A 115,343-nucleotide genomic window follows, 5' to 3' on the forward strand; every position below is an offset into this window, starting at 1 on the left:
CTGTTTAATACTTCATAACAGACATCACGCTGCGCCGTTAAGCGACCATTGGGTAGGATTAATTCATTAATACTCTGATATCCACCTTTAATGCGGTTTGAATTGCATGTTGATTGGGCACGTTTGAGCATAAACGCATTGAAGCCAACATGTCTAAACCTTCAATATAGTTTTTGGCCGATTTTAAATTGCCACTGAGTACCATCCAACCGACTCGGAAACCTGCAGCTCGATAAGCCTTAGATAAGCCATTAAACGTAACGGTTAAAATATCATCTGACAAGGACGCTGCATGGGTATGAACGGCTTCGTCATATAAGATTTTGTCATAAATTTCATCGGCGAATAAAATAATGTCATGTTGACGACATAGCTCAATGACTTCTAATAACAACGCTTTGCTGTAAACAGCGCCTGTCGGGTTGTTAGGATTAATGATCACAATACCACGAGTTCTAGAAGTGATTTTGCTTTTAATATCATCTAAGTCAGGAAACCAATCAGATTCTTCGTCACAGCGATAATGAACCGCTTTACCGCCTGCAAGGTTTGCAGCAGCTGTCCAGAGCGGATAATCAGGCGATGGAATAAGGACTTCATCATCGGTATTGAGTAATCCTTGTAACGCCATACAAATTAATTCAGATGCGCCATTTCCAATGTAAACGTCTTCAATATCGATCCCATGAATACCATGGGCTTGATAGTGCTGAACAATCGCCTTTCGGGCAGAGAATAACCCTTTTGATTCACAATACCCTTGCGCACTAGGCAGGTTCAAAATGACATCACGAACAATTTCTTCAGGTGCTTCAAATCCAAATGGGGCGGGGTTGCCAATGTTTAACTTTAAAATACGATGGCCTTCGTCTTCTAGTCGACGCGCTTCTTTGTGAACAGGGCCTCGAATATCGTAGCAAACGCTATCGAGTTTATTGGATTTGATAATGGGACGCATACTTGCTTAACCTTACTAAATACGACTTAAGTCAGCGAACAATAACGAATTTAATAGGGATATAAAAGCACTATTTAATTTTTGAGAGTATATTTTTAGCGTTTTATTCTAACGAGCAGGTTGTTAAGTGAGGTTATTGAAGTATTGTTCTGGTAAAGGTGTAGTTTAAAGTGTTTTTGCTTGTTTGTGAGGGGTGCAGAAGGTAAAGACGCTAGTGAAATAAAGTCTTAATAATTTCAGAATACCCAATAAAAAAGCCAGCAATTGCTGGCCTTTGATTCACTAAATTATCACTGCATTAACAATGATCAATTATGCTGGCGATTATACGCGTTTTTTAAATTCGTTAGTGCGAGTATCGATTTCGATTTTATCGCCGATTTTAACGAATTCAGCAACAGTAACAGTCCCGCCACCAGTGATAGTTGCAGGCTTCATTACTTTACCAGAAGTATCGCCACGAGCAGCAGGCTCAGTGTAAGTGACTTCACGTACGATAGTGACAGGTAATTCAACTGAAATCGCTTTACCTTCGTAGAAAGTAACAGAGCATTGTTCTTCCATACCATCAACGATATATGCAGCAGCGTCACCTAGGTTGTCAGCTTCAACATCGTATTGGTTATATTCTGCATCCATGAATACATACATAGGATCAGCATAGTAAGAATAAGTACAGTCTAAACGCTCTAAGATGATGTCTTCCATCTTATCTTCACCTTTAAAGGTGGTTTCAGTAGTAGAGTCTAAAAGTACGTTTTTAAGCTTCATTTTAACAATAGCAGCGTTACGGCCAGAGCGAGTTGTTTCAGTTTTTTGAACAACCCATGGGCTGCCATCTAACATGATCACGTTTCCAGGACGGAGTTCATGAGCAGTTTTCATTGCATTATTCCTATATGTTTAGGTAGTAATTTTAATTGTGCAGTATCTTAGCTGGTTTTAACGAATTGAACCAGTCGAGACGCAAGATCTGCACCTGTTTTAGCATCAATTGCCCATTGTTTTGCATGCTGCAATAACGGCAATTGCGCTGAAATTAGTTTTTGCCAATGTTTAACGACATTAGCATCTTGTTGATTGAACGCAAAATTGGTTTTAGACCAATTAGTTGCAATGTCATCATCAAGTTTCTGAATGTAGATATTAACAAAAGCCTGCAATTTTACTAGATGATAATCATCTTCTTGCGGGTATATGTGCCAAATAAATGGTTTTGCAGCCCATTGAGCACGTAAAAACGAGTCTTCCCTCGTACGATATTGAGGTCACAGCTCCATAATAAACGGTCAAACTGAGTTTGATCTGTCATGGGTAAAACGTGAATAGTTAAATGGTCTACAGTAAATGATTGACCGCTGTTGATAGAGTCGATTGGGATATCTAAAAATGACGCAAGACTTGATAAACTTTTACCTTTGGGTATCAAAGCATGAATAGGAGTAATAACATCACTAGTTTGATCAAATGTACCCTTTGTCCAATGCTTAAATAACTGAGTTAATGCAGTGGATTCGTAACTAAATACACTAATTACAGTATCAGATGACTCGATACCTTTAAGATTTAGTTGGCTAAACAACGCCATTTTATTAGAAACATCTGATTGCCATTGATCCCGTTCATCAAATAATGAAGATTCACATATTAAGCCGCCTGACTCTCGGGTAAAACCTGGGAAATAGAAATGCTTCTTGATGCCACTAGGCTGCATAGATGGAAGGCCATGACAGCCGTTTACCCAATCTTCTGCCGATAAGTATTCAAGGTTAAACCACTTTGGTGGTGCGATAGCATGACCGTTTGATTGCTTATACGCTTGATGTTGAGTTTCAATTATTTTAATTACCTGTGAGGGAAGTTCACAGGCAAATGCCTCAATTAACAGCTCGCCTGGTATAAAAGTAATATCTAGTGGTTGGTTCCACTGATAAATATTCACACCATAAAAGCATTGAATTGAAGCCAACGGGTCAAGCTTGGGTAAAATATGTGAGAAACTTTTGAGATCATCAACCCATAAGTTAATCGTAATGCCATATTCTGCATGTAACTGTTTTGCTAATCGCCAAGTGACACCGATATCACCGTAGTTATCTACAACAGCACAGAAGACGTCCCAGTGAGGAGCATTATAATTAACTTGTTTATTCACGGCGTTGGCTTCACTTTAATTAGCTAGATTATCATGTTGAAATTATGACTTATTCTAATGAGTTTGTTGCGGACTCAAAAAAGCGGCTTAAGCCGCTTTTTAATAGGAGAATTGAGACGAGATTAGTCTTCCAATTCTGCTAAGCACATTTCTTCGTAAATTTGCTTAACCCATGCATCAACACGTTCTTCAGTTAATTCAGGTTGACGATCTTCGTCAATACCTAAGCCGATGAAATGTTTGTCATCAACTAAGCCTTTAGAAGCTTCAAAGTCATAACCTTCGGTTGGCCAATGACCAATGATGATACCACCACGTGCAGAAACAATATCACCAACCATGCCCATTGCATCCAGGAAGTACTCTGCGTAATCTTCTTGGTCACCACAACCAAAGATAGCAACTAGCTTATCTGTGAAATCAACTTGTTCTAGATCTGGAAAGAAATCATCCCAGTCACATTGTGCTTCACCGTAATACCAAGTCGGGATACCGAATAATAGTAAATCGAATTCAGCGATTTGCTCCTTGGTGCTTTTGGCGATGTCTTTAACATCAACCATTTGCTTACCCAGTTTTTTCTGGATCATTTTGGCTACAGCCTCGGTGTTACCCGTGTCACTACCGAAAAAAAGACCTACAGTTGCCATTGTCTATCCTTTAAATATCTAGTTCGTCTTGCGAATTGTAAAAAACGGTTCAGTTGTCGATTTGTTGTTGCAGGATTAATTCGATTAACTGGCTACGGCTGATGTTACTGGCCAATGCTTGTTCGTTCAAGGCGTCATACAAAACTTGTGACACCTTTAACTCTATTCGTTTTAATCCGTTAGCGCGATCACGTTGGATCTGATTACGCTTATTGATTTTTAGCTGTTGTTCCCGACTTAAGGGATTGCTTCTTGGACGTCCACGACGTTTTTCAGAAGCAAACAGGTCAATCGTTGTTCTGTCTGTTGATTCTTTTGCCATCGTTTTGTTTAACCGACGCCTGAGCCTTCCCAGGTCATCTGAATAATACCTTTTGCTACAAACCCGGCACAGCCAAGGAATAATACTAACCAAACGATATAACGACCAAACTTAGGTACTTTACCTTGTTTGAGCACATCGTGAATCGCCATGCCTATAAAGAAAAAGATTAAAGCAAAAACAAGTTTAGACCTAAGGTCTCAATTTGATCCATGTATTGATTCAACATGTTTTTACCATTCGTTTTGCTTTAAGGCTAAAAAGAGGGCAGGAATATATCACATTGATGATACGTGGGCTATATCTGCTTAGTTCAATTGATTAAAATTTACGTAAAGATTTATACCGAATGCTTGTCAATAAACTCAACAACTAAACGATTAAAAATCTCTGGCTTTTGTGCATGTAACCAATGGCCAGTACCGTTTATCGTTTTAGCACTCACCTTTGGAAACTGTTGCATAATAGCGTCTGTATGTTCTGCTGTAACGTATTCAGATTCTCCCCTCTAATGAAAAAACAAGGTTTATTGAAGCTGGTGTTAGGCATATCCCAACCAATGATATGCGGGTAATTTTCAATGAGACCAGAAAGATTCATTTTCCATACAAAACCCGTATCAGTGCGTTGTAGATTTTTAAGTAAAAACTGCGCAGTGCCGACATCAATGTCAGCAGCTAAAAGATGTTCTAAAGCCGTTTTACGGGTGGTTTTGCTATCAAGAGGTAAGCTTGTTAATCCAGCAAACACTTTTTGATGCCTTGGTGAGTAACTCACAGGCGCAATATCAGCGACCACCAAACTGGTTACTTTTTCTGGATGAAGTAGCGCCAATGCCATTGCGACTTTGCCGCCCATCGAGTGACCAACAAAGTGGGCTTCTGGTATTGCTAATGTAGACAATAGGTTCACACATTCTTGTGCTAATTGAGGATAATCCATTTGTTGCCAGTGCTGACTTTGTCCATGGTTTGGCAAGTCAACACGAATAACTTGATAATGAGGCTCTAATGCATTCGCTAGATTCTTTAGGTTGTCTAAATTACCGAATAAGCCGTGGATTAATACCACTGCTGGTCCTTGTCCTGTCGAAACGTAATGCATTCACTTTTCTCTATATGATTATTAATGAGGCGTGATTTTGCCTGTAAACCTAGCTGGATTTCAAGTGAGTTATCAGATTAAAAAAATCTAAAATGTTCATTAATCAATCCACCAGCAAGATTAACTGATGAAATCGACTCATTTTTAAGAGATTAAGTGACATTAGCTCTTTATCGTTTTGCCACACATGGGTAGACTGTGAACATGATTAAGATCGATCAAAATCGATCCTTTAGCCGCCCTTAACTTGTTTATAACTATCAAAATGATTAAGAGTATGACGTTATACAAGGCAATGCATTTGGCGGCATTCGTTTAAGCCAAAAGGAATAAGACTAATATGAAATATATTGAGGTAGATGAAGAGCTCTATCGTTATATTGCTAGCAAAACAGAACGTATTGGCGAAAGTGCATCTGATATTTTACGTCGTTTGTTAGAGTTATCTGTAGAAGCTGTTGAGCACGCAGAGCCGCTTGATATTAGTCACCCAAGTCTAGAAGCTTCAGCAAATACGCAATCTGTTGCCGTTTCATCTGAAGCTACTTCAATAGAAAATCATCAGTCAGCCGTTGAAGCAGAAATAGAAACCAGTTCTGCAGAAGTAAGCACCGTCAGTGACACGGCTGCACTTTCAGGTAGCGAGGCAAATATTGCGACGCCAAACACACCTGTTGATTTTAGTACCTTGGTTCATGAACATATGCTAGCTCAGCAAAAAGGGGCTGTAGGCCGCTTTATGTTCTTGCTTGAATCATTATCAGTATTAACACCTTCAACATTTGACCAAATCCTTAAAATTCAAGGTCGCGGTCGTTTGTATTTTGCACGTTCAAAAGCTGAATTATTATCAGCAAGTCAATCTGCTAATCCAAAGGAAATTGGTGACAGCGGTTATTGGGTAACAACCAACAATAATACGGCGAAAAAGCGTACGATTTTATCGGAAGTATTATTGCAATTAGGTTGTAATGAATCTCAGGCAAAATCGATAGCAGATAACATTTAATTACGATAGGGAGATTACGGGTGGCGATTCATCAAAGAGCAGGGACTGTGGCTCAACAGTCAGATTTAATCAATTTACCTAAATTAATGAGCCATTATTATCGCATCATCCCGAATGTTGACGATGTTCAGCAAAAGGTGACTTTTGGAACTTCTGGCCATCGTGGTAGCGCATTAAAAGCGAGCTTTAACCAGAACCATATTTGGGCAATCACCCAAGCTGTCGTTGATTACCGTCAACAAGCCGGCATCAAGGGCCCAATGATTGTTGGCTTTGATACTCATGCATTATCTTATGCAGCGTACATGTCAGTACTTGAAGTCCTAACAGCAAATCAAGTCAAAGTCTGCGTTCAAAAGGATGATGGATTTACCCCAACTCCTGTGGTTTCTCAAGCTATCGTTGCAGCTAATCGAAACAGTACCGATTTAACTGATGGCTTAATTATTACTCCTTCTCATAATCCTCCACAAGATGGCGGGATTAAATATAATCCACCACATGGTGGGCCTGCTGAAGCTGAGATTACTAAACAAATTGAAGTTAAAGCTAATGAATATCTTGCCAAACAACTCTCTGGTGTTAACAAGGTTAATTATGGTGTTGCAGTAGATTCAGGTTGGGTTGATCACGTTGATTTTATCGCTCCATATGTCAATGCATTAAGCAGTGTTATTGACCTTGAAGCTATTGCAAAAGCTAACATTCGTATTGGTGTCGATCCATTAGGCGGATCTGGTATCTATTACTGGTCCCAGATTGCACAAGCACATGGGTTAGATATTACCGTCATTAATGACAAAGTTGATCCGTCATTTAGCTTTATGCCATTAGATAAAGATGGCAAAATTCGTATGGATTGTTCTTCTCCTTACGCTATGGCTGGCTTATTAGCACACAGTGACAATTTTGATGTTTGTGTCGGTAATGATCCTGATTACGATAGACATGGCATTGTTTGCCCCGGTTTTGGCTTAATGAATCCAAATCATTATTTAGCTGTAGCAATCGATTATTTACTTACTTACCGAAAAGATTGGTCTGCTGACTTAGCTATCGGTAAAACGTTGGTTTCGAGTGCTATTATCGACCGTATCTGCCAATCCCATGAGCGTCAATGTCTAGAGGTACCTGTCGGATTTAAATGGTTTGTTGATGGGTTGGCTCAAAGTACGATTGCGTTTGGCGGTGAAGAAAGTGCAGGTGCAGCCTTTTTGAATAAAGATGGTAGCACTTGGTGTACAGATAAAGATGGCTTTATTTTAGCTTTGCTTGCTGCTGAAATCATCGCGGTAACGGGCAAAACACCAGCACAGCGATACGCTGAGTTAACCGACAAATTCGGTGAAAGCTTTTATACCCGAATCGACAGTCCAATTAGCTTAAAGAAAAAAGCTAAGTTTGAGCAATTATCATCAGATAGTTTTACCGATAAAACCCTAGCAGGCGAAGACATTACCGCTATATTGTCTCACGCTCCAGGTAATAACGCTGCGATTGGCGGTATTAAGGTGACAACCGAAAATGGCTGGTTTGCTGCACGTCCTTCAGGTACTGAAGCACTTTTCAAAATATATGCAGAAAGCTTTGTAAGCGAAACCCATCTGCAAGACATAATCAGTCAAGCTCAGGTGATGATTGATACTGCCTTAAAAGCATAGCTATTTATTTATTAATTAATAAATAATGACTTCAAAGCCCTCAGTAGAGGGCTTTTTGTTTTGAGGTTGTCATTGCTACTTAGATTTCTTGTAGAAAATAAAAGCAACGATAGCGACTAATACTATCGCTGGTACCACTTCATACATGTGATGGAAAAGGCCAACACCGCCATGACCTTCATGTGCCATAGCGAGTGACGGTGTGATAGCCAAGAGTACCGCTGCGATTTTAGTTTTCATAGTAGTGTCCTTTATCATTAAGTTGGTGATGTTAAACAATCAATTTTGAACAATGTTAATTCTTTCAAATCGAATTCATTTCAAGTTGCATGAGCATCATATCTTCGCCATCAATGACTTGTGTCTCATAGCTTAAACAGTGTGGGCAAACAATATTTCGCTGAGTTAATTCAGTTTGTTGATTACATTGTCGACACTTGATAACTAATGCCTGTTGTTGCAGATTTAATTCAGCATCATTACAAATAGTGCCCAGCTTAAAGGTATCGAAAGCCGTTTGAAGTAACTGTGGTTCAACGCCACTCAATACACCGACTTTTATATTGACCCTTATGATGTCAGTTGCATTATTATCTTTAGCGAGCTGAGTAATTTGTTCCATTAGAGACATCACAATCGAATATTCGTGCATTAGCAAATCCTTGGTAGTAATTCACCCTGAGGGATATCTAAATATCGGCTACTACCCCAAGGTGTATTGAGCACGACTTTACCTGGATTCTTGTCTGTTACATTGCCAATAATGGCTGCTTGATCGCAATGGCAATACTGAGCCATGACTTCTAGTGCTTTATCTGCTGCACTGCGTGGCAGGGCAATAATAAACGTGCCTTCATTGGCTAAATCAAAGGGTTCAAATCCATACAGTTCACACAGCCCTTGTACTTCCGAAGAGACTGGAATGGCGGTTTCATTGATATTGATACCAACATTAGATGCTTGCGCCCATTCATTAAGCACAGCTGAAAGGCCACCTCGAGTAGCATCACGCATCGCATGAATGTCTACATTTGATGCAATAAGTTGCTCAACTATCGGCCACAATGTCGCGCAGTCGCTTGTGAGTGTCGATTCCAACGTTAAACTGTCTCTTGCCATTAGAATTGCAGCGCCATGTCTTCCTATATCTCGAGAAACGATTATCACATCGTCGTGTTGTAAGTTTTTCACGGAAATATCAGGTTTAACAATTTGGCCAATGCCTGAGGTATTGATAAAAATACCATCAGCACACCCTTTAGGCACAACTTTAGTGTCACCGCACACGATGTGTGCACCGCAGTGCTGGATCTCGTCAGCCATACTCGTCACTATTGTTTGCAGATCTGTTATTGCAAAGCCTTCTTCAATGATAAAGCTGCAACTTAAGTATTCTGGTATGGCACCCATCATGGCTAAGTCGTTAACAGTACCGGCAATAGCGAGTTTGCCAATATTTCCACCCGCAAAAAATAACGGGTCTACAGTAAAAGAGTCTGTTGTAAAAGCTGTCGTACCACACAGCTGCAGTTGTGCGGCATCTTCTTCAGCAGCCAAAATTGGATTGGCAAAGGCTTTAAAAAACATGTCATGGATCAATGCATTCATTTCTTTACCGCCACCGCCGTGACTTAGTTGGATCCGATCGTTTTTACGTATTGGCATGTGCGACTCCTGCGTAGCGATAATAAGCGTTACACGCTCCTTCTGAGCTGACCATACAGCTACCTAATGGGTTGTCTGGCGTGCAGCCTTTACCGAACACTTTACAATCTGGCGGATTAGATACCCCCGCAGTATGTCACCGCACTGGCAAGCTTTATGGTCATCAATTTCTTCACTGGGTAATTGAGATTGAAAAATGACTTCAGCATCTCGGTGAGCATATTCATTTTTTAAAGTAAGCGCTGAATTGGGTATAGGACCTAGGCCACGCCAACGAAAAGACGTTTTAGTTGTCAGATATTGATTGATGAGTGCTTGTGCTGCGACATTGCCATCTTCAGTTACTGCGCGGCTATATTGAATTTGTAATTCTGATTTTTGCTGGGCCTTTTGTTTAACAATATTAAGAATTGACTCCATAACATCGACAGGTTCGAAGCCTGAAACCACGACAGGGGTTTGATATTGGTCTACAGCTGGACGATATATTTTAGCTCCGCTTATAACACTCACATGCGCGGGTCCAATAAAGGCATTTACTTGGGTTCTTTTTATCAGCCATAACAGCATCAATGGCTGGTGGAACAAGTACATGGTTTATATGAAATAATAAGTTATTGATTTGCTGCTTTTCAGCTTGATCAATCAGTACCGCAGTCATAGGTGTAGAGGTTTCAAAGCCAATTGCAAAAATATCACCTGTTTATCAGGGTGCTGTTTTGCAATATTTAAAGCATCCATTGGATCATATAAAGGCCTAATATCTGCACCTTGTGAGCGAATTTTGGCTAAACTGCCTTTTGAACCGGGCACTCTGATCATGTCGCCTAATGTGAGTAAAATGACATTAGGCTGCATTGCTAACGTGGCGGCATGGTCAATGCGTTCTTTTGGCATGATACACACAGGGCAGCCAGGCCCATGAATAAATTTGATATTAGATGGTAGTAGTTGATTTAAACCGTATTTCATAATGGTGTGTATGCCCACCACACACTTCCATTATGTTAATATCTTGATTAACCGTCTTAGCATAAGATTTAATAGCATTAGCAAGTGCTCTAATGGTTTTCGGATCGCGAAATTCTTTATACAAGTTGGATAATTCCATTATGCTTATTCCTCTTGCTCAAGTTTTTCAACGATTTCTCTGTATAACGCTAAGCTCAGTTTTGCATCTTCCTCATCAATTTTATTCATTACAAATCCGATGTGTATCAACACAAAATCACCGATTAATAGAGGCTCAGACATTAGATGAGAACTAACACGACGTTTTACACCTAAGGTATCGACAGATACTGTGGCGTCAGCATACACTTGCGTTACTTGAGAAGGCACAGACAAGCACATAATGTTATTCCTCTAATTGCTTATTAAGCCAATTTGCTACGGCAGTGATAGATTGTGGTTCCTTAATAGATATTGGCATGAGGGTGACATCTGGATTGAGCTTTTGAAGTTGTTTACGACACTCTAATAATGAAAAATCAAAGTGTTCTGCTAAATCCATTTTGGTGATTAATACCAGATCAGCACGTCTAAACATGACAGGGTATTTTTCAATTTTATCGTCACCTTCTGGTACTGACAGTAAAACGATATTTCGATGGGTACCAACATCATAGCTTGCAGGGCAGACCAGATTACCAACGTTTTCAATAAAACAGATATCAATAGGCGCAAGATCGATATGATGTAATGCTTGATGAACCATAAATGCGTCTAAGTGACAAGCTGAACCCGTTTGTACTTGGTATGCTTCTATGCCTTTAGCAATAAGACGATCCGCATCGCGTGAGGTTTCTAAATCGCCTTCAATGACAGCATACTTTTTAGCTAAATATTCGTGTAAGTGTTCGAGTAATGTTGTTTTGCCACTACCAGGGCTACTCATTAAATTAAAAGCACGAACCTGATTAGCTTCAAAATGCTCACGATTATGCTGAGCTTCATGATCATTTTTGTCGAGTATTTTATGAATAACCGACAAGGTTTTCGTGTCATTAAGCTGTGGGTTACTATGAAGATGATTATGATCTGTCAGTGAGCATCCGCAATCTTGGCACATATATTTACTCCTTTAAAACGCCCTGAATCTAGTACAAACCAGTATCAATAAGCGTTGGTAATACTTCTTTGATTCATATCAGCTATTTATCTCTTATCATGAGTTAATGCTGAGTTTGTGATCTATTAAGTTGCTGATACGCGTACCAAACTTGCCCAACTGAAATTCCCGAATCATTAATGGGTACTTTGTGACTAGGTAAAATTCGTGTGTTTTTCATCGCATTTATTTCTGAGCGGTTGGCATAGGTTTTAAGGTTACTAACAAGGTGAGTGTCATGGGTAGTGAGCTTAATTCTTACGAGTTCATTCAAAAGTTTATTTTGAAAAACGCCGCCGCAGAGTACGACTTTAAGATGTGAAGACTGGTTGGCTATGTCATACACCATGTCAGCGATACTATTGATAAATGCTAAACAAAGGTGCGCTTGCTTATTATCTGACGAGGTTTCAGGTAATGCCTTAACTAGCTGCTGTATTAATAAAGCAGTGTTAAATACGGCCGGACTTTTATTTAGTACCTGATCTTTACTTGTATTTGCTTCCATACTCAAATGGGGAACAGGACAAGCGTCAGGCAGTGTCTGGTCTAAGCGCTGTAGTGTAAGCAGATCTAAAGCATTAACTTGATTTTGAGGGTATTGCAGCGATTTAATGGCTTCATTTGCATAAGTTTCAATTAACATGCCTGATTGAGCTTCAAAATCATTTTGTACAATTAAATCAAGTGCTACAGCGACGGCATCAAACAGTCGCCCCATAGAGCGACTATGGATACATGCCGTATCATTACGCCACATGGTATGTAAATTGATAATCGTGCTTTTGTCCATTTGTTGTATTGCATTAATGGGTAATGACATGACTTGTTCAATTGTCATACTCTCAAATAACAAAGCCAGTAAAATTCTTACTGGTTGTTTGATAGCTTGTTCACCGCCAATTAATTTAAACGAGTTAAGATGTGCTTTAAGTTCAAAACCGTCAGCATCAGCAACCATACACTCGCTGCCCCAGAGCTGTTCATCATCTCCCAAACCTGTGCCGTCAAAACTAAATGCAATTACGTTATGCTGATAATTGTTAGCCGCTAAAACACTTAATACATGTGCATAGTGGTGCTGAACTTTAGCTAGGGGGAGTTGATGTAAATCAGCTTGTTTTGCAGCCCACTGGCTTGAAGAATAAGTCGGGTGTTTATCAGTAATAATCTGTTCAGGGTTAAATTGATAAAGCCGGTTGAATGTCGATAAGGTTTTAATGAAATGCTGATCAGTTTCTAAATTAAATAAATCACCAATATAAGGGCTAACAAATGCGTTCTCATTTAAAGCGTAGCATTGGGTATTTTTTTGCTGTGCACCCACTCCTAGTAGGGCATGTTTTAAAGAGTGAGGTAATGGAATACTTAACGGTGCGTAACCCCGAGCAAGCCTTATCACTTGTAACTCATCATTTATGACCTGCACGACACTGTCATCACACGCATTGACGATATCTCGGTTATGGTCGAGTATTCCATCAATTACATCGCCTAGTTGACTCATGATGTTTTGTGAGTCCGTGATGATTGGCATAGAAGACTTATTGGCACTGGTTGCAACAATAGGTTTTTTAAATAAATCTAACAGTAAGTAATGTAATGGTGTGTAGGGTAAAAATACCCCTAAAGTATCAATACCCGGTGCAATGTCGTCGCATATTGTAGATGCAATATCATCACGTTTTTTTAATAATGTTATGGGCTTTTCAGCTGAGTTAAGTATTTGCCACTCTTTTAATGAACCCGAAACTATTTGCTTAGCTTGGTTAATATCAACAGCCATAACTGCAAAAGGTTTAGTTTTACGCTGTTTACGAAGGCGTAAAGTGTTCACTGCTTTGGCGTTAGTTGCATCACATATTAAATGAAATCCCCCTAAGCCTTTTATTGCGATAATTTTACCTTGGTTAAGATCGTTAACCACTGCTTGCAATACATGTTGACTGCTGTGAGATTTGGCATTTGATGTGATTGTTTTATCCGAGTTGATTTGAGAGTAGCGTATTTGCGGACCGCAATTAGGACAACTCACAGGTTGAGCATGGTAACGTCGATTTAATGGGTCATGATAGGCATGTGCGCAATCATCACACATTTCAAACGTTGCCATTGAGGTATTAACGCGATCATACGGCAATTGTTTAACGATACTATAGCGTGGCCCGCAATTGGTGCAGTTGGTAAAAGGATACAAATAATGTCTGTTGTTAGGATCGCGCATTTCCAGTAAACAATCTCCACAAGTGCTTTTGTCTGCGGATATTGAAACGACTGCGACGTCTTCACAGTGACTGGTTTTTATTTCAAATTGTGTTAAATCGCGATCAATCGCTTCTTCTTTGATCATCAATTTATCAATTCTAGCTAGAGGAGGCGGGTTCACCTTTAATTGATGCACAACACGATTAATATCGGTGTTTAACCCTTGTAAATGAATACAAACGCCTTGCTGATTATTCAATACTGAACCGACGAGATTCAATTCAGTCGCTAACCGGTAAACAAAGGGTCTAAATCCAACCCCTTGAACAATTCCATTGATGTTAAGTCTGACTTGTTGACGGTAACCTTGGTGTATGGTCATAAAAGACTCCTTAGTAACGTCGACGTTTAGCGAGGAATAAACCACCCACTGCGAGGTTTGCACCGTCTAAATCAAGTAGTCGATTGACGACAATTGGATAATTTTTCCCTAAGCGCAAACACAGCCTATCTGCTAACACTGAGTACCTGAAATCACTTCCGGCTAAGACAACAGCATCAAGACCCATTTCTTGGTCAAGATGATCCATCCAGTTACTTAAATAGTCAGCTAAAGAGTCAAAAAAACCAAAGGCCACTATTGCAGGGCTGGCATCAGCAAGCATAAAACTGATTACTGATGAAAGCGTTTGCTGCCAGTTAATTGATCGTTTTTGTGATTCAGAAGTGTTTGCTCCGTTATATGCACATAACGGGAAGTCGATACGTGGGGCATTGTTTCCATTGTATGATTGGGCTAATTGATGAAATTTAGCGGCTAATTGGGCGATGTGCTTGCAAGTTAGCGGTTGAGTTTCAGCATCAGTCGTTAAGTTACACGGCGTAATTGCCCGTATGTCCGCTTCAGATAATACAAACAAGGCCACTACTGCGATAAATCGCTCTAAGCTATTGCTAGTATTGTGTGAGCTAAAAGAAACAGATTTAATGATTTGGCATCGTTGACTAGATTTTTGTTGAAACTTATCGCTAATTTGATGCTTGTTTTTATCTAGTTCAGCGAGAATGCTTACGCCTGATTTAGCAATATCGGGCATCATTAAAAAGCAATCATGCTTTGCTGATGTATCTTGAGTGATCACACAACTAGGGTGTTGGTTTGATAAGTAGATACAGGCTGCACTCGTTGCTTTTTGTTTATTTATATGACGTCTAGTGGCTTTATATTGAGATGCTGAGAAAGAATTCGCCAGTATCCCTGCATGTAATGCACAGCTCGCGGCCTCAAACCCTGAAAATACCTTTGCTATCGGAGTAACTGTATCTGGAATTTTTACATGTGGACTGCTTGTTATACCGCTAGGTAATAGCGTTGATTTACAAGTAATCGTCTCTTTTAGATATGTAGCCTGATATTGATCATAAGTATGAATATCATGTCTTGGCATAGGAGCAGGGATGTTAACCTCTGCAGCATTAGTTTTGTTTGCGACCCAGGCAAGGTTTACCCAGCTTAATGGGAGGTCATCTTGTTGTTTATCAATATAAAGCCAATCAATGCCTTGTAGTCGCAAGTGTGTTGATAGTTGCAATAGTAGCCGTGAATCTGCAAAACACACTTGATAATGGGTTTCACTTAATCTCGATTCAGACTCTGAAGGCTGCTTGTTAGCAAGTATTGTTATTGATGGTTTTTCAAGGCTTGATAAAGCATGGACTTGATGTGGCGCAATATGGAAATAACGACTGATACGCTCAGGGTTTGTCACTAAGATCTGTGGACAAATTTGTTGACGCCATGCTTTTTTGTCAAGCTGATGTGCTACTAAAGGAAGTAAAGATAACCTGATGCCATTGGCTTGAACTATACTGCTTGCTTTCAGATCAGAAGTTAACTCAACCGTGTCGCCCTTAATCAGTTTTGTCGCAAGTTGAGCAATATCATGATGACTATAGCCTATCTCATAAGGTTTAAGATTATTTTCACCATGGCATTGTTGGCAAGCGAATGAGATATCAGCTGGAATTGTATGGTCAGCTATCGGCTTACTGCAAGCATGACAAAAATATTGATTGAGCTTTGAATGTAGGATTTGCTCCTGTGAGCCGATTCTTTCTGTAATACGAATAACTTCGGCTCGTTCAAGCCAAACTGAATATAAAAAACGCTCGGCTATCTCGTCTGCAATTACGGTTAGCTGATTTTCTTCAGCTTCAACTTCAATACAATATTGGTGCAACACATCAAATTGTTGCTCCCGATGCAGCTGGTGGATTGTAGTGAAAAAATACCGATTATCATTGATGTACTGATTACACAACTTTGCGTACAGCGCGATTGGTTGATGGCAAAAAAAGTTAAACCTGATTTTAGGCATACATGTTTGCTCCACGCTTATAAGAATCAGGGATTAATGAATTGATGTCGACCTCTGCAATACATTTTGAGCTAAAGCCCTGAAAACTGAGATGCTTAAGTAAGGCTTGTTCCATCACTGGCACTGCGGCCTGTATTTGAGGGGTTAAACCTAATGTCATTGGTTCAATCACAGTTGGTGTTACACCAATAACATGGGTATTTGGACGGTCGCCCACCATTTCCATCATGATTAAGGTTTGCAGCATTTCAACTTCATGAGCACTACCTTGCCAATCAATTTCTGGTGGAGCTTGATCAAAGTTAAACGAGTAAACTTCGCCTGGTTGAACCCCAGGGCTGTTGACGGTATCGACGACAATCAAATTATCGTAACGGCATAATATTGGAATTAACCCTTGGGCTAGGGTACCGCCATCTAATAAATCGAGTGTGATATTAGGATGATAAAATTGATATTTCTCTTGGATATAATTAACGAAATGTACGCCGATACCTTCATCGGCGTACAATACGTTTCCTATTCCTATAAGTAAGGTAGAGGTCAAGGTTTAATGATCCTTATGGTAGTCATAACCTGACACGATAGAATCCACAGCGTTATGTTTGAAGCGAATACCAGACCACACAGCCATATAGACATGAATGACCACAAAGACGATAAATACCCAAGTCAGAATGTGATGCCATATTCTGACTTGTGCTAAACCACCCATTATTGCAGTGAACCATGCAGACACATCCCACAGTAAGCCACCTAAACCTTCATGATAAACGTTGGCATAAAGTACCAAGCCAGTAATGCACATGAATAACGCAACCAATGAAATGGCAACATAAGTGACAAACTGCAGTGGTCCGTAAACACCAGCTTTATCAAGGTGTCCCATCCAAATGTAGGATTTAATTTGAACAATCCAGCTTTTGACACTGAGTACATCTTTCATAGAACGTCTTTCGATACTGCTTTTTCCAAAAAAGAACAAATAAAAACGAATAAGCGTGACACTAGTTAATACAAAGCCAAAAACAATGTGAGCAAACCTGATCCAGCTTTGTACCAATACATCAGATGACTCTGGTGCCACTAAAAAAGGCCAAGAAATGTAAAAGCCTGTCACAACTAACACAACAATGGCTAATGCTCTAAGCCAATGAAATATCCTTATTGCTGGTGAAAATATGAGTTCTCTGTGATGCGTAGCAACCTGAGTCATAATTCAATCCTCTTCGACAGTCGTCTCGTTATAGTCCATTAGAGTCCATTAGGGTCGATACGAAACTCGCCTAAACTGGTACCTTTAAAATCCATCACATGTACAGCACATGCCATGCAAGGATCAAACGAGTGGATGATACGAATCACTTCTAAAGGTTTACTAGGATCTTCAAGTTCAAGCCCAATTAAAGACGCTTCATAGGGGCCTACTTTACCGTTTACATCTACGGGGCCAGCATTCCAAGTCGTTGGTACAATCGCCTGATAGTTTTCAATTTTTCCGCCTTTAATGCGGATCCAATGACTTAGCATTCCTCTAGGGGCTTCAATCATTGCGTGACCAACATAATCCTTAGAAGAATCTATTTCTGGTGTAACAAAGGTGCTTTCGTCTGATTGCATATTGACTAGCATCGCATCAAAGGTTTTTAATCCTTCTTCAGCAACAATTACGGTTTGAAGCATGCGAGCCGCTGTGCGTCCTAATGTGGTAAATAAAGCTTCAATGGGTAATCCAGTTGCTTCAAGTAAACCATTAACTGAATTAACAACGACCTTATTACCACGGGCATAACTCACAAGTAATGATGCGAGCGGTCCGACCTCAACGGGTTCTTCTTTGTATCGTGGTGATTTAACCCAAGAATATTTACCATCACCATCGACCGTAGGTAATTTGCCGTAAACCGTGTCTCGTTCAACAAAACCGGTATAGTTAGGGACAGTAGTGCCTTCGTATGGATGTTGTGCATTATCTGCTTCATACCAAGCATGCGTCACATCTTCTTTAATTGAATCAGGATCGATATCAGTTACGCCTGCTAAATCACCATTCATAATGACGCCTTGGTCAAACATGTATTGACCATCAGCTAATACAAAATCATTGGTGGCCATAAAGTTTTTGACATTAACGCCGCCTAACACACTTGGTTCTGAACCAAATGCTGCCGCTGCCATGACGATATCGGCTTTATAAGCACGTAATATAAAATCCTGTACGATTGCGTGTTTTTGTTTCCATTCTTGTAAGCGAGCAGGGCTTAACATATCTCGAACCGATGTCACTCCACCAACTACTAATGATTGCGGGTGAGGGGATTTACCCCCGAATATCGCCAGCATTTCAGCTGCTACTCGTTGTACTTCTAATGCTTTGAGATAGTGAGATAGGGCTATTAGATTTTGTTCTGGCGTAAATTTATAGGTTTTATTTCCCCAATAAGCATTGGCAAACGGACCTAGTTTACCGGTATCAACTAAGCCTTTAACACGCTGTTGAGCGGCACGTAAGTCACCTTCACCAGCTGCAATGGGATTTGCCGTATATTTTAATGCCTCTTGTGCAGCGAGCGCGGGATCAGCTGATAATGCTGAAACCACATCAACCCAATCCAAACCGTGTAAATGATAGAAGTGAACAATGTGATCATGCATATAGAGCGAGGTTTGCATTAATGAGCGTAAATACTTTGCATTCAGTGGTATTTTAACGCCAAGCGCATTTTCAACAGCCTCGGTTCCGCAACGGTAATGAGAATAGGTACACACACCACAGATCCGTTGCACAATTAGGCCAACATCCATTGGCGTTCTGCCTTTTAAAATGACTTCTATGCCACGCCATAAAGTTGAAGAAGACCATGCTTTTTGAATGACATTATTTTCATCAACTTCGACTTCAACACGAAGGTGACCTTCAATACGAGTAATAGGATCGATTACGACACGTTTGTTCATGAGTTATTCCTCTAAAGGCTTGGCAAAAAGGCTAGCGACGGCATGTGCACCGATTCCTACAACGGTTGCGCCTAAAATAACTGCGCCGATAGTGTCTGCTGTTGCATCAACTCCGTGAAGTAATTGCCTCCCGAGTGGTTTTTCAAAATCAGCCATGTCATCCCAGAAGTTCGGTTCTGAGCAGCCAATACAGCCGTGCCCTGCAAGCACAGGCCAACTGGTGTGGTGGTTAAATCGTTCAGTTGGGCAATTGTTGTAGGTGTATGGGCCTTTACAGCCGACTTTATACAAGCAGTAGCCATCTTTTGCACCTTGGTCACCAAAGGTTTCAACAAACTCACCGGCATCAAAGCGACCACGTCTTTCACAATTGTCGTGAACGCGTGCGCCATATGCCCACTTAGGACGGTTAAACATATCTAAAGCGGGAAGTTTGCCAAACATAATGAAATACATCAGAGTGCCGACGATGTTTTTTTCACTTGGTGGGCAGCCTCCTAAGTTAATAACAGGTTTGTTAATGACATCTTGTACCCCTTTAGCACCAGTTGGATTTGGCGCTGCTGCTTGAACACCACCAAAGGCAGCACAAGTGCCAACTGAAATAATTGCAGCAGCACCTTCAGCTGCTTCTTTAACGATATGAAGCCCTGTATGTCCTTTACAGCCAACGGTTAAATAGGCGCCATTATTTGCGGTCGGAATAGCCCCTTCAACTGCGAGTAAATAGTTACCTTTATAAGCTTCCAGTGCATGTTCTAAATTTTCTTCAGCTTGCCAGCCTGATGCAGCCATAAGGGTTTCATGATATTCAAGGGAGATATGATCAAATATTAAACTGTCTAAGTTAGGTGTATCAGTTCGTATAAGTGATTCTGAACAACCAGTGCACTCAGCCATATGTAGCCATATAAGTGGCACACGATCGGCCAGTTCTGCAGCTTCAGAAACTAAACTCGTAAAAGGCAAGGGCAGTGCTAATAAAGCCGTTACTGACGCACTCCAAGTCATAAATTCACGACGAGTGATGCCATTTTCCTTTAATTTTTCTTCTAGGGTAACGGTTTGGCGAGGTGCAATTTCACGAAGTTGTGCCAATCGTGTCTTGCAGCGGTTATAGAGAGCTGAGTGTGTATCCATGAATCAACCTTATTCCGTGGTAAAGGATCAAACTATATGGACACAATATAAAGAGGCTTTAACTGAGGCATATTGATATAAATCAACTTTAAAACACTTGATTGATTTAATTGGCGAACAATGAGGTTTGATTTGATTTTAATCAATTGATGCTAATTTAGACAGCTGAGGTTTAAGTGTGAACTTGCAGAATAAAACCCTTTTTCCTTGTAAAAACAGAGTAAATTGCAAAAAATATAATTGCGTTTCTATTTATTGAAAATGCAATTTTTGGATATCTGCTTTGAAGGGGGGATTTGGAGTTTTAGAGGTTGTTCTTAATTCGATATAAATATAATTAACCTTTTCAGATAAAAACGCTCACACAGACTAGTGACTCAAGATTACAGAGTTTATTGTAACCTTGAGTGCACTGTAAGGCGCGTACCTTAATCTAATAATAGTCATTCATGCTTAACGTCCAGTTAATTGCTTAATTACCTGTGGAGGAACAATTTTTGACAGTCGTTTAATACAAGCATTCGTTGTTGGGTCACGATGTTTTATTTTAAACTCGCATAACGCATACAAATGTTGTGGGTTATTACCCACTTTATAAGCTTGTTCGATTGAGTTCATTGCTTTTTTATATCTATTTTCTCTTGCGCGAGTCCTAATACATACCAGTATTGAGGATTTATTGGTTCTACTTTCGTTGCTTGTTCGAAGTAGTCAATTGCTTCTTCAAGTTGCTGTTGTCGATATAAATTAAGTCCTGCGCTGTACCTTAGTAACCCCGCTTTAGGTTGATTAGTTATTCCTTGTTTTAAAATAGCTAAGGACTTGTCATCATCACCGGTTTGTCTATATAAATCAGCTAAATTGGCATAACTTGTGGCAAAAATAGGTTCAATTTCAATTGCTTTTAAATAGCTCTTCTCTGCTTGTTGTATTTTACCTTGGGCTAAATATACGTTAGCTGTATTCATCAAACCAAAACCTCGATCTGCATTAAAGGATTGGATTGCTAGATACTCATCCAAAGCGGGGCGAAGTTTTTCTTGTTGGGTATGAGTCATACTTGCCCAGTCATTAATGAGAGAACTTGCCGTTTCTGTTCTTACAGCAAGTACAGGGTCATCAAGTAACGGACTTATGATTTGCCAACGGTCAGAAAATGGATATGAGGTCACACCAGCAATAGCGCCCAGCTTGATTTGTGGATCTTCATGTTTAACACCACGCATGATTGCAACTAGTGCATTTTGTCCAGGGTAATCACTTAATCTACTTAATGCTGATGCTCTTATGATATCTGGGTTAGCATTATTTTGAGCAATATACGATAAGCTATCTCCGCTCGTCGGTACGCCTACAGCAGCTTGAGCAAACACTGTAGCAAAAGAGTCAGTTTGTCGATAATTTGATTGTGGGTAACGCTGCTTAATTGCATTATCAGCCCATTGGTTGTCTTTATCGGTATGACAAGATGTGCAAACGTTAGGGGTGCCGATTTTTAAACTGATATCTGGTCTAGGAACTTTAAAACTATGATCGGCTCGAGGGTCAACGTCCATATACGTCGTTTTAGGCATATGACAGGTCACACACTGCGCTGCGTCTGTGCCTGATTTGTGTTGGCTATGAGTGTCAGCGGTATATTCACTAGGTAAGTGGCATTTAAAACAAATCGACTCGATTGGCGCATTAAGTTTATTACTATGAGGGTTATGGCAATCACTGCAGACGACCCCAGCTTGATGCATTTTGGATTGTTTAAATGAACCTAAAACAAACACTTCATCATAAATTTGACCATCTGGATAATATAGATCTGCAGTGACAGCATTCAAAATGTATTTATCATAAAAACTGTTTTTAATGTGATCATTTTGGTCACTGATTTGCGCTCTCCGGCTATGACATTGACCACAAGTGGCTAATTGATCAGATCCCTTAACTTCAGTTGGGGTTAATATTTTCTGACCTTTTTTATAGATCCATTTTCCTACTTTCGGCGATAAAGTACGCTCAAACCCGAAAGTCGCCTCATTTATTTTCGTTTTACTATCATCTTGGTGCGTCGCTTGGCTATTGCTTTTGATTTTAGCTTTTACATTTGAGGTGTTAGGTTGCTGGCTTGCCCAATACAAGTGATCGCTGGCGGGGCCATGGCAAGCCTCGCAACCTACATTAATCTCGGACCAAGTCGTATTGTATTGATTTATTTCAGCATCATAATTTTTGCTGATGTTTGTAGAATGACAATCAGCACACATGTAATTCCAGTTCTGGCCATTATTAGTCCAGAAGAATTCATCATAGGGTTCCATATCTGGGTAAAGGTGAAACCATCTTTGCCCACCTTGCTCTTGATCTCGGGCATCCCATGCTAATGGAATAAGTTGTAGCCTACCATCAGGGAACTCAACCATATATTGTTGTAATGGATGGTAGCCAAACGTGTAGCTGATTTGATAATCATTAAACTTGCCGTCAGGCCCTTTTGTATTCACCCAGTATTGGTCATCAATTTTAAATAATCGATATACTTCACCTTTGACTGTGAGAGAGGAATTGTCGAAATTCCCTAATACCGATTCGGCATTTGCATGACGCATTGACATATCATGATGTGAACCTTGCCAGTCTTTATATTCAGTTTGATGGCAATCTATACATTGATCCGTTCCGACGAACTCAGCGGCTTGTGTTATTGAGTGGTAACAATAAGAAGTAATAAGAATGCTGGCATACAAAACTAGCTGATTGAATTTCATATTAAAACGGCTATTTATCAAAAGGACTTTTATAGTAAAGCCAATTTTACATTTTACCAACACTAACTGATGACTAATTGAAAAAGCCAAACATAAGTTTGGCTTTTTGTTTGCAATAGATATAACCACGAAACGTCGTTATTTTGTAAAAGTGATTAATCGTTAAATTGTTTAATCACTTCTTTTAATGGAAACCCAGCAGCACTCGATGGCGCATTAATACCAAGAATGGTACTTAAGGTAGTGGCTACATCGACGGTGGCGACAGGTCGTTCAATCTGTTGCCCATCGAGTTTAAATCCAGCAAAGATTATTGGAACATGAGTGTCATAACGCCATGGGGAACCATGTACAGATGCGACATTGAGGCCATCGAAATCTGCTACGAATACATTTGGCTCAAATACGATGTAAATATCACCTGAGCGGCTGGGGTAAAAACTATTAACGACCTTTTGAGTTATCTCATCTTTAGGCACTGCACCTTCTAGTAAATGATGATAACTGTAGGCACGATGTATGCCTGCAACATTATTTAGAACGTTAGCGACTACAGACGTTGCATCTTTCAATTTAATTCCACTTTTTTTAAGGGCATCGTGATCTAAATTGACATAAGGTTGCCAAGCATTGGCAAACAAATTACCGCTAATCTTCCAGTCTTTTTTTAGTTTAACGATATCTTGTTGTTTTTCTAGAGAGGCTAAATCAAAATGAGTGGCTTTGGTGCCAAATTGGGTTAAATACCCCGGTGCTTCAGGTGCGCCATGATCTGCTGATAATACAATTAAGGTATTATCTAAACCTACTTTGTCATCGACATAAGAAAATAAACTGGCTAGCGTTCTATCAAGACGAAGTAAATTATCTTCTGCTTCTAAACTAGATGGCCCAAAAATATGGCCAACATAATCCGTAGACGAAAAACTAACAGATAAATAATCAGTGACTTTGTTTTGACCTAATTGATTATGTTCTATGACTGATTTAGCAAAATTAGCCGTCATTTCGTCACCGACTGGGCTGACAGTTAAAAACGTACTGAAATACGGATTGTCTCGCTTTCCAAATTGATGTGGGAATGTAATACCGTAACCTGGTAATTTAGTTTTCCAGTCATGAGCCGCATTATCACCAAACAAATATTCAGTTGATTCTTTGGATAAAGTCCAAGACATATCTGCATATTTTGCAATATCATTTTGTTGATTGAATTCATTAACCCATTGTGGATATTGATCAAAATAATATTGACTGCTGACAAACTCACCCGCTGATTTAGAGAACCAAAAAGCTTTTCCTGTGTGACCTGCAAGTGTAATTGCACCTCTGTCTTTTACTGACACTGCAAATACTTTGGATTTACCATTGTTACTAGCAGTGAGCTCATCACTAAAGGTGGTTGCTAAGATATTTTTAGGTGAACGGCCTTCAACTTTACTGGCTTTTTGCGTGGGGTCTATTTCATTTTCAGCATCAACAGCGGCATTGGCACTGATCAAAGGGTAAGTTTTATCTTGAACATTATAGATGGGCTGCTGTAATTGTTTATCAAACCATAAATTACTCACCATACCATGACTCGAAGGATGTGCGCCTGTCGCCAAAGTGGTGTGGCCAACAACTGTTTCTGTTATGGCATGTAGGTGATGGGCTTCGGTATAATACACGCCTTCATCAATAAGGTAGTTGAATCCTTCATCGGTAAAGTGATGTTGATAGCGGTTGAGTAAATCAGCGCGTAATTGGTCAACAGTGATCTGTAAGATTAATTTAGGCTCTTTAGCATCAACCTGATTTACAAGACAAACTGATAAAGCGGCAACGATTGGCGTCCATTTCATTTGATATCCTTTTCAACATAGTGGTCGAAGTGTGTACTCAATATTGATACTTACTTAGATATGTTTAACAGAGATCCTTAAAATGATAAATAAGACAATGGTGTTGTAACGCTGTTTATTTCAATAATGCTTGCTGACAGAGTGCTAACGATAAGCGAATTGAGTCAAGATATTGTGATGCCTGATTGTCAGACAAATACCATATTCCTGCGTTTTTTCAGGTTGTTGGTTAAAGAAAAGGGGTTCTACGTCTAATAAGTTGGATTGTGTAGAACATGCTAACCAGTGCGATAACGGTAAATTCGCTAGTTTCTCTAGAGCTATAACACCTTCAGGTGTGCTTGATTGTAAGTTGGCAATTTTAGCTAGTAGGGTAAAAGGAGAGTCGTTAATGCTTTGCTCCGATGTGACGTCTACTGCACGATAGAGGGTTTTATTGTTATCTGATGATAACAATAAAGCAGAGCCAATTAATTTGTGATCTTGGTGACTCTTTAATTTGGCTTAGTGCGATTCTTCTTTCTCCAAGCCAGTTATGAACAACGCAAGGCAGGTGCTCGTTTTTTGTCATGGTGTTATTACGGGCTAAATTAGGCAATAACGACATTCTTGTTAATGAAAGGGGAATCGTTAAACGACTAAATAAGATAAAACATGCCAGTCCAGAAGAAGGCCAGCAATTCAATCTGCTTTGAAGTTCATGAGCAATAGCTGAGAGTTGAGTGCTTAACCATTTATTATGGTGGCCGGTTACGACAAAATCTTCTGTTGAACCTGCAAAAGGGCCATTACAAATATTAATAATATGCTCTCCTTCAGCAACAGTTCCATTAAAAATTATCGAGTAGCCTTTTTTAGATGCTTGCCAATCTCCGTTGGCATTGCCAATAATTGTCACTTGGCCAAAATGTGGCGACTCAATTAATTGCATGTTAGAACCATAACGACGGATGAGAAAAAGAGAAATATTTACCAGTAAGCTTAACAGTAATCCAGTAATAGCGCTAAAAATTGCCTTGCAAACGCCTGCTTTATAGGCAAAAAATATGTTCTTTTGAATTACTGTATTTAATTAAAAACACTTTCTTGTAAACCTTAGCGTCAAAAGTGACATTATTTGATTGAATTTTAAACTGTGTGATCTACATTCTAAATACGTTAGATTTATTCTTGTAAATTTATAAAGAACGAACATGGTTTATTTAATAATCAAATGAGGCTTTTATGTTAGGTGAAAATCACTCTCTTAGAAATGAATTTCCAGATCATTTAGACACAATCACTGCACTAAACAGTAGTGATGCGAACTTTGCTGAGATTTTAAAGCGTTATGATGAACTCGATAAACAAATACGTGATTTAGAGCTCAAAGACTCGCCAATTGCCGATGATGCAATCCATGATTTAAAACAACAACGCGTTGAAATGAAAGATGCGCTTTATCATAAAATAATGGAATCTGAAGCTAAGTAACTATCGCTATATTGTCTACTCCTTGGTTGTTATAAAGCCTGTTGATGACAACAGGCTTTTTTATCACCAAATAGGGGATCCGTTAAGTCATAGGATTACGGTTTGCGCAGCAAAGGCGACAAAAAACGTAACTCACCATCAATATCATCGGGTATCGTTAGCCCTAAAATATTGGCAATCAAAGGGTAGAGATGAATATTATCTGCTTGAGCAATTGTTGCCTGATTAAATGCAGGCCCTTTGGCGTATAAAACTGTATTCATATCGTGAATAGTTTGTGGATCATAGCCATGCTTTCCGATTACGCCAGGTTTTGCATCTGTGGAAGTAATATAGTGATTGTTACTAATAATAACGGCATCACCAATTGAAGGGTTTCCGCTAAAATGGAGGCGTTCTGGCATTTCAGCTTGTAAATAAAACGCTAAACCTTCTACCTCTTCCACAAGCGCTTTCAGCCTAGCTAAATCTTGCTTTTTATTTTCACCTATAGCTGTGACTAATGAGAAGGCAGCATCATTATTAAAGATAAACTTATCCTTTAAATCAGCGACTTTACCCACTAGTTTATCAGTGTAAATTCTATCAAATTCATCTACTTTAGCCATGCCGTGATCTGAAGTGATGATGACATTGATATCAATCGGTAAGTCCTTTATTTGTTTAAGTAAACTCGCAATAAGTTTATCAATGTATTGCACTGCGTTGTATGTCTGTGTTGACTCTGGGCCGTGATGATGGCCTGCGCTATCAACATCCGAAAAATATAAGGTAACGAATTGTGGTCTTTCGCTTTCTGGTAATGAAAACCACTCAACGACTTGTTGAATGCGTTGCTCATTTGGGGTTCGGCCATCATATTTAAGCCAGTAATTAGGTCTAAAGCCAGCAATTTTAGCTTCAGACCCTGGCCAGAAATAAGTGGCAGATTTTAATCCTTGTTGACGGGCCAAAGACCATAAAGGCACACCTTGATAGAACTGGCCATCGGTGACTGCTTCATGAATATTCATTGCATAATTACGTTTTAATACTGGATTATAAAAACGATTCGACACAATACCGTGATTTGCCGGATACAGACCGGTCACTAAAGTTAAGTGATTAGGAAAAGTGACTGTAGGAAAAGCCGGAGTGAATAACTCAACCGTTGCGGCATCCTTAGCAAATTGATTAAGTGCTTGAGGGTTATGTAGCTGATTGTAATCGTATCGATAACCGTCAATAGAGATTAATAGAACATTTTGCTGTTTAGCTGCTTTTTGACTGTCTGCGTTAACATTGGCGGAAAGTAATACGCACCAGGTTAAAAGTACGACTATGAACAACCTATTTTTGAAGGGAACACTTGCTTGCATTGTGATAATTTTCCTTTGAAAGAAGTGAAGCACTGCTGAGATTAAATTTTCGTTTTCGTTAACACTAATAATGCTTTGCGCGAGTTAATATAACCTAGTTATATGACAAATCGACAAAGACAGGTTTAAAAGTAATAAAAAAAGCGAAACCTAAGTTTCGCTTTTTTAATCGTTAGCCTTTAATTCTTTTTCTGGCCAATTCAGAAGTTAATCCCTTGCTAGCTTGAACTATTCGTTAACGAATTAAGCTCTGCTAATGCTTGTTCCTTTGTTTGTGGTACATAAAGATGATAAATCTTACGTGCAATACGTCGCATATCTTCTATCGCAATATACAAACATGGGATTAAACATAAGGTAACCACAGTCGCAAACAAGACGCCAAACGCTAATGAGACTGCCATGGGAATAACCATCTGAGCTTGCATGCTTGTTTCCGTCATAATAGGTACAAGCCCAATAAATGTGGTTAATGACGTTAACATTATCGCTCTAAAGCGGCGACAACCTGCATTAATAACAGCTTCATTCAGTTTAATGCCTTGTTTACGGGAATTATTGACATAATCGACCATAACGAGGGAGTCATTGACTACAACACCTGCAGCGGCGATGATCCCGAATACCGATAGGGCACTTAAATCAATGCCTAATATGATATGTCCTAACATAGAGCCAATCACACCAAACGGGATCACTGACATGATCATAAAAGGTTGCACATAGGATTTAAGCGGAATCGCTAACAAGCTATATATCACTAGCATTGAAATAATAAAATCACGCATTTGCGTATCAGCACTATCAAGCTGCTCTTGAATACTGCCTGAGACTTCACTTTTTACACGAGGATATTTGGCTAACAATTCTGGCATAAAGTTATCGCGGATATCTTTAGCCAGTTTGAAAGGCTCTGCTTGCTCTGCATCAACTGAAGCCCATACATTGATGGTGCGATTACCATTTTCACGACGAATACTACTCACACCTTGTACTACAGTAATGTTAGCCACTTCAGATAAAGGCAGTTCTGCGCCTTGTGGGGTTTTGATTAAAACATCTTGAACCAAGGCGATAGAATTACGTTGTTCCTCAGGGTAACGAAGCATCACTTTAATTTCTTCACCGTTGCGAATAATACGTTGCGCCTCAAGACCATAAAAACTGTTACCTACTTGCGATGCAATGTTGGCTAATGTTAGACCTAAGCTATGGGCTAACGGCTTTAAATCAAATTGAACTTCTTTGGCTGAAGATTGGCGGCTGTCATTGACGTCACTGACACCTTTTAAGGTGTTAAGTTTGTCTTTTAATGCTTGAGAAGCAGCTAACAGTTGTTGTTCATCATTTCCTTCCAATCTAAAGCTAATATCACCATCATCACGTCCACCGCCAAATAAACTATCTTGAACAGTGAACGATTTGACTCCTGGGATTTTAGGCATTGCTTGGCGCCACATTTCTGCGACTTCAAATGTATTGATAGGACGTAAAGATGGATCAACAAGCTTAGTTCTTACTTCCGCACGAGTACGACCTTGTAATTCAACTTGTAGCTCTGCAATCATGCCTTGACCATATTGATCCTCTAGCTGCTTTTCAACGGTACGTATGGCTTTCTCGATTGAGTGAGCTGCATCTAAAGTTGCTGTTTCCGCAGCATCGACATTCATTTCCAAGCTGATGCGAGGGAAATCATGTGGGATCTTAGGTTGGCCAATAAACCTAACTAATCCACTGATATATAATGATGCGCATATAACAATTAACATCACAAAGGTTGCAATAACCGCATAACGGTATTTAACCGCAACAGTAAGGCTTGGTTTATAAACGTTTTTTATGAACCAAGTCAGATTAGTTTCGATTTTCTTCTGAATGAAATTGACCCCATTTCGCAGCCAATCCAACGGATTCTTTGAACCCGGTTGAACGACTTTGGGTTTGTTCATATGGGCTAAGTGAGAAGGTAAAATCAGCTTTGATTCAACTAAAGAAAATAATAGACACAATATGACGACATAGCCGATTGCTTGGCCAAAGGCGGATGAAGGACCGTCATCTAAAGTAATAGGTAAAAACGCGGCAATGGTGGTCAGTACGCCGAAGGTTGCAGGCATAGCAACTCGTTTTACCCCTCTAATAACACTATCTATGTTTTGGCCATTTTCTTCACATTCTGTGTGAGCACTTTCGCCCATGACGATGGCATCATCTACCACGATACCGAGGACGAGAATAAATGCGAATAAACTAATGACGTTGATTGTCACGTCAATAAAACCCATTGGCATAAATAAAAGGGTACCAAGGAAACAAACAGGTAATCCCATCATTACCCAAAAAGCGAGCCTGACACGTAAAAATAGCGCTAACATGAAAAACACAAGAACAGCACCTGTTTTCATACTATCTAGCATCAAATCTAACCGACCATCTAGGTAATAGGTCATATCTACCCACGGCTCTAATGTTACACCTTCTGGTAACAGCGCTTGTTTCGTAGCAATGTATTCCTTCATTGTGTCAGCAACATCGGTGATGCTTTGATTTTTTGCTGCTCCGACAAAAAATGTGACGGCATTTTGTCCATTAAATTTTGAGTATTGAATACCTTCTTCAAATCCATCATTAACCGTGGCAACATCGCCTAATAAAAGGTTAGTACCATCATCTAAGGTTAACAGTGGCAAATCTTCAAATTCATAACCAACATAAGCTTGGTTTTCAACACGTAAGTTTATATAGCCGTTTTCAGCTTTGATTTGTCCTGCAGACATATTACGTGAGTAGCCACGCACAGCTTCTGCAACATCATTAAAGTTAAGACCAAATTCACGCAAACGGTCTTTACTTACCTCGACACTGATTTCGTAATTTAAGCCACCATAAAACTCCGAAATATTCACATTCGGTAATTGCATGATCTCTTTATGAATTTTTTCGCCTAAATCTTTTAGTTGTCGCTGAGATAGATCGCCATACAAACTTAAATACATGACTTCTTGACGAATTTTAATTCGCTCAACTTTTGGAAATTCCATCCCCGCAGGAAAGGTTGATACAGAACCAATTTCAGACTTTACTTCATCTAAAACAATCTGTGGGTCATAAGAGTCTTCAATCCTGAAGTAGCCGTTTGCTTGGTTGCGGTTAGAGTAGGTGATGACACGTTGTAGACCTTGAACGGTTTCAAGTGCTTGTTCAATTTTTACTGTTATACCTTCTTCAACTTCTTGTGGTGCTGCGCCAGGATAAACTGCACTAAATTCAATCCAGTTAATTTCAACGGCAGGGAAGAACTGCTTACGAATCGTATTAGCAGTCAGTAAACCACCAAGTAAAATAATGATCATTAGTAAGTTTGCAGCAACACTGTTACGAGCAAACCAAGCAATTAAGCCTTTATTTGTATCTTCCATGAATTATTCCTTGTCTTCCATGGCAACAGCGGTATCAGAATTCACCCCAATTTTTGGCTCAGTTTGTAAAACCTTATCCTGTGGTAAAGCAACTGACATCCCTTCAACAGGATAATCTAGGGCTGAAGTGATAATGTTCATACCATTTTCTAATCCACTCGAAATAATGACGTTACTGCCATCTTGTCGAATGATATTAACGGGTAAATAACGCAGCTTATTTTCTTTATCCATGGTGGCGACAAGACCATTTACTATAAGGTGCCTTGGAACCACAGCAACTTCACCAGCATGGGTTCCACCAATATGTGCTGTGACATAAGTGCCGTAACGTAACTCTTTATGATGCCCTTTAAGACCATAAGGATCGTCGACTTCAGCCACGAGGTAAGTCATTCTACTTTTACTATCAATAATGCCTTCACTGCGGACAATAGTGCCTATCCACTCTTGCTTTTCACCGGCAAAATTACCAACAAGTTTAACTTCAGCATTGGCACCTTTACGGTCAAGATATTGCATTTCTTTATCTGCGAGAGGTAATCTCACTTCCGCTTTGTCTGTGCTATAAACCAACCCAATTGAAGCGCCATTACTGACGTAAGTACCAAGACCTATGTTACGACTGCCAATAAGCGCATCGTAAGGGGCTTTAATAATGGCACGTTCAAGGTTGCGTTTAGCCCGTAATAGTCCAGCTTCAGCGCTTTTCAGTTTAGCAATCTCTTGTGCCAGTTGTGGTTTACGAAGACTTAAGTCACTGGGTTTGCTATCAGTAATTTCTGCCCATTCACGTTCGGCTACTTGAGCGTTTGCTTTTTCTTGTACTAATGTCGCTTTTGCTGATGCAAGATTGGCTTGTGCATCTAACAGCGCTGATTCATAGTCACTTGGATCAATTCTGGCTAGAACATCTCCTTTTTTGATGAAGCCGCCTTTAACAAAGTTATCTGATAGATAGGTAATTTCACCACTGACTTGAGCGACTATTTCAGTATGGTATTTCGCATTAACAACCCCGTAAGAACTGACAGTAAACGTCATTGGTTGGTATTGTATTTTTTCAATTGATACGAGAGGCGTATTATCTATTGGTGGCTTTTCTTCAGGTGGTTTTTGCATTGAAATAAACACGCCTGAAATCAAAAGACCTACACCAATGATCCCTATTGGGAATAAAATTTGTTTTGCTGTAGCCACGACACTTCCTCTTGTTGAAGCTTATACAGGCCAAATGCCCGCTTAAATATTATGGTTATAGATATTATACGAGTATGTTACACGCTTTGTTAAAAGGTGACTGTTTCAATGTGTAATTTTTTGTGTCAATTAGGTATAAATAATATGCTGCGTTTTAGATCACTTATTGTTTCCAATAATCAATCATTTAAATTTGATTATTATAATTTCTAAGGTTTGTTAAGTACGACTAAATTCATATTTAAGGTGAAGTTCAAAGGTTTATACAGTTTACTCTGTAACCATTTTGTTACTCGAGACGAGGGTGGGTAGGCCTCAGTCAGCATGTCATTGTTAATCATTCTTTGGTGAATACTGCATATCGTTAACAAAAAACAATCTGTATAAAGGTACATTTTTACGATAGACTTAATTTTATTAGCTAATTTTGTCATTAACGTTCAAAATTACGCTCAGCAAATAGCACATTTAAGTAAAAGTATTTCACAAGGAATAGAAATGAACGTTTTAGTCACTGGTGGTGCGGGTTATATTGGTTCGCATACGGTTTTATCGTTACTCGAAAATGATTGTAATGTAATTGTTTTTGATAATTTATTTAACTCAAACCTAGAATCGATTAAGCGAGTTGAAAACCTAACTGGAAAGTCTGTTCATTTTATTCAAGGTGATATCAGAGATAAGTCGCAGCTTAATTCATTATTTAGTCAAAATAATATTGATACAGTCATTCATTTTGCTGCATTAAAAGCAGTTGGTGAATCAGGACAAATTCCATTGGCTTATTATCAAAATAATGTGCATGGTTCTGTTTGCTTACTGGAAGTGATGGCTGAACATAATGTGCATAATTTTATTTTTAGTTCATCGGCTACAGTATACGGAGAAGAAAATGATGTTCCGTATGTTGAAACGATGAAATTAGGTACGCCTTCAAGTCCGTACGGTGCCACTAAAGTAATGGTTGAGCGCATTATGGCCGATACCGCTGCATCAAATCCCGATTTTAGAGGGGTGTCACTCAGGTACTTTAACCCCATCGGCGCACATGAGAGTGGTCAGATTGGCGAGTCGCCTAAAGGAATACCAAACAATTTACTGCCATATGTCGCACAAGTTATGGTTGGGAAAAGAGAAAAGTTAAGTGTCTTCGGCGATGATTATCCGACTAAAGATGGTACTTGTGAGAGAGATTATTTACACGTAATGGATCTTGCTGAAGGTCATGTAGCAGCGATGAATTGGTTAACTCGTCATCCTGCATTTACCGGGGTTGAAGCATTCAATTTAGGTACAGGAATTGGCGTTTCAGTATTTGAAATTGTTAGCGCTTTCGAATTAGCGGTAAAAAAAGCCATTCCTTATGAAGTTAGTCCAAGACGTGCTGGTGATTTACCGGCTTTCTGGGCCAATGCTGAGAAAGCCAATAAACAGCTTAATTGGAAAGCCACTCGTACATTGCAACAAATGATGGAAGATACATGGCGTTGGCAATCTGCCAATCCAAATGGCTACGACAAAGAATAAGTTTCTAATTATAAGGGCGATGAATACATCGCCTTTTTTATTGCGTTATAAACGCCTGTTTTATCAGGTACCGTTAAATCAGACCCTTGAATGCTTTTACTCATAATAATGTCCTTATACGGTTACGTTAAACTTTACTAAGTTAACCATCCTCAGTCAGCCGCTTCAGATCTTGAACGCGAAGAAATGAATGTCTTCTTATCAATGTCTTTTATCATTGTCGTGACTAGTCAATAACGCTGAGCACATTCTAGTTAGCCGTTAATTTCTCTTTATATTACTCCACATCAAGCTTGTTGTTGCTAAATGGTTAAATTTTCATTAAAAGGTATTTACAATCTAATTCTAACCATATAGTATTTTTGACTATAACAAGTTAATTACATTTGGTTGGGAAATAAATGGAAAACGCAAAGCTGACCATCAAAGAAAAAATGGGGTATGGGTTAGGTGATACTGCCAGTAATATCGTGTTTCAAATGGTCGCTAATTTCATGTTGATTTTCTATACCGATGTTTATGGCCTGTCTGCAGCTGCAGCCGGTACCTTATTGCTGTCGGTCAGGTTATTTGATGGTTTTACTGATCCAGTCATGGGCGGCATTGCTGATAGAACGAGAACCCGTTGGGGATCGTATCGTCCTTATATTTTGTTTCTTGCGATTCCTTATGGTGTTTTAGCGTGTTTAGCCTTCATTACTCCTGATTTTGATACCACAGGAAAACTTATCTATGCCTATATCACTTATGGACTATTGATGACCTGTTATACCGCAATCAATATTCCTTATGGCGCACTTGGCGGTGTCATGGTTAATGATCCTAAGGAAAGAACGTCATTACAGTCTTACCGATTTGCAATGGCTATGGCTGCTTTAGTCATTATTGTGTGGGCAATTCCGAGATTAGTTGAGTTTTTTGGTCAAGGTTCTGATACCAAAGGCTATCCATTAGCAATGGTGTTCATGGGAGCCTTAGCTGCAAGCTGCTTCTTGTTATGTTTTACAATGACGAAAGAAACTATTCAGGTAACAGAGAGAAAAGCTTTAGACACATTTATAAAGACTTCTTCGAATTATTTAAGAATGACCAATGGTTAGTGATAGCCATTATAAGTTTAGCGACGTTAACACTCATAGGGATCCGTGCATCTGTCGCACCGCATTACATTAAATATTATGTGGGTGACGAGAGCCTTCTATCAAACTTTTTAACAGTAGCAGCTATTGGCTCTGTTCTAGGTGCAATTTCAACAAATTTCTTATCTAAATACTTTGAAAAAAAGGTGTTATTTCAGGTTGCTTTAGTTGTTGTCATTATCTCTCATAGCTTATTTTACGTGATTGCTAACGATCAAATTCTGCTGATATTTATCATCTATTTTATTGCTAATTTTGCACACATGATTATTACGCCCATTATGTTTTCAATGGTTGCAGACACCGTTGACTATGGGGTTGAAAAGATAGGTAGACGCCTGACAGCAATTACTTTTTCGGGCCATTTATTAGCTATCAAATTTGGTTTCGCAATAGGCGGAGCATTAGCAGGATGGATGCTGTCGGCTTATAACTATATACCCAATCAACAACAAACAGATGAAACCTTGTCTGGCATATTATTAGCCTTTGCCGGCATACCTGTGATTTGCACTGTCATTTGTTTAATTGTGATTGCGAAATACAAACTAACAGAAGTTGAAGTTAAAAAAATTCAACTCAAATTGATAGGGACTGAGCAGCAATAAGGCAAAGACTTGTTAATCGCTACAGAATATAGACGGTAAGGATTGTTTCTATAACAAGATTGCCAACGTTTAATAATGGATGAGATGTAAACAACATGGAATCGGAAAAGAAACTAGAAGCTGAAATGAGTGATGCTGAGCGTAAACAACAACTTGACTTAAAGAAAGCGGGATCATTTAAGCCAAAGAATCCGCCTTTAATCACTAATATTTATACAGCAGATCCTTCGGCTCATGTATTTAACGAAAAGATTTATATTTACCCTTCACATGATATTGAGACCGACAGTGCGATAAATGACGATGGCGACCATTTTGCTATGCGTGATTATCATGTTCTTTCGATAGATAACCATAGTGAAGAAGTGACAGATCACGGCGTGGCATTAAGTTTAGAAGACATTAAATGGGCTTCAAAGCAACTATGGGCACCTGATGCCGCAGAAAAATCGGGTCAATTTTATTTCTATTTTCCAGCTCGTGATTATGACGGTATTTTTAGAATTGGTGTTGCGATTAGTGACACGCCATCTGGGCCTTTTAAAGCACAGGAAAACTATATCGAAGGGAGCTTCAGTATCGATCCCGCCGTGTTTAAAGATGATGATGGCAGTTACTACCTTTATTTTGGTGGTTTATGGGGCGGTCAGCTACAAAACTGGCGTGATGGTAAATTTAGTATTCAAGATAGCTACCCAGCTGATAATGAGCCTGCGTTACCAGCAAAAATGGCTAAATTATCAGACGATATGTTAACGCTTGCTGAGCCTGTAAAAGATATTGTGATTGTTGATGAATCAGGCGCTCCAATCACAACAGGTGATAACGAGAGACGCTTTTTTGAAGCATCGTGGCTACATAAATATCAAGGCAAGTATTACTTTTCATATTCGACAGGTGATACCCATAAAATTGCTTATGGCATAGCAGATAACCCTTATGGACCATTTGTTTATCAAGGTGTGATTTTAAATCCAGTTTTAGGATGGACGAATCATCATTCAATTGTATTTCATCAAGACAAATGGTGGTTGTTTTATCATGACTCTAGTTTGTCATCAGGAAAAACCCATCTGAGATGCGTAAAGAAAACAGAATTAATACACGATATAAATGGCAAGATTTTGCCAATAACCGCGTATGACTAGCATTAGAGCAAATTTTTTTGCTTATTTTAGTTATGGTCAAGTTGACATTAAATTATTAAGTCAATACAGACGATGTCAACGAGAATTAAAGCTGTAGTCAATTTTTTACAGCTTATGAAGCAATAAATGTACAGAGTATCGGTAAGGACTTGATAGTTAATGCTTTTAACTATTTAATAACATCTAAACCGATAGCAGTCTTTGTTAGCACTCTTTATTGATAATGATAATTAGGTTTTCAAGTTTTTTATTGGCTTGTGTAAACCAAAAGGAGTCATTGCCGATTTGGCAATAATGAAGAAAAGGGGAGAGTTAGATGTTTAACAAAACGATTATAACAACTTCGATTCTAGCAGCATTAAGTTCAATGGCTGCTAATAACAGCTACGCTGATGAAGAAGTTGAAGTCATTACCGTTACCGGTATTCGTGGTGGCTTAGAAAGAGCCATGGATATTAAACGTGAATCAGAAGGTGTTGTTGATGCAATTTCTGCAGAAGATATCGGTAAATTTCCAGATACCAACTTAGCAGAATCATTACAGCGTATTACTGGTGTATCTATTGACCGAGCTAGTGGGGAAGGCAGTCGTGTCACAGTACGTGGTTTTGGCGCAGCGAATAACTTAATAACTTTAAATGGCCGTCAATTACCAAATACAACAGGCGACAGAACGTTTGATTTTGCCAATGTTGCAGCTGAAAGTGTTAATGGGGTGCAAGTTTATAAAACCTCTAATGCCAGTGTTACATCAGGTGGTATTGGTGCAACGATTAATCTTACAACGTTTAAACCACTTGATAATCCAGGATTAAAAGCCACTATCAGTGGTAAAGCAATTGAAGATAAGTCATCAGATAAAGCCAGTACAACACCAGAGCTAAGTGGTCTTTATTCACAAACTTTTGCTGATGATAAATTTGGTATTGCCATTTCAGGCAGTTATCAGGAACGTGAAAGTGGCATGCAGCAATTCCTTCAAGATCAAGGCTATCGTGCAAGTGACTATACTAATACTGGCTGGGGTGGTGTTCCTGCAGGTGCTGAAGGTGGTACAAATCGTCCAACTTCTGGTATTTACTCAAATGCACAACAACCTCGTTATATCTTTGAAGAACGTCAACGCGAACGCATAAATGGTCAAGTAACTCTGCAATATCGCCCAGTTGAAACTTCACTGCAACAATCGATTACACTACGTTTAGAAATAACATCGAAGAACAGCATACTGATGCATCTGTATGGTTCAACTATGCTGGTGATAGAAGTGAATCTGTTTGGAGCGGTGAACCTAACGCATGGCCTGAGATTTACTCTGAAATTTATAACATCAATAGTCCTGCAGATTTACAAGATACGTCATTAACTGTCGGAGCTTGGGGCCGTGAAGAAACAACAGATTCTATTGGTATTAACTTAGATTGGGATGTGACTGACGATTTGTCTTTAACGTTAGACTATCATAACTCCTCAGCGGCGATGGAAGCGAGTGATCCTAGGCACGGAACACGTAATAACGTACAACTTCCTTCTTATACCCGTAGCCGTACAGGTCTCGACTTAACCGGCAGTCTTCCGGGGATTGCGACTGGTAATATCGAAAACTTTAATCCTAGCACGATGCGTTTATCGGGTAGTTGGTTTGCTAATGACAAATATTCTTCTGATATTGAGCAAACTCAATTAAGTGGTAAATATCATTTAAATGAAGATTTAAATATCGATTTTGGTGTCGCTTACAATAAAGTGAATAACCATTATCGTCATACTCAAGTTCAGCGCCCAGATTGGGGTGGTGTTGGTGAGGTGGGTGACTTCGCTGGTATTGATTGGACTGAAGACACTATCTTAGATAAATTTTCTGGTACACCAGGCAATTTCGAAGGAACGCCTACGCAAGAAGATTATGATCTATTCAACAAAATCTTTTATGCCGATTTCGACCAGATTGTTAATGCTGCAGAACTTGCTGATCCTGAAGCGAATGTTGATGGTTTATACGGTGATTGTCAGGCTGCCCCAGGCGCGGCATCAGGCCCTAATGGTGAAGGTCAATTCTGTGCTTCAACGCAATGGGATGCGGGAACAAACCGCTTTACAGAAGAGAAAACCACAGCTGCTTATTTGCAAGCCAACTACTTTGGCGAAATCTCGGATATGCCTTTTAGTGTTCACGTAGGATTACGCTATGAACAAACAGATGTGTTCTCACAAGCGTCTGCTCCAGGTTATAGCCGTGTTGAATGGACCGAAGCAACCTCAACTTCGGTAACAGGTATCACAGGTATTGAATCTTTGAGTCAATCAGCTGATTACGACCAATTCTTGCCTAATTTAAACTTCAATTTATCAGTCACTGATGATGTTATGGTGCGTGCTGCTGCAAGTAAAACCATTTCACGTGCAAGTTACAATGATTTGCTAGGTGGAACTTCAATTAATACTGGTGGCAGTTTAAGTGGTTACTCTGGTAGTTCAGGAAATCCAGGACTTGAACCTTTAGAATCAATTAACTACGACTTCACCGGTGAGTGGTATTACGATGAAGGCAGCTATGCCTCTGTTGGTTACTTTAGAAAAGATGTCTCGAATTGGATCCGTACCGGAACAAGCACCTCTAATATTTTCAATTTATCAAATCCATTAAGTGGACAAAAGTTTGATTCAGCGGTGGCTGCATTGGGTGCTGGTGCAACGAACGAAGAAATTCGTGAGTATATTTTCGAAAATTATGAAAATGATCCGAATGTTCAACCAAACTATGATGCAGACGGTAACTTAGATGGCGGAACAATTATTGGAGATCCTGCTACCGACGACGAAGTCACATTTAACTTGAATGTTCCTGTTAATGGCGATGAAGAACACACCATTGATGGCTTCGAATTTAATGTTCAGCATTTATTTGGTGAAACTGGCTTTGGCGGTATCGTTAACTACACCATGGTTAACTCAGATCTTGAATATGATAATAATTCGCTAGAAGACACTGAAGCATTAGTTGGGTTAAGTGATACGGCCAACTTAGTTTTATTCTACGATAATTATGGTTTACAAGCGCGCGTTGCTTATAACTGGCGTGATGCATTTTTAAATGAGCGTCGTGTAAATGGTGATTTAACTGCGCCTATTTATACTGACGAGTATTATCAGATAGATTTCAACGTAAGTTATGACATCCCTGCTGTAGAAGGCCTAACAGTATTCTTAGAAGGTATTAACGTGACTGAAGAGTACGTGAAAGAATATGGTCGTGTTGATCAGTTAGTGTATAAAATAACTCAAACAGGAGCACGTTATGGCTTAGGAGTTAGATATACATTCTAACAATGCGTCACTGGCTCATCTATTTCGGTAGATGAGCCAGTACGATTAATTTGAATGTTTATCTGGTGGATCACAACATGACTTCAACAGCCATTAAAAATATCGTTATTGTTGGGGGCGGAACTGCGGGGTGGTTAACCGCTGCAATTTTGGCTTCTAAAATAACTCATGATGCTGTCACTATTACCTTAATCGAATCGCCCGATATCGCAACAATCGGTGTCGGTGAAGGGACGTGGCCTTCAATGCGTCAAACTTTACAAGATATAGGTATTAGTGAGGCTGAGTTTTTAACAGAGTGCGATGCAAGTTTCAAACAAGCCTCAAAGTTTATTAATTGGAATGTGAGTGATACTAGTTGTAGTGATAATTCTGTCACTCATAGTTATTACCATCCATTTTCACTGATTAGCTTCCCATTTACCGATGCTTTCAAGCAATATCAAACGGTAAAAAATAATTTACCGTTTGATATCAAGTTTGCCGATGCTATGGGATATCAAACCCAGTTATGTCAGCAAAATCTCGCACCTAAGCAAATATCAACACCAGAGTACCAATTCGTTTGTAATTATGGATACCATTTAGATGCAGCAAAATTTGCAAACTTATTAAAACAACATTGCGTGAAAAGACTTAAGGTGAGTCATATCGCTGCTAATGTGATTGGTATAAATAACGTAAACCAAGGCGTAGATGTTCAAATTTCAGATACCGAGTATTCTGAAAATAATAGCGTTACTTGCCGCCATGGGCATATTGAATCAGTGACGATTAAAGATTCAAGTAACAGGGATAGAAAGATTCAAGGTGATTTGTTCATTGACTGCAGCGGTCAGCATTCATTGTTATTAGGCCAGCATTACAAGATCCCATTAGTGTGTCAAAAATCAATATTATTTAATGACAGTGCAATAGCGGTTCAAATCCCCAACGACACTACAGCCAGCATAAACTCAAGTACGTTATCAACAGCTGTAAGTGCAGGGTGGATTTGGGATATTGGGCTACAAACAAGAAGAGGTGTAGGTCATGTATATTCCTCTTCTCATCAAACAAAGGATGAGGCCTTAACTGAAATTAAGCGCTATATTGCGACAAGTACGCCTAATTTATCTGCGCAGCAACTAGAAAATTTGTCATTTAAACATCTTGCTTTTTCACCAGGTTTTCGTCGCCAATTCTGGCATAAAAACTGTGTCGCAGTAGGGATGTCTGCGGGATTTATAGAACCACTTGAAGCGTCTGCCATTGCGCTTGTTGAACAGTCTGCAATTGAAATTGCACAACAATTTCCAACAGATCTGGCAATTCTTCCTATCGTTACTGAGCGTTTTAATGAGCGCATGAAGTTACATTGGCAGCAAATTATCGAATTTTTAAAATTGCACTATGTCTTATCCAAGCGACGAGATAGCCAATATTGGTGCGATCATCAAACATTAAGCTCAGTACCTGATTCACTAAAAACATTACTCAATCTGTGGCAACACCAATTACCAAGCGCAGCGGATATTACTCACGTGAATCCTCTCTTTCCTAGTGCGAGTTACCAATATGTTTATATGGGGATGAAGGAGACGACAACAGCGAATACACCTGATCCAAAAGTTAATTTATTGAGTCCAAACTCAGGAATCACTCCTCGTTATATCGCCTTTTTAGAAGATGTGATGAGTAAGCGACAAACATTATCTCAACGAATGAAATCTAATCGGGAACTGTTAGATCTTGTTAGGCAACAAGGCTTTTCTGCTATCTAACTAAAACAAACTAACGAAGATAAACAAAATAATATGAGATTGTGGGTAAGGGCAATCTTGTCGGGAGAATAAGATGAATCATGTATTACTTAATAATGTAGAGCACAAAGAATTACGTATCAATACTCAGCGTTCAGCAGAACTTGGCGATGATTTATGGTTTGCTGCAACTTTTTTAGCAGAGATCAAAACTGCGCAAGCCCATTATCCCATCTTATTTCAGAAGCATTCTGATACTGGCGAGTTTAGCCCTGTCACCTTATTCGGTTTTAAAAACCAAGAAAATCTATTTTTAACTGAAAACGGCTGGGATGCGAGTTATATCCCACTATCAGTTCAAAGGATGCCTTTTTATATTGGCTATCAAAAAACAGCGCAAGACGGTGTTACTGATATGCAACGTGTCATTACTTTAGATACAGACTCTCCGAGAGTGAGTAGCAACCAAGGAACAGCTTTGTTTCTTCCGCTAGGTGGTAACAGTGATTATCTAGAACATATTGGCAGTGTGCTTGAAACCCTACACCTAGGTTTACAAGAAAATCAGCAATTTATAGCAGCGTTAATCCATTGTGATTTATTAGAATCGGTGTCAATGGACATTAAATTAAATGATAGCTCTCATCATCAATTAATTGGATTTTATATCATTAATGAAGAACGACTAGCCAAATTAGAAGATGCAGAACTCCTAGGACTTCACCATGCAGGTTATTTAGAAGTCATTTACATGATTATCGCTTCTCAAGCTCACATTAATAAGCTGATTGAACGAAAAAATAAACAGCTAAACAATTAACTTCAGAGTGTTAACAGCAAAGGTTGACTTACCCCCTCACAGAGTTGATTGAAGAGAATAATATGGCCAATAAAAAATTAGTAATTAGTGAATATACTGGTGTCACGCCCCAGAATATCGACAGAACACTGCTATATTCAGAGCAACCAGTCATATTAAAAAATTTTGCCAGTGACTGGACACTTGTTCACCATGGTAAAAAGTCATTACTTAAAGCCATGGATTATTTACGTAAAAAATTTGATGGTGATAGTGTTAATGCTTGTTATCTACACAACGACCATCAAGGGCGAGTTTTTTATAATAAAGATTTGTCAGGATTTAATTTTGATCCTGTGCAGTTACCTTTAAATGATGTGTTAGCGCAACTCATTGACCAAATCTCAAAGCCGCATCCCGATACCATTTATGTAGGTTCAACGAGCATTAAGCGCAATTTCCCTGAATTATTGGAAGAAATTACAATCGATACCATGCCAGATGATGCATTAACGAATATCTGGATGGGTAATCAAACAAATATATCAGCGCATTATGATGTCGCACAAAACCTAGCATGTTCAGTCGTTGGAAGGCGTCGTTTTACTTTATTTCCGCCTGAGCAAATAGATAACCTTTATATTGGTCCAATAGATCTTGCTCCTGGAGGTCAACCAATAAGCTTAGCTGATTTAACAAATCCTGATTTTGAGCGATATCCAAAGCTTAAACATGCATTTAACGCTTCTCAAGTTGTCGAATTAGAAGTGGGTGATGCGTTGATTATTCCTAGCATGTGGTGGCATCAAGTTGAAGCCTTAGCACCATTTAATGTGTTAATTAACTACTGGTTTACATCAGGCTTGGGGCATTTAGGTCAACCGAGTAACGCTTTAATGCACGGTATTTTAAGTCTCCGTGACTTACCTGAAGTGCAAAAAGTTGCTTGGAAAAAATTGTTCGATCATTATGTTTTTAACGATGAATACAGTAATTTTGAACATATCCAACCATCTGCACAAGGTGTTTTACGCTCTCCATTAAATGAAATAACGGCAAGAAAATTACGTGCGCAAATTCAAAATCAGTTAAGGCGTTAAAGTTTTAATATAGAATAAAAACAATAACCTAATAATCTAGGTACAAGTGGGGATTACAATGTCAAATAAAATTAAAAATGTAGTTATAGCTGGTGGCGGAACGGCTGGTTGGATGGCTGCTGCGGCTTTCTCAAAATTATTAGGAAAGCATATTTCAGTCACTTTAATTGAATCTGATAACATTCCTACCGTTGGTGTTGGTGAAGCGACAATCCCTACGCTTCATTTATTTCATGACCTGTTAAAAATTAAAGAGTCAGATTTTATGGCGGCAACGAATGCGACTTTCAAGCTTGGGATTTCTTTTGAGAACTGGAAAAAGTGAATGAAGATTATATGCATTCGTTTGGCTATATTGGCCAAAGTTGCTGGGCTGCTGGTTTCCAGCATTTTTGGCTCAAAGGTTATCAACAGGGGATAGCGAGTGAAATTGGTGACTATTGCCCTGAACATTTAGCCAGTCGATTAGGTAAATTCGCCGCTTTACCTAATCAAGACCGCAACCATGCTTTTCATACCGATGCCGGTTTATATGCAAAGTTTTTACGTGCCATTTCTGAACAACATGGTGCCAAACGGGTTGAAGGTACAATTTCAAAAGTTAACCTTAATCATTCAAACGGTTTTATAAAATCGCTGACCTTAGCTGATGGTCAACAGATCAACGGCGATTTATTTATTGATTGCACAGGATTTAAAGGATTACTCATTGAAGAAGCACTTCATACTGGTTACGAAGATTGGCGTCACTGGTTACCTTGTGATAGCGCTATTGCAGTGCAAACAAGGCAAACTAAACCGTTAGTGCCGTACACACGCTCAATAAGCGCATCCATCGGGTTGGCAATGGCAAATACCACTTCAAAATAGAATGGGTAATGGCTTAGTGTTTTGTAGTAAATACATGACAGACCAGCAAGCAAAAGAGCTGCTGCTTGAAAACATTGAAGGTGATAAGCTCAATGAACCTAGAGTCCTGAAGTTTAAAACTGGTACTCGCCGTAAACACTGGAACAAAAACTGTGTAGCAATTGGTCTTGCTAGTGGTTTTATTGAGCCACTAGAATCCACGAGTATCCATTTAATTCAACAAAGTGTCGTTAGATTGATGCAAAGCTTACCTTCTACAGAAATGGAACCAGCTGTAGTTGATGATTTTAATCGAAAAATGCGACTTGAAATCGAAAATGTTCGCGACTTTATTGTGCTGCACTATCATGTAACTCAGCGAGATGACAGTGAGTTTTGGCGCTATTGTAAATCGATGGAAATACCAAAAAGCTTACAAGATAGAATTGATTTGTTTGTACAAAGTGCACAAGTATATAAAACAGATCAAGAATTGTTTGGCGAAGCGTCATGGTTACAAGTGATGATTGGACAAGGACTCATGCCCAAAGAATATCATCCAATCAGTCGATAACATGTCTGACGAGGAGTTAGCGGGTTTTCTAAATACCATAAAATCAACAATTCAGAGAAGGGTAAACAGCTTACCTAACCATGTAGATTTTATTCAAAATTATTGCCGCTCTGCTGAAATGAGGTAAGTTAATTTTAAACTTCTGCCATTTGTTATTTAACGTGGCTCTGATATTACAGTAGGGCTAAATTTTTATAAGCTTGCTAGTAGCTGATAGTTAACTGCTAACTTTTCAAATAATTCTATTAGGAATAACAGATTATGATCAGTAAAAATTATCAGTTAACTCGTGTTTTTGTATCTAGTTTTTATCAATCAAAATTACTTGTTTTTTTGCTTCTATTATTTATTTCAGCTTGGTGTTGTACGATTAAACAAGTTAATGCAACGGGGTTTGATACGTTGCCTAAAAAGCAATTTAACGTATTGGTTTTTAGTAAAACCTCTGGTTGGCATCATAAATCTATATTAAATGGAGTGAAGGCAATAGAAGAATTAGCCGAGAGACATTTCTTCAATGTTATCTGGCATCAGGAAGCACATTATATTAATACCCAGTACCTTGCAGATGTGGATGTGGTTATTTTCTTGGCAACAAGTGGCGACATTTTAAATGAAAAGCAAAAGCAAGCACTCGAAACATATGTTCAAAGCGGTAAAGGTTTTGTAGGTATCCACAGCGCTGCTGATACAGAATATAGTTGGGAGTGGTACCATAAATTAATTGGCCATACATTTGTTATTCATCCAACAGTCCAAACTGCGCTCGTCAATAAAACTGCCATTGATTTTATCGGATCTGAACAATTGCCTGCTTCTTTTTGGTTTACAGACGAGTGGTACGATTTTAGTGAGGCCAATACACCATCTTTGCAATACTTATTAACTGTGGACGAGCAGACTTATCAAACGCAATCTGATTGGGGAGACAAACAGGGGGATGGGATGGGAGATTTTCACCCCATTGCGTGGTTTCAATATTATGATGGTGGTCGCTCATTTTATACAGGCTTAGGTCATCTGGGTGCAGTGTATCAAGACCCGTTGTTTTTAGCCCATTTATACGGAGGCATTTATTGGGCGGCAACAGGTCTTGGTTATCGTCAGTAAAATATTATTTAACCAGGAACTTTTGTTGTCAGTTTGAATAGCCCATTACCTGTTGTAATGAGCAGTGTTTTCATATCTTTTCCACCAAAAGCGACATTAGTCAATTTGGGTGCAATGAACACTGACTGAATCAAACTTCCTTTTTTATTATAAATTTTTATAAAACCTTCGTTATGACTTGTAGCATATAAATTGCCAGCACAATCAATAGCCATTCCATCAGGTGTATCTATGCTAATTTTCTGCGTAATTTCTGCTAATGTTTTATCCGTTGTTAAGCGATAAACATAAATATGATGCGAGTAATCCCCGATATAAATATGCTTTTCATCCCTAGATAAAGCGATTCCATTAGGTTTATTAAGTGACTTATTAATAAGCTGGACATGACCCTGCTTGTTTAACGTATAAACACCAGTATAAGGAGTTTGCTGCTCTCGTGCCCCTAGCTGCCAATCAGGATCTGTGAAATACAGTATTTCATCTTTATCCATGACGGCATCATTAGGAGAATTAAAATGTTGGCCTTGAAACTGGTTAGTAATGACGTGTTGATCTAATGACGACAAATTCATCTTGCTGATACCACGGTTAGCATGATCAAGCAGGTATAACTCATTACTTTTAGCGTATAACCCATTCGTACCAACATCATTGATTAGTTTATTGACACCGTTATGATGACTCCATGTATAAATTGTTGAAATAGGTCCTGATGTCTGAGGCCCGTCAAAATCCATTTCTGAAAAATAAAACTGTTGTTTCACTGATGACCAGGTTGGTCCTTCGAGAAACCCAAGTTCTTTAGTAATTAATTTTGGTGTGGGATTAACAGGTAAAGGTGGAATATCTGAATGACATTGTGCTTTTGTATCTATCGCAACATTTACCATGTTGTTTGAATGAGAGTTGATTGACCTTGTATCACTTGAGCTTTGAATAAATTCTTGTTGAGTGGCCTTATAAGGTTGAACAGGCTTAGCGAAAACTGGAGAAGTAAAATAAAAGATCATGTTAAAAACCAAAACCATATTTATGAAACAAAGATGTTTGCTGCCCATTTGATCCTTTACCCAATATTCCCTATTAACGATTAGTTAACATCATAATCACCTTGTACCTAATAGTCAAATTGACATTTAGGTGTGTCGTTATATATGCTTAAAAAAGTGAGGATAATTAAATCACTCATGAGGAAAGCTAATTACAAAAGGAGGGGTAAATTGAATAGTCAAAGGTGTTCCAAGGGAAAAAGAAACAAGAATAATACCAGTTCACTATATGGTGTTTATCTTAAGGCAATAATTATCTGTATTTTTACAAGTCAGTGTTTCTTTTCAGGGTATACGGTGGCGAATAATGAACAACCCCTAACTTTAGAGACTTTAAAAAATCACTATAATGGCCACTTTAAAGTTGGAGTTGCGATAAATGAATCAATCCTCAACGGTAATTCGCCTAAATTGACCGATATTGTAACGACTCAGTTCAATAGCATTACGTTAGAAAATGCCATGAAAGCTGAAGTTGTTAATCCTACACGTTCATATTATGACTTCACTGAAGCTGACAATTTTGTTGAGTTCGGTTTACAACATAAGATGTTCATTATTGGGCATACATTAGTTTGGCATAACCAAACACCTGATTGGTTTTTCTTACAACCTGACAACTCAGCAAATTCTTCTGAGCAGCAATTAGACAGAATGAAACAGCACATTAAACTTGTTGCAGCAAGATATGCTGGCAAAGTCGATGCATGGGATGTTGTTAATGAAGTGATTGGTGAGGATGGATATTATCGCCAAACGAATTGGGTTAAGGCCGTGGGTGATGGGGATAAACTCGTGAAATATGCATATCAGTTTGCTGCTGAATATGCACCCGATACAGAACTATATTACAACGATTTTAATGCATGGCGGCCAAATAAACGTGATGGCATCATCCGAATGGTCAAGTTACTACAGGATGAAGGCATTAGAATTGATGGTATCGGTATTCAAGCCCACTGGGGACTTAATTATCCTGAAATTGGGCAAATTGAAGCGGCAATTGATGCATATGCAGCGCTCGGGTTAAAGGTAATGATTACAGAATTAGATATAGACGTACTACCATTTACCAAGCATGGGCAAGTCATTGGACAGGCTTTCTACACCCACAATTTCAACTGTCAGAGTTTAAAGCATATTTAGACCCATATCGTGATGGTTTACCTGATTCGGTTCAAGTGCAACTTACTAAAAGGTATCAGGCTTTGTTCGAATTGTTTTACCGTAAGAAGGATAAAATTGACCGAGTCACGTTTTGGGAGTACATGACACAATGTCTTGGAAAAATGATTATCCTATTCCACAAAGAACAAACTATCCATTGTTATGGAATCGCGATTTAAGCTATAAACCTGCTCTAACTTCAATCTTGAACATACCGAAAATTCAATAACGGGCTAAATCTAGTATTGTGTAGCTAGTTCTAAGTTACGCAATATTTGAACAAACAATATTTTTAGTAACTATCTGAATTATTGTGAATAGATACATGACAACTGATTTATAAGTTGACCCAAAATCGCCAACAAATGATCTAAATTTTATCCTTGAAGCCTTTTGTAATTGGCATCAAGGGTATCTTTCAAAAATGATTGTTTATTGAAACAGCGTTAAGTGAATTTATTTGCTTAAAAAATCACATCAGAAAAAATAAACAAATAAATTTTATCAAGCCCAAATTGCCATCATTTAATTTTACTTAATATTAAGTAATACCTTTATTTGCCAATAATTTAGTAAACCAAATTGCTTATCATTTGTGTGTATTACCAGTATCGGTATTGTGCTCTTTAAAATAGATAGATTAAAAATCCAGCTTGTAGTCAAAAAGACCATATGTTATTTTTTTGTTATTCGGTTTAAAAAGCAGTCACTGAATAGGAGCTAAAACAATCAAATAATCATTTGGGCTTTCTTTGCCTAAAAAATGAATCTATTTAAGGATTAGTTAATGAACAAGCATGTAAAAAACGGTGGGTTATGCGCGTTAGCGTTAGCCACGTTAACAATAAATATTGCGGAGGCTGCTCCGCAAAAAAATCGGATTGGAAAAGGTTTAATTTTTTCAGCCATGTCGAAACTCTTGCAGATGCAAGTAAAAAGCACGTAAAAAGTGGGGACTGCACCAAGTTATGGTGTCATGGCTTCAGGTGAAGAAGATTATTTATCACTACTTGCATCTGAGTTTAACTATATTACTCCGGAGAACGTAGCAAAGTGGGGACCTTTGCAACCTGTTAGCGCTAATGAATGGGACTTTAGTGCTTTTGATTCCATGTTGGCGGTTACCCAAGACAACAAACAAAAAGTTAAAGGGCACGCATTAGTTTGGCACAGACAGGCACCAAATTTTGTCAATGATCAAGTTAATGCCGCAACGCTAGCACAAATGATTGATAATCATATCACCACCACAATGCAATATTATGCAGGTGAAATTTATGCCTGGGATGTTGTTAATGAGGTTATGGGTGATGATGCTAACTATAGACAATCTGTTTTTTACAAAAAATTAGGAAAATCTTATATTGCTGATGCCTATATTTCAGCAAGGGCTGCTGATCCAAGAGCGAAATTATTTTACAACGATTATGGTATTGATTCCATCAACGCTAAATCAGATGCCGTTTATACCATGATGGCTGAATTAATTGCTGATGGTGTACCTATTGATGGAATAGGGTTTCAAATGCACCTAGATGCCGCTTCTGCACCTAGTACTGAAGAAATGACTGTAAATTTACAACGTTTTGCGGATCTTGGCTTATCAGTCAACATTAGTGAGATTGACGTTAGAATATCTTCACTTCCTTGGGACGACGTCACCAATCTAGCGATACAACAACAAGTTTATCATCGTGCTGTGAATGCATGTATGAATGTACGTCAATGTGATGCGTTTACGCTTTGGGGATTCACTGACAAATACACCTGGATTGATGGAGAGTTTGGTGAAGATGAACCACTTATCTATGATGATGAATATCAACGTAAACCGGCATATTTTGGTGTTGCAGATGGTTTATTAAGAATTGAAGCTGATGAAGCAGGGCAACTACCCAATTTAATCGCTAACGGTAATTTAGAAATCGGCCTTGATGGCTGGTCGACCTGGGCTGGTGAACTTAAGCGAACCGCTTTTTTTGCAAAAAATGGCCGTGGTGGATTAAGAGTAAAGAACCGTACTGAAAATTGGCATGGTGCAGTTTACGATATCAGTGAAGTAATAAAACCCGCTCAAGAGTACGATACCAGTGTTTGGACTCGCGTACTTGCACGAAATCAACAAGTATCGTTAAGTTTAATGACACAGTGTGATAGTGAAGGTGCGATATACCAATCCTTAGATACAGTCTCTCCTCGACTTTTTCGTTGGTCTCAAATTACGGCAAGCTTTACAACACCTGATTGCGACTCATTAACGGCATCTTTATATATTGAAGGCCCACAAGCAGGTATAGACTTGTTTGTTGATGGCTTAACCCTTAGACCTAAACGCTTAGTGCCGAATACAGAAGGATTTGGGCCTAATCTAATTGATAATAGTGATTTTGAGCAAGTTAATCATGAATGGTTTCCATTTGGTGATCCTGTCTTAACAATAACAACTGATAATGCCTATTCGGGGTCGCAAAGCCTGCTTGCTGTCGACAGAACAGAAACCTGGCAGGGACCTGCATTAGATTTAACCAACATAGTAACAGCGGGTAATTCATATCAGTTATTTGCACAGAGTTTAATTTCAGCTTCTCAAGCCACCGTAAAAGCGACTATTCGAGTAACTTGTCCTGCTGGGGATCAATATATTGGTGTAGGAGGGACGACAGCCAGCAATACTGAGTGGCGTTTACTTGGAGGCTTGGTCACTATTCCTAATTGTAACTTCATTGAAGCTGTATTGTATTTTGAAGGGCCATCTCCTGAGGTAAATATATTCTTAGATGACGTGGTATTACATGAAGCCATCACGCAACCCATTAACGCGGTTATACAATATAGTGATTTTGAAAATGGTCTTGATAGCTGGAGTGCCTGGGGCGGAGATTTACAAGTTACTTCAGCGCAGGCATATCAGGGGACTCAAAGTGCATTATTATCTAATAGAACTGGCACATGGCAAGGACCGTTAATTGACTTATTATCACGTGTTCAAGCGGGTCAATTGATTAATATTAATGGATATACACGCATAGAAGGTATTGAATCCAATCCTGTTAACATTACAGTTAAAACACTCTGTGCTGGTGAAACAGAGCAATATCAACAATTAGCCAGTGTTCAAGCAACTAATGATGGTTGGACAGCTATAAATGGTTCGTTAACCTTACCAAATTGCCAATTGGAAGAGGTATTTGTTTACTTTGATGGACCTGTTATTGATGCAAATATCTATCTAGATGAAGTGACTATCAGTACAGAATTGCTTGAAGACCCAAATAATCTCATCACAAACCCTCATTTTGAACAGGATACACAAGGTTGGGTAACATGGGGTGATGCAAATATTAGCCAAACTGATATCGATGCTCATTCAGGAAATTTTAGTGCATTGGTTCAAAATAGGACTGCAGAATGGCAGGGCGCCGTATATGATTTATTACCTACGGTAACTTCTGGTCAGACTTATCAAATCACGGCTTGGTCTAAAATCAGCAGCATGAGCACTATTGAACACAATATCTCTATTACGGTTAAATCACGTTGTGAAGGTGAAAGTGAACTGTATAACGGCGTAGGTGCTGGATTGATCAATAATCTTGATTGGCAACAAGTCACAGGTGAATTAGTGGTACCAGAATGTACATTAGCGGAGTTATTTATGTATTTGGATGGATTACCTATAGGAGTGGATTACTTATTAGATGACGTATCAGTTAATCCATAACTAACATTTTTATCTCCCCCCAACTAAACACCATTGATTATTGATGGTGTTTTTTTTGAGGTACAAAAAAACCAGCTTTCGCTGGTTTAAAAGTTAAAGATGGTACAACTGAGTGGATTCGAACCACCGACCCCCACCATGTCAAGGTGGTGCTCTAACCAGCTGAGCTACAGTTGTATAATATCTTTAAATGGTACAACTGAGTGGATTCGAACCACCGACCCCCACCATGTCAAGGTGGTGCTCTAACCAGCTGAGCTACAGTTGTATCGTTTAAAGACTACATATTCATGTAATCTTTGGAACGAGCGATATATTACGGTATACGTCGCTTGATGCAAGTAAAAAAACAAAAAAATGTTTGAATGGTGAATTGCTGTTCAAATTGAATCTTATTACAGCATAAAGGCTAAGATTTATTTTATTTCCGCTGTAAAACTAAGATTTTATTTGGTTAATTCAAATCGATAGTCGCTATTAACTGCGTTCTTCAATGACTGCTTTCAATTTCCCAGATTTTTGTATGTATCTTAGACGCAGGGCAAATAATATTGCAGCACTAGTTAGGCCTGCAATAAGACCAATCCAAAAACCGTGTGCACCCATGGCTGGTACAATGATATCGGTTCTTGCTAATAAGTAACCTAACGTCATTCCGATAGCCCAATAAGACACAAGGGTAATATAAAAGGCACTTTGAGTATCTTTATAACCACGTAATGCACCTGCAGCAACCACTTGGATTGAGTCTGATAGCTGATACAGTGCCGCTAGGAACATTAAGCTACCAGCTAACGCGACCACTTCAGGGTTGTTATTATACAGTAGGGCAATTTGGGTTTTAAATAACACTGTGATCACGGCCGTAATGACGGCTAATGAAAAAGCAATGAATAACCCTATCTTGGTAACTAAGTTAGATATGTCGAGTTTGTCTTGTCCTAAGTAATAACCCACGCGGATAGACACTGCAATACCAATAGATAATGGCAACATAAATACGATAGATGAAAAATTTAGCGCTATCTGATGTCCAGCAACAACAGTTGCACCTAGTGGAGCTAACAATAATGCAATGACGGCGAATAAACTGACTTCAAAAAATAATGCCATTGCGATCGGCATACCGTGCTTCAACATTTCCCAAATGGTTTTCCAATTAGGTTTATTAAGGCGTTTAAAAGGTTCGATTTCGGCGAATTTTTGATGAAATTGCATGTAAATCATCATAGCAATCATCATGGCCCAAAATACGAGTGCTGTTGCAATACCACAACCTGCGCCGCCCATCGCTGGAACACCAAAATGTCCATAAATAAAAATATAATTAGCAGGAATATTCACAGCTAAACCAACAAAGCCGATGATCATAGTCGGTAGTGTATAGGAAATACCTTCAGAGCAACCTCTAAGTATCTGATACAAAATAAACGCTGGAACACCCCACATAAATCCATGTAAATATCCAGCACTTAACTCAGCAAGTTCTGGTTCTAATTCCATCATGTCGAAAATAGTTTGCGCAAATGAAAGGAACAGCAACACACCCAGACTACCAATTATGGCAATATAGAAAGCTTGTGACATGAGAGGTTGAATCGCTTTAGGATTATTTGCACCATGATGATGGGCAAATACAGGCGTAAATGCGAGAATAAGTCCTTGCACAAATAACAGTGCTGGTAACCAAAGACTAGTACCAATAGCAACCGCTGCCATATCAACAGCACTAACTCGACCTGCCATTACAGTGTCAATAAAGCCCATCATGGTTTGTGTAACTTGGGCAATTAAAACGGGCAAAGCTAATTGGATTAACTTTTTGGCTTGAAAGCCTGTGTGATTCATTAAGAAACCTTATAACTAACGAGTGAAAATATGTTTACTGGTATCGTTCAAGCCACTTGTGAAGTGGTTTCAATTATAGAGCAAAGTGGTTTAAAAACATTTGAAGTTAATATTCCAGAAGAACTACAACAAGGACTTGAGACAGGTGCAAGTGTTGCCAATAATGGAGTTTGTTTGACTGTCACTAAACTTGAGAATAATAGTGTTTATTTCGATGTAATGGAAGAGACCTTACAATTGACAAACCTGAATTTTGTTGAGCCAGGTAACAAAGTTAATATTGAGCGTTCATTAACGTTCGGTAAAGAGATTGGCGGACATATTTTGTCTGGTCACGTACACACAATGGCAGAAGTGACAGAAATTAGTCAAACGGATAAACATTACAACATAACACTTGCTGTACCTGCACAGTGGATGGACTATATTTTTTATAAAGGATTTATAGGTGTTAATGGTTGTAGTTTAACCGTTGGTGAATTAAGTGATAACAGCTTTAAGCTGCACTTGATCCCTGAAACATTAAAATTGACTAATTTGAGTGATATTACTATTGGCGATCGAATCAATATAGAAATCGATAGCCAAACTCAAGTTATTGTAGACACTGTAGAACGTATATTAGCTAAAAAAGCGCTAGGCTAGTCTAACCAAAACGATGAGATTCCTTCATCGTTTAGTGTTACACCAAGCACTAGCGTAGGTTAATTAATATAGTTGCTCATCATCGGTATCTATAAATAGTTGAATGGTGCGATTGGCATCATTCACTAATAAGGTCATGTGCATTGGGTTACAGCATACTCTGCAATCGTCATAATATTCTTGATCTCCGCAACTTGTATCTATATGAACATGCTGATTATGTCCACAATGTGGGCAACTGATCACTCTGCTGACTAAATTCATAATATACTCCTTTATATAGCTTCAACATTGTCCGAAACCTGTTCAATTGGGTCAAAATTACGCTTTAGGATTAAATTATAGTTGAGTGTCAAAGTAAGGATATAAAATCTTAGTATGGGATTATCTATCAGCATTTTTTTGTATTGATCATCTATTATGCTGTTCATATCAATTAATTTATCGATAACAAGCTCTATTACTCCGCATTACTTGATTGCAAAAGGGCTTTTCAATTAGAATGCAAACTCATGCCGCTATTAACTCAGGCTCCTGTAATGTCTGTAGTTTGGTGGCATTTCTTTTTATTTATTATTACCAAGTGGCCCTACGTGTGGGTCACCACTGGATAAGGAAATACAATGCCTATTATTACATTGCCTGATGGCAGCAAACGCGAGTTTGCAGATTCTGTATCAACATTAGATGTCGCAGCCGACATTGGTCCTGGTTTAGCTAAAGCTTGCATCGCTGGCCGCGTTAATGGCGAGCTAGTAGACGCTTGTGACTTGATCACGACAGACTCAGAATTGTCTATCATTACGGCTAAAGACGAAGAAGGTGTTGAAATCCTTCGCCATTCTTGTGCGCATTTATTAGGGCATGCTATTAAGCAAATGTGGCCTGAAACCAAAATGGCGATTGGTCCTGTTATCGATAACGGTTTTTACTACGACATCGATTTAGACCACAAGCTAACGCAAGAAGATATTGATGCGCTTGAAAAGCGTATGTTGGCATTAGCAAAAACAAATTATAGTGTTGTTAAGAAAGTTGTTTCTTGGCAAGAAGCTCGTGACACTTTTGAGTCACGTGGCGAAGAATACAAAATTGCAATTCTTGATGAAAATATTAGCAAGGATTCAACACCTGCTTTATATCACCATGAAGAATATACTGACATGTGTCGTGGTCCGCATGTGCCAAACATGAAATTCTGTCATCACTTTAAACTAATGAGTGTTGCAGGTGCATACTGGCGCGGTAACTCTGATAACAAGATGTTGCAGCGTGTTTATGGTACAGCTTGGGCAGACAAAAAAGCATTAAAAGTGCATTTGAACCGTCTTGAAGAAGCGGCAAAACGTGATCACCGTAAAATTGGTAAGCAACTTGATCTATACCATATGCAAGAAGAAGCACCAGGTATGGTGTTCTGGCATAACGACGGTTGGAGTTTATATCTAGAGCTTGAGAAGTTTATTCGTCAAAAGCTAGGCCAATATACTTACCAAGAAGTTAAAGGTCCGTTGATGATGGATCGTAACTTATGGGAACGTTCAGGCCACTGGGACAAATATGCTGACGCGATGTTTACCACTAACAGTGAAAATCGTGAGTATGCGATTAAACCAATGAACTGTCCTGGCCACGTTCAAATCTTTAATCAAGGACTAAAATCTTACCGCGACTTACCATTGAAAATGGCTGAATTTGGTTGTTGTCATCGTAATGAACCATCTGGTTCACTTCACGGCTTAATGCGCGTACGTGGCTTTACCCAAGATGATGCGCATGTTTTCTGTACTGATGAACAAGTTCAGGAGCAGGTAAGTGAATGTATCCAAATGGTTTACGATACTTATGGCAGCTTTGGCTTCAACAATATCGTTGTTAAATTATCGACACGCCCTGAAAAGCGTATCGGTGATGATGATATGTGGGATAGAGCAGAAGAGGCACTTAAGCAAGCTTTAGATGCAAATAACATTGAATTTGAAGTGTTACCTGGTGAGGGTGCATTTTACGGCCCGAAAATCGAATTTACATTACATGACTGTTTAGACCGTGCTTGGCAGTGTGGTACTGTGCAATTAGATTACGCATTACCAGCGCGTCTTGGTGCAACTTACGTTGCTGAAGATAACACTCGCCAGACACCAGTTATGATCCATAGAGCTATTTTAGGGTCTCTTGAACGTTTCTTAGGTATTCTTATTGAAGAATATGCAGGTAAATTCCCAACATGGCTTGCACCTGTGCAAGTAATTGTTATGAATATTACTGATAAACAGTCTGATTATGTTGACGAAATTGTTAAAACTTTCAAAGAAAGTGGCATTCGTGCATCTAAAGACTTGAGGAATGAGAAAATAGGCTTTAAAATACGTGAACATACGCTTAAGCGTGTACCTTATTTATTGGTCGTAGGCGATCAAGAAATGGAAAATAAGGAAGTTGCGGTTAGAACACGTGACGGTATCGATCTAGGTAAGATGAAAATCAATGATTTCGCTGCCAAGATACAAGAACAAATTTCTAGCCGTAGTCTATTATTGTTGGAGGAATAGGTCATAAAGATCAAGAGAGCAGCAGGGCGACAGCCAGCCCCTAATCGTATTAACGATGAAATCACTGGCGTACCAGAAGTTCGTTTATCGGATATCAATGGTGAGGCAGTTGGAATCGTTAGTATTTCACAGGCACAGGAATTAGCTGACGAAGCAGGTGTAGACCTAGTTGAAATCAGCCCGAATGCTGAGCCACCTGTCTGTCGCATAATGGACTACGGTAAGTTCCTATTTGATAAAGCGAAAGCGCAAAAGGAACAAAAGAAGAAGCAGAAACAGGTCCAGCTGAAGGAAATAAAATTCCGTCCTGGCACTGATGAAAACGACTATCAGGTAAAACTACGCAACCTGATTCGTTTTCTTGAAGATGGGGACAAAGCGAAATTACGCTGCGTTTCCGTGGTCGCGAAATGGCACACCAAAGCCTAGGTATGGATCTTTTGAACCGTATCAAAGGTGATTTGGAAACATATGCTGTAGTTGAATCTTTCCCTAAAATGGAAGGTCGACAAGCAGTTATGGTCCTCGCACCTAAAAAGAAATAGTAGGGCAACCCACTAAAAAGTAGCAAAGTCCTTTTGAGGGTTTTGCTCGCCTTACGTTTTATTAATGTCCCAATGCGGAGTTTTAGCAATGCCTAAAATGAAAACAGATAAGGGTGTTCAAAAGCGCTTCAGAAAAACCGCTAATGGTTTCAAGCGTAAACAAGCACACTTACGTCATATTTTGACAAAGAAGAGCACTAAGCGTAAACGTCACTTACGTGCTAAATGTTTAGTTGCAAAGTCTGATGTGCCAGCAATCGCACGTCAACTACCATACGCTTAATTAAAGGAGATATGAACAATGCCTAGAGTTAAGCGTGGTGTAACCGCTCGTGCTCGTCACAAGAAAGTACTTAAATTAGCCAAAGGTTATTACGGAGCTCGCTCACGTACTTACCGCGTTGCTGTTCAAGCAGTAACTAAAGCTGGTCAATATGCTTACCGTGACCGTCGTCAGAAGAAACGTCAATTCCGTCAACTTTGGATTGCACGTATCAATGCGGCTTCTCGTCAAAATGGTCTTTCTTATAGCCGTTTCATTAATGGCCTTAAAAAAGCATCAATCGAAATCGATCGTAAGATTTTGGCTGACATCGCTGTATTCGACAAAGTAGTTTTCACTACTTTAGTTGAAAAAGCAAAAGAAGCTTTAGCTAAGTAATTAGCTATTATGCTTAAAGAAGGAGCCTTCGGGTTCCTTTTTTTATGCCCAAAATTCTTATAGGATAGTAAAAACACCGAATAAAATGTTGTGTTAATACTTTAGAGAATAGGTGTACTTACATGGAACAGTTACACACTGAACGATTGCAAATTAGTTTAATGACACTCAACGATGGCGACTTGTTGTTTGAGTTAGAATCAAGATCCTGCTGTGATGCAATACATAAACGGTGGTAAAGTCACTTCAGCGCAAGAAATAGAAGACATTTATATTCCGAGGTTAGCTAAATACATCAACCCAGAACGAGGTTGGGGACTTTGGAAAGTATCTCTTAAAGAGCATCCTAGTTCTTTTCTTGGTTGGATACTCATTCGACCTATGCATTTCTTCACTCTGTCTCCTTCATATTCTGATTTAGAAATTGGCTGGCGTTTTAAACAATCAACATGGGGAAGAGGAATAGCGACTGAAAGTGCAAAAGCTGTGATGGAGCATTTGCTTGCAACTCAGCAAAACATAAAGCACTTTTCTGCCATTGCAGATGAAGAAAACCTAGCTTCAATTAATATAATGAAAAAACTGGGTATGAAATATATTGAAAAACTGTCGCACCTTGATGTGGAAGGTGATGTAGACGTTGTCTTATATTCAAAAGACACAAAAAAAGCCAACTAAATAGTTGGCTTTATTCTAAAAATAGCAATTTATTTTTGAGCGTCTAAGAAACGTTCAGCATCTAACGCTGCCATACAACCAGAACCGGCAGATGTAATAGCTTGACGATAATGTTGATCCATAACGTCACCACAAGCATAAATACCTTCAATACTCGTTTGGGTAGCATTTCCTTGTAGTCCACTATTTACAGTAATATAACCATGATTCATGGTTAATTGACCATCAAAAATACCGGTATTTGGACTATGACCAATAGCAATAAATACACCCGCAACGTCTAAATCTGAAATCGCACCATCTTTAGTACTCTTCATCTTTAGACCCGTAACACCCATATTATCGCCAACAACTTCATCGAGAGTTTGATCTAAATGTAGAATAATGTTGCCACTCGCTACTTTATCCATTAATCGGTTGATTAAGATTTTTCAGAGCGGAAACTATCTCTACGATGAATCAAATGAACTTCTGATGCGATATTACTTAAATATAGTGCTTCTTCAACGGCAGTATTACCACCACCTACAACGGCCACTTTTTGATTTCGATAAAAGAATCCGTCACACGTTGCACAAGCAGAAACACCACGTCCCATGAATGCCTCTTCAGAAGGCAAACCTAGATATTTAGCTGACGCACCTGTTGCGATAATTAAGGCATCACAAGTGAATTCACCGTTGTCACCTTTTAATTTAAATGGGCGCTCACTGAAATCAACTTCGTTAATATGGTCAAAGATAATCTCTGTATCAAACTTTTCAGCATGCTGCTGCATTCTTTCCATTAATGCAGGGCCAGTAAGATCATTCGCGTCACCAGGCCAGTTTTCAACTTCGGTCGTTGTCGTAAGCTGTCCACCTTGTTGCATACCAGTGATCATAACTGGTTTTAAATTTGCGCGTGCAGCATAAACTGCAGCCGTGTAACCAGCAGGGCCAGAACCTAATATCAGTAGGTTAATATGACGTGCTTGACTCATTGTTGTATATCTCCGTATTCATATGCCTAAGCAATTTGAATGGATTGTAGGGAATTTAACGGGGCGGGTAAAGCGCAGTTCGGTCTAACTTATAGATTGCTTTAATCGACTATGTACACAAAAGACACCAAAGTGGTGTCTTTTTATACTTATTTTCAGTGCTTACTTGTTAAAACGAAATATGACAGCTCGGCAAGTCATTCTTTTCTAGGTAATTTTGGTGGTATTCTTCAGCAATGTGGAACCGCTTTAATGGTACAATTTCTGTAACAATTTGACGGTTGCCCCATTTGCCACTGGCGATTAATTGTTGTTTTGCTGACTGAGCTATTTCTTTTTGTTGATCATCATGGAAAAAGATAGTGCTTCTATACTGTGTGCCAATATCTTCACCTTGTTGATTCAAGGTCGTCGGATTGTGATTTTGCCAAAAAACAGCGACTAAGGTTTCGTACGAGACGATTGTTTCGTCAAATTCAACTTGAACTACTTCGGCATGGCCAGTGTTGCCGGCTTTAACTTCAGCATAAGTTTGGTATTGATCATTCCCGCCCATATAACCGCATTTGGCATCTAAAACACCTTCTACTTGTTTAAAGAAGTATTCGACGCCCCAAAAACAGCCTGCACCAAATGTTGCTAATGTCATAGTTATACCCGTAAAGAAGTCTAGATGGCTAAAAGTATATTTGTTCACAGCAGGAATGCAAGCAAAGATTTACATTTTGTTAAATGACACTTAACGTTAGCGTCCATTGAATGTGTTAGAATCAACACGATTATGAAACCTATTCGTTTAAACGTCTTTCAAGGAGTCTTTGTGTTTCAGCAATTAATGGACGATCATGACTTTCTCGCTTTTACTTTGGCCAATATTGATAAGCCTTTAAAAAGCCAAGCATTCACATTATCAAATCAAACAACAGTCACAATCTTAGATAATGGTGTAATCAGCTTTAGCCCCGCATCTGGCTCTACAAAGGATGTGGTTTTATCATGTGCCATTCATGGTAATGAAACCGCGCCTATAGAAATATGTAACAAACTCATCAGTGATTTACTTACCTGTAAAATAGAAACGCTGCATCGTGTTTTATTCATTATTGGTAACCCTGATTCTATATTGACTCAAACACGCTTTGTTGAAGAGAACATGAACCGTTTGTTTTCAGGTGCTCATTCAGATGGGGAAGGGCTGATAAATAAAGAACGAGTGAGAGCAAAAGCGCTTGAACAATACGTCAGTGATTTTTCAATGACAATGATAACTCGCAGCGTATTCATTACGATTTGCACACTGCTATCAAGCCTTCAAAGCATGAAAAGTTTGCGATATATCCCTACAGACCAGGCAGAGCATTCAGTGCAAAACAAATAATGTTTTTAGCAGGCTGCGATGTAGATACGATTTTGTTTCATCACGAACCCACAACAACATTTAGTTATTTTTCATCAGAGCAATTTAAAGCTGATGCGTTTACCGTTGAGCTAGGTAAAGTTATGCCATTTGGTGAAAATGATATGCATAAATTTGCAAATACCCACAAAATGTTAGCGGCGCTAATTACTCAAATAGAACCAGAATTAGCCGCATTCGATAGCAATAAACTCAACTTGTATAAAGTATCACGTTCAATCAATAAGCATTTTGATGATTTTGCTTTTTCATTTTCTAAGACGACTGAAAACTTTACTGGGTTTGAGCAAGGCCAGACTTTAGCAATTGAAAATAATCAACAGATAAAGGTTATAGAGCCCTACGAAGCTATCGTTTTTCCAAATGAAAATGTACCTGTTGGGCAACGCACGGTATTATGTTTAGTACCAGCGCCCAATGAAGATATTCAATAACTTGTAAAGTTAGATATACAAATTTTTTGCAAGGTTATTTACCAACAAGAAAGCACATTAGTTGATAGTAAGTTTACGTTAACGTAATGTGCTTTCGCATATAATAAATTAAGCTTTATTTTATAAGGCCTCAGATAACAAGAGCATAATATGAGCAACGCACCGCTGAATAATGAAACAGTGCATCGTGTCAGCTTCTTAGACAAAGCGTCATTGCACATTCCTATTTTAAAAATTCTGCAAGCAGACGGTACCACATATGAAAATGCGGTGATGCCTGTCATTGATCAAGCACTAGCTGAACGTATTTACGACACTTGTGTATTTACCCGTGTTTTAGACGAACGTATGTTAAGTGCGCAGCGTCAAGGTCGGATTAGTTTTTACATGACCTGTACTGGTGAAGAAGCCTCAATTATTGGTAGTACAGCTGCGCTTGATGATGGCGACGTAATACTTGCCCAGTACCGTGAGCATGCTTCTTTACGCTATCGTGGTTTCACCACAGAGCAATTCATGAATCAAATGTTCAGTAATGAGAAAGATTTAGGCAAAGGGCGTCAAATGCCTATTCATTACGGCAGTAATGAACTTAATTATCAAACCATTTCTTCACCTCTAGCGACGCAAATACCTCAAGCAACTGGTGTTGCTCATGCATTCAAGTTACAAGGTAAACGTAACGTAGCAATTTGCTATTTTGGTGAAGGCGCAGCTTCAGAAGGTGATTTTCATGCTGGCTTAAATATGGCCGCAGTACTTAAGTCTCCGACTATCTTTTTCTGCCGTAACAATGGTTACGCCATTTCAACTCCAACTGAAGAGCAATTTGCCGGTAATGGTATTGCGAGTCGTGGTGTTGGTTATGGAATGCACACTATTAGAGTTGATGGTAATGACATGCTTGCAGTATTAGCTGCAACACAACAAGCTAGAGCTTATGCACTTGAACATAATGCACCAGTGTTGATTGAAGCGATGACATATCGTCTTGGTGCGCATTCATCATCGGATGATCCTTCAGGTTATCGCTCTAAAGAAGAAGAAGCCAAGTGGGAACAACATGATCCCGTAAAACGCTTTAAGCTTTGGATGATCAATAAAGATTGGCTAAACGAAAAAGATGACGCTGCTCAGTATGAACATTACCGAGAAGAAGTGTTAAACGCAGTAAAAGTCGCAGAGAAAGTGCCATTACCGCACCTTGACTCATTGATTACAGATGTATTGGATAAGCCAACGCCAGCCCTTGAAAAGCAATTGGCAGAGCTAAAACAACATATTAAGAAATATCCAAAGTCATATCCAAAAAGTGCAGGGAGAATTTAATCGTGGCTGAAATGAATATGTTACACGCCATCAACGATGCGTTATCAATCGCAATGACTGATGATGAGCGCATGGTAGTATTTGGCGAAGATGTTGGCCATTTTGGTGGTGTTTTCCGTGCAACTTCTGGTTTACAAGAAAAATTTGGTCGTGAACGTTGTTTCAATACACCGTTAACAGAACAAGGCATTGCAGGTTTTGCCAATGGTCTAGCCTCCAACGGCATGACTGCAGTTGCTGAAATTCAATTTGCTGATTACATTTTTCCAGCCTTTGATCAAATCGTAAATGAAACTGCCAAATTCAGATACCGCAGTGGCAATCAGTTTAATGTCGGTGGTTTAACCTTTAGAACACCTTACGGTGGTGGTATTGCAGGTGGTCATTATCATTCACAATCTCCTGAGGCTTACTTCACACAAACTCCAGGATTAAAGGTTGTAGTACCCCGTAACCCAGAACAAGCTAAAGGGTTATTGTTAGCATCAATTCGCGATCCTAACCCTGTTATCTTTTTGAACCTAAACGTTTGTATCGTGCATCTGTTGGCGAAGTACCTGCTGGTGATTTTGTTATCGAACTCGGTAAAGCTGAAGTCGTTAAAGTAGGTAGCGATATAACCTTATTAGGTTGGGGCGCTCAGATGGAAATTTTAGAAAAAGCGGCCAAAATGGCAGAAAAAGACGGTATTTCTTGTGAAATTGTCGATTTACGTACTTTGTCTCCATGGGATGTTGATACCGTAGCTGCATCGGTTAAGAAAACAGGAAGACTTCTGATTAACCACGAAGCACCTTTAACAGGTGGATTTGCTGGTGAGATTGCTGCGCAAATCCAACAAGAATGTTTTTTACACCTAGAGTCGCCAATCAGCCGTGTTTGTGGTCTTGATACACCATATCCTTTGATTCTTGAAAAAGAATACATGCCTGATGAGCTAAAAACTTATGAAGCTATTAAAGCTTCAGTCAATTTTTAGGAGCAAGATATGATTAAAGATTTTATTTTGCCTGACATTGGCGAAGGTGTAGTTGAATGTGAGTTAGTAGATTGGATGGTCAAAGAAGGCGATGTTATCGTTGAAGATCAACCTATCGCTGACGTTATGACAGATAAAGCATTAGTACAAATTCCAGCACCACATGGTGGCGTTGTGACTAAGTTATACTATGCAAAAGGTGAAATCGCTAAAGTACATGAGCCTTTATACGCCGTTGATATTGAAGCTACGTCAGCCGAGCAAACAAAACACAGTTCATCACAGATTAACGATGATCAAGTATCGACTGAACAGCTGAATGTAGAAATTAGCTCAACGACTGATTCAGTAACCGTATCTGGTAAAGCTGTTGAAGAATTCCTTTTACCGGATATCGGTGAAGGTATTGTTGAATGTGAATTAGTTGAGTGGCTTGTAGAAGAGGGGATCAAGTCGTTGAAGATCAACCCATCGCCGATGTCATGACTGATAAAGCGCTAGTACAAATACCAGCAATTAAAAATGGTAAAATTGTTAAGCTGCATTATCGAAAGGGTCAACTTGCTAAAGTCCATGAACCTTTATTTGCTATTGAAGTTGAATCAACTAGTTCAGTAGTGGAATCTACGCAAGTAGAAACAGCAACGACAACACCGGCTTCAACGACTACTTCAGTACCACAAGGAAAAGCATTAGCAAGTCCTGCCGTTCGTCGCTTAGCGAGAACGTTAGATATCAACATTGCTAATGTACCCGGCAGTGGTAAGAATGGTCGAGTATATAAAGAAGATGTAGAAAACTTTGCCAATGGCAGTTCATCGAATGCACAGACTCAACCTGTTACGACTCCGACACTATCACCTGTTAACGACACGGTTTCACAGTCTATTGTCAAACAAGCTGCAGATACAGTAGAGCCAATTAAAGGCGTAAAAGCGGTTATGGCTAAGATGATGGTTGAGTCAGTTTCAACTATTCCTCACTTTACTTATTGTGAAGAGTTTGATTTAACAGAATTAGTTACACTTCGTACAGAGATGAAAGAACGTTATTCATCAGATGAAGTAAAACTAACCATGATGCCTTTCTTTATGAAGGCAATGTCTTTAGCAATCAAATCATTCCCAGTGATGAACAGCCAAGTTAATTCAGATTGTAGCGAGTTAACATACAAGGCAAGTCATAATATTGGTATGGCCGTTGATTCAAAAGTGGGTTTGCTCGTACCAAATGTCAAAGACGTACAAGATAAATCTATTCTTGATGTTGCCGCAGAAATTACGCGACTAACTAACGCCGCTAGAAGTGGACGAGTCAGCCCAGCGGATTTGAAAGGTGGCACGATTTCAATTTCTAATATTGGCGCTTTAGGTGGCACAGTTGCCACGCCAATTATCAATAAACCAGAAGTCGCAATTGTTGCTTTAGGTAAACTACAGGTATTGCCTCGATTTAATGCTAAAGGTGAAGTTGAAGCACGTAAGATTATGCAAGTGAGTTGGTCTGGCGATCATCGTGTTATTGATGGTGGCACCATTGCTCGTTTTTGTAATTTGTGGAAACAATATCTTGAGCAACCACAAGAAATGCTATTAGCGATGAAGTAGTCATCATTGTTTTCAGCATAATCAAATTAAAGGACGCTAATGCGTCCTTTAATTTTGTTAAGTGTTTTTGTATAATCCTCGGACGTTGTAACTTCTCGGAACCATAATGATCACCTCGGCACCGAATATTGACTCTATTGAATATCCTTTTCCTGCTAAACCTGCTGTGTTGTCAGACGCTGAAAAAGCAGATTACAAAGCAAGAATTAAACAGTTATTAATCGAACAAGATGCTGTTTTAGTTGCACACTATTATACCGATCCTGAAATACAAGCTCTGGCAGAAGAAACAGGAGGTTGTGTATCTGATTCTCTTGAAATGGCTCGTTTTGGTCGTGATCATCCTGCAAAGAAACTCATCGTAGCTGGCGTTAAGTTTATGGGTGAAACGTCTAAAATCTTAAGCCCTGAAAAAACAGTTTTGATGCCGACTTTAGAAGCAACATGTTCGCTAGATATCGGCTGTCCAATCGATAAATTTTCTGAGTTCTGTGACGCACACCCTGATCATACTGTTGTGGTTTACGCTAATACATCTGCAGCAGTAAAAGCAAGAGCTGACTGGGTCGTGACATCAAGTATTGCCTTAGAAATTGTTGAACATTTAGACGCCGAAGGTAAAAAAATTATCTGGGGGCCAGACCGTCACTTAGGTAGTTATATTGCCAAAGAAACCGGCGCTGACATGTTAATGTGGCAGGGTGATTGTATTGTCCATGATGAATTTAAAGCAAAAGCGTTAAGAGAACTAAAGATTCAACATCCCAACGCAGCAATTCTTGTCCACCCTGAATCACCAGCAAATGTGGTTGCTCTTGCAGATGCTGTTGGGTCAACTAGCCAGTTAATTAAAGCTGCGCAAACAATGGCTAATCAAGAGTTCATTGTTGCTACAGATCGCGGCATTTTCTACAAAATGCAGCAAGCTGCGCCTGGTAAAACATTAATTGAAGCACCGACTGGTGGTAATGGAGCGACTTGTAAAAGTTGTGCTCATTGTCCTTGGATGGCAATGAATGGTTTACAAGCAATTGAAGCTTCGTTAAGTGCTGAAGATAAAACACAGCATGAAGTGTTTGTTGATGACGCGCTGCGTGATGAAGCGCTTATTCCATTAAATAGAATGTTGGATTTTGCAAAAACCTTGAATATGAAAGTTAAAGGCAATGCTTAGTATTTCACTTTAATTTATTTCAGATACAAAAAAGCCCTGTATTAACAGGGCTTTTTATTATCTATCATTACTTAGCATTCATTAATGCGACAGTATTATCTAGCATGCGGTTACTGAAACCCCATTCGTTATCGTACCAAGCCATTACTTTAACTAAACGACCATTAACACGAGTTTGTGTTGCATCGAAGTTAGATGAGTAAGGGTTGTGATTGAAGTCAATAGAGACTAATGGTTCTTCATTGACAGCAAGCACTTCACTCAATGGTGCAACTTGAGCAGCTTTAGTGATGATCTCGTTAATCTCTTCCACGCTAGTATCTCTACCTGCAACAAACGTTAGATCAACTAATGACACGTTTACTGTAGGTACACGAACGGCTAAACCGTCAAATTTACCTTGTAGTTCAGGAACAACAAGTCCAACAGCGGCTGCCGCACCAGTTTGAGTTGGGATCATCGACATTGCAGCGGCACGAGCACGACGTAAGTCAGTGTGATAAACATCTGATAAACGTTGATCGTTTGTGTATGCATGAATAGTCGTCATTAAACCAGACTCAATACCGATAGAATCGTTTAATGGCTTAGCAAAAGGTGCTAGACAGTTTGTTGTACAAGAAGCGTTTGAGATAACTGTCATATCTGAAGTTAATACTTCATTATTAACACCATAAACAACGGTAGCGTCCACTTGTTTACCTGGTGCAGAAATGATGACCTTTTTAGCACCCGCATCTAAATGAGGTTTAACAGCGTCTTTAGATGTGAAAATACCTGTACATTCATAAACAACATCAACGTTTAATTCTGCCCATGGTAATTTAGAAGGGTCACGTTCTTGGAAAGTTAAGATTTTGTCGCCGTTGACATAAATAGCTTCGTCATCGTGATCAACTTTAGCATTGAAACGGCCATGAACTGAGTCGTATTTAGTAAGGTGAGCATTAATTGAAGCATCACCCAAATCGTTTAAAGCAACGATTTCGATTGGATAATCCTTTTCGCTTTCATAAAGCGCACGTAAAACATTTCTACCGATACGGCCATAGCCGTTAATTGCAACACGGATAGTCATCGCATATCCCTCAAGTGATTATAAATCTGTTACGTAAATCGTATGGTAGTAAAATTACCAAATTAGAGCATTTCGTCAAGTAAAAAAGCCCAAAAAGCGACATTTATCGTGAATATGTCTGTATTTTATTTACAGAATTCAAAATAAAAGCGGTTTTGAGCTTTTTTATGAAAGTCCAATACAGCGAGTGCTGTAAATGATTTGTGTTTTAGTGTAGCTAATAATTTTACATTTGGTTATTCAAAACGATGTTTTATCTGACTGCTTGCAAACTTTCCTTGCTTGATGTCCTTTACCAGCTCTTTCGCTTCCGCATCGAGTTGCACCGCTAAGTCTGAATTGTTTGCTATTAACGCTAATAATTTTTCTTCTGAGGCAGTGTTATCACTTATTAAAGTATTCGCCTTAGTTAACAAATACTCGTTTTGTACATTTTGTTCTCTTCTATATATGGTTGCGAGAGCGAGGAGCCAATCTGAATCAATATTGCTCGCCTTAACATGGGAGAGTAAATGCAAATAAAGTAATTTGGCTCTGGCGACATCTGTTTTTATATAGTGAGAGGCAACTTGAGCGAGCATAAAGGTTTCAGTGAGCTCACCGGCTTGTTCGGCTTTAATAACAATATCGCGAGAGGGGAAGTCATTAAATTTAGTCCAACGATAATACGCAAGGTAAATATCAGGATTGTCTTTGGTGTACTCTTGTAATTGGGCTAAGTTTTGAGTGCTAACAGCATAAGCACGTTCTCTGTCTTCTGTTCGATGTGTGTTTATTATATGTTTAACGCCGGCTGCGAGTTCAATGCAGTTGCTATAAGATTCAAGTTTAATTAATTGATCATATAGTTGCTTACCCGACGGATTTTCAGTGATCTTTAATTGATAACGACTACGGATTAAGTCTCCTTTTTCTACTAAACACCAACTATCCTTGTGTAAATCGGCACAAAGTTCAGGATTTTTTACAAATGCTGCCACTATTTCGGCCAACATCACAACCAAATAAGCCGAATAAAGCAGCAAAAATTGAAAATGATGTAATTATTACTAAACTTTTGTTCAAAACTAGCTCCAAAATAGGAAATTATCTAATAAAATTACAGGTTTACTAAAAATTTCTTACTGGCGAAAACGCATAAATTTCATTACAATGTCGCCGACCAAAAGGGTTAACCCTACCAAATAATGATTATTGGTCTTTTCTTTTCGTTACTCAATTCTTTCTGCGACAAAAAGCTGAAATATGAGATAAAGGATCTTTTTAATGAGCGCTGATAAACACCTACAAAGTTGGCAAGAACGTTTCGAAATGGCTGAAGCAATGCAGCCTTTATTAGGAAAACTATACCGCAATCAAGGCGTTGAAGTCTTAGTGTATGGTAAACCTCTACTAAACGCATCTACAATTGAAATTATTAAAGCGCATCGACTTGTTCGTCGCCATATTGGTGAAAAATTACGTCTACGTGAAAGCTTCCCGTTTGTTGAAGCATTAAGTAAGTTGTCAGTAAAACACTGTAAAGTTGATATCGGTAAACTAGCGATTAATTACTGGCGTGATAATAAAGACGCTTCTCAAATTCAAGCTTACATGACTCATGAGCTGGAAGCAGGTCTTAATTTTGGCGATGATGTTGAATCAAAAGACGTAGTTTTATATGGCTTTGGACGTATCGGTCGTTTATTAGCACGATTAATGATCGAAAAAACAGGTAAGAGTAATAAACTTTGTTTACGAGCCATTGTTTTACGTGGTGGTAAAAAAGGCGATTTAGAAAAGCGCGCGAGCTTATTACGTCGTGATTCAGTACATGGGCCGTTCAACGGTTCTGTTGAAGTTGATGAAGAGAACAACGCTATCATTGCCAATGGTACGTACATTCAAATCATCTATGCCAATTCACCTGATCAAGTCGACTACACACAATATGGTATTAACAATGCGCTAGTAGTTGATAATACAGGTATTTGGAAAGACGAAGATGGTTTAGGTCTTCACCTTAAGAGCAAGGGTGCAAGTAAAGTATTATTAACTGCACCTGCTAAAGGGGCGATTAAAAATGTTGTTTACGGTGTTAACGAAAACGATATTTTACCTGAAGACATGATTGTTTCAGCAGCAAGCTGTACTACTAATGCAATTACGCCAGTACTGAAAGCTGTTAACGATAAGTATGGTATTGAAAACGGTCACGTAGAAACGATTCACTCTTATACCAATGACCAAAACTTAATTGATAATTACCATAGTGCTGACCGTCGAGGCCGCAGTGCACCATTAAACATGGTTATTACTGAAACGGGCGCAGCAAAAGCTGTTGCAAAAGCATTACCCGTTATGGAAGGTAAATTAACAGGTAACGCTATTCGCGTTCCGACACCAAATGTTTCAATGGCAATTATCAGTGTTAATTTAAATGGTGAGACTAATCGCGAAGAATTAAATGAATATCTTAAGGATATTGCATTAACTTCAGATCTTAAAAACCAAGTAGATTACACCGATTCAACTGAAATTGTTTCAAGTGATTTAGTCGGTTCTCGCTATGCTGGTGTTGTTGATTCACAAGCGACAATTGCTGATGGCAAACGTGCGATACTTTATGTTTGGTATGACAACGAATTTGGTTATAGCTGCCAGGTTGTTGGTGTTATGCAAAAAATGCTTGGATTAACGACGTTATCTTTACCAGAAGCTTAAGTTTTTAATCTGTCTTTAATTATCTAAAAGACACTTAGAAAAAGCACTTCAATTGAAGTGCTTTTTTATTGCTTGAGTTTTATTCGTATTGTTAATTATTCACTCAATGCGTAGATTTAAACATCAAACAAATTCAAAACTGCTATTATTTAAAAAATCTGCATTGACAGTCATGCGTAAAACGGTAAAATCCATTTCGAAATCAACAACGGAGATTAACTCCTTATTGATTACTTGCATTGAAAGGCGACATTAGCTCAGTTGGTAGAGCGATACCTTGCCAAGGTATAGGTCATCGGTTCGAACCCGATATGTCGCTCCAATTCAATAACAAGTTTCGGCGCGATGGCAGAATGGCTATGCTGCGGATTGCAAATCCGTCGACCTCGGTTCGACTCCGGGTCGCGCCTCCACAATTTTTGTTTAATTGTATTGATGTAGATATAGTTAAAACAACACTTTTGCCCGAGTGGTGGAATCGGTAGACACAAGGGATTTAAAATCCCTCGCTTAATAAGCGTGCCAGTTCAAGTCTGGCCTCGGGTACCATTATTTACATACGTAAGTATGGTACAAAAAAGCCTCAACGAAAGTTGAGGCTTTTTTGTATCTAAAATTTGAAACTTGCTTCTCGGGCAAATAATAAATCCCTCGTTGTTTTAAAATAAGGCGTGCCAGTTCAAGTCTGGCCTCGGTTACCATTATTTACATACATAAGTATGGTGCATAAAGCCTCAACGAAAGTTGGGGCTTTTTTGTATCAAAAATCTGAAACTTTGCTTATCGGGGAAAAAATAAATCCCTCGTCGTTTTAAGATAGGGCGTACCAGTTCAAGTTTGACCTCGGATGCCTTCTTTGCATACGACTTAGTATTAAGGCGTACGTGTAATTCTAACTTTTAGAGATTCAAATCCTTTTAGGTCTAAAAGTAATAAATGCATATGCGGATATTTGTTCATCATACGAGTTAAAAGGAGGAAACTTGATAGGTTCAAGATTGTTGCTAAGTTAGTGAATGCATGATCAGAAGGGTAGCATTAAATGAAATACAGTGCGTACAAACATCAATATAAGAACTCATTATAGTTAGCAGAAAACGATTCTACCCGCATCTTCAAAACACGTACGATAGCGAAATTGCAAACTCTCCATGTCTCACATGAATGTCTATTTAATATGTGATATCTACTGAAGTTTTGTAAGAGAACAGAATCTTTATTGTATTTTATTTATTTTATACTGATAAAAAATGATAAATCCTTAAAGTGTGAACAATTTCTGATTAGTTGATTAAATGTCACTATTTCCAATGCCAATACAATGGTATAAATACTAAAAATTGTGGTTCACTTTATAAGTAGGAAAGAAGTAATGATATTTTCTCAAATCCCTCAAGCTCCAGCAGATCCCATTTTAGGTTTAACAGACGCATTTAAAAAAGATCCACGTGCCGATAAAGTTAACCTTGGTGTTGGTATTTATAAAGATGAAGCCGGACAAACCCCGGTACTCAAAACAGTTAAAAAAGCTGAAGCAATTTTATTAGACGCTGAGAAAACAAAAAACTATCTTGGAATTGAAGGTGTAGAGCTATACAACACAGCAGTTCAAACATTATTATTTGGTGCTAAAAGTGACATTATTAATGCGAAACGTGCATATACAGCTCAAGCACCAGGAGGAACGGGTTCATTACGTGTAGCCGCTGAATTTTTAGTTCGTAACACTGATTCAAAAACATTATGGGTCAGTAATCCTACCTGGGCAAACCATCAAAATATTTTCCAAACTGCTGGTTTAACAATAAAAGAGTACGGTTATTACAAAGCAGAAACCCACGATATGGATTTCGATGCAATGATGACTGATTTACAAGCTGCTCAACCTGGTGATCTTATTTTGCTTCATGGTTGCTGTCATAACCCTACAGGGATTGATTTAAGTTCATCTCAATGGGAGACAGTAGGTCAATTGTGTGTTGACAAAGAATTAGTCCCTTTATTTGATTTTGCCTACCAGGGCTTTGGTGCTGGTATCGAAGAAGATGCGCTAGGCTTACGGATTGTTGCTGCTAAAGTGCCTGAACTATTAGTCGCTAACTCTTTCTCTAAAAACTTTGGTTTATATAACGAACGTATTGGTGCTATTACTGTCGTTGCTGCAAATGAAGAAACAGCACAAAAAAGTTTTAGTCAGATTAAAAAACAATTCGTGCTACTTATTCTAATCCCCTGCGCACGGTGGTTTAATTGTAAGTACCATACTTTCTGATGAGACTTTACGCCAAGAGTGGGAAGTAGAGTTGGCTGAAATGCGCCAACGTATTGCAGAAATGCGAGTTCTATTTGTAGAAACGTTAAAAAGCGAAGGTGTGAAGCAAGACTTTAGCTTTATCTCTCGTCAAAATGGTATGTTTAGCTTTTCAGGTTTAAGCAAAGAACAAGTTAATCGTTTAAAAGATGAATTCGGAGTATATATTGTTGGCTCAGGACGCATCAGTGTTGCGGGTATGACTAAACAAAATATTCCTGTAATTTGTAAAGCAATAGCTCAGGTTTTATAAGTACATTAAGCTATTTTTAGTTTAGAGATTGTTTTTCTTGTAAGTTAAATTAGTTGAGCAAAACAGTCTTAAATTATTAGCTAAAAATGCAAAAGCCCTTAGACATTGTTTAAGGGCTTTTCTATAACTTTAAACATTACATTATGCTTTCTGGCTAACGACCGTTGCTATCGCTTCTGCTAATGCTTCTTTGTGATGCAAACCTAAATGATGGTCACTGACTAAAGGGAAATAACTTACTAATTCACCAATATCAATAGCATCAGAGTTTCTAATAATTTTATTAATTCTATTTGTCGATACTGATTGATTGATCCATTCTATTTTGTCATCCAATGTTAAAGACGATGCACACGAAGGCTCTGACGTTAAATTGTCGATTAGAATCACTTTTGCAGGTGAGTCTTTAATCGCATTAGCAATACTTGGGATAAGTAAGGGTGGCATTACACTAGTTAAAAAACTGCCTGGCGCAATGATGATAATGTCAGCTTTATTGATTGCTTGTAGTGCTTCACAAGTTGCAGCAACGTTAGGAGCTAAAGTCAGTTGACTTGGTATCTCTTTCATATCGTCAACATTCATTTCACCAAAAACGGTTTCACCTTGCGCATTAAGCGCACTGAGGTGAGTTGGTGATTCAGACATAGGAATGACACGAGTTTCAATTTTTAAAATGGTTCTAATTAGTTTGATTGCTTCAAGAGGGCGAACACATAGCTGCTCTAGTGCATATAAAATAATATTCCCGAGATTATGACCGTTTAACTCATTATCTCCATTAAATCGATGATCAAACAGCATTGTCCCAATGGCTGGCCTATGTGCAAGTTGCGAAAGGCAGTTTCTTAAATCGCCCCATGCAATGGTTGTTTCATCTTGTCGGATCCGCCCGGTTGAACCACCATTATCGGTAGTCGTTACAATACCGGTTAACTTAGGACCAAGGAAAGAGAGTGAAGATAACACTCGACCTAAGCCATGTCCTCCTCCAATAGCCACGATACTATCGACACTATTTAATTCATGTTTCATCATATTGATTCCTTTCATACAGTAATGATGATTTTTTAAGCTATTGTACTGATTGATTTATTTAAGCTATCACAAGATGCTAAAATAGAATCATCATTAATATTAGCATAAATACTTCGCTGCTATTAATCTTGTTTCTCGGTATAATTAACCAAATTATTTTTTAAGGATTTTTTTGAGAACCGGTAGAATTGGAAAGTTTACCCTTGGTTTAGGGGTTGTAATCATCAGCATAATGCTAATCAGAGTGTGGTTAGTTCCTACAATTGAGAACATTCTGGTTGAAACACCTGAGATCGAACAAAATCAAGTCGATGAAGACACTGTACCTGACTTTACAGCAATCACAGATATACCTACCAAAAAGTCTGCCTTTTTCGATTATATGTCTCCAGCGGTTAACCATCAAAATGCGCTGATAGAAAAAGAGCGAAATTTTCTGAAGGTAGTTTTAGCAAACCTTGCTAACGAGCAGCCATTAACTAACGCAGAGATTTTTAATTTAGAAAAATTAACTCAAAAATATAAATATACAGTTAAAAAGTTTGATCTCGTTACATTAACTCCTTTATTAGAGCGAGTTGATACAGTACCTGCAAGAATGGTACTTATTCAAGCCGCCAATGAAACCGGTTGGGGAAGTTCTCGTTTCGCCAAAGAAGGTAATAATTATTTTGGCCAGTGGTGCTTTTCAAAAGGCTGTGGATTAGTTCCTTTATCTAGAAAAGCAGGGATGAATCATGAGGTTGCCTCATTTGAAACGCCTGAGGACTCCATTGCTGCATACATGCTGAATTTAAACACTAATTCAGCATATCGATTATTACGTTCTATTCGAGCGGATCTTCGAAGCCAAGGAAAAGAGCCTGCAGCGGAAGATCTCGTTTATGGATTATTACACTACTCAGAAAGAAAAGATGCCTATATAGACGAGTTATTAGAAATGCTTCGTCATAACAAAGCTTATTTAGCAGGATTATAAATGAATAAAATAAGAAAATTAGCTTCTTGTTTAGCGCTATTTTTATTATCACCAGCAGTTTTAGCAGATTCAGTATCAATTCCTTATGCAGGGTTTTACGAACGGCTCAAGCAAGTTAACAAAAATAACTACCAGCTAGTTGAAGTTGTATTTAGTGTCCCAAGAAATGAAAATTGTAAAATTATCTCAGGGAGTATCACCACTGAGAAACATCAATACCCATTAACTTATGACAAACAGCAGCGTCTTTACTTACCCTTTGATGCCCAATTGAAATCAGATAGAGGCTTAATAAATTTGCAAGTATCAGGTGACGCGAGTCAATGTGGTGTTGCCATGCAAGTAAGAGCTAAGAAGGTACAATCTGTTTATAATCAAGACGAATTAGTTGCTGTAAAAAATGACATGGATGCCTTGCTCGATGGTCAACAAGGATTTCCTATGAAGTATTTTCGTAAACCGATTACTGGATTAACGTTTTCATTTGCATCAACTGACTTACCTGTAGAGACGAACATAGATGGTAAAGTCAGCATTGTTAGCGATAAATTACAGCTTACCTCAGCAGAAATTGAAACTATAAAGCAGCTGTCTTTTTCAAAACAGCCGATAATTTTAAGCCCATACGTAAATTAACAGTTTGCGTTTGAATCAAGCAAAGACAAAAAAGCCCTCATTCGAGGGCTTTTTATTGTGGGACGTAATGTATGTTTTTACGGTTTATAAGTCGTTACAATATCAATCTTAGCTGCTTCATCTAGATTAATGTGACCATTATTGGTCGTATCTAAAAAATCAAAAGCGGGTAAATCTGATTCAGCGACATCACCTGAAAGTGGCGCATCTGCATCACGTTGTAGTGATAAGAAATCAAACACATTTCTATCAACGCCTTGAGAAGGAGAAGTATTTTGCATAGCAGTAAATATGGTTTCAATACGTCCAGGGTAATCTCTGTCCCACTGGTTAAGCATATCTTTAACTGCACCACGTTTAAGATTTTCTTGAGAACCGCATAAGTTACATGGAATGATAGGGAATTGTTTTAATTCCGCATATTCAGCAATGTCTTTTTCTTTACAGTAGGCTAATGGGCGTATAACCATGTTAGCGCCGTCATCAGATAATAACTTTGGCGGCATAGCTTTCATTTTTCCACCAAAAAACATATTCAAAAATAATGTTTCGATAATATCGTCGCGGTGATGACCCAAAGCTATCTTAGTCGCTCCTATTTTTTGTGCAAACCCATAAAGTGTGCCACGGCGTAAACGAGAACATAATGAGCAGGTCGTTTTACCTTCAGGGATTTTATCTTTTACGATTGAATAGGTATCTTTTTCTAAAATGTGGTACGCGACATCAAGAGTATCAAGATAAGCTGGCAAGATATCTTCAGGGAAACCAGGCTGTTTCTGATCTAAATTAACCGCAACAATATCGAACTTAATTGGCGCTCGTTTTTGAAGGTTTAATAAGATATCTAGCATTGCATAACTGTCTTTACCGCCAGACAGACAACACATTACTACGTCACCATGTTCGATCATTTGGTAATCGCCGATGGCACGTCCAACTTCATGACGTAATTTTTTTGTAATTTAGATTGGCGGTCTGCCAATTGTTTTTCTTGTTGTTGCAATTCAGACATTAAAAAGCGCCCAGTAACTATCGTTTCAGGGCGCGTATTATTCCAGCATTCTGGCTTATGGTAAAGCCTTTAGTCTTCGAGAGGTGATTTATAACCGTCAGGTTTAACAGCGAGTAAATCACAATTAATGCTATCAATCACATGTTCAGCTGTATTACCAATCAGTGCTGCCGAAAAACCAGTACGACCAACGGTGCCTAAAATAACCAGCTCAGCATCTAATTGTTGTGAAAGTTCAGGTATTACGTCTTCTGGTAAACCTTCTTCAACGTGGCAATTTTCAAGCGGAATATTAAAGCTATTGGCTAAATATTGAATGCGTTGCTCGTGCTGCATTCTAACGGTATCGTTATAACTAACTGCATCAAACTCTGGTAACTCAATAGCTAAATTGACTGGAGTACCGGGGTATCCATTAACTAAGTGAATTTGTGCAGAGAACTTAGCTGCTAGGTTAAGTGCGTTTTCAATGATTTTTGTGTTTAATGTAGAATGTTCTTCATCTTCAGTTGCTACATTCACTGCACATAAAATCTTACCAGCAACTGGCCAATCATGTTCTTTGACCATTAAAACTGGGATAGGCGCTTTACGTAATAAATGCCAATCCGTAGGAGTGAAGATAATTGATTTTAGCTTGTCATGTTCATGAGTGCTTTTAACAAGTAAATCATAATTTTGTTCTATGGCAAATTTAATAACGCTTTCAAAAGGGCGGTTATGCCAAACAACTTTGGTGTCAATATTTAAGCCTGTTTGGGCATACGGAGTAATAGCTTCAGCTAACCAGCTTTCTCTTTGATCTATCACACCTTGACGCATTGCTTCTCTTTCTTGACTAGAAAGAATCGAGGTCATTTCATAAGAAAAATCAAATATCGTAAGGAAAGCAGTAATAGTGGCATTGGATTTTGAAGCTAGTTCAACGGCTCGAGCCAATGCAGGTTGATGGTCTGTCATTGGGTTAATGACAACTAATATCTTATTATAATCCTTCATAAAACCTCCAAGCTGTTTTATATCACTATCACTGTTATTGCGTTTTAAGTCGTTGCGTCAGATCATAAAACGGAAAATTTATTAGGTGGCAATCCGTGCATTACCAGCAAGTTGACTTAATGCGACATGATCAATAATTGTAATGTATTTACCTTTAACCTCAATTAAGCCAGACTTTTGAAAACGGCCTAATAAACGGCTGATTGTTTCGACAGTTAATCCTAAATAATTACCAATATCACCACGTGTCATGGTTAATCTAAACTCATGTGGCGAGAAGCCGCGGCTACCAAATCGATTAGCTAGGTTGTTAATAAAGGCTGCTAAACGTTCTTCTGCATTCTTCTTAGAAAGTAATAAAATCATTTCCTGATCGCCCATAATTTCATTACTCATTAGGCGCATGATTTGCTGTCTTAACTTTGGCATCGTGCCAGATAAAGTATCGAGCGTTTCAAAAGGGATTTCACATACCATTGCAGTTTCAAGAGCTTGTGCGAAACTTTGATGAGTTTGAGAATGAATACCATCAAATCCAATAACATCACCTGCAAGGTGAAAGCCAGTAATTTGTTCATCACCTTGTTCAGTGATCGTGAAACTTTTAATTGTGCCTGAACGGATTGCAAAAAGAGATTTAAGAGGGTCACCAGATTTGAAAATTTGATCGCCTTTTTGAACGGGCTTTTTACGCTCAATAATCTCATCGAGCTTATCTAGCTCGTTGTTATCAAGCGTAAAAGGAATACAAAGCGACTCCATACTGCAATCATGACAATGAATGGCACAACCACCTGTTGATGCGCGAAGTTGTTTTGTTTGATCTGTAGGCATATATATTCTCAATTAATTACTACATCACCATGTTAAACTAATAACATTACTTGAGCTAGTTTAGCTGCATGATTGCGATATAAATAGTCTGTAATCCAAATACTACAATAAGGATCCCACTTAAGCGCCTTACGTTCTTTTTTGAACCCAAGTCGATAATGTTTTTGCAGCAACACCGGCACTTAATAAAGCAGGTAGGGTACCCGCACCGAATGCCAACATAATTAATGCACCAGTTAAAGCATCCCCTGACGCCACTGACCAAGTTAATGTGCTATAAACTAAGCCACAGGGAAGCCATCCCCAAACCATGCCTGCAATAACAGCTTGATATCGATTCTTAATTGGCAATAATCTATTAGCTATTGGCTTAAGCACACGCCATAACCCTTGGCCGAGTTTTTCTATCTGTACAATGCCAAACCAAAACTGAGCGATATACAAACCTGTTGCTATCATCATAATGCCAGCAAATAATCGTAGGGCGATTAAATAACTGTCAACATCAAACATGTAGCCTAAAGCTGCAGTACTGGCGCCAGCTAACGCACCAGCTAATCCATAACTTATAATTCGACCTGCATTGTAGCTAATTAAAAAGCTTATCTGGTTTGCGAGTCTGTTACCGCTAGCATTAGGTAAATTACTCGCAAAGGCCCCAATCAAGCCACCACACATGCCGAAACAATGCGCAGCTCCCATTAGCCCTACTAGAAATGCTCCCCAAACATTGTACTCAATCACCTTGTGTAGACTCGGTTGCTTTTGTTGATTTTATCGCTGTTGTAGGTTCAGATGCTGAATCAGTTTCTTGATGACTATTTTGTTGTTCGGTGTTTTTCTTAATTGTTTGAGTTACATTGTCTTCATCAAATAAAATTGAAACACTTTGTCTATCGAGATCATCAAACTGTTCAGATTTTACAGCCCAAAAAAACGGCGACAGCGACGGCAACAAATAACATTGCTATTGGAATTAATACATAAATGATGCTCATGGTTTTATCCTTAGCAAACGAAGGCTATTTGAAACAACAATAATAGAGCTTAATGACATCCCTAAAGCAGCAATATAGGGAACAACATGACCAGTTACCGCAAGCGGTAAAATTATTATATTATAGGCAAACGCCCAAATTAAATTTTGCTTTATGATTTGATTAGTTTTTTTAGCCACGGTTATTGCTTGGCTAAATTTAGATAATTGGTCGCCAAGAAGAATGACATCTGCGCTATTTTTAGCAATAGCACTACCACTTCCCATTGCAACAGATAAGTTTGCCCCAGCAAGAACCGGTGCGTCATTGATTCCATCACCAAACATGGCGACGTTTTGCTTTTGTTGTAACTTGTTGACTAAGTCCAGTTTATCTTTTGGACTTAATGCCGCATAGCTATTTTTAATGTTAAGTTTTTTCGCAATAGCTAATACATGCTCTGAAGTATCACCACTCGCAATACTGACGTCTATATTTGCGCTAATTAATCCATTCACAGCGGTATAACTGTTTTCTCTTATCGCATCTTGGAGAACAAAACATGCACATATTAAATCATCTACTGATAGCCAGAGTAGTTGGCCGTGACATAAGCTTGCATCAACGCCAACAAATTGTGCGTTGCCTAACTTCACGGTTGAATCATTAATAACAGCAGAAAGCCCCAAACCAATATGGTTAGTAATATTTTGAGCTGTAATCCCATCAAGCTCGATATTTGCGAATGCTTTGGCAATTGGGTGCAATGAACCGACTTCCATTGCTGCTGCATAGCGGCTAGCAGTTAACTTATCTATGTTATCGGTGACGACAATATGGTTAATTGACACTGAACCACAAGTTAATGTACCAGTTTTATCAAAAACAACATGTTCAATTAAAGGAAGTTTTTCAAATACACCAGGTTTACGAATGATTATCCCAAGTTTAGTCAAAATCGCTGTCGAACATGTTATTGCTGTTGGTGTTGCTAAGGCTAGGGCACAAGGACATGTAGCGACCAACACTGACAACATGACCCAAAACGCATCTTCTGGTGAAATAAAATGCCAGAAAACATAGGTTAAAGCAGCAATAGCAATAATGGCTGTTGAAAAGTAACTTGCGGATTTATCGACCATTAACGCAATTTTAGGTTTGTTGTTTGATGCGATTTCTTGTAGCCGTATTATTTCAGCAACTAGCTGGTCTTGACCCAGTGCCGTAACAGTAATTGTGATGGGCTGGTCAATATTGATAGTGCCTGCAAACACACAGTCATCAGTGGCTTTTAAGACAGGCAGTTGCTCTCCAGTTAGCATCGCTTCATTAAGGCCGGACTTACCAGAAATGATGACGCCATCAGCAGCTACAACATCGCCAGGTTTGATCAGTATTTTATCGCCAATATTGAGCCTTTTAGCAGGTATTTCTTCAATACTGTCAGTACCATTTTCATCGACGGTAATTCGGTGCGCTGTTAGTGGTATGAGTTTATGTAAATTACTCGAACTTTCTGATGCTGTCTGCTTGGCTTTTTGTTCAAAGTATCTTCCAAGTAACAAAAAGAAAGTGAACATAGAAACTGATTCAAAATAGACTTCACCTGTTCCATTAATTGTGGCAATACAACTCGCAATATAGGCACCAATAATGGCAATCGAAACAGATAAATCCATGTTGACTCGAGCGCCAAGTAAACTTCTTACTGCACTAAAATAAAAAGGTTGAGCAGAGTAAAACACAACTGGAGCGGCTAATGTCATACTGACCCAGCGAAAATAATCTCGCATTTCAGTATCGTAGGTTACAAAATAATCCGAATAAAGTGCCAGTGCAAACATCATAACCTGCATCGTCGCAAAGCCAGCGAGTCCAAGTCTTAACAGGAATTTTTTCCTTCTTTCTTACTTTGTTTTTCTTGTTCATCAACTTGATACGGGGCTGCTTGGTAACCGATACGACTTATCTCAGCGAGGATTTCACTGAGTTTGACGCATTGATTATCCCATGAGACTAAAGCACGTTGGGTGGTGGAGTTTACCGAGATACTGATGATGCCATTGAGCTGCTTTAATTTATGTTCAATTAACCAAGCACAAGCTGCACATGTAATACCGTCTATTGACAAAGATAGGGTACTATTGTTTTCGACCGCATGAACCAAATCCTGCTGAATTTCAGGCAAATCATACGCTGAATATTGTAATAATTCAGTTGGAACCAAGGCCGTTTGACGACTTCCTGGTTCGCTTCGATACTGATAATAACTGCTTAAACCTGAATCAATAATCGCTTGAGAAACAGCCTGACAACCTGGGCAACACATCTGACGTGTCTGATTGTCGATAACCGTTGTAAACTCGTCTTTTGTGATTACGGGCTCGTTGCAATGAAAACAATTCTGCATTTAAATTAGTTCAACCAATATTCAACATCGTCTGTAATTTCAATTCGTTGCTGAATTCTCCAACTTGCATCGAAGCCTTCTAGTCGAACATTCCACGGTCCAGATATAGCATTAGATAAACCAATTCGGTAATTACCTTCGCCATCAGCTGTAGCATTGATATTAAAATCTTTTTCTTCAATAGTGGGGTGGATAAAGCTTACTTTAAGTGCTGCTGTATATGCTGGTCCGCCATGTTGAGAAATTATTAATTCGTGATCATCAACTTCAACCAAGTATTGCATACCAAGATTTTTGGCTTGCTTTATTTTACGCAAATCCATATTGATGGCTTTGCCTTCTTTGTAATAATCATCTGAAACTAGCGAATCTGCATTGTCGATGGCAATGCTCATTGCAACCATACTTTTAAGTACAACTACAAGTAAAAGTACGATGATGAACCATGGCCAAAAATGCTTATACCAAGGGAGAGGGGCAGACATAAAACGGTCCTAAAAATAAGAATTATTATGTGATTATTTTAACTCGAAAAGCCTTAATAATCACTTAAAAAAAGGCTTCGTTTTCACGAAGCCTTTATGTTATCAAGCTGTAACTATTTGTTTGATAAGCTATAAACGTAAGCAGAAATTACATGGACTTTTTCTTCGCCTAGAATATCATTCCATGCAGGCATTACACCTGAACGGCCATTAGCAATAGATTGCATAACTTGTAAACGGCTGCTTCCATATAACCAAGCATCGTCAGTTAAGTTTGGTGCACCCATAAACTTATTACCAGTTCCATCCATACCGTGACAGGCAAAACAACCTTTCATGAATGATGCCTGACCTTGCGCAGCAAGTGTAGCGTCATGATCGCGGCCAGAAAGTTTGAAGACATATTCGGCTAAACCTTGAATTTCGCTGTCTTCAATTGGTAATCCACCTTTAGGTGGCATCATACCGTTACGTCCGTTCATAATAGATGTTTTGATCGTAGCTAACTCACCACCGTATAACCAATTATTATCAGTTAAGTTAGGGAAGCCAATGCTACCTCTAGCATCAGAGCCATGACACTGAGCACAGTTTTGCAGGAATAAACGTCCACCAACCTTTAGTGCTTCTTCATCTTTAACTAACTCTTCTAAAGGAGTCGCTAAGTATGCAGCAAAGATAGGGCCGTATTTTTCATCTGCAGCGGCAACTTCACGGTCGTATTGTGAAAGACGATTTTCACTTTTAGCAAGTTCAACAGCCTTTTTTGAATCAACTTTAATACCTTCTTCATAACCAACACTTTGATTAGAGCTTGTCCAACCAAATAACCCCTGGTAACTACCAAGACCAGGATATAAAGCCAAGTAAATTAAGCCAAATACAATACTGATGTAGAACATATAAGCCCACCATTTAGGGAGTGGGTTATTGAGTTCTTCAATACCATCAAACTTATGCCCCATTGATTCACCTTCTTCAATACCTGTTTTGTTCTTTGAACAAGCACGAAGAAGTAAGAAACAACCTGCAATAACTAACAGTGTTGGGAAAATAATCCAAACATTCCAAAAGATACTCATTACTTATTATCTCCTGAATGTTGAGTTTGTTTTGCAATTTCTTCTTCTGAAAAAATTAAGTTTGCGGCTTCATCAAAGCCAGCTTTACTTTTTGAGCTATAGGCCCAGTAAAATATGCCGGCAAAAACGACCATAACAATAATGGTTAGAATGCCTTGTAACGTTCCATAATCCATAATTGCCTCCTTATTTAAGCGCGTGGCCTAAAGACTGAAGATAAGCGATTAACGCTTCTAATTCAGTTTTGCCTTCAACAGCGGCTTGTGCGCCAGCAATTTCTTCTTCGGTATACAAATTATGATCCGGGTGGAAATTACTTAAGATTTGCATCTTATTACCAGTGAGTTTGCCATCTAGTCGGTTGTCAGCTAACCATGGGTAAGCTGGCATATTTGACTGTGGTACAACATCACGTGGATTGATTAAATGCACTTCATGCCATTTGTCACTGTAACGACCACCAACACGAGCTAAATCTGGACCTGTTCGTTTAGAACCCCATTGGAACGGGTGATCCCATACAGATTCGCCAGCTACAGAGTAGTGACCATAACGTTCAGTTTCAGCACGTAAAGGGCGGATCATTTGACTGTGACAGTTATAGCAGCCTTCACGAACATAAATGTCGCGACCTTCAATTTCTAAAGCATTATACGGCTTTAACCCTTCAACTGGTTCAGTCGTATCTTTAGCAAATAAAAGCGGAGTAATCTGTACCAAACCACCAAAACTGATAGCAATAACGGTAAAGATACCTAGCAGACCGATGTTTTTCTCGATTATTTCATGATTAAATTTCATCGTTCTGCTCCTTATGCTTTTTCTTCAGCTAATGCTGGTAAAGAATCTTTAGGGGCATTCACTGTACGCATAACGTTGTACGCCATAATGAACATACCAGTTAAAAAGAACACACCACCAATAAAGCGTACAAAGTAGAATGGGTAAGAGGCTTCTAAACTCTCAACGAAACTATAAGTTAATGTTCCATCAGAGTTAACAGCACGCCACATAAGACCTTGCATAACTCCAGAAATCCACATTGCTACGATGTATAACACAGTACCAATTGTTGCTAACCAGAAATGAACATTAACAAGGTTAGTGCTGTACATACGGCCGTGACCGAACAATACAGGGATAAGGTGATATAAAGAACCAATAGACACCATTGCAACCCAGCCTAACGCACCTGAATGCACATGACCTACAGTCCAGTCTGTGTAATGGGAAAGGGCGTTTACAGTTTTAATTGCCATCATTGGTCCTTCGAAGGTAGACATACCATAGAAAGATAATGAAACAACTAAGAAACGTAACACAGGATCGGTACGTAGCTTATGCCAAGCGCCTGATAAGGTCATAATACCGTTGATCATGCCACCCCAAGAAGGAGCGAATAAAATCAGCGACATCACCATGCCTAATGTTTGTGTCCAATCAGGTAAAGCTGTGTAATGTAAGTGGTGAGGACCAGCCCAAATATACAGTGCAATCAATGCCCAGAAGTGAACAATAGACAGTCTGTATGAGTAAACAGGACGTCCAGCTTGCTTAGGAACAAAGTAATACATCATACCCAAGAAACCAGCAGTCAGTAGGAAACCTACCGCATTATGGCCATACCACCATTGCACCATGGCATCGACTGCGCCAGAGTACATAGAATACGATTTGAATAAGCTGACAGGTACTGCCATTGAATTCACAATGTGAAGTACTGCTACCGTGATAATGAAAGCACCAAAGAACCAGTTTGCAACATAAATGTGCGACGTCGTTCGTTTAATGATTGTGCCAAAGAACACTACTGCATATGCTACCCACACAACGGTGATTGCAATATCAATAGGCCACTCAAGTTCTGCATATTCTTTACCAGAGGTAAAACCCATTGGTAGCGTGATTGCAGCTGAGAGAATAATGGCTTGCCATCCCCAGAATGTAAATGCAGCTAATTTAGGTGCAAATAAACGAGTTTGACAGGTGCGTTGTACGATATAGTAGGATGTTGCGAATAGGGCTGAAGTACCAAACGCGAAAATCACGGCATTCGTATGAAGCGGTCTAAGACGACTATACGTTAACCATGGTGTTTCGAAGTTTAGTTGAGGCCAGATTAACTGGGCCGCAATCAATACACCTACTGCCATACCAACGATTCCCCACAAAACAGTGGTTAATGCAAATTGGCGAACAATAGTGTAGTTGTAATCAGCGCCTGTAGGCTGGGAATGATTCATCATAATGCTTCCACGGCTTATTACTTTTACTTTTAATTATAGTAAAGACGGTGCTTTACCTGTTCAGGTGACACTTGACGAAAAAACAAACTGTTTTGAAGTTGGTTTTTACCGCTATGTCAAGGTATTACCTCATGTTTTTAATATCTATCACGAGGCAATGCAATGATACTTGAGCTGCGTCAAAAAAGATACTCACTGGCCATGAGTAAACTTGATCCAGATCAATTTCCTAAAGATAATGTTATCAAAATGAGTCATGAGGTTATTATTTGTGCAGTTTTTAACAAAAGCCGTTTTCTTGTTATTTTTTATCACTAATTTAGTGGGATGCGATTCACAAACGCATGCAGAACATAAAGTCATACAATCGATCGATAAGACTTTATGTCAGTTTCATCGTGAAGTTTGTAATCAAGATGTTAATGATCTCGTAGTGGGGCTTATGATTAACCCGGTTTTTGCGCCAAGTGAAAAACCATTACAGATTAAATTACACTTTTCTGCGCCTGTTTCAGATGTTCAGATGCGAATTGAAGGGCGAGATATGTTTATGGGAGTCATACCTGTTAATCTTCAATCTGTTGATGAAGTTAATTACACTGGCACTGGTATTTATGGTTCATGCAGCAGTGATTACATGGTATGGCGAGCATTTGTCAGCTATTCATATCAAGGTCAAACTCAATCTACTTGGTTTGACTTCTTAGCCGACAACTCCGGTTAATGTGTTTGTTGTTAGCTTGACTGATATAGGAGGGATTATTTCAATCTGTATTTAAAAAAGAATAAACGCTATTGATAATCATTATCATTAAGCTATAATTAGTCTAGGTTCAATTAGAGATTAACATTATGGCTAATTTAAACATATCTATCCCATTAGAAAAAATGGCTCTACTTATTCAAAGCGGACATTTATGTGTAGCAGACTTTAAAAGTTTGGATCAACAAACAAAACAAAAGCTATGGCAACTGTGTTTATTATCATGCAAAAAAATGGTTAATTGTACTAACGCCAGTCAATTTATGGATCTGATTGAACAAGAAAGTCAGCTTGAAACCTACAGGATTGACATAGCCGACCTTACTTGAGTTTAAGCGTGTTAGAGCTAATTAAGCTTAAAGGATTCGTTTATTCAATAGTTTACTTAGTTTCGTTGTTCGGGTTGGTATCAAGAAATCTCGTAACAATAGATTAGCAATAATTCTGTAATTGAAGAGTATTTCTGGCTTATTACTTTCATTTTATTAGCTATGCATACCTGGAAATAGCTTTGACTTCTGTGTTGTCTTTTAATCTGCAGGCTATTCTTCAAATATGAATACCGGCCATAAAATATCTGAAGGTGGCATAACTGTGTTCAAGACAACAGCAATTGAATATACGCGCTGCTTTAGCTAAAACAATCAAGCATGAATGTCTCAAATGAGATGCTTCATGAGATCACATTTACATCTCACGATTATTATTTAAAGTCATTATTTATAAAGTCACAATCTGACGAAGTTCTAACAAGACCAATGATTGTCTTAAGAACGAATCATTGTCTTCGGAAAACAACTGATTGAAAAACTCGATATCTGTCATAGGCAAGTCAATCTAAAGATATAAACATTAAAGACTGCAAACACTCATTCAACAAACAAACATACATAACTTCGCACAATGTATATTATGTTAAATACGATAGTTATCAATATACATACTCAATCACGTAACCGAACTCACTACCTTTATAGAGTGTATCCTTACCCATTATTGTAAAATTGATGAAATAACACGCATCGCTGTGTAAATTCTATGGGTATTGCCCTTGATAACCTTTTCAGATTTTACGTAGCGACGCGTTAAAATTAGATGTGATCTAACGGTTTGTTTGCTGCACTTTGGTGTCTTTCTATTTGTGTGGTGTGTAAATACTGTGATGTGGTATCAATGCTTTCATGACCCGCATCAGCTTGAACGTGCGACAATGGCCTTTGGTTTATATTAATATCATGTGTTATCCCAGTATGGCGGATATTATGCGCAGTTAGTTTTCTCATTAATAAGCTATCATGTTCAAACCCATCATCAAGTGCTTTATCTGCAGCCAGGCCAATGATTTTATCCAGCTCGTCTCGAATTTGTCTTATGCCTAGGTTCGCGCCAATTTGTCCAGCTTCTCGACCATGTGCTGCCGCTTTATGCCTAATAAACAATGGATGTTGTTCATTGATACTTGGTAAGTATGTTAACCCTAAGTGAGCTCGGTACTGAGTTAAACTTTTTAATAAACTTTTTGAGACGGCAATATTTCTGGCTTTGCCACTTTTAGAAAAAGGTACATGGAAGTACCAAGTTTTAGTATGACTGTCTTGTCTAAATTGCGACATCATTGGTGAATAACCAGCTCTGGCACTGATTTCTGATATACGTAAATAACAGCAATACATCAGATTAATGAGAAACAAGCTACGTTGATGTTTTTCAGGTTCGTGCTCAGCCATATTGTTTACGGTACTGACAACATAAGACCATTGTAACTTCGTGAATGCATGATTGTTATCATCTTCATTCTTTACATATTTATGGTTAATCGCAAAACGGCTATGCTTAAGCCATAGTTGAGCTGGGTTTCTTTCTGTGTATTCTTCACTATTTAAATATCCATAAAATGAAGAAAGAATAGCGATTTTTGTTTTAAGTGCATTGTCACTCAATACATAAGGTTGTTTTTCACCGTACTGTTTTTTGCCAACAAATGGGCGCCATTGTGCATTTGGAACTCGTTCATCCAATGCTTTATCTTACTTAAATTGGGCAACATTGAAGTAGCCAATAAGCTGCTCAGGTGGTTTTTCACAATAACTAATATAACGACTGATATCTTTTCTAGTGAGTTGAATTGGTGATAATGAGGCTACATCAAACACCAGTGTAGAAATGTAGTGAGTTCGCTACGATAGGTTTTATAGTTATTTTCTGATTGTCTTTGTTCAAACAACCAATCTGAACAGTGCTCAATAATTAAACCAGCATCATGAACTTTGGTTAAGGAAACCTGAGTAATATACTGATTAACATAACTATTTCCAGTTAATATAAATTCAGATTTATCAAACAACGGATATACAGGGGAAATTCTTGCGACATAGTTCATCTGCAATATAAGCTCAATAAGGCGTTGATTATAACAAGTTTATTCCCGTATGATTAATGCCGATAACGTTATTTATCGGCATTAAAATACCTGAAATTAAATGATGATTAGATTACAGCGAGTACTTTTTTCAACAAGGTTTCCGCATTAGTTGGTTTCACAATGTAATCTATAGCGCCAAGTTCTCTGCATTCAATAAAACTTTCTTTATCGGAATTACTTGTCAGCATAATAACTGGCAGTTTATCGAGTATGTTCATTTTGTTCATCGTTTTTAAGGTATCTATGCCATTTAGAACCGGCATGTCGATATCGAGCAATACTAGTTCAGGTTTGCAGTTTTTTAGTTTATTGATGGCCTCTGCTCCATTAGTGGCGACTTCTACATCAAACCCTTTGGGTTTTAAAATCGTGGTAATGATTTTTAACATCACATTCTGATCATCAACCACAAGAACTAACGGCATTTTCTTTTTAAAACTCGGTGTAGCGCCCTTCACTTTGCTGCCTATCTCTTTGAAATAGCTTTGGTTATGTGACTTGAAATTTTCAACTTTGGGTTTTATTTTTGATACATGGCCATTCATTGTTTCAATTGAATCAGTAGGTTCAAGGCTACAGAGGTTATCTATCTCAGTGATGAGCTCATTTAACAATTCATGTTGAATCCCCTTCTCATCGCTGATTGAAGTTTCAACTTCATGCAATTGTATAGAGACGTTTTGTAATTTATTAATAATCGTTTTTTTGTCTTCTTCGAATAAGTGCACTTTATCCTGACTTGTAAGCAAATCGCACATCTGGGCTATTGAAAGTCGAATTCGGTTCATATCATATATTGGTTTAAACGTTTCGTAACTGTAGAACCGCCCTTTTGAACACTCAAAATATGCTGCTTCACGATGCTCTCGACAGCAAATTAACAAAGACAAATGCTCCTTATTGAATAAATTTTTTGAATCGTTCAGTTTTTCAATAATTTCATTAAATTCTACCGCCTCTTTCGGCTCTTCAAATGCATAAATGAACAGCAAAGGTCGGCTCTTATCTTCGGTAAATTTTATAAATTGGTCTTGGTTTGTGTTTATTTCGCAATACAATATCTTTTGATACTTATTCCTAAGTATCTCTTGTATCACTTTTTTTATCTCTATAGATTGATAAAACACTACGACATTTACCAAATTGTCCATAGGTTGCCCTTCTTATATGAGTTATCGACCATGTCGTTTAACACAAGGCGCAGTTATACAACTTCTCTTTGTTTTAATATTTGATTAATTGCGCTGAGTTCTTTATCTATTTCAGGATACTTACTTTCAATACCATCAAAGTCAGTGTTATTTTTTTCTATCCATTTAAAAATATCACTTAACTCAATCGCGCCACTAGAAACTGATGCGCCTTTCGCTGCATGACTTTTACTGCGAATGATTTCTGAGTTTCTTTCGGCGCAATGTTGTTTTAGTGCTTCATAGTCTTCATTCACGCTAGTCCAAAACATGGCTAAAATTTCATTAGTGATACTTTCATCATCTGTTCCAATGACCGCTTTTAATTTTTCAAAATCAATTACATTATTGTGGTGCTCAACACCATTTGTCATTGAGTAAGAAACACTTTCGGGCTGTTGGTGAATATCAGTAAGCGGTAAATATTGAGCTAGCTTTTCTTGAAGAAGTTCTATTTCTATCGGTTTAGCTAAATAGTCATCCATACCTGCTTCTAAACAGTTTTCAGATTCGCCCACCATTGCGTTTGCTGTTACTGCAATGATGGTTATTGGCGAGCAATTTTGTTTTAATTCTTGCTCTCTAATGGTTCTAGTCAATTCAAGGCCGTCCATATTTGGCATATGACAATCAGTAAGCAATAAATTGAATCGACCAGACTGCCATTTTTCAAGAGCTTCAATACCATCATTTGACATTTCATATGCATAACCCAGGCTTTCTAATTGTTTACCTAGTACGAGGCGATTTGTAGGCTGGTCTTCCGCAACCAATATTAAGCTATTACTTTGTTCTGCTTCTTCAATCGTTTGCGTAATGACTTTCTCAAACGATTGACGGTTTTCAGTTGACCAATCTAATTCAGGGCTTTCAAGGCCGCACAATACCGCCATTCCGAATATAAACTCTGTGGGTTTGTAAGGATGAGCGGCACAAACATAAGTATAAGGATCTAAATGTCCCTTCGTTGCAATAGGATCATCATTAAGTATAAGCGTTTTAATTGACTGACTTATTTCAGTAAAAGATACATTAATGTTATCGGTAATCAGTAAAGCATTAGAGGTATCCTGAGCTAAACTTTCAAGTTCATCGAACTCAACACTTGAAACTTGATTACAACACAATTGATTTAGAATCATCAAACACGCATGTTTACGTTCTTCATTACTTATCGATACTAAAACATTGAACTTTTTAAAATCAAATTGTGAAAAAGCGCCGTTATCAAGTTTCGTTAGCTTTTCTATTAAGGGCAAAGTGACCTTAAAGTTACTTCCCTTACCTACTTCACTATCAATTTCAATGTTTCCATTCATTAGTTCAGTAAATGACTTAGTAATACTTAGGCCCAACCCCGTTCCGCCAAATTTACGCGTCGTTGAGGTATCAGCCTGTGTGAATGGAACAAATAAGGTTTCTTGTTGGGACTGTGATATTCCTACACCGTTATCTATGACTTCTAAAATAAGATTCTCATTAGTTAATTGAGTCCTGATAACCACTACACCTTTTGAGTTAAGGCTTTTCGAAAACTTAACTGCGTTGCCCGTTAGATTTAAAATAATTTGTCTCAACCTAACTGAGTCAAATAACAATTCTTTCGGTATTGTTAAATCCGGGTAAATATAAATTTCTACATTATTGTTTGAAGCATTAATCCAAAGGCTATCGATAGTTTTTTCTATAATAGACAGTACGTTACATGGGTTTATATCTAACTCTATTTGTCCCGATTCAATTTTAGAAAAATCCAAAATATCATTAATAATATCTAACAGTGAAAAAGACGAATCACGAATAGTCGTGGCCATTCGTTTTTGGTCTGCATTTAATGGCGTATTTTTGAGCAGATCAATCATACCAATAACACCATTCATCGGTGTTCTAATTTCGTGGCTCATGGTCGCTAAGAAACGAGATTTAGCTTTACTCGCCTGACGTGCTGACTCTGTTTCTTTTTCTAATTTTTGTTGAACTTGTTTTTCATGGGTCAGATCGACATTAATTCCGTACATCGTCACAGGTAAATTATTTTCATCCAGTGAAAGGTTTGCAGCACACTGCAGCCAATGAATGGTTTTATCTTTCCGATTTATGATTCTAAATTCGGTCTTTAATGATGTTATGTTAGAAATAGCATCGCTGACTTCTTGTTCAGCTTGTTCTACGTCATCAGGGTGCACATTATCTCGCCAATCGTTGTATTCTATACTCTTACCGTCTTCAACTCCGTATAAGCGGTACATTCTTGAATCCCAATTTAACTGACCTGTTTTTATATCAAATGACCAATTACAAACGCCGCCAGCCTCTGATGCTAAATTTAAACCGCTCAATAACTTATCACGTTCAGAATTAGCACGATGTAGCTCTTCTGCAGACTGTTGACGCTCAGTAATATCTTCCACCACAGCAATAAAGAATTTAGGTTCGTTACTGTCTGCATCTCTTACTAATGACACAGATAAATTAGCCCAGAAAAAAGAACCATCATTTCTTATATAGCGTTTGTCGGTATTAAAATACGTTATTTCATCTGCTAATAACTGCTTAATGTATTGATAAGATTGCTCTAAATCATCTTTGTAAGTCACATCTTTGATACTTTTAGTGAGCAGTGTATCTTCGTCATAACCTAATATTTCGCACATTTTAGTATTAACTTCGACAAACTTAGTATCTACACCAATCCGACCGATACCAACGGCTGCTTGGTTAAATGCCGTTCTATAAATCAATTCTTGTTCATACAATTTTGTTTGTAATGCTAATTCTCTTTGCTTAATTTGTTCTTGGAATGAAATATCTCTGATTATGGCGACATACATAGCTTTAGCATCTAATGTTGTTTCGCCAACTGACATTTCAATTGGTATCTGGTGTCCAGCTTTATGGAGTCCAAACAGTTTTTTAGGTTCGCCAATGTAATCTTTTATCCATGAGTTGAATGGAATATTGTTTGCCTGTTCTAATTGTGTTGGCTGTAAACCTGCTAATAGAATATTAATGTTTTTATCGAGTAAGTCATTACGGTTTCGGCCGAATATTAATTCTAAAGAGCGATTAGCATCTTGAATGATACCGTTCTGATTTAATACGATTGTACCGTCTAGCGCCGCATCAAAAACGGCTCTTAATCTTTCAGCTGAATCTTTCGACTCTTTAGTTCGCTCTTCTAGTATTAATGACATTTCTGTCATTGTTTCTTCTTCTTTTCTTTTGTCTTCGGTAATGTCATTTTGTACGCCAATAAAATGAGTTAACTCTTTGTTTTTATTATATACAGGACCTATAGACAAATTATTAATAAAGGTCTCACCCGTTTTGGTGTAATTTGTAATAACCACATTGCATGAGACTCCTTTATTAATAGCATGAGCCAGATGTTTAACCTTGTCTTTTTCTGTTTTAGCCCCTTGTAAAAAGCGGCAGTTTTTACCTAAAACCTCTTCGGGTCTATAGCCAGTAATTTGGGTAAAAGCCCGATTAATAAAGATGATAGGTTGATCGGGTAAACGGACATCTGTAACGACAATACCTGTGGACGTAGAATTAATCGCACTACGTTGTAACTCGAGTAACTCTCGTTGTTCTACATTTTTATTAATTAGCTTTGTTCTTTCTATAAATTTACTTTCAAGCTCTTTTAACGCGACATGTAAATCTGCTGAAATATATTTACTATCAATACTGGTTGAAGAATCTGTAGCTAAATCACTAACAAAATTAGAAAGTTCGTTCAAAGGATTCAATAAGTTCTTGAATACCGAATACATTAATATGAAAAAGACAATAAATAAGAAAAATAAAAAGATACTGGCATTTTGTATCATCACAACCGATGCGGAAAAGGCCTCATCATGATCAATTCTGACGAGTGTGGACCAACCTATTCCTTGTAATTCATTGTAACCCTCAAAGTGATTATAAATTGTTATTTGTTGCTCATCATTTTGATCATAGGATGATATTTCAGTACCAGAAAAACCGGCTATTGCTCTATCTGCACCGATAACACCCTCTTTAACAAGGTTAATGTTGCTGATACGGTCAAAGTTACGTACATATTTTGATTGTTTAAAACCAATTGGATCATATTCAACTATCAATACACCTTTGGCATCAATTAAGGACAGTTCTACGTGATGAAGATCTTTTTCTGCAAGCTGGTTATAGATACTTTTAAATACTTCTTCTACCACATAAAAGTCGATGATATTAACCCAGATGCCTATCATTTCCCCTTCAGTGCTTAGTAAAGGTGTGCCAATAAGTAGATCAAATCTATTTTCATACTTATCAATAAAGCTTCGTTGTGGACCGAATAAATAAACTTGATTACTTCTATTATTTTTATGATTTTTAATGGCTTTAAACCATTGGGAATTAGCGATGGTAACTTGGTCTAAATTAGATGGCGGTATAGAAATTGATTTGTAATTCTCTGTGTTTTCGACAAGAATTTTACCCTGTAGATCAAGTACAGCAATTTTAGTCAATGTATTACGACTTTTAGCTAGATTATTTAATTCTTGTTGGAACAGTTCCGATGTAACCTTTGTATTGAAACTCGTTTGATCAATCTCACCTAAGAATAACGGCAAAAACTCAGCATCTAGATAACTTTGATAAAGGCTCTTTTCTATTAAGCTTGTGAGTAATTTTGCATCACGTTCATAGAAAGAAATAGTCTGCTCTTTTAACAAATTATTTATTGAAATTGAAAAGACCAATACACCCACAAACAAGATGCAAATAGATATAAAAAATATCGTTGGAATAGGCTTAGAAAGTTTCAAAGTTTTGATTCCTCTAACGAGTTTACGCCATAGCTCAAACCGCTTTCATTTATCTCATTAACAATGTCATGAGCGACCCGCGGTTGACTAAAATAGAAACCTTGTGCAACTTTACATCCGAGCTTTATGATTAATTGCTTGGTTTCAAAATCTTCAACCCCTCTGCCACGGCTAACAGATCCAAATCTTTTGCTAATGAAATACTACGTCTAAACAGGGCTTTAGACTTATCGTTGTTTAGTATGTCAGCAACAAAGCAACGATCTCATTTTAAGTTCGTTAAAAGGCAACATGTGCAGTTGTTCAAGTGAAGCGAACCCTGTTCCAAAATCATCTATAGATAATTTAAACTTCATCATTCTAAGACGCAGTAAAGCAACAATCATCACTGACGGATTAGAAGGAATCGCTGTTTCAGTTAATTCGCAGGTTATTGCGTCATTGTTTATGCCGTGTATTGCAGCAGTTTCTTCAAGCCAATGTGGAATAGTTTCATCATCTAACAACTTGCCAGATAAATTAATCGATAAGTTTAGTTTTTTATATTCAGGTTTTAACATTGAAAAATACTGAAACGCATCATTGATAACGGCTTTAGTCAACGGCATGATTAAATCAGTTTCTTCGGCTTTATTAATAAACTGTGAAGGCAAGATAATTTGACCATTGTCTACAATTCTGGCTAATGCTTCAAAACCACATATTTCATTGGTCAATAGATTATATTGTGGTTGAAAAAACGCTTTTACATGTCCATTAACAATATAATCCTTGAGATCATGCTCGGTAATATCTGGCAATGGAGTTTGGTACTGCTTCTTGTTTATTGATGCTGCTTGCTTAATAAACGACTGAAGCATATCGGAGGTGATTGGTTTAGGGACAATACCTAGAATATTAAGGTGATAATGGGTTGCGAGTACTTTAGCAGAGTTAAGTAAGCTCTGATCTTCTCCACTAAATAATACTATTGGGGTAGCATACTGTAACTCGATGAGTCTTTGTAAAAGGTATAAGCCATCCTTCACTGGCATATTTAAATCACAAAATATCAGGTCGAAATGATTTGTTTTTATTAATTCGAAGGCCTCTAATCCATCGGCAGCTTCTGCAATAGTGTATTGACCTAAAAGGCCAAGACTTTTCGAGAAAATTTTTCGGATGACAGCTTGGTCATCAACTATTAATACAGAGCGTATTTCCTTCGTCACCATCCCTCCGTTATGCGAATATCCCTTTCTTAAATATGAGTATAGTCAGGAATATTAAAAACGGGTAGCTAACTAAAAGTATAAGTCCTTGTATCTGATGAATGTTATGTTTTGCTTTGCTTATTCGTTTAAACCACGAAGCGCTATTTTAGAAACAAAAAAGCCGCCAAAGGCGGCTTTTTTCGAATAAAGAATTTGATTAGAAATTCATTCGAGCATTTAAACGGAATGTACGACCCGTTTGATATTGATAAACGGTACGCGAATCTGTTGCATCTCCACTAATTGGGCTTCCCTCATCTAACACATTGCCATTTACATTTAAGAATCGGCTTGTATAGTATTGGCGAATGCCTTCATCAGTTAAATTCACTGCTTGGAATGAAAAGGTAACAAAATCATTTAGTTTATAACTTGCTGAGAAATCTAGGGTTTGACGCCCTTCTTCCCATAAAGAACCTGATTCCCAAGAACGTTTAGCTAATTGGTCACTATTACCTCGGTATGACAACCTAAGTTGATGGCCATTCTTTTCCCAAAATGCGGTGACATTATAACTGTGCTCTGGTGTGTAGGCCACTTGTAAAGCAGGTAATTTCACTGAATCATCAATCGACGACACCTCTTGATCATATTCACTATCTTGGTATGTATAGTTTGTTTGAACACCTAAACCAGATAACCAACCAGGCAACATGTCAAAGGTTTGAATATACTGTAATTCAACCCCTTTAATCGTCGCACCTTTACCATTTTTAATTCGTGTGGTTTTAAATTGCGCACACATTTGTTCTAAATCACCTGAGTACATCCAGTCCTCACGGAACTCATCACTGCCTTGGAAGCGCTTAGGCATACATTGTTCAAGACTGTCTTGTCCTGCAACTAACACGAGATCATCAGGATTATATGACTCACCTTCTGTTAAACCAACATCACGTAAATCATCCATGTATGTAACAACGGTTTCTGATTCTTCAAAGTTAGTCATATCTTTGTAGAATAATCCTGCTGAAAGCATACTGGTTTCATTGAAATACCATTCATATGATAAATCTAGGTTGACTGACTCAAGTGGGTCAAGCTTTGGTGAGGTTAATGTGATTGTATTATTACGGTTGTAACCACCCCATTGTGTTTCACTCACTTTAAAACCAGGACGTAATGAGTCAATTTGTGGTCTAGACATGGTTTTAGATGCTGCAAAACGTAAAATCGTATCGTCTAAAAGCATGTAATTTAGATTTAAACTCGGTAAAAACACGTCATAGTCATGTGTACCAGTAACATCAAAAGTTCGACGACTTCGATCTTCTGTAGCAACTAATTGACCATTCTCATCAAACTGACGATCCCCATATACATAGAATTTTTCAGTAGAGACATCACTATGACGCCATAACCACCAATCAGTCTCGTTAGGATTGCCACGTACGGTATTTGGGTCGAAACATGGGCCTTGATCAGCAATTAAAATATCATCGGTTAGATCATTTGTTCCAACAGTATCATAACCTTGTCCATCAACTCGTCCCCAACGCGCTTCAGCATTCCAGTCTGTACCATAAAATGGAATACCACCACATTCAGGTAAACTTGAATCCCGTAGTTCAGCAAGTTTAAAGGGATCCATTAAACGGCCAACGTTTCCTGGGTCAAAAGCAAATTGCACCCCTGACGATCCTGCTGTTGATACTTCTGTTTTTACATAACGCACACCAAGATCACCTGACAATCGGCCTTCAAATAAGTCAAAGTTTGCTTTTAAATAGGTAGCAAAATTTTCAAGTTCAGCTGAGCGGGTATTAGAATCATCGGGCGAAAAGCCAACAGATGGAGAACCCAAGGCGACATCGAATGCTTTAAAGGCAGAGAACGTGGCCCAACCATCTGTAAATGCATCACGGCCATAGCCATTGCTTGACATAAAATCGTCAACAGGGAAATCGGTGTCTGTTGCAAATAAATCACCACTAAGGGATATCAAGCCATCATTGAGCACAGCAGGATTTCCGGTATAAGGGTTGTTAACCACAATACCTTCTCCAACGCTGTTGAATGCATTTTGTTGATCATCAACATATTTTTCGCGTTCAGTGTATTTAGCGCCAAATTCAACGCTGGTGATAGGCCCAGCATCTAACACCCAATCAAAATCTACAAATGCTGATTTTTGAACATCTTCCACAGCAACAACTGATCGATTTAAAAAGGTTAAATGCTGCGCATCTAATTCATCAGGATTAAAGCCTGTGGTGCTATAGTTATCCCAAACATTTAACGGGTCGCCAAATTCGTTATTCGCACCGTAATCAATTAAGCCCTGACCACCCACTAGGGTACAAGGTCCGTTAGTACAGTCATAACCAACAGGTTCAATATCTGTTGCTGGAACATTCTTAATCAACCAGCGATTGATGTTGCCGTAGTTTTGCATGGCAATATACACTTGATTGTCTGGGATACGCTCAGACTTCGAGTAACCTAAACCCGCTTCCATTATGAAGTTATATGAAATGTCATGGCGAACATCAAATGAGATTAACGTGTTTTCTTCTTCATATTTGTTTTCAGACTGAATTAGACCACCGTCGCCAAATCGATTTAGATACTTTGTGAACGTATTTGTTTTGGTATCAATCGTATGCCAATTTTCTTGTGGATCACTCCAAGCAGATGGGCCACCACCTAATCCTGGATCGACACCCTCGATCATATTACCTTGCTGGCCACTTCTTACTTGTACACCATGCATCGAACTTTCGAAATCTTGTTTAGTATAATTGGTGTTGAGGTTAAATTCAGTAGCACTGGTTGGTGCCCATTGCAGACCTAAATTAAAATTAAGGCGTTCAACATCATTATGACTTAATTCGTATCGGCTATTCTTGTTGGTGATGCCCCACACATCTTGTACTTGGTTGCCTTGTGTGTCTGTTGCAAGGTGTGAAAATTCTGAAACCCATTGATCAGCGGCATATTGATCACGACGATATGAATTTGTTTCGGATACTGCGGTAATGATAAGACCAAACGTGTCATCTAAGAATTTTTCTGAAATCGTCCCAGATAAACGATAATTTTCATCTTCCAGTAAATCGTTATAACGGCCTTCAACAGTCAAATTGCGGATTTCATAATTTAAATCTAACGGCTTATTGGTTATTAAATTAATGTTTGCACCTAAAGCGCCTTCTTCATGATCAGCACTCGGTGTTTTTACTACCTCGATTTTCGATAAAATATCAGATGAATACTGCGATAAATCGACACTTTGGCTAAAGTCTGTTGAACCTAACTGAACACCATTTAAGCTAATATTATTTTGTTGTGAATTTGCACCACGAACAGTAATTCTCGACCCTTCGCCGTCAACTGATTGAACAGTCACACCGGTAACACGAGATAATGCATCAGCAATATTTTGATCCGTTGATTTACCAATATCTTCTGCATTGATTGAATCTGTTAAATTTTCCGCAAAGCGTTTATCGTTGATGGATTTTTTTAAACTCCCTTTTAATCCTTTTACTTGGATAACTTCCATTTCTTCTGTGGAGTCATTATTCCCTTCTTCTGCTGATACCTGTAATGACATCGCAGTTAGCAAGGCCAGATACACTGAGCTGTATTTATAAGTTTTGTTTTTAAATGGCATGTCTACTCCCCCAAGAGCGTTTATGTTTCTGCCTCATCGAGCTGCAAAAGTTAAAATAATGTTGCAACTCTGTTTATAGACATTACTGATCAATAAAATAACTGTCAACATAATTTTGTTAACAATCTTCAATTGATTATATTCCTAAACAATGCCATTTATAATTAAGGTTTATTTTATATTAAACGCTTTTTTCACAATATATTAACGTGTATTTCGTGAGAAATAAATTACTGATGCCAATCTATTAGTCGCTGATTTTATTGATAATATCTATCTAATAATCATTAGAGATTTAGTCATATTTTTGATATAAAGCGCAACAGCATTTTCTACTGTATTGAGTCAATATCTAGATAAATACGCCACAAAAATGCAGTATTTGTTATTGAATGTTTGTTCAAATTGCGGAAAATAAAAGAGTGATTTTATGAGTTGATAGGTGTGAAATGTTAATTTTTTGATAAAAATATGCCGGTAGATCTTAGTGTTTGACTTTAGCCGGCATATATCATTTTATGAATTGTCGCTTGAAAATGGTTTAAGACCATTTGTGCAAAAAAGGCCAACCTGGAAATTGCTTACCTTTGTTTGGATCGGTATTCCATTCCCAACATTCAAATTCAAATTGATGGGCTTTGTGGTCAACCTTCACAATACCATAGCCTTCGCTCTTCAATGATCGGTCTGCCAAAAAGTTACTCCATGAATTTTTGGTTTGTTGCTTAAAGTCATCATAAGTTACTTTCGGGTTGGCAACGGCCAATACGCGCATTTTATTACCAAAGATGTCGGTAAAGTTGCCAGTATTAGGGTCATTATTAAACGGGTTATCAAGTTTGCCTAACCCCTCAAACCAACGCTGCCAGAATGCAGCAGCTGCAGGACCGGCAAAAAATAGCGGTCCATCATCAAAGGTATCAAGCCCTTGTTTGGCCATCATTGGTAAATGTTGGTCGCCACAGATCACCACGGCACCGGCGTCTTTGATCAACTTAACTGCACGGGTTCTACCATCAGGTGGATAGCCGTTTGAGTCATAATCTAATAGCGGCTCTAAGTTGCTTTTAGTTTGAGGTGATCCCCAAATAGAGGAGGCAATACACACTTTAGGTAAGCCTTTGTCCATATCCGCCCATGCACGCAAAAACTGCTCTTGACGATGACCTAACAACTCTCCCTGAGTGTGTAATGGATTGATATTAATATTACGCCTTGATTTAAACTTTCTATCCTCAACCAGCGCAAAACTAACGCCACCATAAACAAAGGCACCATAAGTGACCGGAATATCGTGATCTATTGGCGTAGGATCATACGCATCCGGATTATGACCATGCTGCATACGGTAAACCATTTTAACCAGCGCTTTGGTTTCCATATAGCCGCCATCTTCTTCAGTGCGTTTGTCTCCTTCTAGTACCACAGGATCCCTACCGCCGACTCCCCACAAATTGCCTTGTAATACATCATGGTCATCGGCTAGCAATATCGACGGTTTATTTCGTATTGAATCTCTAAATGTCCAATACCATAAGTACCAGCGATACAACATATCTAAATGAGAATCAGGTCTGCCCCGCCATACTTGGGTGGGCGTTGCCTCATAATATTGATCACCACAAAACACATACATATCGGGTTCATGACTATCACAATTACCGACTAACTCAGTATGCGGAAATAAAATGTTTTCTGGACCAAAACGACCCAATAGCTTTTCTTGTTTCAAGCGCGTTTTGTAGTGTTCAATATCTAATGACAAGTTGGTCGGAACTAAACAAGAATATAACGCTATCGACAACGTCTTAGACTGACCAGGATCTTTTAATATTTGACCTTGATAGAGCACATCTGCGTTACCGTTATCTTGGCTAACAACCCGGTAATCATATTCTTGTGTATTATCCCACCCGTCTACTCTAAATTGAATGACATAACCGGGTTCAATTTGCGAAGTAGTAGATTGCCATTCGCTGTTTGATGATTGACGATACTCAAATGAAACCTTGCGATATTCATTCTCAGCAACAGGCATAAATTGTGCACTTAGCTTTAATACCGACTTATTCAGGCTATGCATACAGCCAATAACTGGCCCTAATCCTCTATTATCAAATTGAGACAGTTTGTCACCACCGGACTGAATATCTTCAAACGCCCATCTAGCGCCGCTTTGTTTAGATGGCATTGATGACAACAACATCACGCCGCCAAGTAATTCAGAACTAGGCACACCAGTACGTACAATAAAACCTAATTCTTTGTTGGTTTTACTGTCTATGGCGATCAAACGTACATCAAAGTTATTATTTGATACTGGGTCAATATGGCAATCTAAAATGATTTCACGGTCATGAATTTGGTCGATGTTCACTGTATTAGTTCTAACCACTTTTTCGAAAGCCAGCGGCTTATTGGTGTCAGAAAAATCTCTAAAACTTAGCTCACCTTTGTCATTAATGACCGCCATAAAGCCGCCATTTTTACCCGATGCGCGTTGAATTAACGCACTAGCACGGTAATCAAGTTGGTCTGCGCCTGCCGCTAATAAAAAACCACAAAAACCGGCTTTTGTTGGCGTTAAGTTACTGACTTTAGCTTTGATACGTGCCGGCTTTGGTGCGTCGTTGAGTTGGCGAGTTAAAATGGACACTGTGCGCATTTCAAAACCACGCTCACCGCGAATACATTCAATTTTACCCGCATTCAAGCGCCAATCTTGCAAACGATTACCCCAAAACGCTTTTCCAAGCCAAGGGCGTTGAACATGGCTAGGCAATAATTCAACCGGGGCAGTTTTCGTTAATGAGCGTCTACTAGCAGCAGCTCTTGCTGCTTGTGTCGGAAACAGCATGCTTCCTGCAGCTAACGCTGACAGCTTTATAAAACTTCGCCTATCCATAAGCGCCTCATTATTAATTTGTCACTAAAATGACTTAGATAGTTAAACCTTCAACAACTAGACCTAATAATTAAACGGTGTTTAGTTACTGTTTTGAAATGTGCCTGCATCAAGGATTTGTCGCTTAATGCTAAAGCGACAAATATAATTCCAATTCCAGCTTGGATCATACTTATGACATAAGCCCCAATCTAAACCTGGTTTAGTTGTTTCAAAGCCGCTACGAAACAATCCAATAGCTTCAGGTGCGCCTTTAATATGAGCTTTGATTTCGAAATTTTGGCCATCTTTGGCAAACTGTATGGTATTTTTTCTGGTCCGTCTGTTGTTAGTAATGACGCTATACCACCTTCAAAATTCCAAACCACCACTTCGTGTCCACTGTTTGAAATTGGGTTTAACTCAGATTTGATATACGGTCCTTGAATATTGTTTGCAACTGCCACACCATGCTTAATTTCACGTCCGCCAAAATTCATTTCTTCACCCATGGTTTCACCTTTGTAATAAAGGTAGAACTTGTTATCGAAAAACAGTAAACACGGATCATGTACTTTATGGCTGTCAAAACTCCCTTTGCTGGTAACATGAAAGCGATTATCTTCATCTCCTCGCCATTGCCCATCTTTACTTGGACTTAAGATAGGAGAAGCTGATTTATGCCAAGGGCCATAAGGGCTATCTGAACTGGCCAATGCAATTTCTTCATATTGTCTGTTGGTGTAAGGTGTCGTCACAGTTTGATAGACAAGGTAATAACGACCTTGGTGAGCTAATACTTCAGGTGTAAAAATAGCGCGATCATCATATTGGCCACTTTGGCCCCGTTCAATCGCTACACCTTGTTCTTTCCATGTTTCACCATCTGTCGACGTTGCATGCCAGACTTCCGTTAAATCCCAAGGAAACACTTTGTCGTCTACGTTGTCAGAACCAAAACCGACCGTTTCACCGATACCTTTGGTATACCAGCAATGTAAAACCCCATCGACACTAATTACAGATGAAGGATCCCGTCTAATTACACCTTCTTCATAGGCAAAATCACCTTTCAAAGGCGTTACATCAAACTCAACTAACCAATCAGACGTTGTTTGGTCATATCCTCTTTCGATTGCTCGTTTACTAGCAAGGCTCAACGGTTTATTAGGGTTCATTCGGGTTCCTAAAATATCTTTTGTTTTTCTAGTTAATGCGGCTATTAATTTTTAAAGTCGTAATCACTAATCACGTTTATGCACAATTATTGTTGATTTTAGATGTCATCATTTGTTGATAAACATCACCAGGGAGTAAAGCGCCTTTGTGCTGCACAACTTCACGAGCAACAAAACAAGCGTCTGCAAGTGCTAGAGAAATACTGTTACCAGCTAACCTACTGGAGAGATACGTACCAGCAAATGAGTCACCTGCAGCTGTTGAATCAACTTGTTGAGGAGCTGGATTAAATGCTTGATGGTTTATTAACGAACTAGAGTCATATATATATGTACCATCAAGGCCACTCTTTACTACAATTTCTGATACCGCTAAGGATTGGCAATACAAAGCGACTTCGGTAGCGGTGTTATGGTTATAAATTATCTGATGTTCTTCTACACCAGGTAAGGCAATATCACAGTGCTGGTAAGCTAAATCAAACCACGTTTTTGCATGTTCCACAGACTGCCACATTGCGATGCGGTAATTAGGATCAAAGGCGATTAATGCACCCTGTTGGCGAAATTTTTGTATGAGATTAAGCAGTAAATGTTTATCTTCATCAGTGAGAATCCCTAACGAAATACCACTAAAAAACACGAGATCTACTTTACCAATACGGTTTAATAATTTATCCGTCGTTAGCACTTTCATCATCTGAGTGGCTGCAGACTGATTACGCCAATAGCTGAAACTGCGTTCACCTTGATTATCAGTAGCGATGGCATAAATACCAATTGTTGCTTGCTCAATACTTAACGCCGATTGACTGTTAATACCGTTTTTATCCCACGCAGCTCTCATTGCTTTACTAGGTTGATCATGGCCAATTGCAGTAAAGAATTGACAGTCAATTTTTGGCTCATATTGTTTGGCGTAGACCAAAGCATTGTATGTGTCACCAGCAAAAGCACGGTGTAACAATGACGTAGAATATTCAGATAGTTCCATCATGCACTCGCCAATGGCTAACATAGACTTCATGTTCATGCCTCTCTTTTAGCGAGTGGGATACTATTATCTTTGTTACCAGTGTGTTTGCCTGAAAGCAAAATTTCTATTTCTTCAATACTTTTGTTTTTTGTCTCTGGCATGATTTTGAACAACAAAATAAATCCAATTGCACCACAAATAGCATAAAACAAGAATATTTCATCAGCACCAAACACACTTAATTGCCAAGGGAAAAACTGCTGCACTAAATAACTTACGAAGCTTGTGATAAACGCAAAAACAGGAATCGCAACACCACGAATATGTGTTGGGAATATTTCAGAAAATAACACCCACATTATTGGGCCAATTGAAAAATGAAAAGCTGCAATGAAGCCAATAATACCCGCGATAATTAAGTTAGCATTGATGGTTGCAGCACTTTGCAGCAGCACACTTTCATATTGCTTAGCATCCGACTCACCTAGCACACTAATCAAGGCTGTCTTAAATTCAACGTCACTTTGAAAAACAACGTTTAACATAGATGTTAAAGGCTCAATGTTCACTTGATCTGCTAGAGACACTAATGATTGTTCTGTTAATGAATAAGTAGCCTGACTAAAGCCCCAGTAACAAGCAAATAAACTTATGGTGGCTGTAGCAAGTCCCCAAATAACTAAGGGTCTTCGACCAAGCTTATCGATTAATAAAATAGCGACCACAGTAAAGATAATACTAACGAGTCCGACTACAACAGCTTGAAAAAATGCAGCATCAGTGCCTATTCCGAGCTGTTCAAATACTGTGGGTGCGTAAAACATAATCGCATTGATCCCAGTGATTTGTTGCACAATACCTATGGTTAATCCAAGAATCACCACGCCCCGGACTTTACTATCAAAAAGACTTTTAAAGAGTACCCAAAAAGATTCTTTATCATTGTGACTTTTAAGGCTTTGTTTGATCTGGGCGACTTCATCTTCGCACTGAGTCGTATTGTTAAATTGATTAATGATCAATTTAGCTTTGTCTTCTTTTCGCTTCATGATTAGCCAGCGTGGGCTTTGCGGGATGTTAAGTAGTAATAAAAACCACACTATAGCGGGTAAAATTTCGATACCTAACATCCAACGCCATGTATGAGTATCGATATGCAATGATGAAACCCAAGGGTACGCACTTTCTGATATTTCTAATATGGCAAAGTTTGCAAAGTAAGCTATGGATAAACCCACTACGATGTTGATTTGAATTATAGAGACTAACTTACCGCGTAAATGCGATGGTGCGATTTCACCAATATACATTGCAGCTACGGATAAAGAGGTAAATGCGAGCCCGCCAATAAACCTAGCGACAACCAATGATTCAAAGCTGGTGGCCATGACTGATAACACCGCTGAAATAATGTAGATAAATGAGATAATAACTAAGGTTTTTTTACGTCCTATCTTGTCGCATATAAACCCTGTGATCATCAAAGCAAATATGACTCCGAAGCCTGGTGCACTGACAACAGTTCCAATTTGAAGATCCGTTAAATCAAATTCCGTAGTGACAAAACGCACTGTGCCAGATATCAACGCTGCATCTAAGCCAAAAATAAAACCGCCCAATGCCACAACCAGCGCACAATATAAAACACTGTGACTTTTAATAATCATATTAACATCCACTATCTATTTAATTATCTACTTATATTTGTGCTGAGCAATGTAACCCAAATGTTTGGTATGCTTTTAACAGCACACTTATTGGCTCTTCAGACTTTGACTTCATCTCGCGACCAACAATGCAATTAACATTACATTAGCACTAACAATAAATAGATAGCAACTATTGTTAACAATTTACCAAAATCAATTTAGTTATTCTGCTAAAACAAATTAAACAAATTACCCCATAACCTTAAAAGGTTATATTTTATAATTACTTATAAATCTACAGAGCGTTAATCCATAACAGTCCTGCTTAATTCAACATTCAAAATTTTTAGATTTTTGCCTTGTTTCAGCATTAACGTATTGCTAATAAAAAATTAACAATGTAGATTGTTAACAATAATTATTAACTGTTTAGCTAAGTCAAAATGCTTTGGGAAAAAGATGAATATAAAATTAGATACTCGAAATGCGCTTAGGTATAGCTTCATAGCGACAACAATTTTGTCCACTATCGCTTGTCAACATGACACACAAAATATAGGCCAAAACACGACACCAGCCGAAAGCGTGCCATTGGTAGTTAACAGCAAACAAGCGATGGATTTGATTAACTTTAATAGCCAAAGTAACAACATAATTAAACCTGTTGCCGCTCAGACGAGTATCTCTGATGGCAAATTACATGTCGCTTTTAACTCAAAAGATAATAATTATAGCGGTGTCAGTTTTGTTCCAGAAAAAGCATGGGACTGGAGTGACTTGAATGACTTTAACTTAGCTTTTGATATCGTTAATACCAGTAATCATAGTGTGCAGTTGTATCTTGATATCAGTGATATTGATGGGTTTACTTATACACGAACGGTAAATGTCCCTGTTGGAGATAACATTCAAACCTATTACGCAAAAATGGCTGGCCATGACTTAGGTGTGATGGATAGCGATCATAAAGTAGAACTCAACTTCACCTCAGGTTTACGTTCAAATCCTGATACTTGGCAAAGTAATGAACATCAATTTACCTCTATGTGGGGGAAAAAGAACCTCAATACGGTTGGCATCGCCAAAATCAGTTTAAGTGTTCAAAGCAACCTGCACGACAAATCTATCGATATTAGTCGAGTACAAATTAGGCGAAATCCAAAATTTGATCCCCTCTTTCTAACTGATATCGTTGATCAATACGGACAAAATAAAAAACAGGACTTTATTGGGAAAGTTCATAATGATCTAGAGTTAGAACAACAACGTGTCAACGAGGCTAAAACATTTACCGGTAAAGTCGCAGAAGATAGAAGTCGTTATGGTGGATGGTTATCAGGTCCTAAGTTAACGGCGACAGGCTTTTTTAGAACAGAAAAAGTGAACGGTAAATGGTCATTAGTTGACCCTGATGGATATCTATATTTGGCCACAGGCATTGATATTATCCGTTTATCTAATTCCTCAACATTAACCGGATATGACTTTAAGCAAGCGTATATTGTCCAACCACCTAAAGGTAATGTCACACCAGAGGATTCTCAAAAATTAAACCGCGTATCTGATGAGGCAATAGCGAGTCGATTTATCGCATCTGACACACGCACAAACATGTTCAGTTGGTTGCCCGACTACGATGCCCCTTTAGGTAAACATTTTGGTTATCGTCGCAGCGCACATTCTGGTCCATTAAAGCATGGAGAAACGTTCAGTTTTTATTCGGCAAACTTAGAACGTAAATACGGTCAACAAGCTGAAGGCTATATGCAGGCATGGGAAGATACCACAGTAAATCGAATGCTAGATTGGGGCTTTACGTCCTTAGGGAATTGGACCGACCCTAGGTATTACGACAACAACAAAATCCCCTATTTTGCTAATGGTTGGATCATTGGAAATTATAAAACGGTTTCTAGCGGTGATGATTTTTGGGCGCCAATGCCAGATGTATTTGACCCCGAATTTGAAAAACGTGCCTATGCTACCGCTAAGGTCATATACGATGAAGTAAAAGGCAATCCATGGTGCGTAGGTATTTTCGTTGATAATGAAAAAGCTTTGGCCGTTCGGATAGTACAGAAAGCCGCTATGGCATTGTCGTCAATACGTTAACTAAAAACGGTGCTGAAGTACCAACCAAAGCTGAATTTACTCGTCTGATGAAACAAAAGTATGTGGATATAAATAAATTAAATCAGGCTTGGAACAAATCGATTACTGATTGGGCAGAATTTGATAGTGGTATTGATTCGAGTATAAACAACTCTGAACAAATCAATGATTATGGATTATTGCTAACAGCCTATGCTGACAAATATTTCAGCACTGTTAATAAAGCAGTAAAGTATTACATGCCAAATCATCTGTATTTAGGCTCTCGTTTTCCAGATTGGGGAATGCCACGAGAAGTCGTTAATGCATCAGCTAAGCATGTAGATGTTATAAGCTTTAACTCATATAAAGAAGGCTTAACCAAAAAGTCTTGGGCATTTTTACAAGAAATTGATATGCCAAGCATAATTGGTGAATTTCATATTGGTGCTAAAGATTCAGGTTTATATCATCCTGGGCTTATTCTCGCATCAGACCAACAAGACAGAGCTGTTATGTACAAAGACTACATGAAGTCTGTCATCGATAATCCCTATTTTGTCGGTGCTCATTGGTTCCAATATATTGACTCACCTATTACCGGACGTGCCTATGATGGCGAAAACTACAATGTGGGTTTCGTTTCGGTAACTGATACGCCTTATCCCTATATGGTGGAAGCTGCTAAAGCAATTAACAAAGCAATGTATCAACAACGTTTTAAGGAAAAATAAACAGATTCAATTTATAGAAGTATTTCTCTCCCCAGTGAGTACTTCATTTTGCTCCAACCTATTAAGGTTGTTTGTCATCTGAACAGGTCTTCAGGTTGCCCATTTTACCGTTAGTTAGCCTTGTAATTTGTTAACAATATAATGGTAAATGGGCATTTTTTTGCTTTTTTAAAAGTAGGATATAAATCTTGCACTTTAAATTCAGATACTTATAAAAATTTAAAGTGTATATTTTTAACAATATGACATTTGACAATTGTAATAAAATAGCTCAATGTCTAGAATGTTAAATAATATGAATAAATTGGATATATCATGGCTGCAGCTAAACCTACCAAAATCTTATCGGTAAAAGACCAAATTGCTGATCAATTACGTTCAGATATTATCTCGGGAGATTTGGCCCCGAATACCAAATTAAATGAACAAGAACTTGCTAAAAGATTTGGGCTTTCACGTGGGCCAATCCGTGATGTTATCCTTCAGTTAACCAAAGAAGGCTTACTAATTTCTAAGAACAATTGCGGCGCTTCAGTTAACAGTATATTAGAACCTAAGCTGCAAAAGTTAATGATAAATCTTCGTCAAAATATAGAGGTTTATGCGATTGAAAATCTAAAGCAAAACCCATTAACAGATGATGATGTTGTTCAATTAGAGTCGATTCTAGACGAACTACAAGCGGCGTTTGATAGAGAAGATTTCACAGAAGTCACTAAGGTTGATATTTCCTTCCATAATTACCTAATTTATAAAGCCGGTGGCGAAGATTTGGTGAATATTTGGTATCCATATGTAATGCGTATGCGTTTAAATTATAAACGTATTACATCAAGTTCTGAGTGTGTAGAAGAGCACAGAGGAATATTACAGGCTTTACGTGAAGGTGACATTAGTCGAGCATCTAAAGCAATAAAAGCTAATATAAAATAAATCAGCAAGTTTCTCTTATCTATTATCAAGGGCAGTTTTCACTGCCCTTTTGTCTTTTAAAATTGAATGTTTTTTTCGTGAAAGCTCAACCATTAAACTTAACCACCAACATTTACTAGCAACAATTAACTAGCATCGATTAACTAACAAGGATTAATCCTTGTTCCTAAGTCGATTCGAATCCGTTGAACAAACACTTCAAAACGTTGGCTTCAAGCTCATTAATTAACTCGATGGTTAATTTAAAATAGTCTCGATACTCGCCTTTTCGAATCTTTAGATCAGACGTTATTATTTTCAATTTTTTACTTAGATAAGCTATTAACAATACATCAAATCACATGAATAACTCTATCTTGATGCTTGTTTTTATATTGATTAGGGATTCTTTACAGTATTTACCCGTGAATTAAATTGCACCTAAAAACCAATTGGTTATCAATTTTTATTTTTAACATTAAAATACAATAATTTAAACCAGCAATTTAATTCAACGCCTAAAAATAAAAAATAACCTTAATAAATTTTGTTAACAATATTCATTAAACAATGTTAGGTTAGCGATATCTTAATTAAGGATAGATATGTTTGAAGGTGATCCGTAAATCGTCACCTTGTTGTCTACGAAGTTATTGTCTCCTGTTATGTAAAATAAATAAAAGTGAACATATATGACCTCGAATAATCTAGGCGATAAACAACGTCTCAACGCTATTATTATCATTGCTATGCTTATAACTTTGTTAGGTTGCGGCTCTTCAACTGCAGATAACAATGAAGTAAATGACCCCATAATTGACAATGTTACTGTACCTGACAGCACTCCAGATCCATTTCATTTTACGCCAATAACAAATGCGCCATTAGCGAGCAAAAATGCTTCTGAGGTTATCCAAATTTCAGGAATAAATACCTCGGTAGATGTCAATGTCATTGGTGGCTTCATTTCTATCAATGATGAGCACTTTACTCAATCCACCCAAAGTGTATCTGATGGTGATTCAATTGCTGTTCAGTTGATTGCAGCCAACACAGTCGATACAACTCTCACAGCTCAAATCACTGTTGGTGACTTTACTACTGATTTTGCAGTAACGACGACGCCTAGCGTAATGGCTTCAGCGACAAAGCTCATGTTTAACTTAGATACAATCCATAGCATTAATAATGTTAGCCAGTTTCAACGTGAAAAATTTATTACTATCCATGCATCTCATACAGAAAACGATTGGTACAACGTTGGGGTAAATGAATCAAGCGACCTAATTAGCGAATTTATTGAGGGTTATGATGTCTATTTTGGACGGGATACTGGCGGTATGCGCTATCAATTAAGTTTACTTAACGAATCGGCAGTTCAATCTGGTTATGCTAATGCAAATACGATGACTGATATTGGCGGTAATATTCGTTGGAGTTATAAAACGGCGTTAGATGCAAGGGCACAAAGCCAAAGACAGCACGAGCACCGTAATCAAAATATGGTGATTGCGGCACAACAACACCCTTATTGGCCTGATGGAAAAGATACAGGTCAAGGCTGGGCATTTTCTCAACAAGCTACACCTGATGAGCCTTTTGGCACGGCAACAGGTGATTACATGGGCCAATATATTGCTAAGTATTTTAATAAAAATGATGGCGTAGATATCTACGGTCAACCCAAGCCAAAATATGTAGAAGTTATGAATGAGCCGCTATTTGAATTAGTGGATATAGCAGAACAACCCAGTGATATTGCGCAGATATTTCAATTTCATATCAATATTGCCAAAGCCATAAAGTCAATAAAGATAGACAATGAACAAGTTAATAGTGACGTACTCGTAGGCGGATATACCGTTGCCTTTCCTGATTTTGATAAACAAGATTTTGCTCGCTGGGAGCAACGAGATAAAGCGTTTATAGATTTGGCAGGTGACGATATGGATTTTATATCGCTTCATCTTTATGACTTCCCTTCATTTCAAAATCGTGAAGAATTACGCTCTGGAAGTAACATTGAAGCGACGTTTGATATGCTTGAACATTATATGTACCTGACATTAGGAGAAGTAAAACCATTTTTAGTTTCAGAATATGGTGCTCAAGTACATGGACTATTTAATCAACCATGGTTAGCTGAACGGGATTGGTATCATTTAAGAGCCATCAACAGCCAATTAATGTCATTTTTAGAACGTGCAGATAACATTGAAATGGCCATTCCCTTCATTCCAGTAAAAGCTGAATGGGGACGAGAAAGCGAAACTGTTCCCTATTACACACGTTTAATGCGACAAAAGAAGGAGATTGAAGGTCAAAGTGGCGATGAATATGTTTATACCGACATGGTTAAGTTTTATCAACTTTGGTCAGAAGTGAATGGCACTAGGGTCGACAGTTACTCAAACGACAGTGATTTCCAATTAGATGCTTATGTAGATGGCAATAATGCTTTTTTAATAATTAACAGTCTTGAAAAAACGCACAAAATGGTCGATGTGTCTGTACTAGGAATAGATAAAGATAAGATAAATAAAATTAGTATCAAACAGTTAACGCATAATAACAACCAAACATCACTAAACGAAACCGACTTAATAACACTTGATGAATTAGCCGAATATTCGATTAAGAGTGAAAGCACGGTAATCATAAAACTCGAACTACTTGACGCCGTTGAGTTAGCTCACCAGCAAATTGAAACCAAATATTATGCTGAGACTTATAAGCGGTCGATTACGGCTAACAAGGCTGAAATATTTTCAATAAATAATGTTGTGATTGCTGAAACAGGTGAAGCCTTACTTCGCCTAGGACTTGGACGTGAACATGGTAAATCATTACAACCAACGGTAACCGTGAATGGCAACCCTATCAGTGTAAACCCCGATTACCGCGGGTATGATCAATACAATCAAGGTCAAGGAAGACTGCAATATTTTGGGGTTATTGAAATCCCAATCCCAAATACCTACCTAGATATAAACAATGATATCGACGTTAAGTTCGAAGATGACGGCGGGTTCATTACCTCAATTTCAATGCAATATTTTGCTCAATCAAAACCACTGAATCATTTTGAATAACTGATAAGACTATTTTTATTCGTTCAGTTTATTTCTGAGCAATCATGCTCTTGCTTGTATAGCAAGCAGGAGTTGAACACATCTTGTCAGTTTGTAAGTGGTATTCAATCTGGCTGGATCTATTTTTGTTTAATCAAAAATAGCCATTAGTTAAACACTTTTTACAAGAAAGTGTTCTTCATAAGAAAGGGAAATTTATGAAACCTAGTATGAATGTTATCTATGCTACTACTTTGATAACCACCAGTGCATTAACCAGTGTTTGTTTTGCAGCTGATTGGGATAATATTCCATTACCTGCAGATCCTGGTAACGGTTTAGTTTGGCAACTAAATGAACAATATTCTGATTCATTTAATTATCAAGGTAAAAATGCCACTTTTAACAGTAAATGGAATGATACCTACTTTAATAATTGGGAAGGCCCAGGCTTAACTCGATGGAGTCAAAACGAATCATGGGTTTCTGATGGTAATTTAATTATTAGTGCCTCACGTAAAGCGCCAAACCTAGTTAATGCGGGTGTCATTACCTCTAAAACAAAAGTTAAGTATCCTATATTCCTTGAAGCTAACATCAAGGTTAGTAACTTAGAGTTATCTTCCAATTTCTGGCTCCTGAGTGAAAATGACGAACGTGAAATTGATATTCTAGAAGTATATGGTGGGTCTCGTGAAACCTGGTTTACTCAAAATATGTCAACCAACTTTCATGTCTTTTTACGCAATAGTGATAACAGCATACGTAGTGACTTTAACGACCAAACCCATAATACTCCCACATGGGGAAACTATTGGCGTGAAGGGTTTCATCGCTTTGGCGCTTATTGGAAAAGCCCTACCGATGTGACTTTTTATATTGATGGACAAGAAACCCCTCAAGGCTCATGGGCTGAAGTCGTAATGAAGGATAAAGATTATACTGGTGCCATCATGGACAAAAACCAATATACGATGAATGAAGAGATGTTCATTATATTGGATACTGAAGATCATTCATGGCGTTCTGAAGCTGGCAATGTGGCAACGGATGCTGATCTTGCTGATCAAAGCAAAAACAAAATGTATGTAGATTGGATACGAGTCTATCAACCTGTTACTAATGGTGGCTCTGGAGGCGATAATGGTGGCAATGATGGCAGTATAGAACCAAATAATCAGTACAACCTTGTCGCTAAGCACAGTAATAAGTGTATTGATGTTATCAATAGTCAAACCTATAACGGCTCTCAGTATCAGCAAGCATCATGTACTAACACCAATGCTCAGAAATTCACTCTTAACCAATTAAGTAACGGCTTTTATACGATAAAATCAAACGTTAGCAATTTATGTTTAGATTTATCTGCCGGTAGCACAAGTAATGGCGCTAAAATTCAACAGTGGGTGTGTAATAGTAGTAATCAAAACCAAATGTGGAATTTAGCAGATAAAGGTGATGGATATTACGAGATAATCAGCAAAGTCAGTAATAAGTGTCTTGATATCGCCGGTAAGTCTACCATTGATGGCGCTTCTCTGACTCAGTGGAGCTGCTATAACGGAACCAATCAACAATTTAAAGTAGAGTAAATCGCAAAAGTAATTTAACCGACAGCACCCAATGCTAACAAGGTCGTGACTGCCATGCTAAAACATAGCAATCACAGGT

69 protein-coding genes, 5 tRNA genes and 21 pseudogenes (1 of these 95 cut by a window edge) are annotated in these 115,343 nt (G+C 38.4%); 39 read left to right on the top strand and 56 right to left on the bottom strand.

Features of this window, described 5'->3' with window-relative positions; genetic code table 11:
* The 7 genes and pseudogenes from ACGEDC_RS18625 to ACGEDC_RS18655 form a co-directional block, all read right to left on the bottom strand.
* A pseudogene (locus tag ACGEDC_RS18625) lies at positions 1-958 on the bottom strand (pyridoxal phosphate-dependent aminotransferase); it reaches 259 nt to the left of the window's first position.
* Positions 959-1,282: 324 nt separating this feature from the next.
* Entirely contained in the window at positions 1,283-1,843 is a 561-nt protein-coding gene (efp, locus tag ACGEDC_RS18630) for an elongation factor P (RefSeq protein WP_055023990.1), read from the bottom strand.
* A gap of 47 nt (positions 1,844-1,890) precedes the next feature.
* Positions 1,891-3,113: pseudogene (gene earP / locus ACGEDC_RS18635) on the bottom strand (elongation factor P maturation arginine rhamnosyltransferase EarP).
* Between the two features lie 122 nt (positions 3,114-3,235).
* Positions 3,236-3,763, bottom strand: a complete 528-nt coding sequence (fldA, locus tag ACGEDC_RS18640) for a flavodoxin FldA (RefSeq protein ID WP_065108130.1) — start codon at positions 3,761-3,763, stop codon at positions 3,236-3,238.
* Positions 3,764-3,812: 49 nt separating this feature from the next.
* Positions 3,813-4,085 carry a LexA regulated protein gene (gene ybfE, locus ACGEDC_RS18645; RefSeq protein WP_055023987.1) on the bottom strand — a complete coding sequence of 91 codons (273 nt, stop codon included), beginning with the start codon at positions 4,083-4,085 and terminating at the stop codon, positions 3,813-3,815.
* An 8-nt stretch (positions 4,086-4,093) separates the two neighbouring features.
* Positions 4,094-4,314: pseudogene (locus ACGEDC_RS18650) on the bottom strand (DUF2788 domain-containing protein).
* A gap of 111 nt (positions 4,315-4,425) precedes the next feature.
* Positions 4,426-5,189: pseudogene (locus ACGEDC_RS18655) on the bottom strand (alpha/beta fold hydrolase).
* Between the two features lie 340 nt (positions 5,190-5,529).
* Here ACGEDC_RS18655 and seqA point away from each other — a divergent pair.
* Positions 5,530-6,198, top strand: a complete 669-nt coding sequence (gene seqA, locus ACGEDC_RS18660) for a replication initiation negative regulator SeqA (protein ID WP_394495024.1) — start codon at positions 5,530-5,532, stop codon at positions 6,196-6,198.
* A gap of 20 nt (positions 6,199-6,218) precedes the next feature.
* Complete coding sequence (gene pgm, locus ACGEDC_RS18665) at positions 6,219-7,859, top strand: phosphoglucomutase (alpha-D-glucose-1,6-bisphosphate-dependent) (RefSeq protein ID WP_394495026.1); 1,641 nt, start codon at positions 6,219-6,221, stop codon at positions 7,857-7,859.
* 75 nt (positions 7,860-7,934) lie between these two features.
* Here the strand turns inward: pgm and ACGEDC_RS18670 are convergent, their stop codons facing one another.
* The 16 genes and pseudogenes from ACGEDC_RS18670 to ACGEDC_RS18745 all read right to left on the bottom strand — a co-directional run bounded on the left by ACGEDC_RS18670 (position 7,935) and on the right by ACGEDC_RS18745 (position 25,849).
* Entirely contained in the window at positions 7,935-8,099 is a 165-nt protein-coding gene (locus ACGEDC_RS18670; protein ID WP_162838650.1) for a hypothetical protein, read from the bottom strand.
* Positions 8,100-8,163: 64 nt separating this feature from the next.
* A complete protein-coding gene (hypA, locus tag ACGEDC_RS18675) occupies positions 8,164-8,511 on the bottom strand; it encodes a hydrogenase maturation nickel metallochaperone HypA (protein WP_394495029.1) in 348 nt (115 codons plus the stop codon).
* Positions 8,511-9,524 carry a hydrogenase expression/formation protein HypE gene (hypE, locus tag ACGEDC_RS18680; protein ID WP_394495031.1) on the bottom strand — a complete coding sequence of 338 codons (1,014 nt, stop codon included), beginning with the start codon at positions 9,522-9,524 and terminating at the stop codon, positions 8,511-8,513. The genes hypA and hypE overlap by 1 nt, the downstream gene beginning before the upstream one ends.
* Positions 9,511-10,638: pseudogene (gene hypD, locus ACGEDC_RS18685) on the bottom strand (hydrogenase formation protein HypD). Before hypD ends, hypE begins: the two are co-directional and overlap by 14 nt.
* 2 nt (positions 10,639-10,640) lie before the next feature.
* Positions 10,641-10,877: a HypC/HybG/HupF family hydrogenase formation chaperone gene (locus ACGEDC_RS18690; RefSeq protein ID WP_394495033.1), complete on the bottom strand. Its 237-nt coding sequence runs from the start codon at positions 10,875-10,877 to the stop codon at positions 10,641-10,643.
* Positions 10,878-10,881: 4 nt separating this feature from the next.
* On the bottom strand, positions 10,882-11,595 hold the full coding sequence (gene hypB / locus ACGEDC_RS18695; protein ID WP_394495035.1) for a hydrogenase nickel incorporation protein HypB: 714 nt from the start codon (positions 11,593-11,595) through the stop codon (positions 10,882-10,884).
* Between the two features lie 103 nt (positions 11,596-11,698).
* Entirely contained in the window at positions 11,699-14,221 is a 2,523-nt protein-coding gene (hypF, locus tag ACGEDC_RS18700) for a carbamoyltransferase HypF (RefSeq protein ID WP_394495037.1), read from the bottom strand.
* A gap of 10 nt (positions 14,222-14,231) precedes the next feature.
* Positions 14,232-16,217, bottom strand: a complete 1,986-nt coding sequence (locus tag ACGEDC_RS18705) for a hypothetical protein (RefSeq protein WP_394495039.1) — start codon at positions 16,215-16,217, stop codon at positions 14,232-14,234.
* Positions 16,210-16,764, bottom strand: a complete 555-nt coding sequence (locus ACGEDC_RS18710; protein ID WP_055023975.1) for a HyaD/HybD family hydrogenase maturation endopeptidase — start codon at positions 16,762-16,764, stop codon at positions 16,210-16,212. The genes ACGEDC_RS18705 and ACGEDC_RS18710 overlap by 8 nt, the downstream gene beginning before the upstream one ends.
* 3 nt (positions 16,765-16,767) lie before the next feature.
* Positions 16,768-17,433 carry a Ni/Fe-hydrogenase, b-type cytochrome subunit gene (gene cybH, locus ACGEDC_RS18715; RefSeq protein ID WP_394495042.1) on the bottom strand — a complete coding sequence of 222 codons (666 nt, stop codon included), beginning with the start codon at positions 17,431-17,433 and terminating at the stop codon, positions 16,768-16,770.
* A gap of 38 nt (positions 17,434-17,471) precedes the next feature.
* On the bottom strand, positions 17,472-19,175 hold the full coding sequence (gene hyaB / locus ACGEDC_RS18720) for a nickel-dependent hydrogenase large subunit (RefSeq protein ID WP_394495044.1): 1,704 nt from the start codon (positions 19,173-19,175) through the stop codon (positions 17,472-17,474).
* 3 nt (positions 19,176-19,178) lie between these two features.
* On the bottom strand, positions 19,179-20,315 hold the full coding sequence (hyaA, locus tag ACGEDC_RS18725) for a nickel-dependent hydrogenase small subunit (protein WP_055023972.1): 1,137 nt from the start codon (positions 20,313-20,315) through the stop codon (positions 19,179-19,181).
* A 614-nt stretch (positions 20,316-20,929) separates the two neighbouring features.
* The gene (locus tag ACGEDC_RS18730) at positions 20,930-23,074 is read right to left on the bottom strand and encodes a tetratricopeptide repeat protein (RefSeq protein WP_394495047.1); all 2,145 of its coding nucleotides are present in this window, start codon (positions 23,072-23,074) and stop codon (positions 20,930-20,932) included.
* Between the two features lie 155 nt (positions 23,075-23,229).
* The gene (locus ACGEDC_RS18735; RefSeq protein ID WP_394495049.1) at positions 23,230-24,918 is read right to left on the bottom strand and encodes an alkaline phosphatase family protein; all 1,689 of its coding nucleotides are present in this window, start codon (positions 24,916-24,918) and stop codon (positions 23,230-23,232) included.
* A gap of 144 nt (positions 24,919-25,062) precedes the next feature.
* Entirely contained in the window at positions 25,063-25,374 is a 312-nt protein-coding gene (locus tag ACGEDC_RS18740) for a hypothetical protein (protein WP_394495051.1), read from the bottom strand.
* Positions 25,358-25,849, bottom strand: a complete 492-nt coding sequence (locus tag ACGEDC_RS18745) for a hypothetical protein (protein ID WP_394495053.1) — start codon at positions 25,847-25,849, stop codon at positions 25,358-25,360. Before ACGEDC_RS18745 ends, ACGEDC_RS18740 begins: the two co-directional genes overlap by 17 nt.
* 293 nt (positions 25,850-26,142) lie before the next feature.
* Between ACGEDC_RS18745 and ACGEDC_RS18750 the strand changes: the two genes are divergently transcribed.
* Positions 26,143-26,391 (top strand): YdcH family protein, encoded by a 249-nt coding sequence (locus tag ACGEDC_RS18750; protein ID WP_055023969.1) that lies wholly within the window; start codon positions 26,143-26,145, stop codon positions 26,389-26,391.
* 95 nt (positions 26,392-26,486) lie between these two features.
* Here ACGEDC_RS18750 and ACGEDC_RS18755 read toward each other — a convergent pair whose 3' ends face one another.
* The 3 genes from ACGEDC_RS18755 to ACGEDC_RS18765 form a co-directional block, all read right to left on the bottom strand.
* Positions 26,487-27,749 carry an ectonucleotide pyrophosphatase/phosphodiesterase gene (locus ACGEDC_RS18755; RefSeq protein ID WP_394495056.1) on the bottom strand — a complete coding sequence of 421 codons (1,263 nt, stop codon included), beginning with the start codon at positions 27,747-27,749 and terminating at the stop codon, positions 26,487-26,489.
* A gap of 218 nt (positions 27,750-27,967) precedes the next feature.
* Positions 27,968-31,171 carry an efflux RND transporter permease subunit gene (locus ACGEDC_RS18760; RefSeq protein ID WP_394495058.1) on the bottom strand — a complete coding sequence of 1,068 codons (3,204 nt, stop codon included), beginning with the start codon at positions 31,169-31,171 and terminating at the stop codon, positions 27,968-27,970.
* A 3-nt stretch (positions 31,172-31,174) separates the two neighbouring features.
* Positions 31,175-32,371 carry an efflux RND transporter periplasmic adaptor subunit gene (locus ACGEDC_RS18765; protein ID WP_394495060.1) on the bottom strand — a complete coding sequence of 399 codons (1,197 nt, stop codon included), beginning with the start codon at positions 32,369-32,371 and terminating at the stop codon, positions 31,175-31,177.
* A gap of 498 nt (positions 32,372-32,869) precedes the next feature.
* Between ACGEDC_RS18765 and galE the strand changes: the two genes are divergently transcribed.
* From galE to ACGEDC_RS18810, 9 genes and pseudogenes are all read left to right on the top strand, one after another.
* The gene (gene galE / locus ACGEDC_RS18770) at positions 32,870-33,898 is read left to right on the top strand and encodes a UDP-glucose 4-epimerase GalE (RefSeq protein ID WP_394495062.1); all 1,029 of its coding nucleotides are present in this window, start codon (positions 32,870-32,872) and stop codon (positions 33,896-33,898) included.
* A 494-nt stretch (positions 33,899-34,392) separates the two neighbouring features.
* Positions 34,393-35,645 (top strand): annotated as a pseudogene (locus ACGEDC_RS18775) (MFS transporter).
* Positions 35,646-35,740: 95 nt separating this feature from the next.
* Positions 35,741-36,793 (top strand): glycoside hydrolase family 43 protein, encoded by a 1,053-nt coding sequence (locus ACGEDC_RS18780; protein WP_394495064.1) that lies wholly within the window; start codon positions 35,741-35,743, stop codon positions 36,791-36,793.
* A 316-nt stretch (positions 36,794-37,109) separates the two neighbouring features.
* Positions 37,110-40,120 (top strand): annotated as a pseudogene (locus ACGEDC_RS18785) (TonB-dependent receptor).
* A gap of 77 nt (positions 40,121-40,197) precedes the next feature.
* On the top strand, positions 40,198-41,883 hold the full coding sequence (locus ACGEDC_RS18790; RefSeq protein ID WP_394495066.1) for a tryptophan halogenase family protein: 1,686 nt from the start codon (positions 40,198-40,200) through the stop codon (positions 41,881-41,883).
* A 73-nt stretch (positions 41,884-41,956) separates the two neighbouring features.
* Positions 41,957-42,682, top strand: coding sequence for a SapC family protein (locus tag ACGEDC_RS18795; RefSeq protein ID WP_065108105.1), 726 nt, complete (start codon positions 41,957-41,959; stop codon positions 42,680-42,682).
* A gap of 62 nt (positions 42,683-42,744) precedes the next feature.
* Positions 42,745-43,761: a cupin-like domain-containing protein gene (locus tag ACGEDC_RS18800; RefSeq protein ID WP_394495069.1), complete on the top strand. Its 1,017-nt coding sequence runs from the start codon at positions 42,745-42,747 to the stop codon at positions 43,759-43,761.
* Positions 43,762-43,819: 58 nt separating this feature from the next.
* Positions 43,820-45,311: pseudogene (locus ACGEDC_RS18805) on the top strand (tryptophan halogenase family protein).
* Positions 45,312-45,445: 134 nt separating this feature from the next.
* On the top strand, positions 45,446-46,294 hold the full coding sequence (locus tag ACGEDC_RS18810; protein WP_394495071.1) for a ThuA domain-containing protein: 849 nt from the start codon (positions 45,446-45,448) through the stop codon (positions 46,292-46,294).
* An 8-nt stretch (positions 46,295-46,302) separates the two neighbouring features.
* On the opposite strand, the gene ACGEDC_RS18815 is transcribed toward ACGEDC_RS18810, so the two are convergent.
* A complete protein-coding gene (locus ACGEDC_RS18815) occupies positions 46,303-47,355 on the bottom strand; it encodes an SMP-30/gluconolactonase/LRE family protein (protein WP_394495073.1) in 1,053 nt (350 codons plus the stop codon).
* Between the two features lie 288 nt (positions 47,356-47,643).
* On the opposite strand from ACGEDC_RS18815, the gene ACGEDC_RS18820 reads away from it, so the two are divergent.
* From ACGEDC_RS18820 to ACGEDC_RS18830, 3 genes are all read left to right on the top strand, one after another.
* On the top strand, positions 47,644-48,492 hold the full coding sequence (locus ACGEDC_RS18820) for an endo-1,4-beta-xylanase (RefSeq protein WP_394495075.1): 849 nt from the start codon (positions 47,644-47,646) through the stop codon (positions 48,490-48,492).
* A gap of 808 nt (positions 48,493-49,300) precedes the next feature.
* Positions 49,301-49,459, top strand: a complete 159-nt coding sequence (locus ACGEDC_RS18825) for a hypothetical protein (protein WP_394495077.1) — start codon at positions 49,301-49,303, stop codon at positions 49,457-49,459.
* Positions 49,460-49,462: 3 nt separating this feature from the next.
* Complete coding sequence (locus tag ACGEDC_RS18830; RefSeq protein WP_394495079.1) at positions 49,463-52,234, top strand: endo-1,4-beta-xylanase; 2,772 nt, start codon at positions 49,463-49,465, stop codon at positions 52,232-52,234.
* A gap of 100 nt (positions 52,235-52,334) precedes the next feature.
* On the opposite strand, the gene ACGEDC_RS18835 is transcribed toward ACGEDC_RS18830, so the two are convergent.
* The 3 genes from ACGEDC_RS18835 to ACGEDC_RS18845 form a co-directional block, all read right to left on the bottom strand.
* Positions 52,335-52,411 (bottom strand) — tRNA-Val (locus ACGEDC_RS18835).
* Positions 52,412-52,425: 14 nt separating this feature from the next.
* Positions 52,426-52,502: transfer RNA gene (locus ACGEDC_RS18840), tRNA-Val, on the bottom strand.
* A 209-nt stretch (positions 52,503-52,711) separates the two neighbouring features.
* Positions 52,712-54,082, bottom strand: coding sequence for an MATE family efflux transporter (locus ACGEDC_RS18845; protein WP_065108099.1), 1,371 nt, complete (start codon positions 54,080-54,082; stop codon positions 52,712-52,714).
* A gap of 30 nt (positions 54,083-54,112) precedes the next feature.
* Here ACGEDC_RS18845 and ACGEDC_RS18850 point away from each other — a divergent pair, with 30 nt between their 5' ends.
* Entirely contained in the window at positions 54,113-54,727 is a 615-nt protein-coding gene (locus ACGEDC_RS18850; RefSeq protein ID WP_394495082.1) for a riboflavin synthase subunit alpha, read from the top strand.
* 63 nt (positions 54,728-54,790) lie between these two features.
* Here ACGEDC_RS18850 and ACGEDC_RS18855 read toward each other — a convergent pair whose 3' ends face one another.
* Entirely contained in the window at positions 54,791-54,991 is a 201-nt protein-coding gene (locus ACGEDC_RS18855; protein WP_394495084.1) for a CPXCG motif-containing cysteine-rich protein, read from the bottom strand.
* 359 nt (positions 54,992-55,350) lie between these two features.
* Between ACGEDC_RS18855 and thrS the strand changes: the two genes are divergently transcribed.
* The 5 genes and pseudogenes from thrS to ACGEDC_RS18880 all read left to right on the top strand — a co-directional run bounded on the left by thrS (position 55,351) and on the right by ACGEDC_RS18880 (position 59,163).
* A complete protein-coding gene (gene thrS, locus ACGEDC_RS18860; RefSeq protein ID WP_055023951.1) occupies positions 55,351-57,279 on the top strand; it encodes a threonine--tRNA ligase in 1,929 nt (642 codons plus the stop codon).
* A 3-nt stretch (positions 57,280-57,282) separates the two neighbouring features.
* Positions 57,283-57,824, top strand: a pseudogene (infC, locus tag ACGEDC_RS18865) (translation initiation factor IF-3).
* 88 nt (positions 57,825-57,912) lie between these two features.
* Positions 57,913-58,107 (top strand): 50S ribosomal protein L35, encoded by a 195-nt coding sequence (gene rpmI, locus ACGEDC_RS18870; protein WP_055023949.1) that lies wholly within the window; start codon positions 57,913-57,915, stop codon positions 58,105-58,107.
* Between the two features lie 18 nt (positions 58,108-58,125).
* Complete coding sequence (gene rplT, locus ACGEDC_RS18875; RefSeq protein WP_012325107.1) at positions 58,126-58,485, top strand: 50S ribosomal protein L20; 360 nt, start codon at positions 58,126-58,128, stop codon at positions 58,483-58,485.
* Positions 58,486-58,701: 216 nt separating this feature from the next.
* Positions 58,702-59,163 carry a GNAT family N-acetyltransferase gene (locus ACGEDC_RS18880; RefSeq protein ID WP_394498404.1) on the top strand — a complete coding sequence of 154 codons (462 nt, stop codon included), beginning with the start codon at positions 58,702-58,704 and terminating at the stop codon, positions 59,161-59,163.
* Positions 59,164-59,192: 29 nt separating this feature from the next.
* Here the strand turns inward: ACGEDC_RS18880 and trxB are convergent.
* Both trxB and msrA read right to left on the bottom strand, forming a co-directional pair.
* Positions 59,193-60,145, bottom strand: a pseudogene (trxB, locus tag ACGEDC_RS18885) (thioredoxin-disulfide reductase).
* Between the two features lie 169 nt (positions 60,146-60,314).
* Complete coding sequence (msrA, locus tag ACGEDC_RS18890) at positions 60,315-60,794, bottom strand: peptide-methionine (S)-S-oxide reductase MsrA (protein WP_394495088.1); 480 nt, start codon at positions 60,792-60,794, stop codon at positions 60,315-60,317.
* A 171-nt stretch (positions 60,795-60,965) separates the two neighbouring features.
* Between msrA and astE the strand changes: the two are divergent.
* The 6 genes and pseudogenes from astE to nadA all read left to right on the top strand — a co-directional run bounded on the left by astE (position 60,966) and on the right by nadA (position 67,085).
* Positions 60,966-61,996, top strand: a pseudogene (gene astE / locus ACGEDC_RS18895) (succinylglutamate desuccinylase).
* A 150-nt stretch (positions 61,997-62,146) separates the two neighbouring features.
* Positions 62,147-63,325, top strand: a complete 1,179-nt coding sequence (locus ACGEDC_RS18900) for a thiamine pyrophosphate-dependent dehydrogenase E1 component subunit alpha (protein WP_055023944.1) — start codon at positions 62,147-62,149, stop codon at positions 63,323-63,325.
* A 2-nt stretch (positions 63,326-63,327) separates the two neighbouring features.
* Positions 63,328-64,304: pseudogene (locus ACGEDC_RS18905) on the top strand (alpha-ketoacid dehydrogenase subunit beta).
* A 9-nt stretch (positions 64,305-64,313) separates the two neighbouring features.
* Positions 64,314-65,102, top strand: a pseudogene (locus ACGEDC_RS18910) (biotin/lipoyl-containing protein); the annotation flags it as partial.
* Positions 65,103-65,185: 83 nt separating this feature from the next.
* Positions 65,186-65,911, top strand: a pseudogene (locus tag ACGEDC_RS18915) (2-oxo acid dehydrogenase subunit E2); the annotation flags it as partial.
* A gap of 106 nt (positions 65,912-66,017) precedes the next feature.
* On the top strand, positions 66,018-67,085 hold the full coding sequence (gene nadA / locus ACGEDC_RS18920; RefSeq protein ID WP_055023941.1) for a quinolinate synthase NadA: 1,068 nt from the start codon (positions 66,018-66,020) through the stop codon (positions 67,083-67,085).
* 67 nt (positions 67,086-67,152) lie between these two features.
* Here the strand turns inward: nadA and gap are convergent, their stop codons facing one another.
* Together gap and ACGEDC_RS18930 are read right to left on the bottom strand one after the other, a co-directional pair.
* Positions 67,153-68,163, bottom strand: coding sequence for a type I glyceraldehyde-3-phosphate dehydrogenase (gene gap / locus ACGEDC_RS18925; RefSeq protein ID WP_055023940.1), 1,011 nt, complete (start codon positions 68,161-68,163; stop codon positions 67,153-67,155).
* A 236-nt stretch (positions 68,164-68,399) separates the two neighbouring features.
* Positions 68,400-69,143 carry a DUF2989 domain-containing protein gene (locus ACGEDC_RS18930; RefSeq protein ID WP_394495091.1) on the bottom strand — a complete coding sequence of 248 codons (744 nt, stop codon included), beginning with the start codon at positions 69,141-69,143 and terminating at the stop codon, positions 68,400-68,402.
* Between the two features lie 286 nt (positions 69,144-69,429).
* Here ACGEDC_RS18930 and ACGEDC_RS18935 point away from each other — a divergent pair, with 286 nt between their 5' ends.
* From ACGEDC_RS18935 to ACGEDC_RS18955, 5 genes and pseudogenes are all read left to right on the top strand, one after another.
* Positions 69,430-70,866 (top strand): glyceraldehyde-3-phosphate dehydrogenase, encoded by a 1,437-nt coding sequence (locus tag ACGEDC_RS18935; RefSeq protein WP_394495093.1) that lies wholly within the window; start codon positions 69,430-69,432, stop codon positions 70,864-70,866.
* Between the two features lie 246 nt (positions 70,867-71,112).
* Positions 71,113-71,188: transfer RNA gene (locus ACGEDC_RS18940), tRNA-Gly, on the top strand.
* Positions 71,189-71,205: 17 nt separating this feature from the next.
* Positions 71,206-71,279: transfer RNA gene (locus ACGEDC_RS18945), tRNA-Cys, on the top strand.
* Positions 71,280-71,329: 50 nt separating this feature from the next.
* Positions 71,330-71,415 (top strand) — tRNA-Leu (locus tag ACGEDC_RS18950).
* A gap of 823 nt (positions 71,416-72,238) precedes the next feature.
* A pseudogene (locus tag ACGEDC_RS18955) lies at positions 72,239-73,430 on the top strand (amino acid aminotransferase).
* A 141-nt stretch (positions 73,431-73,571) separates the two neighbouring features.
* Here ACGEDC_RS18955 and yvcK read toward each other — a convergent pair.
* Positions 73,572-74,468, bottom strand: coding sequence for a uridine diphosphate-N-acetylglucosamine-binding protein YvcK (yvcK, locus tag ACGEDC_RS18960; protein WP_394495095.1), 897 nt, complete (start codon positions 74,466-74,468; stop codon positions 73,572-73,574).
* 172 nt (positions 74,469-74,640) lie between these two features.
* Here yvcK and ACGEDC_RS18965 point away from each other — a divergent pair, with 172 nt between their 5' ends.
* Together ACGEDC_RS18965 and ACGEDC_RS18970 are read left to right on the top strand one after the other, a co-directional pair.
* Entirely contained in the window at positions 74,641-75,447 is an 807-nt protein-coding gene (locus ACGEDC_RS18965) for a glucosaminidase domain-containing protein (RefSeq protein ID WP_394495097.1), read from the top strand.
* Positions 75,448-76,083: a DUF2987 domain-containing protein gene (locus tag ACGEDC_RS18970; protein WP_119969243.1), complete on the top strand. Its 636-nt coding sequence runs from the start codon at positions 75,448-75,450 to the stop codon at positions 76,081-76,083.
* Positions 76,084-76,160: 77 nt separating this feature from the next.
* On the opposite strand, the gene ttcA is transcribed toward ACGEDC_RS18970, so the two are convergent.
* The 11 genes and pseudogenes from ttcA to ccoN form a co-directional block, all read right to left on the bottom strand.
* Complete coding sequence (gene ttcA / locus ACGEDC_RS18975) at positions 76,161-77,048, bottom strand: tRNA 2-thiocytidine(32) synthetase TtcA (protein ID WP_394498406.1); 888 nt, start codon at positions 77,046-77,048, stop codon at positions 76,161-76,163.
* 119 nt (positions 77,049-77,167) lie between these two features.
* The gene (gene uspE / locus ACGEDC_RS18980; RefSeq protein WP_055024505.1) at positions 77,168-78,097 is read right to left on the bottom strand and encodes a universal stress protein UspE; all 930 of its coding nucleotides are present in this window, start codon (positions 78,095-78,097) and stop codon (positions 77,168-77,170) included.
* 81 nt (positions 78,098-78,178) lie between these two features.
* A complete protein-coding gene (etrA, locus tag ACGEDC_RS18985) occupies positions 78,179-78,931 on the bottom strand; it encodes an electron transport transcriptional regulator EtrA (protein WP_055024506.1) in 753 nt (250 codons plus the stop codon).
* A 55-nt stretch (positions 78,932-78,986) separates the two neighbouring features.
* Positions 78,987-79,675 (bottom strand): annotated as a pseudogene (locus ACGEDC_RS18990) (sulfite exporter TauE/SafE family protein).
* Positions 79,668-79,929 (bottom strand): annotated as a pseudogene (gene ccoS, locus ACGEDC_RS18995) (cbb3-type cytochrome oxidase assembly protein CcoS). The pseudogenes ACGEDC_RS18990 and ccoS overlap by 8 nt, the downstream one beginning before the upstream one ends.
* Positions 79,926-82,318: pseudogene (locus ACGEDC_RS19000) on the bottom strand (heavy metal translocating P-type ATPase). Before ACGEDC_RS19000 ends, ccoS begins: the two co-directional pseudogenes overlap by 4 nt.
* A gap of 5 nt (positions 82,319-82,323) precedes the next feature.
* Positions 82,324-82,803, bottom strand: coding sequence for a FixH family protein (locus ACGEDC_RS19005; RefSeq protein ID WP_080915715.1), 480 nt, complete (start codon positions 82,801-82,803; stop codon positions 82,324-82,326).
* A 113-nt stretch (positions 82,804-82,916) separates the two neighbouring features.
* The gene (gene ccoP / locus ACGEDC_RS19010; RefSeq protein WP_055024511.1) at positions 82,917-83,885 is read right to left on the bottom strand and encodes a cytochrome-c oxidase, cbb3-type subunit III; all 969 of its coding nucleotides are present in this window, start codon (positions 83,883-83,885) and stop codon (positions 82,917-82,919) included.
* Positions 83,885-84,061: a cbb3-type cytochrome oxidase subunit 3 gene (locus ACGEDC_RS19015; protein WP_055024512.1), complete on the bottom strand. Its 177-nt coding sequence runs from the start codon at positions 84,059-84,061 to the stop codon at positions 83,885-83,887. Before ACGEDC_RS19015 ends, ccoP begins: the two co-directional genes overlap by 1 nt.
* 10 nt (positions 84,062-84,071) lie before the next feature.
* Positions 84,072-84,686: a cytochrome-c oxidase, cbb3-type subunit II gene (ccoO, locus tag ACGEDC_RS19020; protein WP_055024513.1), complete on the bottom strand. Its 615-nt coding sequence runs from the start codon at positions 84,684-84,686 to the stop codon at positions 84,072-84,074.
* An 11-nt stretch (positions 84,687-84,697) separates the two neighbouring features.
* Positions 84,698-86,131, bottom strand: a complete 1,434-nt coding sequence (gene ccoN / locus ACGEDC_RS19025) for a cytochrome-c oxidase, cbb3-type subunit I (RefSeq protein WP_055024514.1) — start codon at positions 86,129-86,131, stop codon at positions 84,698-84,700.
* Between the two features lie 271 nt (positions 86,132-86,402).
* Here ccoN and ACGEDC_RS19030 point away from each other — a divergent pair, with 271 nt between their 5' ends.
* The gene (locus ACGEDC_RS19030) at positions 86,403-86,855 is read left to right on the top strand and encodes a hypothetical protein (RefSeq protein ID WP_119969270.1); all 453 of its coding nucleotides are present in this window, start codon (positions 86,403-86,405) and stop codon (positions 86,853-86,855) included.
* 1,130 nt (positions 86,856-87,985) lie between these two features.
* On the opposite strand, the pseudogene ACGEDC_RS19035 reads toward ACGEDC_RS19030, so the two are convergent.
* The 9 genes and pseudogenes from ACGEDC_RS19035 to ACGEDC_RS19075 form a co-directional block, all read right to left on the bottom strand.
* A pseudogene (locus tag ACGEDC_RS19035) lies at positions 87,986-89,274 on the bottom strand (tyrosine-type recombinase/integrase).
* Positions 89,275-89,381: 107 nt separating this feature from the next.
* Entirely contained in the window at positions 89,382-90,467 is a 1,086-nt protein-coding gene (locus ACGEDC_RS19040; protein ID WP_394495103.1) for a response regulator, read from the bottom strand.
* Positions 90,468-90,520: 53 nt separating this feature from the next.
* Positions 90,521-95,308: a PAS domain S-box protein gene (locus tag ACGEDC_RS19045; RefSeq protein WP_394495105.1), complete on the bottom strand. Its 4,788-nt coding sequence runs from the start codon at positions 95,306-95,308 to the stop codon at positions 90,521-90,523.
* A gap of 245 nt (positions 95,309-95,553) precedes the next feature.
* Positions 95,554-96,522: an EAL domain-containing response regulator gene (locus tag ACGEDC_RS19050; protein WP_394495107.1), complete on the bottom strand. Its 969-nt coding sequence runs from the start codon at positions 96,520-96,522 to the stop codon at positions 95,554-95,556.
* A 196-nt stretch (positions 96,523-96,718) separates the two neighbouring features.
* A complete protein-coding gene (locus ACGEDC_RS19055) occupies positions 96,719-100,177 on the bottom strand; it encodes a TonB-dependent receptor (RefSeq protein ID WP_394495109.1) in 3,459 nt (1,152 codons plus the stop codon).
* 541 nt (positions 100,178-100,718) lie between these two features.
* On the bottom strand, positions 100,719-103,082 hold the full coding sequence (locus ACGEDC_RS19060; protein ID WP_394495111.1) for an alkaline phosphatase D family protein: 2,364 nt from the start codon (positions 103,080-103,082) through the stop codon (positions 100,719-100,721).
* Between the two features lie 81 nt (positions 103,083-103,163).
* A pseudogene (locus ACGEDC_RS19065) lies at positions 103,164-104,239 on the bottom strand (glycoside hydrolase family 117 protein).
* Positions 104,240-104,315: 76 nt separating this feature from the next.
* Positions 104,316-105,266, bottom strand: coding sequence for a sugar kinase (locus ACGEDC_RS19070; protein ID WP_394495113.1), 951 nt, complete (start codon positions 105,264-105,266; stop codon positions 104,316-104,318).
* Positions 105,267-105,268: 2 nt separating this feature from the next.
* Positions 105,269-106,882: a sugar porter family MFS transporter gene (locus ACGEDC_RS19075; protein ID WP_394495115.1), complete on the bottom strand. Its 1,614-nt coding sequence runs from the start codon at positions 106,880-106,882 to the stop codon at positions 105,269-105,271.
* A 441-nt stretch (positions 106,883-107,323) separates the two neighbouring features.
* Between ACGEDC_RS19075 and ACGEDC_RS19080 the strand changes: the two are divergent.
* The 4 genes and pseudogenes from ACGEDC_RS19080 to ACGEDC_RS19095 all read left to right on the top strand — a co-directional run bounded on the left by ACGEDC_RS19080 (position 107,324) and on the right by ACGEDC_RS19095 (position 115,264).
* Positions 107,324-109,689, top strand: a pseudogene (locus ACGEDC_RS19080) (agarase).
* A 315-nt stretch (positions 109,690-110,004) separates the two neighbouring features.
* A complete protein-coding gene (locus ACGEDC_RS19085; protein WP_065108069.1) occupies positions 110,005-110,622 on the top strand; it encodes a GntR family transcriptional regulator in 618 nt (205 codons plus the stop codon).
* Between the two features lie 671 nt (positions 110,623-111,293).
* Positions 111,294-113,693: a hypothetical protein gene (locus ACGEDC_RS19090; protein WP_394495117.1), complete on the top strand. Its 2,400-nt coding sequence runs from the start codon at positions 111,294-111,296 to the stop codon at positions 113,691-113,693.
* 197 nt (positions 113,694-113,890) lie between these two features.
* Positions 113,891-115,264, top strand: coding sequence for an RICIN domain-containing protein (locus ACGEDC_RS19095; protein WP_394495118.1), 1,374 nt, complete (start codon positions 113,891-113,893; stop codon positions 115,262-115,264).
* The last annotated feature ends 79 nt before the right edge of the window (positions 115,265-115,343 follow it).

This window comes from Shewanella sp. ENK2, assembly GCF_043568515.1.
GTDB lineage: Bacteria > Pseudomonadota > Gammaproteobacteria > Enterobacterales > Shewanellaceae > Shewanella > Shewanella japonica.

What these genes read in the sequence shown, in the direction of transcription:
- efp (WP_055023990.1), bottom strand. Translation starts at nt 1,843, where the DNA reads ATGAAAACTGCTCATGAACTCCGTCCTGGAAACGTGATCATGTTAGAT.
- fldA (WP_065108130.1), bottom strand. Translation starts at nt 3,763, where the DNA reads ATGGCAACTGTAGGTCTTTTTTTCGGTAGTGACACGGGTAACACCGAG.
- ybfE (WP_055023987.1), bottom strand. Translation starts at nt 4,085, where the DNA reads ATGGCAAAAGAATCAACAGACAGAACAACGATTGACCTGTTTGCTTCT.
- seqA (WP_394495024.1), top strand. Translation starts at nt 5,530, where the DNA reads ATGAAATATATTGAGGTAGATGAAGAGCTCTATCGTTATATTGCTAGC.
- ACGEDC_RS18670 (WP_162838650.1), bottom strand. Translation starts at nt 8,099, where the DNA reads ATGAAAACTAAAATCGCAGCGGTACTCTTGGCTATCACACCGTCACTC.
- hypA (WP_394495029.1), bottom strand. Translation starts at nt 8,511, where the DNA reads ATGCACGAATATTCGATTGTGATGTCTCTAATGGAACAAATTACTCAG.
- hypE (WP_394495031.1), bottom strand. Translation starts at nt 9,524, where the DNA reads ATGCCAATACGTAAAAACGATCGGATCCAACTAAGTCACGGCGGTGGC.
- ACGEDC_RS18690 (WP_394495033.1), bottom strand. Translation starts at nt 10,877, where the DNA reads ATGTGCTTGTCTGTGCCTTCTCAAGTAACGCAAGTGTATGCTGACGCC.
- hypB (WP_394495035.1), bottom strand. Translation starts at nt 11,595, where the DNA reads ATGTGCCAAGATTGCGGATGCTCACTGACAGATCATAATCATCTTCAT.
- hypF (WP_394495037.1), bottom strand. Translation starts at nt 14,221, where the DNA reads ATGACCATACACCAAGGTTACCGTCAACAAGTCAGACTTAACATCAAT.
- ACGEDC_RS18705 (WP_394495039.1), bottom strand. Translation starts at nt 16,217, where the DNA reads ATGCCTAAAATCAGGTTTAACTTTTTTTGCCATCAACCAATCGCGCTG.
- cybH (WP_394495042.1), bottom strand. Translation starts at nt 17,433, where the DNA reads ATGACTCAGGTTGCTACGCATCACAGAGAACTCATATTTTCACCAGCA.
- hyaB (WP_394495044.1), bottom strand. Translation starts at nt 19,175, where the DNA reads ATGAACAAACGTGTCGTAATCGATCCTATTACTCGTATTGAAGGTCAC.
- hyaA (WP_055023972.1), bottom strand. Translation starts at nt 20,315, where the DNA reads ATGGATACACACTCAGCTCTCTATAACCGCTGCAAGACACGATTGGCA.
- ACGEDC_RS18730 (WP_394495047.1), bottom strand. Translation starts at nt 23,074, where the DNA reads ATGAAATTCAATCAGCTAGTTTTGTATGCCAGCATTCTTATTACTTCT.
- ACGEDC_RS18735 (WP_394495049.1), bottom strand. Translation starts at nt 24,918, where the DNA reads ATGAAATGGACGCCAATCGTTGCCGCTTTATCAGTTTGTCTTGTAAAT.
- ACGEDC_RS18745 (WP_394495053.1), bottom strand. Translation starts at nt 25,849, where the DNA reads ATGCAATTAATTGAGTCGCCACATTTTGGCCAAGTGACAATTATTGGC.
- ACGEDC_RS18750 (WP_055023969.1), top strand. Translation starts at nt 26,143, where the DNA reads ATGTTAGGTGAAAATCACTCTCTTAGAAATGAATTTCCAGATCATTTA.
- ACGEDC_RS18755 (WP_394495056.1), bottom strand. Translation starts at nt 27,749, where the DNA reads ATGCAAGCAAGTGTTCCCTTCAAAAATAGGTTGTTCATAGTCGTACTT.
- ACGEDC_RS18760 (WP_394495058.1), bottom strand. Translation starts at nt 31,171, where the DNA reads ATGGAAGATACAAATAAAGGCTTAATTGCTTGGTTTGCTCGTAACAGT.
- galE (WP_394495062.1), top strand. Translation starts at nt 32,870, where the DNA reads ATGAACGTTTTAGTCACTGGTGGTGCGGGTTATATTGGTTCGCATACG.
- ACGEDC_RS18780 (WP_394495064.1), top strand. Translation starts at nt 35,741, where the DNA reads ATGGAATCGGAAAAGAAACTAGAAGCTGAAATGAGTGATGCTGAGCGT.
- ACGEDC_RS18790 (WP_394495066.1), top strand. Translation starts at nt 40,198, where the DNA reads ATGACTTCAACAGCCATTAAAAATATCGTTATTGTTGGGGGCGGAACT.
- ACGEDC_RS18795 (WP_065108105.1), top strand. Translation starts at nt 41,957, where the DNA reads ATGAATCATGTATTACTTAATAATGTAGAGCACAAAGAATTACGTATC.
- ACGEDC_RS18800 (WP_394495069.1), top strand. Translation starts at nt 42,745, where the DNA reads ATGGCCAATAAAAAATTAGTAATTAGTGAATATACTGGTGTCACGCCC.
- ACGEDC_RS18810 (WP_394495071.1), top strand. Translation starts at nt 45,446, where the DNA reads ATGATCAGTAAAAATTATCAGTTAACTCGTGTTTTTGTATCTAGTTTT.
- ACGEDC_RS18815 (WP_394495073.1), bottom strand. Translation starts at nt 47,355, where the DNA reads ATGGGCAGCAAACATCTTTGTTTCATAAATATGGTTTTGGTTTTTAAC.
- ACGEDC_RS18825 (WP_394495077.1), top strand. Translation starts at nt 49,301, where the DNA reads ATGAACAAGCATGTAAAAAACGGTGGGTTATGCGCGTTAGCGTTAGCC.
- ACGEDC_RS18845 (WP_065108099.1), bottom strand. Translation starts at nt 54,082, where the DNA reads ATGAATCACACAGGCTTTCAAGCCAAAAAGTTAATCCAATTAGCTTTG.
- ACGEDC_RS18850 (WP_394495082.1), top strand. Translation starts at nt 54,113, where the DNA reads ATGTTTACTGGTATCGTTCAAGCCACTTGTGAAGTGGTTTCAATTATA.
- ACGEDC_RS18855 (WP_394495084.1), bottom strand. Translation starts at nt 54,991, where the DNA reads ATGAATTTAGTCAGCAGAGTGATCAGTTGCCCACATTGTGGACATAAT.
- thrS (WP_055023951.1), top strand. Translation starts at nt 55,351, where the DNA reads ATGCCTATTATTACATTGCCTGATGGCAGCAAACGCGAGTTTGCAGAT.
- rpmI (WP_055023949.1), top strand. Translation starts at nt 57,913, where the DNA reads ATGCCTAAAATGAAAACAGATAAGGGTGTTCAAAAGCGCTTCAGAAAA.
- rplT (WP_012325107.1), top strand. Translation starts at nt 58,126, where the DNA reads ATGCCTAGAGTTAAGCGTGGTGTAACCGCTCGTGCTCGTCACAAGAAA.
- ACGEDC_RS18880 (WP_394498404.1), top strand. Translation starts at nt 58,702, where the DNA reads ATGCAATACATAAACGGTGGTAAAGTCACTTCAGCGCAAGAAATAGAA.
- msrA (WP_394495088.1), bottom strand. Translation starts at nt 60,794, where the DNA reads ATGACATTAGCAACATTTGGTGCAGGCTGTTTTTGGGGCGTCGAATAC.
- ACGEDC_RS18900 (WP_055023944.1), top strand. Translation starts at nt 62,147, where the DNA reads ATGAGCAACGCACCGCTGAATAATGAAACAGTGCATCGTGTCAGCTTC.
- nadA (WP_055023941.1), top strand. Translation starts at nt 66,018, where the DNA reads ATGATCACCTCGGCACCGAATATTGACTCTATTGAATATCCTTTTCCT.
- gap (WP_055023940.1), bottom strand. Translation starts at nt 68,163, where the DNA reads ATGACTATCCGTGTTGCAATTAACGGCTATGGCCGTATCGGTAGAAAT.
- ACGEDC_RS18935 (WP_394495093.1), top strand. Translation starts at nt 69,430, where the DNA reads ATGAGCGCTGATAAACACCTACAAAGTTGGCAAGAACGTTTCGAAATG.
- yvcK (WP_394495095.1), bottom strand. Translation starts at nt 74,468, where the DNA reads ATGATGAAACATGAATTAAATAGTGTCGATAGTATCGTGGCTATTGGA.
- ACGEDC_RS18970 (WP_119969243.1), top strand. Translation starts at nt 75,448, where the DNA reads ATGAATAAAATAAGAAAATTAGCTTCTTGTTTAGCGCTATTTTTATTA.
- uspE (WP_055024505.1), bottom strand. Translation starts at nt 78,097, where the DNA reads ATGAAGGATTATAATAAGATATTAGTTGTCATTAACCCAATGACAGAC.
- etrA (WP_055024506.1), bottom strand. Translation starts at nt 78,931, where the DNA reads ATGCCTACAGATCAAACAAAACAACTTCGCGCATCAACAGGTGGTTGT.
- ACGEDC_RS19005 (WP_080915715.1), bottom strand. Translation starts at nt 82,803, where the DNA reads ATGTCTGCCCCTCTCCCTTGGTATAAGCATTTTTGGCCATGGTTCATC.
- ccoP (WP_055024511.1), bottom strand. Translation starts at nt 83,885, where the DNA reads ATGAGTATCTTTTGGAATGTTTGGATTATTTTCCCAACACTGTTAGTT.
- ACGEDC_RS19015 (WP_055024512.1), bottom strand. Translation starts at nt 84,061, where the DNA reads ATGGATTATGGAACGTTACAAGGCATTCTAACCATTATTGTTATGGTC.
- ccoO (WP_055024513.1), bottom strand. Translation starts at nt 84,686, where the DNA reads ATGAAATTTAATCATGAAATAATCGAGAAAAACATCGGTCTGCTAGGT.
- ccoN (WP_055024514.1), bottom strand. Translation starts at nt 86,131, where the DNA reads ATGATGAATCATTCCCAGCCTACAGGCGCTGATTACAACTACACTATT.
- ACGEDC_RS19040 (WP_394495103.1), bottom strand. Translation starts at nt 90,467, where the DNA reads ATGGACAATTTGGTAAATGTCGTAGTGTTTTATCAATCTATAGAGATA.
- ACGEDC_RS19050 (WP_394495107.1), bottom strand. Translation starts at nt 96,522, where the DNA reads ATGGTGACGAAGGAAATACGCTCTGTATTAATAGTTGATGACCAAGCT.
- ACGEDC_RS19055 (WP_394495109.1), bottom strand. Translation starts at nt 100,177, where the DNA reads ATGCCATTTAAAAACAAAACTTATAAATACAGCTCAGTGTATCTGGCC.
- ACGEDC_RS19060 (WP_394495111.1), bottom strand. Translation starts at nt 103,082, where the DNA reads ATGGATAGGCGAAGTTTTATAAAGCTGTCAGCGTTAGCTGCAGGAAGC.
- ACGEDC_RS19070 (WP_394495113.1), bottom strand. Translation starts at nt 105,266, where the DNA reads ATGAAGTCTATGTTAGCCATTGGCGAGTGCATGATGGAACTATCTGAA.
- ACGEDC_RS19075 (WP_394495115.1), bottom strand. Translation starts at nt 106,882, where the DNA reads ATGATTATTAAAAGTCACAGTGTTTTATATTGTGCGCTGGTTGTGGCA.
- ACGEDC_RS19085 (WP_065108069.1), top strand. Translation starts at nt 110,005, where the DNA reads ATGGCTGCAGCTAAACCTACCAAAATCTTATCGGTAAAAGACCAAATT.
- ACGEDC_RS19090 (WP_394495117.1), top strand. Translation starts at nt 111,294, where the DNA reads ATGACCTCGAATAATCTAGGCGATAAACAACGTCTCAACGCTATTATT.
- ACGEDC_RS19095 (WP_394495118.1), top strand. Translation starts at nt 113,891, where the DNA reads ATGAAACCTAGTATGAATGTTATCTATGCTACTACTTTGATAACCACC.